Source organism: Streptomyces sp. PH9007, assembly GCF_059813725.1.
On sequence record NZ_CM187440.1, the window covers coordinates 1582276 to 1694471 of the forward strand.

Genomic DNA, 112196 nt, shown 5'->3' on the forward strand with positions numbered 1-112196 from the left:
CTGCTCGCCTTCTCCGCCGTCTCGGCCCTGTTCCTGTACGCCTTTCTGCGGCTCCAAGGGGTGCTGCCGCTGGCCCAGGGCCACGCGGGGGTGCACCCCTCCGGCGCCTTCAACACCGCCGTCTCCTTCGTCAGCAACACCGACTGGCAGTGGTACGCGGGCGAGACGACGCTCGGGCCGCTGGCGCAGATGGCGGGCCTGGCCGTGCAGAACTTCCTGTCGGCGGCCGTGGGCCTGGCCGTCGCGGTGGCGCTGATCCGCGGCTTCGCCCGCTCCCGCACCGACCGGCTCGGCAACTTCTGGGTGGACCTGGTCCGCGGCACGGTGCGCGTGCTGCTGCCGCTGGCGGTGCTCGCCGCGCTCGTCATGGCGGCGGCCGGGGTGGTGCAGAACTTCCACGGGGTACGCGAGATCATCACCCTGGGCGGGGACCGGCAGGCGCTGACCGGCGGCCCCGTCGCCTCCCAGGAGGCCATCAAGCTGCTGGGCGGCAACGGCGGCGGCTACTACAACGCCAACGCGGCGCACCCCTACGAGAACCCCAACCCGTTCACCAACTTCTTCCAGATCTTCCTGCTCCTGCTGATCCCCTCCGCGCTGCCGCGCACCTTCGGGCGGATGACCGGCTCGCCCCGGCACGGCTGGGCGGTGCTGGCGGCGATGACCGCGCTGTGGGCGGTCGGGCTCGCCGCCGTCACCACGGCGGAGGCGACGCACCACGGGGACGTGCCGCAGGCGGTGGGCGCGGCGACGGAGGGCAAGGAGTGGCGGTTCGGGGTGTGGAACAGCGCCCTGTACGCCAACGCCACGACCACCACCTCGACCGGGTCTGTGGACGCGGCGCACGAGAGCTTCACCCCGCTGGGCGGCGGGATGCTGCTGCTGAACATGCTGCTGGGCGAGGTCGCGCCGGGCGGGGTGGGCGTGGGCCTGTACGGGATGCTGGTGCTGGCGATGCTGGCGGTGTTCCTGGCCGGGCTGATGGTGGGGCGGACTCCGGAGTACCTGGGGAAGAAGCTGCGGCAGCGGGAGATCACGCTGCTGGCGCTGTACGTCCTGGCGATGCCGTTCGCGGTGCTGACGGGCACCGCCCTGGCGCTGGCGTTCCCCGAGCCGCGCGCCAGGATCCTGGCGGGCCCGCCGCACGGGCTGAGCGAGGTGCTGTACGCGTACGCCTCGGCCGGGAACGGCAACGGCAGCGCGTTCGCCGGGCTCGGCGCGGACACCACCTTCTTCACCACCACCCTGGGGCTCGTGATGCTGATGGGCCGTTTTGTGCCGATGGTGCTGGTGCTGGCGCTGGCCGGGACGCTCGCCGCCCAGCACCGCACCCCCACCGGGACGGGCACCCTGCCCACCCACACCCCGCTGTTCACCGGCCTGCTGGTCGCGGTGGTCGTGGTGGTGGCCGGACTGACGTTCTTCCCCATGCTGGCCCTGGGCCCGCTGGCCGAGGGGCTGCGATGAAGGCGGCCGGCGGCAAGGCGCCCACCGGGGCCTTCAGCCCCCGCCAGCTCCTCACCTCGCTCCCGGCCGCGCTGCGCAAGCTGCACCCGCGCCACATGGTCCGTACCCCGGTGATGTTCGTGGTGTGGGTCGGGGCGCTCCTGAGCACCGTGCTCGCCGCCGCCTCCCCCGGGTTCTTCGCCGTCGCGGTGGCGATCTGGCTGTGGGTGACCGTCCTGTTCGCGAACCTCGCCGAGGCCGTCGCCGAGGGGCGCGGCCGGGCCCAGGCGGCGGCGCTGCGCCGGGCCAAGCGGGAGACCGTGGCCCGGCGGCTGATCCCGGACGGCGACGGCCGCGAGGAGGAGGTCCCCGGTGTGCGGCTGTGCGTCGGGGACCTGGTGGTGGTCGAGGCCGGCCAGACGGTGCCGGGCGACGGCGAGGTGGTCGAGGGCATCGCCAGCGTCGACGAGTCCGCCATCACCGGCGAATCGGCCCCGGTCATCCGGGAATCGGGCGGCGACCGGTCGGCGGCGACCGGCGGCACCCAGGTGCTCTCGGACCGGATCGTGGTACGGATCACCGCCAAACCGGGCGAGAGCTTCCTGGACCGGATGATCGCCCTGGTGGAGGGCGCGGCCCGGCAGAAGACCCCGAACGAGATCGCGCTGTCCCTGCTGCTCGCCGCGCTCACCCTCGTCTTCCTGCTGTCCGTCACCGCCCTCCAGCCGGCCGCCGCCTACTCCGGCCGGCAGCAGACGGTGGTCGTGCTCGTGGCGCTGCTGGTCTGCCTCATCCCCACCACCATCGGCGCGCTGCTGTCCGCCATCGGCATCGCCGGCATGGACCGGCTGGTGCAGCACAACGTGCTGGCCGTCTCCGGGCGCGCGGTGGAGGCCGCCGGGGACGTCAACACCCTGCTGCTGGACAAGACCGGCACCATCACCCTGGGGAACCGGCAGGCCACCGAGTTCGTGCCGGTGCCACGCGTCGGCGAGGCCGAACTGGCGGACGCCGCCCAGCTGGCCTCGCTCGCCGACGAGACCCCCGAGGGCCGCTCCATCGTCGTCCTCGCCAAGGAACGGCACGGGCTGCGCGCCCGCGAGGAGGGCCAGGTGACCGGCGCCCGCTTCGTCCCGTTCTCCGCCAGTACCCGGATGTCGGGCGTGGACCTGGACGACGGCCGGATGGTCCGCAAGGGCGCGGCCACCGCCGTCATCAAGTGGGTGCGGGAGAACGGCGGCACCTCCATCAACGAGATCGGCCCGCTGGTGGACGCCATCAGCGCGAGCGGCGGCACCCCGCTGGTCGTCGCCGAACGGCCCGCCCCCGGGGTCCCGGCCCGGGTGCTGGGCGTGGTCCGGCTGAAGGACATCATCAAGGCGGGCATCAGGAAGCGCTTCGCCGAACTGCGCCGGATGGGCATCCGCACCGTCATGATCACCGGCGACAACCCCGCCACAGCCCGGGCCATCGCCCACGAGGCGGGCGTCGACCACTTCCTGGCCGAGGCCACCCCCGAGGACAAGATGGCCCTGATCCGGCAGGAACAGTCGGACGGCCGGCTGGTGGCCATGACCGGCGACGGGACGAACGACGCCCCGGCCCTGGCCCAGGCCGACGTGGGCGTCGCCATGAACGCGGGCACCAACGCCGCCAAGGAAGCCGGGAACATGGTCGACCTCGACTCCAACCCCACCAAACTCATCGAGATCGTCGAGATCGGCAAGCAGCTCCTCATCACCCGGGGAGCCCTGACCACCTTCTCCATCGCCAACGACGTGGCGAAGTACTTCGCGATCATCCCGGCCATGTTCACCGCGCTGTACCCGGGGCTGCGGCACCTCAACATCATGGCGCTGCACTCCCCCGAGTCGGCGATCCTGTCCGCCGTCGTCTTCAACGCCCTGATCATCGTCGCCCTCATCCCCCTCGCCCTGCGCGGCGTCGCCTACCGCCCGGCGGGCGCCTCGAAGCTGCTGCGCCGCAACCTGGCGCTGTACGGGGCGGGCGGGCTGGTCACCCCGTTCATCGGCATCAAGCTGATCGACCTGCTGATCTCCCCGATCCCCGGCCTGGGGGGCTGAGCGCCGTGGTGCTGTCGGTACTGCGCCAGGCCGCCGCGGGCCTGCGGATCCTGCTGCTGATGACCGTGCTGTGCGGGCTGGCGTACCCCGTGGTCATCTGGGGCGTCGCCCAGACCGCGTTCCACGACCGGGCCAACGGCTCCCTCGTGCACGCCGGGGGCCGCGTCGTCGGATCCTCCCTGATCGGCCAGGACTTCAGGGGCCCGCTGTGGTTCCACCCCCGCCCGGGCGGCTACGACCCGCTGGCCACCGGCGGCAGCAACCTGGGCCCCAGCAGCGCGCGGCTGCTCGCGGAGGTACGGCTGCGGCGGTCCTCGGTCGCGCGCGCCGAGCACGTACCGGCGGACGAGGTGCCCCCGGACCCGCTGACCGGGTCGGCCAGCGGCCTCGATCCGCACATCTCCCCGCAGTACGCCCGCCAGCAGGTGACCCGGGTGGCCAGGGCGCACGGACTGACGGAACAGCAGGTGCGCGAGCTGGTCGACACCCACGTACAGGGCCGCACCCTGGGCTTCCTGGGGCAGGAGCGGGTCAACGTGCTGCGGCTGAACCTGGCCCTGGCCGCGAAGGCCGGGTGAGGGAACGGTGTCCCGTGGCACGCTGCGCGTCTTCCTGGGGGCGGCCCCGGGGGTGGGCAAGACCTACGACATGCTGGCGGACGGCCGGCGGCGCGCCGCGCTCGGCGGCGACGTGGTCATCGGCTTCATGGAGGACCACGGCCGCGAACCCACCCGCAGGATGGCCGAGGGGCTGGAGACCGTGCCCCGGCGGGAGATGACCTACCGGGGCGCGCGGTTCACCGAGATGGACCTGGACGCGGTGCTGGCGCGCCGCCCCGAGGTGGCGCTGGTGGACGAGCTGGCCCACACCAACGTCCCGGGCAGCCGCAACGCCAAGCGCTGGCAGGACATCGAGGAACTCCTGCGGGCCGGCGTCCATGTGGTGTCCACCGTCAACATCCAGCATCTGGAGTCCCTGAACGAGGTGGTGGAGAACATCACCGGCGTCACCCAGCGCGAGACCGTCCCGGACGAGGTGGTGCGCGGGGCGGACCAGATCGAACTCGTCGATCTGTCGGCGCAGGCCCTGCGCCGCCGCATGGAGTACGGCGACATCTATCCCCGGCAGAAGGTCGCCGACGCGCTCACCCACTACTTCCGGGAGGGCAACCTGACGGCGCTGCGCGAACTGGCCCTGCTGTGGGTGGCGGACCGGGTGGAGGAGGCGTTGCAGCGGTACCGGGGTGAGCAGGGCATCCAGACGCCGTGGGCGACGCGCGAGCGCGTGGTGGTGGCGCTGTCCGGCGGGCCCGAGGGCACCACCTTGATCCGCCGGGGCAACCGCATCGCGGCGCGCGGGGCGGGCGGCGAACTGCTGGTCATCCACGTGCGCCGGGACGACGGGCTGCGCGAGCCTCCCAGCGAGACGATCACCCGCCAGCGGGCGCTGGTGGAGCGCCTGGGCGGCACCTTCGAGCTGGTGACGAGCGACGATCCGGCGCAGGCGGTCCTGGAGTTCGCCCGGGGGGTGAACGCGACACAGATCGTGATCGGCGCCAGCCGCCGGGGCCGGGTGAAGTCGCTGCTGGCCGGCAAAGGCGTGGGCACCTCGATCGTGGAGGGCTCGGGCGACTACCTCGACGTGTACATCGTCACCCACGAGGAGGCGGCCCACGGCCGCCTGTGAGGTCAACTCCCGTACAAGGCAGAGAGGTCGAACAGGGCCACGTCAGCACGGCGAGCGGCCAGCTCCACCAGATCCGGATAGAAGCCGTGCAGGGAGTAGAGGGCCAGGGTGGTGCGGGAGGTGTCGTGGCCCTGACCGGTGAGCAGGTCACGGATGCGCTCCAGCCGTTCCAGATCGCCGGTGCCCCGGCGGGCGGCGGTCGCCTTCGCCTCACCGAGGAGAGCGACCCGGGCCCGGGCCGCCTGCGGACGTTCACCTGCCGCTAGGGCGACGACATCGACCTCGTGGGACGTCCGGGAGCGGGGGTCGGCGACCACGGTGGTTCCCACGGGGCCGGGCAGCCCGCCGGGAAGCAGGGCGTGAGCGTAGCGGCTGGTGAACTCACGGGCCAGCTCCTCGAAGTGCGGCCCCAGGATCTTGGAGTTGAACGTGGGGGCGGACGCCTCCCACACCTGCTCGGCCAGCCCCTGTTCCACGGCGGCGACCTGCGGCAGCGTGATGAGCTGGTTGAAACGAATCACCGGATCGACCAGGGTGATGACCGGATGCCGGGGACGAAGGATGTCCTGTTCCCGCCGGATGTACCCGGTGGATTCCAGCACGCCCAGCGGATGGGACACGGCATTACGCGGACGTTCAAGGGCGGCACCGATCTTGGTGGGCGTGGTGGCGCCCTGGGCGATCGCCGTGAGGATGTCGTAGTACAGAGTGTGCTGCGTGATCCGCGGATCCTCCCGCAAGAGATACTCGGTCTCGGTACGCGAGTACACCGCACGGCCCGGGTCGAGGAGTGTCCCGGCAAGCCAGGCCCCGAAGCCGTCATCGGGCTGCGGGCGGGCGGCGACCGGCCGGTATCCGGGCGCGCCGCCCAGGACGGCGTGCACCTTCAGGGCGGTCAGCGGGTCCTTGATCTGCCAGAAGTCACGGCTTTCCCGGTAGCCGAACGCCCCGAGCCGCAGATCGATCACGGCCCGGCCGCGCAACGGCTTCGTCCCCGACAGCAGCTCATGCATGACACTCATCGCGGACCCGCACAGAATAAGCCGCGGGCCCGGCCCCGTGAGCCGCGTACCGCGCTGCCACTCGTCGTAGAGCTGCTGGAGCAGTCCTGGCACCTCGGGCGAGTGCTGGAGCAGGTACGGCAGCTCATCGATCACCAGCAGCGGGTAGGGCGAACGGGTGGTCATTTCAAGAGCATTGGTCAGAACGTCACGCCAGTCGGTCAGCCGCAGGCTCCCCGGCCGCAGCCCGGCATGAGCGGCGATCGCGTCGCCGAACCGCTGGATCGAGGGAACCCGACCCTCCTCCCGGACAGCGGTCACGTACAGGCCGCCCACCTGCTCGCACAAGGCTTGCAGGAGATACGACTTCCCGTGCCGCCGCCGTCCTGAAACGATCCCGAGCCGCATCGCCGGATCGGGGTCCGCGACAAAATCCACGAGCAGCCGCCACTCACGGTCTCTGTCGATCACGTGTTCCGGTTTGGCCAGCGGTCCATTCTCCGTCATGCGTACAAGTCTACTTCGACTCATCTTGTCCAACTGCACATGGCGATCATGCGGGCACACGGACAGCTGAAGGATCGGGCGGCGGCGTATTTATCACTTTCCGGGTCCGGCGGCTGTTTCTAGCCTCCCGATGTGGTCACTGCGGGGTACGACACGCTGGTCGCCGCCGCGCTGGCGGCTCCGGCCCAGGGGTGCCGACATCTTCTTCCACCGCGCCGAGCCTGATGGCGGACATGCTGGACGCGCTCGACGTCGTCCCGGGGTCGCGGGTCCTGGAGATCGGCACGGGGTCGGGTACAACGCCGCACCGCTGTCACGGCTCACGCAGCCGCGTCTTGTCACCACGGTCGACCGTTCGGCGAAACTCGTCGACGTGGCCAGGGAACGGCTGCGCTCCACACTTGGCCCCGGCCCGGGACCGACCGTGGTGCTGGGCGACGGGGCGGCCGGAGTAGCGGAGTGCGCCCCGTACGAGCGGATCATCGCGACCTGCTCCGTCTGGCGCGTCCCGCCTGCCTGGATCGGCCAACTGCGAACAGGAGGACTCCTGGTGGTGCCGCTCAGGGGCACCCTCGCCGGCGGCATGGTGGCGCGGCTCACGAAGCTCGGCGATGGCACGCTGGCCGGGCGCGTGATGCACACACCCGCAGCCTTCATGCCGTTGATCAGTGGCCCTGAGCCCCGGCTGCCCGATCCGTCCCTGACAGGAGAGGACCGGCCGACCCGGCTCAGCGGGAAGGTGCTGGACGACTGGACCTTCTCCTTTTTCGCACAGCTTCATCTGCCGCCGACCGCGGTCCGTACCGTGGAAACCGGGGACGGGCCGGAGACCACCGCCCTTGACGATCCGGCGGACGGCTCGTACACCCGAGTCCGCGGCAACACCGTCACGACGGCGGGCGTCCATGATCTCTGGGCGCGTGTCGAGGACGCCCACGCCTTGTGGCATGCCCTCAACCGGCCACGGCGCGAGTGGTTCACCGTCGTGGCCTCGGCCACGTCGCAGGCCATGTCGTACACGGCTCCCAACGGGCGTACGTACCGGTGGACCATGTGACGGGAGGCAGGGGATCCGTCCGCAGGGGCCGGGGGCGGGCCGGAGGGGTTGATGCGGTGGGGTCAGTGGGCCCGGACGCGGGTGGGCCACTGCTGGGTGCGGTCGCCGCCGTAGCACTGGTCGCAGGGTTCGAGCACGGCGCGGTCGAAGACGCCGCTGTGTATGTAGCGGTAGGACAGGCCGGTCGAGCCGTCGCAGCCTGGGGTGCGGCAGGGCTGCGCGGTGGCGAAGGCGAAGCCGCCGTCCGGGGCGACGATGGCCACCTGCTCACAGGTGAGGCACGGGAAGCAGTACACGCCGCCCCGGGTGGTGATGGCGGACATCCCCTGGGGGGCGTTGCAGCCGGGGCATTCCACCCTCGAAGGCTAGGCCCGTCGCCGCGGCCCGGGTGCCGTCCCGTCGCTGCCCGGAGGCATGGCAGGGGCGTTGCGCTGGGCGGACGGGAGTCGCCCGGACATCCGTACGAAGAGTGAGGGGCCGCCCGCGCGGGGGTGGGAGTGCGCGGGCGGCCCGGTTCAGGAGGGGGCGCCCTGGGGGTCGGTGGCTTCCAGGGCGGGTCCGGTGACGGGATTCGCCCCGGTCGCGGCGCGGCGGCCGGCCCGCCATTCCAGGACCTTCATGCCGACCGGCTGGGCCCAGCGGGTGGCGAACGGGCCCACGATGACCAGGATCAGGACGTACGCGGTGGCGATCGGCGCGATGCGTGGTTCGACGCCGCTGGCCAGTCCCGCTATGACGATGGAGAACTCTCCCCTGGCCACCAGGGCGCCGCCGGCCCGCAGCCGGCCGCGCGGCCCGATGCCGGCGCGCTTGGCCGCGTACCAGCCGGTCGCGATCTTGGTGATGGTCGTGACGACGGCGAGCAGCAGCGCGGGGACCAGCACCGGCGGGATGTCGCCGGGCACGGTCGACAGGCCGAAGAAGACGAAGAAGACGGCGGCGAAGAGGTCGCGCAGCGGGGTGAACAGCTGGCGGGTGTTGTGGGCGACCTCGCCGGACAGGGCGATGCCGACGAGGAAGGCGCCGACGGCGGCGGAGACCTTCAGCTGCTGGGCGAAGCCGGCCACCAGCAGGGTCAGGCCGAGGACGACCAGCAGCAGCATCTCGGGGTTGTCGGAGGAGACCGCCTTGGAGATGAACCGGCCGTGCCGCAGGGCCACGTACAGCGCGGTGGCGGCCGTACCGAGGGCGATCAGCAGGGTGAGGCTGCCGCCGGCCAGGCCGACGCCGGCCAGCATGGCGGTGAGCAGCGGGAGGTAGGCCGCCATCGTGAGGTCCTCGATGACGAGGATGCCGAGGATGACGGGGGTCTCGCGGTTGCCGAGGCGGCCGAGGTCGGTGAGGACCTTGGCGATGACGCCGGAGGAGGAGATGTACGTGACGCCGGCCAGGGCGGTGGCGCCGACCGGGCCCCAACCCAGCAGCAGACCCGCGACCGCGCCGGGGGTGGCGTTCAGCACGAAGTCGACGATGCCCGAGGGGTACTGGGTCTTCAGGCTGTCGACGAGTTCGGAGGGGCTGTACTCCAGGCCGAGCATCAGCAGGAGCAGGATGACGCCGATCTCGGCGCCGATTTCGATGAAGCCCTCGGTGGTGGTGAGCGGCAGCAGGCCGCCGGAGCCGAAGGCCAGTCCGCCGATGAGATAGAGCGGGATGGGGGAGAGCCCGAGGCGGCCGGCCAGGCGCCCGACGATGCCGAGCCCGAACACGACCGCGCCCAGCTCGATGAGCATGGTGGTGGTTTCGTGCATACGCGTTTATCCCCCAGCGATGATGTCGGCGAGGTCGGAGACACCCTCGCGGGTGCCCACGACCAGCAGCGTGTCCCCTGCCTCAAGTCGGTAGTCGGGACCGGGCGACGGGTGGGCGCCGGTCCTGCGCAGCACGGCGACTATGGAGGCGCCGGTGCGGGTGCGTGCTCGGGTGTCGCCGAGCGGGCGGCCCCGGTAGGGCGAGTCCGGGCCGATGGCGATGCGTTCGGTGATCAGGTCCAGGCCGATCTCGCCGGGGGCGAGGGAGGGGCTGGTGCTGTCCGGCGCGATGAGGGAGGCCAGTTTGGCGGCCTCCTCGGCGTCCAGCGGCACGGTGCACTGGCAGGAGTCGGGGTCCTGGGGGTCGTAGAACCCCAGGAAGCGGCGGCCGTCCTCGTGGGCGACGACGGATACGTGGCGTCCGTCCCGGGTGCTGATGTCGTATTGAACGCCCACGCCCGGCAGCGGGGTTCGTTTGGTGCCCATGAGTGTGTCGCGCCCTTCACAGCGGCAGTGTCGGAGCCGAGAATAGCCACGCCGATTGCCCAAAACTCTTTGGAAAGACTTCTTTGCAAAAGCCTCTTTGCAGTTCTAGAGTGGTGCTCATGACCGACCCGAAGAGCCCGTACGCCCCCCACGACGACCGCGATGTCGTCGTCCTCGACGCCAAGGGTCTGCGCGCCCTCGCCCACCCCGTACGGGTGCAGTTGCTCGGTCTGCTGCGGCGCAACGGGCCCTCCACCGCGACCCTGCTCGCCGCGCGGCTCGGGCTCACCTCGGGAGCCACCAGCTACCACCTGCGGCAGCTGTCCGCAGCGGGCTTCGTGGAGGAGGACGAGGAGCGCGGAAACGCCCGGGAACGCTGGTGGCGCTCGGTCCACCGGCTCACCTCCTTCGGCGACCGGACCCTGCGCGAACAGGAGCCGGAGGCGACCCTCGCCTTCCTCCAGTCGGTGGCCGTCGCCCACGCCCAGGCCACGCAGAGCACGCTCAACGAGATGGTCACCATGCCGCGCGAATGGCGCGAGACGCTCGGTCTCGGCGACCGGCTGCTGCGGCTCACCCCGCAGGAGGCACGGCAGCTGCGCAACGAGCTGGACGAGGTCGTCGCGCGCTACCGTCCGGCGTCCGCCACGGGCCCAGAAGAGGCGCCCGAGCGTGCCGAACGGGTCCAAGTCGTGCTGCATGTTTTGCCCGACCTTGAGGGATCTTTTGACTCCGACGGGCGAGAGCTTGACCAGAACGAGGACGAACGATGAAGGGTGTGGAGGAGCGCCGGAGCCTCCGCCCGCTGGCCGGGGTGCTCGGCGCGCTCGCGGTGGCCCAGACCGGCACCAAGATCTCCACCCTCGCCCTGCCCTGGTTCGTGCTCACCAGCACCGGCAGCGCCGTGCAGACGGGGCTGGTCGCGCTCTTCGAGATGGCGCCCTACGTCGTGCTCAAGGGACTGGCCGGGCCGGTCGTCGACCGGATCGGGCCCCGGCGGATCTCCTGGACCATGGACCTGGCCAGCGCGGTACCCGCGCTGCTCATCCCGATCCTGTACGCCGCCGGGGCCCTGTCCTTTCCGGTACTGCTCGGCCTGGTGGCGCTGATCGGGGCCAGCCGGGGGCCGGGCGACCTGGCGAAGATGGTGCTGGTGCCGGAGGCCGCCGAACGCTGCCGAATCCCGATGGAACGCGCCACCGGACTGGCGGGCACCACCGAACGCCTCGCCTCCACCATCGGACCCGGCCTGGCCGGCCTGCTGGTGGCGGCCATCGGCCCGGTGCCCTCGCTGACCGTCATCGCGGGCTGTTTCGCACTGGGTTCGCTGATCATCGCCGTGTTCCTGCCGCGCGGCATGGGCGCACCGGCCCGGCCCGACCCGGCGAGCGGCGAGAGCGAAGAGGACGGCTACTGGCGGCGCTTCGCACAGGGCTTCACGGTGCTGCGGCGCGATCCGCTGCTGCTGTCCCTCGCCCTCATGGTGGCGGTCACCAACCTGCTGGACGCGGCCTTCATGTCAGTGCTGCTGCCCGTGTGGGCGCGGGGAGCGGGGCACGGACCGGAGGTGGTCGGGCTGCTCGGCACCGCCGCCGGGATCACCGCCATGGCCGGCAGCCTGACCGCGGCGGCCCTCGCCCACCGGCTGCCCCGGCTGCCGGTCTACATCATCGGCTTCCTCATCGCGGGCGCTCCGCGCTTCCTCGTCCTGGCGGCCGACGCGTCGCCGTGGGTGGTGCTGGCGGTCTTCGCCGTCAGCGGCCTGGGGGGCGGCTTCCTCAATCCGATCATCAGCGCGCTGATCTTCGAACGGAGCCCGCGCACCCATCTGGGCCGCGTCCAGGGTCTGGTCAGCTCGCTCGCGTGGTCCGGCATCCCGTTCGGCGGTCTGGCCGCCGGCGCCGCCATCGGAGCCATCGGACTGGCACCCGCGCTCGTCACCGGTGGCATCCTGTACGCGATCACCACCCTCCTGCCCGGTCTGCTCCCCCAGTGGCGGGCGATGGACCGGGCCCGGCGGGCCGCCCGCGCGGCGCCGCCCTCCGACACCCCCGCCCCGACCCCGGTGGAACATCCACGGACCACCACGGAACGGTAGGGGGAAGAACCCGCCCGGCCGGCCCTGTGGTGTGAAGTCCCCCCGCCGGCCGGGCGGGTTCGCTCAGCGACCGGAGGTAACCGTGGCTCGCGGATTCCCGGTGGAATTCAGTACGTTGCGGCCCATGGAGACCACCCCGAGGAAGACGTTCCGGGCCGTCGATGTCGGCGCCGGGGACGACGGCCGCTGGGCCGCCGTGATACGCGCGACCTACCCGCCTGCCGTGGTCGCCGACTGGCTGACCGCCGAGGGCCGCACCGACGAGGGTGCCCGCGCCGCCCGCCGGCTGTTCGCGACCCACCTGCCGGAGCTGCTGCCCGCCCTGCGCCGGCTGACCGCCCAGTTGGAGGACATCCCGCACGCCGGGACGTTTCTCACCCTGGCCGCCGTCCGCCCCTTCTGGTCCGGCTGCACCCAGATCGGCAGCGGCGGCGAACTCCTGCGCACCTATGACTTCGCGCCGGACGGGGTCGAGGGCAGCTTCGTCCGCTCGCATCTGCTGCGCCCCGTCATCGGTACCCAGGAGGGCGGCTGGGGCCTGTTGGACGGCATGAACGACGCCGGTCTCGCCATCTCCCTCACCTTCGGCGGGCGCAAGGTTCACGGGCCGGGCTTCGCCGTGGTGCTGGTGATCCGCTGGCTGCTGGAGACCTGTACGTCCGTGGACCAGGCGCTCGCACGGCTGCGCACCGTCCCCGTCTGCATCCCGCAGAACCTCACCCTGGTGGACGCCACCCGCTCCGTCACCGTGTATCTCGGCCCGGACATTCCCATGACCGAGGCGCCCGACGCCTGCGCCGCCAACCACCAGTCCGAGACGGTGCCGGAGGACGGGGAAGAGGCGGAGGAGGCGCAGCGGGCGCGGCGCAGCCGGGAACGGCTGGCCGCCCTGCGCGCCGCGGGGCCCGATGTGGCGGCGCTGCTGCGCCCGCCGCTGCACAAGGACGGATACGCGCAGGGCTTCGGCACCGTCTACAGCGCCCACTACCGCCCGGCGGAGGGCGCCGTCACCTACCACTGGCCGGACGCCGACAGCTGGCACCTGTCGTTCGACTCCTTCACCGAGGAGACGAGGACGGTGCGCCTGGGCAGGCCCCGACCGGCACCGGCACGGCGTACCTGATCCATCCCGGCCGGCGCGGCCGGTCCTGGCACGCCGACAGCCCCCGGCCGAAAGGGCCGGGGGCTGTCGGGTCCGGTGGCAGCGGCCGTTCTCACCGCCACCGGGTGCGGGTCACGCCGGGCCGCCGCCCGGCTGCCACGGGGTGCCGTAGCGCTCCGCCAGGCTGGTGGCCTCGGCGTCGGTCAGCAGGCGGGGGGTGCGGCCGTTCAGCAGGAGGAGCAGGTGGGCGGTCTCCTCCAGCTCTATCGCGGCGTCGGCCGCCGCCGCCATCGTGGTGCCCGAGGTGACCGGGCCGTGGTTCTGGAGCAGCGCCGCCCGGAACGGGAAGTCCAGCTCGCGCAGCAGCACGGCCTGCGGCACATCGCCCGGCTCCGCGTACGGCAGCAGCGGGGTCTGCCCGACCCGCATCACGAAGTACGGGGTCAGCGGCGGCACCGCGCTCCGGTCCGACCAGGGTGGCAGGCACGAGTACGCGGCGGCGTGCGCGCTGTGCAGGTGCACCACCGCCGTCGCCTCCGGGTCACGGTGGTAGAGCGCCAGGTGCAGCGGGAACTCCTTGGAGGGCCGCGGCCCTTCCAGCAGGGCCTGCTCCAGCGGGGTGTCCACCGGGGCGCCCGCGTCCAGGACGGCGAGGCCCTCGGGGTCCAGCGCGTCCAGCCGGGCGCCGGTCGGGGTGATGTAGATGCGGTCGCCGATCCGGACGCTCAGATTGCCCGAGGCGCCCGGGCTCAGCCCGGCGGCGGTGAGCTCACGCCCCGCCGCGACGAGTTCGTGGCGTGCGTCGCTGCTCATATCCGGTTCCAGCTCCCGTTCGGTCCGTGTGTTACGCAAGGGCCTGCCAGCCCGCCGTGAAGATGTCGCGGTGGCCGAAGTTGCCCGACTTCAGGGCGAGGTTGTACGCGCGGCCGTCGGCCGCCGTGCCGTGCGCCCACGAGACGCCGGGCGCCAGCGACGGGCCCAGCTCCAGGCGCTGCACGTCCAGTGCCTGCACCACGCTGCCCGAGGTCTCGCCGCCGGCCACCAGGAACTGCCGGGCGCCGGCCTCGGCGAAGGCGGTGGCGCAGCCGGCCAGCGCCTCCTCCACGACCTCGGAGGCCGGACGTTCGCCCGCGGGCGGTGCCTTCTCCAGGTCGTCGAGGGAGTCCACCGCGTACACCAGGACCGGCTCGCCGGGGGCCCAGCTCCAGCGCTCGCGCGCCCAGGCGGTCAGCCGGGCGACCTCGCCGGGCAGGTCGGCCCGCAGCGCGGCCAGGTCCAGCTTGCGGTGCGCCAGCTTCTCCCGGGCGTCGGCGATCTGGCCGCGGGTCGCGGAGGAGGCGCTGCCGGCCAGGACCGCGCGGTGTCCAGCAGCCACCGGCATCGCGTCGGTGGCGGGCGCGTCCGCCACCGCGGGCAGTCCCAGTGCGAGGCCCGAGCCGCCGGTCACCAGCGGGTCCCCTGAGGTGACCTCGGCGATGATCGCGAGGTCGCTCTCGTCCAGGGCGTCGACGACCACGTAGGTGCCCTCCGCCGCGTCGATCGCCGCGCGCAGGGCCGCCGCTCCGGCGCGGACCGTCTGGAGCGGCACGGTCGCCACCCGGTGGGCGGTCTGCGGGCGCAGCAGCGCGGCCACGTCCGAATCGGTCATCGGGGTCAGCGGGTGGTGCCGCATCGAGCTCTCGCTCAGCAGTTGTCCGCCGACGAACAGATGCCCCTGGTAGACCGTGCGCCCGGTGGCCGGGAAGGACGGCACCACGACCACCTTGTCCGCGCCGAGTTCCGCCGCCAGTGCGTCGGCCACCGGGCCGATGTTGCCGGCCGGGGTGGAGTCGAAGGTGGAGCAGTACTTGTCGTAGAAGCGCTCGCAGCCCAGCCGCCGCAGGGCATCGAGCGCCGCCACCGACTGCCGTACCGCGTCCGCCACCGGTGCGGTGCGCGTCTTGAGCGCGACCACGACCGCGTCCATCCCGGCGAGCCGCAGATCCGCGAGCTGCTCGTCGCTGGGGACACCCAGGGTCACGCTGGTGCGCAGCCCTCGGGCGACCCAGTTGGTGGCGAGGTCGGTGGCACCGGTGAAGTCATCGGCCACGCCGCCCCATCTGACCTGTCCTGCCGCCATGCGTCGTCACCGTCCGTTACGCCGTTCCTACGTATCCAGGCGAGAGGCGCGTGATCCTCCCGCGCCAATCTGTGAATTTATGGTACTACAGTTGACGCTCATGTTAATTGGCGTTACGTTCGCGCTCCATAGGCGGGTTCATCCGATTCACCCGCCGACGCAGCGGAAACAGCAGCACCAGCGCCAGGAGGGCACCATGAACGCCGAGCCGCACGGGACGCGGGAAACCGTCACGTACGCACTGACGGGCGCGCGCGGCGGCTTCGCCCGTACGCTGCTGGCCCAGACCCGGTTCACCCCGGACGTCGAGCCGGCCGTACTGTGCGACCTCGACACCGAAGGGGTACTGGCGCTCGCCGCCGAGCTGGGCTTCCCCGCCGAGGGACCCGGCTCCCTCACCGTCGCCACCGACCGGGCCGGCATCGAGGCCGCCCGCGCCGCGGGGCGCACCGCCGTGATCGCGGACGTCTCCCTGCTGGCCGGCGCCGCCTACGACATCCTCGTCGAGGCCACCGGCAACCCGGCCGTGGGGTACCGCGCCGCGCGCACCGCGCTGACCGGCGGCCACCACGTGGCGATGGTCAGCAAGGAGGTCGACTCCGTCAGCGGCATCGAACTCGCCTCCCTCGCCGCCGACAGCGGTCTCGTCTACACCACCGCCACCGGCGACCAGCCCGCCAACCTCATCCAGCTCTTCTCCTGGGCCGACGGCCTGGGTCTTGAGATCGTCGCCATCGGCAAGTCCGGCGAGTACGACCTCGTCTTCGACCCCGAGCGCGGCACCGTCACCCAGCTCGACGAGACCATCGACGCCCCGGCCCTCGGCGGCCTGCTGAAGCTGGACCGGGAGAGCCCCGAAGGCGTCCGCGCCACCCTGGCCGCCCGCGCCGAGGCCGTCGCCGGCCTCAAGCGCAGCGCCGCCGCCGACTACTGCGAGATGTCCGTCGTCGCCACCAGCACCGGCTTCACCCCCGATGTCGAGACGATGCACTACCCGGTGGCCCGTACCGCCGAACTCGCCGACATCTACGCCCTGCGCGAGCACGGCGGCGTCGTCACCCGGCCGGGCGTCGTGGACGTCTTCAGCGTGCTGCGGCTGCCCGAGGAGGCCAGCTTCGCCGGCGGCGTGTTCGTCGTGGTGCGTACCCACGACACCGTCACCTGGGAGCTGCTGCGGCAGAAGGGACACGTCGTCAGCCGCGACGGCCGCTACGCCTGCATCTACCTCCCGTACCACCTGATGGGTGTCGAGACCCCGACCACCCTGCGGGACGCCGTGCTGCGCGGCATCCCCGCCGGCTCACCCTCCCCCGCCCAGCACGCCGTGCTCGCCGGGCGCGCGACCGAGGACCTGAGCGCCGGCACCGTGCTGACCATGGGCGGCCACCACCACGAGGTGACGGGTGTCGCGCCGGTGCTGCTGCCCGCCGCCGACGCCCCGGCCGACACCGCGCCGCTGTACCTGGCCGCGCACGCCACCCTCGTACGGGACGTGACGGCCGGTTCGCTGCTCACCCTCGACGACGTGAGCGGCTACGACCCCGACCTGCTCGCCGCCTGGAACGCCGGGCGCGACGCGTACCCCACCACCCCCACCACCACCCCCTGACTCCCCCACGCTCTCCCCTCCCCAGGACGGCCGCAGTGACGCGGCCATGAAACAAAGAGGTTCGCCATGTCCGACGCCTACACGCTCTTCGCGTTCGGCGCGGCGATCGCGGCGCTGGTGCTGCTGATCGCCAAGTTCAAGGTCCACCCGGTGGCCACCTTGTTCATCATCGTCACCTCGCTGGGCCTGGTGCTCGGCATGGGCGGCGCCAAGACGATCGAGCTGGTCACCACCGGCTTCGGCAACACCCTGGCCAGTGTGGGTCTGCTGGTCATCTTCGGCTGTGTGCTGGGGAAGATGCTGGAGCTGAGCGGCGCGGCACTGCGGATCACCAAGGCGGCGCTGAGCCTGTTCTCGGGCAAGAAGGTGCCGTGGGCCATCGCGCTGGCCTCGACGGTCGTCGGTATCCCGCTGATCGCCGACACCGTCGTGCTGATGCTGATCCCGGTGGTCTCGGCCATCGCGTACCAGTCGAAGATGTCCATGATGCGCCTTGGCCCGATCCTGTACATCGGCGCCTACGTGATGACCTCGCTGGTTCCGCCGGGCCCCGGCCCGCTGGCCGCCACCTCGCTGCTGGGCGTGGACCTGGGTGAGGCGACGCTGTGGGGCCTGGTCGTGGCCATCCCCGGCATCATCGTCGCCACGATCTACCTGCTGACCATCAAGACGCACGTCGACCCCAAGCCGGAGTTCACCGACCACCTCGCGGGTGCCGGTGCGGGCGCGGGTGACGGCAGCGGCAAGCCCCGGCTGTCCCTGGGCGGTTCCGGTACCGACGCGGACGGCGAGACCGAGCGCGACCTGCCCCCGCTGTGGATGTCGCTGGTCCCGATCTTCCTGCCGATCGTGCTGATCATGTCCAGCTCGTTCGTGGTCGACCTGTTCGAGGCGGACAACGCCGTCGGCGGCGTGCTGGCCTTCGTGGGTGAGCCGGTCATAGCCCTGTTCATCGGCTGTCTGGCCGCGCTGCCGCTGTTCGGCCGCCGCTGGTCGAGCAAGGAGACCCTGAACGACCTGTTCGAGGCCGGTCTGAAGCTGGCCGCCATGCCGCTCGCCCTCACCGGTGTCGGCGGCGCGCTGGCCACCATCATCCGGGACACCGAAGTGGCGGACTCCGTCGCCGAGATGATCCAGGACTGGGGCCTGTCCCCCATCATCGTGCCGTTCCTGGTGGCCGCGGCCATCTGCACCATCACCGGTTCGAATATCCTCGGCGTGATGACCGCCGCCGCGATCATGGAACCGCTCGCCGAGGGCCTGGGCATCTCCGCGCTCGCCATCTACTTGGCGTGCGGCACCGGAGCGCAGATCATGAAGCACGCCAACTCCTCGGGCTTCTGGGTCACCACCACCCTGTCCAACATGACGGTCGGCCAGGGCATCCGCTCCATCGGTGTGGCCTCGGCCCTGTCCGGGGTGACCGGCTTCGCGATTGTGTACGTCCTGTACGGGGTCGGCGTCATCTGAGCCCTCCGGCGGCGGACCGGCCGGCAGACCTCTGCCGGCCGGCCGGGCCGGCCCACGGAAAGACCGACAGGCACAAGGAGGCACCACGGTGTCGTCAGAAGGGTCCCCCGGCTCCGCGGACACTCCGTTGATCCCGGATCAGCGCCGGGAGCTGCTGATCAAGCTGCTGCGCGGGCACTCGGTGCTCAGCGTGCACCAGCTGACCGAGCTGCTCGGGGTCTCCCACATGACGGTACGGCGCGACATCGCCGCGCTGGAGCGGCAGGGGCGCGCCGTGTCGGTGCCGGGCGGGGTACGCATCGCCGGGCAGTTGCATCATGAGCCGAGCTTCATCGACAAGTCGACCATGGACCAGCCGGCGAAGCTCGCCATCGCCGCCCGCGCCGGCGAACTCCTCCAGGACGGGACCACCGTGTACCTGGACGCCGGCACCACCTGTCAGGCCCTGGTCCCGTACATCGTGCGGCGCCAGGGCATGACGGTGGTGACCAACGACTTCACCACGGCCAACGCCCTGATGGGCAACCCGGACGTGGAGGTCATCCACACCGGCGGCCGCATAGAGCACGCCAACCGCTCCACCGTGGGGCGGCTCGCCGCGCAGACGCTGACGCAGCTGGCGCTGGACATCGCCTTCGTCTCCACCAGTTCGTGGGACCTGCAGCGCGGGGTGACCACGCCGTCCTCCGCGAAGGTGGAGGTCAAGCAGGCGGCGATGGCGAGCGCTTCGCGGTCGGTGCTGCTGACCGGGTCCGCCAAGTACGGCACCTTCGGCATGTACCGGGTGGCGGCACTGAGCGAGTTCGAGTCGATCGTGACGGACGAGGGCCTGTCGCCCGCGGCACGCGAGACGCTGCGCGCCCAGGGCATCACCACACTCGTGGCCACCGCTACAGAGTGATGAGCGGACTGTCACAACACTGATGGCCGGGGGCGGATGTCCGGCGCGGTGAGGCATCATCGGCCACATGGGGATTGTCGCCGGTCTGGACAGCTCGTCCGTTTACACCCGCATCGTGGTCTGTGACACCGATACGGGCCAGGTGGTACGGCACGGCCACGCCGACCACCCGAAGGAAGAAGCCACCCCCGAGGCGTGGCTGCACTCCCTGGGGGAGGCGGCCGGCGGCGGCGTCCTGGAGGACGTCGCCGCGATCGGGGTCGCCGCGCAGCCGCACGCCGTGGTCGCGCTGGACGAGGGCGGAGCGCCGGTACGGGCCGCCTCCCCCGGGGTGGGCGGCGAGGACCGCACCCGCACGGCCGCGCTCGACGCCGCGGCCCGCGAACTGATCGACGCGCTCGGCGGCCCCGACACCTGGACCCGCGCGGTGGGCTCCGTGCCCCAGGGCGGACAGCCGGTGGCCCGGCTGCGCCGGCTCGCGCGCGAACACCCCGAGGCGGCCCGGCGGGTCGCCGGAGTGGCACTCGCCCAGGACTGGCTCGTGTGGCAACTGCTGGGCCGCCCGGCCCGGATGGCCACCGACCGGGGCGGGGCCTCCAGCACCGGCTACTGGTCGCCGGTGGGCGGCGAGTGGCGGCCCGAACTCGTCGAACTCGCCCTGGGACACGCGGTCGCGCTGCCCGAGGTCCTCGCACCCGCCCAGCCGGCCGGGCGCACCCCGGAGGGCCAGCTGATCTCGGCGGGCACCGGCGAGACGATGGCGGCGGCCTTCGGGCTCGGCGTCGGCCCCGGGGACGCGGTGCTCTCCCTCGGCGCCTCCGGCTCGGTCTGCGCCGTCCACCACGCGGCGCTGCCGCCCGACAGCAGCGGCGCGGTCACCGCGTACGCGGACGCCACGGGCCACCACCTGCCGGTGGTCCGCACCCTCAACGCGGTACGGGTGCTGCGCGGCACCGCGGAACTGCTCGGCTGCGACCTGCCCGCGCTCTCCGACCTCGCCCTGCGCTCGACGCCGGGCGCCCACGGGCTGGTGTTCCTGCCGTACCTGGCGGGCGAGCGGGTGCCCGCGCTCCCGCACGCGGCGGGCACCCTGACCGGCCTGCGCCGGGAGAGCATGAAGCCCGAACACCTGGCGCGGGCGGCGTTCGAGGGGATGCTGTGCGGCCTGGCGGACGCGGCGGACGTGCTGCGCGAACGCGGCGTACGCATCGACCGGTTCTTCCTGCTGGGCGCGGCGGCGGACCTGCCGGCGGTGCGCGAACTCGCCCCCGCGCTGCTCGGCGCCCCGGTGGTGATCCCCGCCCCGGCCGCCTACACCGCCCTGGGCGCGGCCCGCCAGGCGGCCTGGGCCCTGGGCGTCGAACAGGGCCGGCTGACCCCGGACACCCCGCCGAAGTGGCCCGAGCAGGACGGGGAGACCTACCACCCGGGCGACGACCTGCCCACGGGCAAGGCCATCCGCCAGCAGTACGGGGCGGTCCGGGACACCACGCACCCGCAGGGGTGACGCGCTCCCCGGCCGGATGTCGGAGGCCCCGACGGGGAGTGGGCGGGCGGCGCACCCGGCGGCCGGTCAGTCCAGGTAGCCGCGCAGCTGGTTGGCGTAGGCGTGGTCGCGCAGTTTGCCGAGCGTCTTGTGCTCGATCTGCCGGATGCGTTCCCGCGTCACGCCGAACAGCCGGCCGATCTCCTCCAGCGTCCGGGGCCGCCCGTCCGTCAGGCCGTAGCGCAGCTCGACCACCCGCCGCTCCCGGTCGCCCAGGGTGGACAGCACCGCCTCCAGCTGCTCCCGCAGCAGCAGGAACGCCGCCGACTCGGCCGGCGAGGGGATGTCAACGTCCTCGATCAGGTCGCCCAGATTGACGTCGTCCTCCTCCCCCACCGGGGACTGGAGGGAGATCGGGTCCTGGGCGAGCCGCAGGATCTCCGTCACCCGCGCCGCCGTCAGCCCGAGCAGGACGCCGACCTCGGCCGGGGACGGCTCGTAGCCGCGCTCCTGAAGGACCCGGCGCTGCACCCGCACCACCCGGTTGATCAGCTCCACCACGTGCACCGGGACGCGTATCGTGCGGGCCTGGTCGGCGATCGCCCGCGACATGGCCTGGCGGATCCACCAGGTCGCGTACGTGGAGAACTTGAAGCCCCGGGCGTAGTCGAACTTCTCCACCGCCCGGATCAGCCCCAGATTGCCCTCCTGGACCAGATCCAGCATCGTCAGCCCGCGCCCGATGTACCGCTTGGCGACGGAGACGACCAGCCGGAGGTTCGCCTCGATCAGCTGCCGCTTCGCGCGCCGGCCGCGGACCACGAGCTGGTCGAGGTCCAGGGCGAGCCGCGGGTCGTGCCGCTGCGCGCCGTGGGCCGCCGCCAGGCGCTCCTCGGCGAACAGCCCGGCCTCGATCCGGCGGGCCAGCTCCACTTCCTCCGCCGCCGTCAGGAGCGGAATGCGGCCGATCTCCCGCAGATACTGCCGGAAGAGGTCGGCCGACGCGCCCGACGCCGACACCGGTGGAGCGGGTGGCTTCCGGACCCGAACCGGTGCCGGAACATCGAGGATCTGGCTCTGCACGGGCGACACGGGCGACCTCCACAGTGATCGCGACCGGCGCGTGGGGGGCTGTCCGGTCACGAGAGGCATGCGTCCATTTTTTGTGCTGGCGGCTCCTGGTGTGCTATGCCCAATTACCCCGCTGTTACACGGGGTTCACGCGCCGGGGTGGACGGCGCCCGGTCAGCCGTACAGAGCCGCCGGGCCGCGCGCCTGCAACGCCGTGCGGTACTGCTGAAGCGTCCACAGCTGCTGCCGTTCCTGGGCGGCCTGGCTGTTGGCGGACTGCGCCTCGATGCGGCGCGCGACGATCTCCAGGTCACGCATGCGCTGTTCGACGGCGGCCAGCCGGACCCGCACCAGATGCTCGCCCGCGTACCGCTCGTCGGGGGCGCGCGAGGTCAGCGGCGCCTCGACGGTCAGCTCCCGGATGAGCACGCGCACCGTGTCGTCCGGCGCCGCGTCCAGGACCCGGGTCACCAGGTTCTCGTCGGCGTCGGTGACCCCGCCGGCCGCGGCGATGAGCCGGCGCACCAGCGTGTACGGCGGTGCGGTGAACTCGCTCTCCTCGTACGCGTCGAAGGCCGGTGCCACCAGATGCGGGAACTGGAGGGCGAGCTTCAGGAGTTCGCGTTCGACCTGGTGCGCCGGATTGTTGGGGTCGACGGCCGGGCCGCGCCGCTCGGGCACGGCGGGGGCGGCCGGCGCCGGAACGGACCTGCGCCCGCGCGGGGACTCGCCGCGCTGCTTGCGCTCGCGCTCCCAGCGGGCCAGCTGGGCCACCCGCTGCACGACGAACCGCTCGTCGGGGATGCCGACCAGGCCGGCCAGCCGGACGGCGTACTCGTGCTGGAGGGAGGAGTCCTTCATCTGCGCCACCACCGGGGTGGCCTGCTCCAGCGCCGCGGAACGGCCCTCCGCCGTGTCCAGGTTGTGCCGCGCGATGATCGACTGGACGGCGAACTCGAACAGCGGCGTCCGGTTCTCCACCATCTCCGCCACGGCCTGGTCGCCGTGCGCCAGCCGCAGGTCGCACGGGTCCATCCCGCCCGGCGAGATCGCGATCGATGTCCTGGCCGCGAACCGCTGGTCGTCCTCGAACGCGCGCAGCGCCGCCTTCTGCCCGGCCGCGTCGCCGTCGAAGGTGAAGACCACCTCACCGGCCCGGTGCGAGCCGCTGTCGTCCATCAGCACCCGGCGCAGGATCTTGATGTGCTCGGCGCCGAAGGCGGTGCCGCAGGTGGCGATGGCGGTGGTGATGCCCGCCAGATGGCAGGCCATGACGTCGGTGTACCCCTCGACCACCACCGCGCGGTTGTCCTTGGCGATGTCGCGCTTGGCCAGGTCGATGCCGTACAGCACCTGCGACTTGCGGTAGAGCGGAGTCTCCGGGGTGTTGAGGTACTTGGGACCGTTGTCGTCCTCGCGCAGCTTGCGGGCGCCGAAGCCGACCACCTCGCCCGTGATGTCGCGGATGGGCCAGATCAGCCGGCCGCGGAAGCGGTCGATGGGGCCGCGCCGGCCGTCCTGGGCGATGCCGGAGGTGATCAGCTCGCGGTCGGTGAAGCCCTTGCCGCGCAGGTAGCGCACCAGCTGGTCCCAGCCGGCCGGGGCGTACCCGACGCCGAAGTGGGTGGCGGCCTGCTCGTCGAAGCCGCGCTCCTGGAGGAAGCTGCGGCCGATCTCGGCCTCGGGCGAGGCGAGCTGCTCGGTGAAGAACGCGGCGGCCACCTTGTGCGCCTCGATCAGCCGGGTGCGTTCGCCCTGCTGCCGGTTGCTGTTGTACCCGCCCTGCTCGTAGCGCAGCGTGATGCCGGCCTGGGCGGCGAGCCGCTCGACGGACTCGGCGAAGGTGAGGTGCTCCAGCTTCATCAGGAAGCTGATGCTGTCGCCGCCCTCCTGGCAGCCGAAGCAGTGGAAGAGGCCCTTGCTGGGCGACACCTGGAAGGAGGGGGACTTCTCGTCGTGGAAGGGGCACAGGCCCTTGAGGTTGCCCCCGCCGGCGCTGCGCAGCTGGAGGTACTCGGACACGACGGAGTCGATCGGGACCGCGTCCCGCACCGCCTTCACGTCGTCGTCATTGATCCTGCCCGCCACACGGGCAGTCTACGGCCGGCCGCCGACAGCCCGGCCGGCACCGCCGACCGGCCCCAGCACCGCCGTGTCCAGCGCCGCCGTGTCCAGGCCAAAGCCGAACGGCTCCGGAATGGCCAACGTCCGGCCGAAGGGAACCGTGTGACGACTTCGGTAACCACGGGACGACGGATTCCAGAACACGGACGCGTCCCGCTGTTCCATGTTCACCAGCAGGTAGATCGGCACGGTCCGGCCATAGACAAGGAGCTTCTCGTCTCGGTCATCATCCCTGGTCGACGAAGAAGTGTGATCTGCGGCCAAGGAAAGCACCTCGGCGTCGAGCGGCCCTTCCGACCGGTCAAAGGCGGACTCTTCTGCCACATAGAGGTCAGGCCCATAGGCTCGCCGTGCCCCGGGAAAGGCGAAGAGCAGGCGCAAGAGTTCAGCGGCATGCCCTTCCGGGGCATGCGTCATCAGCGCCGGCCGGATCCGTGCCAGTGAACGCACATGACACGAGTCCGCCCAGCGGGAAAGAACAATCCGGCCCCCGATGATCTCGGCCTTCAAGCCATCCGGTGTATCCAGGTTCTGCGCGATCCTGGCAAGGTCTTCGAACTCTGCCGGAGTCAACTCGTCCACCGCCACCCCCTCACCCTAGGAGTGCTGAGACCTTCGCCTCCACCCGTCCGGACACAGCCACGCGGACGGGTGAACCAAGGGACTGAGGTTTACGGTCGCGGAATGTTGCGCAGATTGGAGCGGGCCATCTGCACCATTTTGCCCACGCCGCCGTCCAGCACCATCTTCCCGGCCGACAGGGCGAAGCCGGTGACCATCTCGGCCTTGATCTTCGGCGGGATCGACAGCGCGTGCGGGTCGGTCACCACGTCCACCAGGGCCGGACCCTTGTGCTTGAAGGCGGACCGCAGCGCGGACCGCAGGTCCTTGGGCTTCTCCACCCGCTGCGCGTGCACCCCGGCCGCCTCCGCGAGCGCCGCGAAGTCCGGGTTGTGGTTGCCGGTGCCGTACGCCGGCAATCCCGCCACCAGCATTTCCAGCTCCACCATCCCGAGCGTGGAGTTGTTGAACAGCACCACCTTCACCGGCAGGTCGTACTGGACCAGGGTGAGGAAGTCCCCCATCAGCATGGTGAACCCGCCGTCCCCCGACATCGAGATCACCTGCCGCCGCCGGTCGGTGAACTGCGCGCCGATCGCCTGCGGCAGGGCGTTGGCCATCGATCCGTGGCTGAAGGACCCGATCACCCGGCGCCGCCCGTTCGGGGTGAGATAGCGCGCCGCCCACACGTTGCACATCCCGGTGTCCACGGTGAAGACCGCGTCGTCGGCCGCTTCCTCGTCCAGCACCGAGGCCACGTACTCCGGGTGGATCGGGGTGTGCTTCTCCACCTTCTTCGTGTACGCGCTGACCACCCCCTCCAGCGCGTCCGCGTGCTTCTTCAGCATCCGGTCCAGGAAGCGCCGGTCGGTCTTGGCGCGGACCCGCGGGGTCAGGCAGTCCAGGGTCTCCTTCACATCCCCCCACACCGCCAGGTCCAGGGTGGAGCGCCGGCCCAGATGCTCGGGGCGCACGTCCACCTGCGCGATCTTGACCTCCCCGCCGCTCGGCAGGAACGCGTTGTAGGGGAAGTCCGTGCCGAGCAGGAGCAGCAGATCGCACTCGTGGGTGGCCTCGTACGCCGCGCCGTAGCCCAGCAGTCCGCTCATGCCCACGTCGTACGGGTTGTCGTACTGGATCCACTCCTTGCCGCGCAGCGCGTGGCCCACCGGCGCCTTCACGCGTTCGGCGAACCGCATCACCTCCGCGTGCGCCCCCGCCGTCCCGCTGCCGCAGAACAGCGTGACCCGGTCCGCCGCGTCCACCATCCGCGCCAGCGTCTCGATCTCGCCGTCCGCCGGGCGGACCGCCGGACGGCTGGTGACCAGGGCGTGTTCCTCGGCGCGCTCGGCGACCTGCTCGCCGGCGATGTCCCCGGGCAGCGCGACGACGCTCACCCCGCCCCGGCCCACCGCGTGCTGGATCGCGGTCTGGAGCACCCGCGGCATCTGCCGCCGGTTGGAGATCAGCTCGCAGTAGTGGCTGCACTCGCGGAACAGCTGGTCCGGGTGGGTCTCCTGGAAGAAGCCGGTGCCGATCTCGCTGGAGGGGATGTGGGAGGCGAGGGCGAGCACCGGCGCCATCGAGCGGTGGGCGTCGTACAGGCCGTTGATCAGGTGCAGATTGCCGGGGCCGCAGGAGCCCGCGCAGGCGGCGAGCCGGCCCGCGATCTGGGCCTCGGCACCGGCGGCGAAGGCGGCGGTCTCCTCGTGCCGCACCTGGATCCAGTCGATGGAGCGATCGCGCCGGATCGCGTCCACCACCGGGTTGAGGCTGTCCCCGACGACGCCGTACAGGCGCCGCACCCCGCTGCGCACCAGGGTGTCCACAAACTGTTCCGCCACGGTCTGTCTGGCCATCGCTCATGCACCTCCACGAGCAACGTAACCGCATATGTGGCGTTATGCCCGGCTGGGGATCTTCCGGGTGAGGACGTAGTGCGGGCCGACGCCCTCGATCACGAACTCCTCGCCGCGCACCGCGTAGCCGTGCCGCTCGTAGAAGCCGCGCGCCTCGGTGCGGCCGTTGCACCACAGCAGCCCGGCCCCGCGCTCCGCCGCCTCCCGCTCGGCCGCCGCCAGCACCGCCGCGCCGTAGCCCAGGCCCCGCGCGGCCGGGTCGCTCGCCATCCCCCGGAACCGGTACGCCGTGGTGTCGCCGTCCAGCGGATCGGCGAACAGCGTGATGCACCCCAGCACCCGGGTCCCCGCGCCCTCGTAGGCGGCGAGATGGAACGTCCCCGGCAGCGTGTCCTCGGCGAACTCGGCGCTCGCGGCCGGCAGGCCCGGGCGCAGCACGTCCCAGCGCAGCCGGAAGATCTCGGAGACGGGGACGACGGCGGTACGGATGGCGCTCATGCCGCCACTGTAGTGAGGGCGGCCAGAACCGCGGCGCCCGTCAGGCGATCTCCAGGGTCTGCCCCACCGGGCGGCGCGGCGAACCGGGCACCGGCGGCCCGTACCCGAGCCGGATCACCATCTGCACCTGCCCCATCCCCGACTCGGGATCACGCACCGGCCAGCGCAGCTCCGACCACTCCAGCACCTGGGTGGTGAGCCCGGTGGACAGCCCGTACTCGGTGCACAGCAGCAGCACCCGTTCCATCGCCTGCCCCGCCCGCAGCCAGTCCGCCGGCCGGTCCTCGGCGGTGCCCAGCAGCGCCAGCTGCGGCTCCTCCTCGAACGGGGTGGGGTCCCCCTCCTCGAACGCGCTGTGCCGCCCGGCGAGATCCCGTACCGGGATGCTGTGGTAGCCGCCGTACGGGCCGAGCACCTGCTCCACCACGCCATCCGTCGCGGTCCGCGCCTCCTCGGGGGTACGGGTCCAGCGCTCGCGCTCCTCGGCGCGCGCCGGGGTGGCCCGGTCGCGGCCCTCCGCGTCGCGGACCAGTTCCAGGATGGCCCGCACGTGCCAGACGGAGGGGAAGTGCAGCTGACCGCCCTCCAGCTCCGCGGCCCGGCGCAGCCTGGCGCGTACCGGCTCGGGCACCAGTTCGTCGCGGAACGGCAGCCGGCTGCTGCGCCGGCGGGTGAGGGTCGGGTGCAGCCGGGCCAGCTCCGGATCGGGGGCCTCGGCGGGGGCCAGCCGTACGGTGGCCAGCAGCCGGGGGTCGTAGGGGTCGGGCAGCAGAGTGACGACCGGCTCCCAGCCCGCGTGGGCGACGGCCACCCGCAGATTGAACAGGGCGGCGCCGCAGCCCAGATGCAGCGCGCGGCCGTGCGGGTCGGCGTGCGGGAGGGTGCGGTCCAGGGCGGCGCGCAGCTGGAAGGTGGCGGCGTCGCGCAGGTAGCGGAACCGCCAGGGCTGCGCGTTGAACATGGAGGGCGCCGTCCCGGCCGCCGCCGCCAGCGAGGTCACGGACTGCTCATCGGGCTTCGCGTCCCGCACGACCACCTGCCGCCACCTCGCTCGTCCGGTCCGTCCGCGCCGGTGCTTCGCACCTGTATGCCACCCTATGCCGCACCGGGCGGAACACCAGGCGGAACACCGGCGGACCGGCCGGTTCCCGGGCGCGGGCCGCGCCCGGGGAACCGGAGCGGCGGGTCAGAGCGAGCCGAGGTCCGTCGCCGGGTCGGCCAGCGCCGCCGCGTCCACCGGGCGGCCCGACCTGATCAGCTCCTGGATCGGCCCGGTGACGTCCCACACGTTCATGTTGAGCCCGGCCAGGACGCGGCCCTCGGCGCTCAGCCAGAACGCGATGAACGCCCGCTTGCCCACCTCGCCCCGGTACACCACCCGGTCGTACGCGCCGTGCGGCGCCCAGCCCGAGTACTCAAGACCGGCGTCGTACTGGTCGGAGAAGAAGTACGGCACCCGGTCATAGGTCACCTCCCGCCCGAGCATCGCGCGGGCCGCCGCGGGCCCCGAGTTCAGGGCGTTCGCCCAGTGCTCCACCCGCAGCCGCCCGCCGGCCGGCGCCGGGAAGGCCGCGATGTCGCCGGCCGCCCAGATGTGCGGATCGCTGGTGCGCAGCGAGGCGTCCACCGCCACCCCGCCCGTGTCCTCGGCCAGCTTCAGCCCGGCGGCCTCGGCCAGCGCCGTACGGGGCCGCACCCCGATCGCCGCCAGGACGGCGCGGGCCGGGATCTCCTCGCCGTCGTCGGTGACCACCCCGGCGACCTGCCCGTCCCGCCCGCTGATCGAGGCGAGCCGGCGGCCGAAGCGGAACTCCACCCCGTGCTCCTGGTGCAGCCCGGTGAACACCTCCCCCAGCTCCGGGCCCAGCACGCCGTGCAGGGGGGTGGGCGAGGGCTCCACGACCACCACGGGCGAGCCCAGCTCGCGGGCGGCCGCCGCCACTTCCAGGCCGATCCAGCCGGCGCCCGCGATAACCAGCGGCTCCCCCTGCCGGGTGCGGTCGGCCAGCACGGCGCGCAGATGGTCGGCGTGCGCGAGGCGGCGCAGATGGTGCACTCCGGCCACGCCGCGCGCGCCCGGGATCTGGAGCCGGTGCGGCTCCGCGCCGGTGGCCAGCAGCAGGGCGTCGTACGGCACGCGGGCGCCGTCGCCGAGCCGCACCTCCCGCTCCTCGCGGTCGATGTGCACGGCCTGCTGGCCGAGGTGCAGTTCGACGCGGTGGGTGGCGTACCAGGACGGCTCGTGGACGAACACGCTCTCCTTGGCCGCACGTCCGGCGAGGTAGCCCTTGGACAGCGGGGGGCGCTCGTAGGGCTGTTCGTGCTCGTCGCCGATGAGGATGACCCGGCCGCCGAAGCCCTCCTCCCGCAGGGTCTGGGCGGCCTTGGCGCCCGCCAGCCCCCCTCCGATGATCACGAACGTGCGGTGCATGCCGTCCATACCGTCCACGCGCTGCCTCCTTGCCGCAGGTGTCCCCTGCTGTGCTGGGGGATGGTCACCCCCACACATACCCCGGGGACGACGCGGTGAGGCGGGCGTGCAGGGAGCGTGCCGATGCGTCCGTGAGCGCGGCGATCTGATCCACGATCACCCGGAGGGCGGATGCGTCATCGGCCGCGGCGGCGTAAAGGGCGCGGTGCTGCGGGTCCAGGCCGTGGGGGGCGCGGCGGATGAGGGCGTCGCCGAGTTCGGCGAGCAGCTCGCGCTGGCGGCCCCGGCGGAGTTCCTGGTCGGGGCGCTGCATGACGTACACGTCGGCCACCGCCTTGAGGACGGCGCACTCCAGCCGGGTGTCGGGCGGGACGATCAGTTCGGCCGCGTAGCGGTGCAGCGGGCCGGGGCCGTACCGCTCGCGGGTCGCCTGTTCGGCGGCGAGGCAGAACCGTCCGATGAGCTGACTGGTGGCGTCCTTGAGCCGGGCCTGGGCGGTGGCGGAACCGTCGTAGCCGTGCGGCCACCAGTGCTGGTCGAGCAGCCGGTCGAGGGCGGCGGCCAGGTCGGTGTCGCCGGTGGACGGCGGGGCGTAGCGGGCCCGGACGACGCGGAAGATCTCGGCGCGCTCGGGCTCGGCGAGCAGCAGGGCGGGGTCCAGGTGCCCGGCGTGCAGGCCGTCCTCGACGTCGTGGACGGAGTAGGCGACGTCGTCGGACCAGTCCATGACCTGCGCCTCGAAGCAGCGGCGGTGGCCGGGGGCGCCCTGGCGGAGCCAGTCGAAGACGGGCAGGTCGTCCTCGTAGGCGCCGAACTTGGGGGAGGCGGGATCGGTGGGGTGGCCGCCGCGCGGCCAGGGGTACTTGGTGGCGGCGTCGAGGGTGGCGCGGGTGAGGTTGAGGCCGACGGACCGGTGGAAGGGTTCGGAGAATCGTTTCGGCTCCAGCCGGGTCAGCAGCCGGAGCGACTGCGCGTTCCCCTCGAACCCGCCGCAGGACGCGGCGATCTCGTCCAGCACCCGCTCCCCGTTGTGCCCGAACGGCGGGTGGCCCAGATCGTGCGCGAGGCAGGCGGCCTCCACGATGTCCGAGTCGCAGCCGAAGGCCGTGCCCAGGTCCCGGCCCACCTGCGCGCATTCCAGCGAGTGGGTGAGCCGGGTACGGGGGCTGGCGTCCCAGGCGTGCTCGGCCACGGCCACTCCGGTCGGACCGCCGTGGCCGGTGTCCGGGGTGACCACCTGGGTCTTCCCGGCGAGGCGCCGCAGCGCGGCGGAGTGCTGCACCCGCGCCCGGTCCCGCTGGAAGGCGGTGCGCCCGGAGCGTTTGTCCGGCTCCGGGTCCCACCGCTCGGCATCGGCTGGGGCGTACGCGGCGCTGTGTTGCATATCCCGACATTAACCGGCGGGGGTGACAGCGGGGTGCCGCCGGGGTGGTGCGGGGGTGCGGCGGCCCGGTGGCGGCCCTGACTGGTCCGCCCTCAGCGACCGCCGGGCCCGGCCTGGGTCTGCGGCTCGGCGGGGGCGGGCTCCGCCGTCACGGGCCCCGGCACCGCCACCGGTTCCTCGGGGGCCGGGCGCCAGCGGCGGCGGGTCAGCGCGGCGGTGAGGGTGAGCGGGACGGTCAGAGCACAGGCGATGCCGAACAGCAGGGCGTAGTGCCCGCGTTCGGCCAGCGGCCCGGCGGCGGTCGCGGCGGCCGAGGAGCCGATGAACAGGGCTCCGGCGAAGAACGCCACCGCGGTGCCGCGTGCCTGCGGCACCACCGAGGTGACCCACGTCTGGAGCGAGGAGTGCATGAACGACCAGCCGCCGCCCAGCAGCAGGGCGGTGACGAAGACGGCGGGCAGCGTCACCCAGGCGGTGACGATCCCGTACCCGGCGCACATCTGTGCCCCGCCGATGGCGATCAGCCCCCACACCGGCAGCCGCCCGGTGAGGATCCGCACCACCCGGGAGAAGATCACGACGCCGACCCCGTACATCGCGGTGGCGAGCCCGGCGACGGTCGCGCTGACGCCGCGCGCCTGGAGCGCGGTGGCCAGCAGGGTCATGGTGCCGAGCAGCACCGCGCCCTCCACGAAGGCCAGACCGAAGACGGTGAGCGCCCACCGGTTGCGCAGCACCGCGCCGAGGTGGCCGCCGATGCCGCCCGCCGAGCTCGCGGCGCGCCGGGGTTCGGGGAGGGTGCGCAGGGCGTACGAGCAGATCACCGCGCACACGGCGGGCGCGGCGAACACCAGCCGCCAGTCCACGGCCTCGGCCAGCACACCGGCGACGGCGGTGGCCAGTGCCGTGCCGACCGCCATGACGGCCATCAGGTCGGAGAGCGCGCGCTGGCGGCGGGCGGCGGGGACGGTGTCGCCGAGGTAGGTGAGGGAGGTGGGGACGACGGCGCCGTAGCAGGCACCGGCGACGATCCGGGCCGCGATCAGGACGTGGGCGTTGGGCGCGAGCGCGGAGACCGCGCCGGCGAGGGCCGCGATCAGCAGCGTCCAGCGCATGACGCGGACCCGGCCGACGCGGTCGGAGAGTATGCCCCACAGAGGTTGGGACAGGCCGTAGGCGAGGAAGTAGGCGCTGGCGGTGAAGACGGCGGTGCCGAGCGGGATGCCGAGCCCGGTGGAGATGAGGATCAGCAGCGGGCTGATGGCGAACCGGTCGAAGCAGCTGACGAAGCCCGCCGCCGAGAGGGCGATGGGGGGACGGCTGCTCACCGGAGTGCTCAGCGGCTTGTCGAGTTTCATGAAGGGAACCTGCCCGGTGTGGAGCCGACATGCCGCGTGAGGTGCCGGTGGACGTGCGCTCGGTCGGTGAGGCCGGCGGCGGTGGCCCGTGGGGCGGGCCGCGCCGCGAGGGGCTCGGGGCGGCCGGGGAAGACCTCGCCGCTCCCGTCACGGTGCGGTCGCCGCGTCCGGATCCGTGTCCGCGTGGTCGCCGTGCCGTTCATGCGAGAAACGTACAAGATCCGCCGGATACGGCGTGGGGCGCGCTCGCCCCCCGGACAACAGCACCCCGACCCGCGGGCACGGCAGGAACGCGCGGAACTCGGCGACGACGTGCGCGGATCCGCCGGGCCGCCGAACCGGCGGCCTCCCCCTCCGCTATCCCTCGCTCGCCACCAGCGCGGGCCGCCGCGTCGCCGGGGCCGGGGTGGGGGCGGGCTCCGGGATGGCGCCGCGCGCCTGGTCGTAGCGGTGCAGCAGCAGCCGGGCCAGCGCCGGGTGCGCGCCCAGCGGGGCGGCGGCCACCCCCGGCGCCGCCTCGGCGCACCGGGTGGCGAACAGGCCCGGCGCGGTGAAGCACGAGGCGACGGCAATCCTGCTCCGCCCGCTCCGGCGCAGTTCGGCGACCGCCTCGGCCACCGTGGGCCGGGCGGCCGAGGCGTACGCGGGCAGGACCGGTACGCCGCCGAGCCGGTCGGCGAGCATGTGGGCGGTGTATTCGGTGCCGGCCGCCGATTCGGGGTCCAGCGATCCGGCCGCCGCCAGGACGACACCGTCCGCGTCCGGGTCGGCGGAGCGCCGGTAGCCGGCCTCCACCAGCCGGCTGTACAGGGCGTCGACCAGCAGCGGGTGCGGCCCCAGGCAGGCGGCGGTGGTGACGGTCAGGCCCTCGCGTACCCGCTCCAGCACCCCGGGGATGTCGTGCTTGACGTGGTACCCCCGGCTGAACAGCAGCGGCACCAGCACCGCCCGGCCACCGCCGCCCGCACCGAGCCCCGCCAGGGTGTCGGCGAGGCGCGGGGTGTCGTTCTCCAGGTAGCCGGCCTCGACGCGCAGTCCCGGCCGCAGCGCGCGCACCAGGCGCAGCAGGGCGGTGATGCTCCGTTCGGCGCGGGGGTCGGGAGAGCCGTGGGCGACGGCCACCAGGGTGGGGGTGGGAATCGTGCGGGCGCTCATGCCGCCAGCCTGCGCCCATGGCGTTGCCGTTGTGTTGCGCGGGTGTCACCAATGCCGCGCCCGGGGCTCACCCCGCGCCCCGTCCGCGGGGTGAGCGATGCGCGCCGGGGCCGTAACCCCGGGGCGGGGCCCGCGTAACACCGCGCGCGCAGGATGGCGCGCATGAGCCCCGATATGACAGACATCACGGACACCCATTGCCCGTATTGCGCGCTCCAGTGCGCGATGGGGCTGCGCCGGGTGCCGCAGGGTGTTCCGCAGGTGGTGGAGCGGGGCGCGCTGTGCGGGAAGGGCGCCACGGCCACCGCCGTACTCAATCCGGGCGCCCGGCTGACCCGGCCGCTGGTGCGCGGCGCGGACGGCGAGCTGGCCCCGGCGGACTGGGACGAGGCGCTGGCACGGGTGGCGGCGGGCCTGTCGGGGGCACGGGAGCGGTACGGGGCGGACGCGGTCGCGGTGTTCGGCGGCGGTGGGCTGACGAACGAGAAGGCGTACGCGCTGGGGAAGTTCGCCCGGCTGGTGCTGGGCACCTCGCAGATCGACTACAACGGCCGGTTCTGCATGTCCTCGGCTGCGGCGGCCGGGAACCGGGCGTTCGGCCTTGACCGGGGAATGCCGTTTCCGCTGGCCGACATTCCGCGCACCGGCTGCGTCATCCTGGTCGGCTCTAACCTCGCGGAGACGATGCCGCCCGCGCTGCGCTACTTCACCGAGCTGCGCGCGAACGGCGGCACGCTGATCGTGATCGACCCGCGCCGTACCCGCACCGCCGAGCAGGCCGATCTGCACCTGGCGCCCCGCCCGGGGACGGATCTGGCGCTGGCGCTGGGGCTGCTGCACCTGGTGGTGGCCGGGGGCCGGGTGGACGAGGCGTTCGTGGCGGAGCGCACGAGCGGCTGGGAGGAGGCGCGGGCGGAGGCGATGGCGCACTGGCCGGAGCTGGTGGAGCGCATCACGGGGGTACCGGTGCCCCAGCTGCGGGAGGCGGTGGAGCTGTTCTGCGCGCCGGAGGCGGCGATGGTGCTGACGGCGCGCGGGCCCGAACAGCAGGCGAAGGGCACCGACACCGTCTCGGCCTGGATCAATCTGTGCCTGGCGACGGGCCGGGCCGGTCGCCCGTACTCCGGCTACGGCTGTCTCACCGGGCAGGGCAACGGGCAGGGCGGGCGCGAGCATGGGCAGAAGGCCGATCAGCTGCCCGGCTACCGGATGCTCACCGAGCCGGCGGCGCGCGCCCACGTGGCCGGGGTGTGGGGCGTGGACCCCGCCGTGCTGCCGGGGCCGGGGCGCAGCGCGTACGAACTGCTGGAGGCGCTCGGCGGCCCGGACCCGGGCGGGATCAGGGCGCTGCTGCTGATGGGCTCCAACCCGGTGGTCTCGGCGCCGCGTGCCGCGCACATCGAGGAACGGATGCGGTCGCTGGACTTTCTGGCGGTGTGTGACGTCGTGCTGTCGGAGAGCGCGCGGCTGGCGGACGTGGTGCTGCCGGTCACCCAGTGGGCGGAGGAGAGCGGCACGCTGACGAATCTGGAGGGCCGGGTGCAGCTGCGGCGGCAGGCGGTGCCGGTGCCGGACGGGTGCCGCAGCGATCTGGCGGTGCTGCGCGGGCTGGCGCGGCGGCTGGACTTCGCGGGGTGGGAGGAGGGTTTCCCCGAGGAGCCGGAGCGGGTCTTCGAGGAGCTGCGGCGGGCCTCCGCCGGTGGCAAGGCGGACTACGCGGGGATCACGTACGCGCGGATCACGGCGGAGGGCGGGGTGTTCTGGCCGTGTCCGGCCGAGGATCACCCGGGGACGCCCCGGCTGTTCCTCGACCGGTTCGCGACGCCGGACGGACGGGCGCGGTTCACGGCGGTGGGGCACCGTCCGGCGGCGGAGGAGCCGGACGCCGAGTATCCGGTGCTGCTGACCACGGGGAGGGTGCTGGCGCAGTACCAGTCGGGGGCGCAGACGCGGCGGGTGGCGGAGCTGAACGCGGCGGCGCCGGGGCCCTTCGTCCAGGTGCATCCACGGCTGGCGGCGGCGATCGGGGCGGCGGAGGGCGACCGGCTGGTGGTCGTCTCGCGGCGCGGGCGGGCGGTGGCGCCGGCCCGGATCGACGCGGGGATCCGGCCGGACACGGTGTTCATGCCGTTCCACTGGCCGGGTGAGGGGCGGGCGAACACGCTCACCAATCCGGCGCTCGATCCCACCTCCCGGATGCCGGAGTTCAAGATCTGCGCAGTGCGAGTGGAGCGAGAGTGAAAGGGGGCGCTTCATGGTGAACCGGGTTGCGCTGCCGCCCGCACCCCGGAGCATGGAAGGGTGACCGACACCACGCAGCACACCACGCATCTGAACGCCCTGGCCGAGCACCATCTGGACCGGGCCCGCGCGGCGGAGCACGGCCGCAGCGCCCATCTGTTCCTGCACGACGGTCCGCTGCGGCAGAGCGTGATCGCGCTGACGGCGGGCGCCGAGCTGGAGGAGCACAACGCGCCGCCCGCCGCCAGTCTCTATCTGGTGCGGGGCGCCGTCCGGGTGGTGCCGGCCGGTGACGGGGAGGCCGGGATCCCGCTGGCGGAGGGCGAGATCATGAAGATCCCGCAGGTGCGGCACTCGGTGGTGGCGCTGGAGGACGCGGTGCTGGTGCTCACCTCGGTGACGGCGGTGCCGGACGCGCTCACGCCCGGCGCCGGCTGGGGCTGACGCCGCGCGCCGCCCCTCCCCCGGACGTGGGGCGCCGGTTCGCCGGTGCCGCCGGGTGCGTGGCCGGTGCCGCTATCCGGCGTTCCGGCGGTGCAGGCTGGGGCTGATGCCGCGTTCCCGCTTGAAGGCGGTGCTGAGCGCGAAGCCGCTGCCGTAGCCGACCCGGCGGGCGACGGCGTCGAGGGTGGCGGCGGGTTCGCGCAGCAGGTCGGCTGCGAGGGCGAGCCGCCAGTCGGTGAGGTACGCCATGGGCGGCCGGCCGACGAGGGTCGCGAAGCGCTGGGCGAAGGCCGCCCGCGAGACACCGGCGCGGGCGGCGAGGGCGGCAACCGTCCAGGGGTGGGCGGGGTCCTCGTGCAGCAGGCGCAGCGCGCGGCCGACGACCGGGTCGGCCTGCGCCCGGTACCAGGCGGGGGCCCGGGCCTCCGGGCGGGCGAACCAGGCGCGCAGCACCGCGATGAGCAGCAGGTCCAGCAGGCGGTCCAGGACAACGCTCTGGCCGGGTTGGTCCTTGCCGATCTCCTGGGCGACGAGCGGCAGCAGGGGGCAGTCCCAGTCGGCTTCGCGCAGGACGAGGACCTGGGGCAGGGCGCGCAGCAGCCGGCCGCTGACCTCGCCGTCGACGTGGTAGGTGCCGATGAGCAGTTCGGCGGCGCCGTCCGGCCTGCTGCCCCAGGTGCGGACGCCGAGGTCCAGTTGCTCGCACAGCCCCTCGCCCTCGGGGGTGGTGGTGACGTCCCCGGGGTGCACCACGACCTGCACCGGGACACCCGTACCACTGCCGACGCGGTACGGGGCGGGGCCGCGCACCACGGCGATGTCACCGGCGTCGATCCGTACCGGGTCCTGGCCCTGGTCCTGATCCTGGTCCTCGGGGGTGATCCAGGTGGTGTCGCGCAGGGCGCACAGAACGGTCAGCGGGGCGCGGTCCCGGACCTGTACGCACCAGGGCGGGTCGAAGACGGCGCGCAGCAGGAAGGCGCGGTGGGCTCGGGGGCCTTCGAGCAGGCTCGCGAGACTGTCCATGAGGGAGAGATTAGACGCCCGCACATGGTGGCGAGCGCCTGAGGGATGGCCGCCGGGCGGCCGGGGACATGGAATGGGTCCATGAACACCACGCTGATCACGGGCGGTACGGGCAAGACCGGCCGCCGTATCGCCGCCCGGCTGACGGAGCGCGGCATCACCGTACGTCTCGGGACTTCACCGACTACGTCAACTTCTCGGCCCTGAAGGACCGAGCTTGTTGACTCGGTCGAGAGGGCGTTGATGGCAAGTGGAGCGCGACCGGCTGCCGCGTGGTCCCCTGCGTCCGGAACTAGCTGACGCCAGTTCTGGGGCGATTGACCGCGCCCCGCTGCCACACAGCGTCGCCTCGGTGGGCGATGTTGCGGGAGCCGTTGTGGTCCGCGTGCAGTACGCTCCCGCAGGAGCGGCACGCGAACCGCGCCTGGGTCACTCGGTTCGAGCGGTGGGTGTGCCAGCACTTGGAGCACTGGCGGGAGGTGTTGCGGGGGTCCACGTGGACCACCGGGACACCTGCTCGCCGGGCTTTGTACCCGACGAAGGTGCCGAGTTGGGCGAAGGCCCAGGTGTGCAGTCGTGCCCGCTGGTCCTTCTTGGCCGTGACCCTCTGCCGGATACCACCCAGGTCTTCCAGGGCGATCCCACGCGAGGTGCGTTCAGCGGTGGCGACGAGCTTCTTGGCGATGACGTGATTGGTGTCCGCCGCGTGCCGCGCCTCGCGGCGGCGGATCCGCTTCAAGGCTCGCTTGGCGCTCTTGGTGCGCTTCTTCTGGAGCTTGGCACGCAGGTCGCGATGCCGCTGCCGGTAGCGGTTCAGGCGGCGCCCTGCCATGATCTCGCCATCCGAGGTGGTGGCGATGTTCACGATCCCGAGGTCCACGCCGAGGAAGCCGGCCGGCTCGTATGGTTCCGGCTCGGGGACCTCGATGGAGGCGACGAGGAAGAACCTCCCGTCCCGCATCACCAGATCGGACTCCCCCTTACGGGAGCCAAGGAGCTTCAACGCCTCCTCGGAGCAGACGAACGCGATGTCCTTGACACGGCCCGCGACCGTCCAGATGGACACGGTCCGCTGGTCGAGGTTCCACGTCAGGATGCGGTCGTCGAACGGCTGCGCCGCGTCCTCGCGGAAGACGATCGGCTTCGACTCCGCCCGCAGACGACGCTTGGATCCCTCGCGACCGAGGTTCCCGGCCTTGATGTTGCCCTTGAGTGCCGCGTAGGCGTCGCAGACCTTCTTGACCACTCGTACGGCGGGCTGGGCCCCGAGGTCGAAGTCGGTCCTGAGCGCGTAGTAGACCTGCTTCTGCAACACGTTGCGCCGCTTGAGGTCCTTGGCGAAAGCCACCTCGGACGCCCGGTTCGCGGCCCGGTTGCAGGCACGCAGGGTCGCCGCCAGCGCGTCCGCCACATACGCGGACGTGGGCACCAACTTCACCTGCGCGACAATCTTCACGCGAAGCACCCTAGTGGAGTGGGCGCCAGAAGATGAAACCGCCTCAAAACGCCAGGAAGAGCACTCCGCCGCTGCGTGGCTCCGCCTCAAGGGAAGCCATTTCTCCTGGGGCTGAAGCCCCAGGCTTCCTGGCGAGAAACCGGGTGAAGGAGGCTGCGGCGACCGGCGTGTGGCAGGGGTGAGTGGATAGCCTCCCGGGGAACGACCAGGTATCCGCGAACCACCCCCGGGAGGCGCTCACATGACGGCCGAGCACGTACTGGTGCACGTCACGACGGACAGTGAGGAGTCCGCGCACGGACTCGCGGACTCGGCGGTGCGGGCGCGGCTGGCGGCCTGCGCGCAGATCGAGGGGCCGATCACCAGCGTGTACTGGTGGGAGGGGGACGTCCAGCAGGGACAGGAGTGGCGGGTGAGCTGCAAGACCACGGCCGCCCGCTACCCCGCCCTGGAGTCCCATCTGCTGGACCGCCACCCGTACGACACCCCCGAGATCATCGCCACCCCGATCACCGGCGGCAGCGCGGCCTACCTGGCGTGGGTCGGCGAGGAGGTCAGCAGTTCTTGAACTCCACGCGGGAGTTGTTGTAGGAGCACGAAGCCACCTTCGTGCCGTTGGACTTGCGCAGGGTGGCGGTGTCCTTGTCGTTGTTCCAGACGTACGCGCCGCGGTTCTGGTACACGTTGGCGGCCGTGTTCTTGCCCGAACCCGTCCGCACCGTGACCGACTTGCCGGCGCCCAGGCTGAACGTGCCAAAGGTGTAGGTGTGCTTCTGGGCGTCGGTCAGCGTCCAGCCCTTGAGGCTGACGGCCTTGCCGGTGGAGTTGGTGATCCGCACCCACTCGCCGTTGAGACTGGCGTTGCTGCGGTCGTCCTTGCCGGGGCTGTTGTAGTAGATCTTGGTGATCTTCACGGACCCGGCGGCGTGGGCGCTGCCCGCCGTACCCAGCGGCAGCAGCACGGCCACGGCGAAGGCGGCCAGAAGCGCGGTTAAGCGTGCGTGTGTCATCGTTCTCCCTGCGGGTTTCACACTGTCGCCATACGGGCGACAAGGTGAAGCAGATCTTAGGGAAACGTGATGAGTTGGCGCAGGCATTCGCGGCAACTCGCGCACCTCGTGCGGCGGCACGTCCGGCGCGTCACGTTGGCGCCGTTCCCGGGGTCATGGCAGACAGAGACTCCCCCTGCGATGTGGAGAAGCCATGACAACGCCCCTTCTGGTCACCGGCGGCACGGGCACCCTCGGCCGGCACGTCGTCCCCCTGCTGCGGGAGGCCGGCCACCCGGTGCGCGTCCTGAGCCGGCAGGCCCGCCCCGCCGGTGACAGCCGCAGCGAGGAGGACGGCGGCCTCACGTACGTGACCGGGAACCTGCTGGAGAACGAGGGCGTCGAGGCGGCCGTGGCCGGCGTCGGCACCGTCGTCCATCTGGCCGGCGGCCCCAAGGGCGACGACGAGGCCACCCGCAATCTGGTGCGCGCCGCGAGCGAGGAAGGGGTGCGGCACCTGGTGCTGATCTCGGTCATCGGCGCGGACCGGGTTCCGGTCGGGTACCACCGCATGAAGCTCGGCACAGAGGTGGCCGTCTCCGAGTCCGGCCTTGCCTGGACCACGCTGCGCGCAGCCCAGTTCCACGAGTTGCTCCACACCGTGCTGGCGAGGATGACGCGCCTGCCGGTCGTTCCGGCACCGCGCGGGGTGCGCCTGGAACCGGTCGACTCACGCGATGTGGCGGCCCGGCTCGCGGAACTGGCCCTGGGCGAACCGGCCGGCCTCGTCCCGGACCTGGCCGGCCCCACCGTGTACGGGCTGGACGAACTGATCCACTCCTACCTGCGCTCCACCGGCACCCGCCGCCCGGTGCTCCCCCTCCCCCTCCCCGGCAAGGCCGGCCGCGCCCTGCGCGCCGGCACCAACCTGGCCGCCGAGGACGCGGACCGGGGACGTCACACGTGGGAGGACTTCCTGTCGGGCCGGGTCGACGCGTAGACGGCGGCGGCCGTCAGGGACAGCGTGCCCAGCACCAGCAGCGCGTACAGCGCGGGGTTGACCCAGCCCGGCACCATCTCCGTGCCCCGGCACACAACGCCGAGAGGGAGAGACCGGCGCGACTCCGGAGGCTCGTCGATACCCAGCCCGAAGAGACAGACGGTGTCGGGAAACACGAAACCCCCCGCGTACGTTCTGACCGCGTGCGCGTACAGCGTCCCCGCGCCGCTCAAGGCCAGCACGGCGACCAGCACCAGCGGCTTGGCACTGGGTACCCTCGGCAACCCCCCGGGCAGCAGCCTCCGCGCCAGCTGCACGACCAGCGTGAGCACCGACCCGGTGAAGACCACCGGCGACACCCACAGCAGAAGAGAAACGACGACCATCACGGGACTACCCCTCCCCCTCGGAGGCCCGTACGCCGGGGCCCGGTGGCCATCATCACCCGGGCGGTGCGGTCATCCTGAAGGTGATCGGCACCACCCGCGGACGACCGCCACCCGGCGCTCCGGGCGGCGGGCTCCCGACGGGGTGCTGGTGACGCGGCTCGGCGCCGGAAGCACGAAGCGGGAGGAACCCACGGGGGCGCGCATACCGCGGACGGGTCGGCCCGGTGGGCGTGCTGACCTCTGATGTCGATGACATGTCTCGTCTCCGCGGAAGCCGGGTCGGGCTGATTCCCCTCTGAGCTACCAGATGTCGCCGTCCCGCCAGTCGCAGATCAGCTCGCCCGTGACGTCCAGCGGGACCGGTCCCGGCAGAATGTGCACCGTGCCGTCCGATTCCTCCGTGCGCGCGATGCCCATCGGGGTCAGCGCCCAGGTGCGGCCCTGCCACGGCTGCCAGCCCCTGGCCGGCCAGTACGCCGCCACCTCGGGCGGGGCCGACAGCGCGCCGAGGTCGTACGCCGCCGCGATCACCCGTTCCAGGACGGCCGTCACCGTGCGGGCGTGCCCCCGCCCCCGGTGGTCGGGGTGGACCCCCAGCGCCTCGACGTACCCGGTGCGCAGCGCCCGCCCGCCGTGGATCAGCCGGCGCTGGACCACCGCGCCGTGCGCGATCAGCCGGTCGTCCTCCCACACCATCGTGTGCATGCCGCCCAGTGCGTGGTCCCAGTCATGTTCGATCAGGCCCAGCAGCGCCCGGATCGCCCGCAGGGTCGCCGTCGACAGCTCCGCCGTGTGGGCCGTTCGTACCTGAAGGGGCATCTCTTTCCTCCACTGGTGCGGGTGCGGGTACGGAAGCGGGTGCGGGTGCGGGTGCGGGTGCGGATGGTGTCGGGGCGAGGGTCAGGGCGGTGGCCAGGGCGGCGCTCGCGCCGAACAGCAGCAGGGCCTTCCTGCGGCGGCGGGACGGCGCCGCCCGCCCGGAGGTCGCGGAAGGGGGCCGGCCCACCAGCCGATGGCGGGCCATCAGAGCGCGAACTCCTCGCTGTGGATGCGGGACGCCGGAACCCCGACGCGGCCAAGTGCGGAGCGCGCGGCCTCCGTCATCCCCGGCGGCCCGCACAGGTACACGTCGCGCTGTGCCAGGTCGGGCACAAGGCCGCGCAGCACCTCGGGGGAGAGAGGATCGTAGGGGCCGTCGGGTGAGCCCAGCAGATAGAACAGGCCCGCCCCGCGTTCGGCCGCGATGGCCTCCAGTTCGTCCCGCAGCACCAGGTCCTCTGCCTCGTCCGCCCGGTACAGCAGCGTGATCTCGCGGCCCTTCCCCGGCAGCGTCTCGAACAGCGCCCGCAGCGGGGTGATCCCGACCCCGCCCGCCAGCAGCAGCACCCGGCGGCGGGTCCGCCGGTGCGCGGTGAGCGCGCCGAAGGGCCCGGTGGCCCACACCCGTACGCCGGGCCGCAGCCGCCGCATCCGCCGGGTGTGGTCGCCCAGCGCCTTCACCGTGATCCGCACCTCGTCGCCGCGCACCGGCGCCGACAGCGAGAACGGCAGCGAGGTGCGCCACAGCCGTCTGGTCAGGAACCGCCAGCGGAGGAACTGCCCGGGTTCGGCCCGCAGCGCCGCCAGGTCCTTTCCGCGCATGGTCACCGAGACCGCTTCCAGCCCCTCGGGCACCACGGCCACCACCCGCAACGCGTGCCGCAGCGCCTGCCGCACCGGTACCACCAGGCGGTACCACACCAGCAGCACCGCCACCGAGGTGTGCAGCATCGACCACAGCCAGGCCGCCGCCCAGTGCCCGGCCACGTCGGGGCCGGCCAGCTGATGCCAGAACGCCGCCCCGGCCGCCACGTACATCAGCAGATGAACGGCCCGCCACGTCTCGTGCCGCATCCTCGCCCGCACCCGCCGCGCCGAGACCACGCCCGCCGCCAGCAGCAGGACGAGCCCGGCCGCCGCCGCGAGCAGCGCGGGATGCCGCGCGAACTCCCGGCCCGCCGCCACCAGGGAGACGTCGTGCTCCGTGGCGTACGCCAGCAGCGCGAGAACGGCGTGCGCGCCGCACAGCGTCAGGACGTACCGGCCCGCCCACGCGTGCCAGCGGGCCAGCCGGTCCGCGCCCACGCCGTGTTCGACCGCCGGTATCCGGGTCATCAGCACGAGCATCACCACGACGCCGTACGCGGCCAGCAGTCCGGTCAGCCGCGCGGCGGAGGCGAACAGCGTCCCGGGCAGCAGCGCGGCGACGTCATCCGGGCGCGCGGAGAGCGCCCACAGGCCGGTCACCAGCAGCCCGCCGGCCCCGATGCCCAGGCGCACGGTGTGCGGGGCGAGCCGTAAAGGTGCTGGCCAGGTCGCCGTCATGCCCGGCAGCGTACGGGCGCGCGCGGTCGGCGGAGCGGCCGTTAAGGGTCGCATAAGGGTGGCCTGAGCGGACCTTAATCCGCGGCGGACGGGCAGCCGGCCGGGCTCACACCGGCCCGGAGTCCCCGCTGAGGGCAGCGTTGCGCGGGGGAAACGGCGGTGATGCGGGCGGGTAACGGAGGGCCCGCACGCTCAGGGCATGGAACCTGTGGTGATCGTCGGCGGCGGAATGGCCGCCGCCCGGCTGGCGCGCCGGCTCGACGCGCCCACCACCGTCATCGCGGGCGAGCGGCACCCCGCGTACAACCGGGTGCTGCTCGCCGGGGTGCTGGCGCGGCAGTACGGCCCGGAGGTGATCGCCCTGCCCGCGCCGGGCCCCGGTGTGCGCTGGCGCGCGGGGGTACGGGCCACCGCCGTCGACACCGCCGCCCGCGAGGTGGTGTGCGACGACGGGACCCGGGAGCCGTACGGCACACTCGTGCTGGCCACCGGCGCGGCGCCGGTGCTGCCGCCGCTGCACGACGGGGAACTGCCCGAAGGCGTACGGGCCTTCCGCACCCTGGACGACGCCCTCGCCGACCCGGGCGAGCGTGCCGTCGTGGTCGGCGGCGGGCTGCTGGGCGTGTCGGCCGCCGCCGCGCTCGCGGTGCGCGGCGTGGACACCGTTCTGGTCCAGCAGGGCGAGCGGCTGATGGAGCGCCAGCTGGATGCCGCGGCGTCCGCGCTGCTGCGGGGTCAACTGACGGCGCTCGGCGTCGAGGTGCACACCGAGTGCCGGGTGCGGCGGCTGCGCCGGGGCGGCGTGCTGCTGGCGGACAAGTACGAACTGGCCGCCGACACGGTGTTCCTGGCCTGCGGGGTGCTGCCGCTGACCGGACTCGCCAGGGACGCCGGGATCGCCGTCGGCCGCACCGGCGGCATCGTCGTCGACGACCGGCTGCGCACCTCCCAGCCGCACGTCCACGCCATCGGCGACTGCGCCGAACACGCGGGCGACACCCACGGGCTGGCCGGTGCGGCCCTCGAACAGGCCGATGTGCTCGGCGACCTGCTCAACGGCCGTGCCGAGGCCGCCTATCACGGCTCGCGCCCGCTGTACCGGCTCTCCCTCCCCGGCCCCATCGACGTGGCCGCCTTCGGCACCGCCTCCCCCACCGACGGCGACGACACCGTCCGGCTCACCGACGCCACCCGTGGCACGTACCGCAGCCTCGTCGTGCGCGGCGACCGGCTGCGCGGCGGCGTACTGGTCGGCGATCTCGGCGCGGTCGGTCAGCTCACCCGCGCCTGGGAGTCCGACGAAGCCCTCCCCGCCACGCCGCTGCTGCACCTGCTCACCCACGACGGAGGAAACTGATGTCCACGGACACCGACACGGGCACGGAAACGGACACGGCCCAGGACACCGGCACCATCGTGCTCATCGGTCACGGCATGGTCGGTCAGCGCTTCCTCGAGGAACTGGCCGAACGGGGCGTCACCGCCCGCTCGCGGGTGATCGTCCTCGCCGAGGAGCCCCGCCCCGCGTATGACCGGGTGAAGCTCACCTCCTACTTCTCGGGGGTCACCCCCGACGAACTCTCCCTCACCCCGCCCGGCTTCGCCGGCCGGCACGGCATCGAGCTGTGCCTGTCCGACCCGGCCGAGTCCATCGACCGCGCCGCCCGTACGGTCACCGCCCGCTCGGGGCGCGTCATCCGCTACGACACGCTCGTCCTCGCCACCGGCTCGGCGCCCTTCGTGCCGCCGGTCGAGGGCCGGGACGCCGCCGGCTGCTTCGTCTACCGCACCATCGAGGACCTGCTGGCCATCGAGGAGTGGGCGAAGGCCGACCGCACCACCACCGGCGTCGTCGTCGGCGGCGGGCTGCTCGGCCTGGAGGCGGCGGGCGCCCTGCGCGGGCTCGGACTCGCCACCCACATCGTGGAGTTCAACCCGCGCCTGATGCCCGTCCAGGTGGACGAGGGCGGCGGCGCCGCGCTGCGCCGCACCGTGGAGGGCATGGGGCTGACCGTGCACACCGGGGTGGGCGGGCAGCGCATCCTCACCGACCCCCAGGACGGCACCGTCACCGGGATGTCCCTGTCGGACGGCTCCGCCGTCGAGGCCGAACTGGTCATCTTCTCGGCCGGGGTACGCCCCCGGGACGGCCTGGCCCGCGCCGCCGGGCTCGCGGTCGGTGAACGCGGCGGCATCACGGTGGACGAGCACTGCGTGTCCGTCACCGACCCGGCCGTGTACGCCATCGGCGAGTGCGCCCTGGCGGCGGACGGCCGGGTGTACGGCCTGGTAGCGCCCGGCTACGACATGGCCGCCACCGCCGCCCGCACCATCGCCGGGCAGGAGGCGGGCGGATTCCACGGGGCCGACACCTCCACCAAGCTGAAGCTGCTGGGGGTGGACGTGGCCTCCTTCGGCGACGCGCACGGCACGGCGCCCGACTCCCTGGACGTCGTGTACGCCGACTCCCGCTCCGGCGTGTACAAGAAGCTGGTCATCGGCGGCGACGGCACCCTGCTGGGCGGGGTGCTGGTGGGCGATGCCGACGCGTACGGCCTGCTGCGCCCGTTCACCGGCAGCGTGCCGCCCGCCCCGCCCGAACAGCTGGTGCTGCCCGCCGGGCTCGCCCCGCCCACCGCGCTGGGCCCGGGTGCGCTGCCCGACGAGGCGGTCGTGTGCAGCTGCCACAACGTCACCAAGGGCGCCATCCGCTCCGCCGTCACCGACCACGCCTGCGCCTCGGTCCCCGAGGTGAAGAAGTGCACCAAGGCGGGTACGGGCTGCGGCAGTTGCGTCAAGGTACTGGGCCAGCTCGTCAACGAGGAGCTGGCGGCCGGCGGCGCGGTCATCGACACCGGGCTGTGCGGCTGCTTCGGGCAGACCCGGCAGGAGCTGTACGAGATCGTGCTGGCCCTGCGCGTCACCAGCTACCGGCGGCTCCTCGACGAGTACGGGCGCGAGGCGGCGCGCGGCGGCGAGGGCTGCGAGATCTGCAAGCCGGCCGTCGCCTCCATCATCGCCTCGCTCGCCCCCGCCATCGGCGCCGGGACGCACGTGCTGGACGGTGAACAGGCCGCCCTCCAGGACACCAACGACCACTTCCTCGCCAACATCCAGCGCAACGGCTCCTATTCGATCGTGCCGCGCATCCCCGGCGGCGAGATCACCCCCGAGCGGCTCATCGTCATCGGGGAGGTGGCCCGCGACTTCGGCCTCTACACCAAGATCACCGGCGGGCAGCGCATCGACATGTTCGGGGCCCGCGTCGACCAGCTGCCCGCCATCTGGGGGCGGCTGGTGGCGGCCGGCTTCGAGTCGGGGCACGCGTACGGGAAGTCGCTGCGCACCGTCAAGTCCTGTGTGGGCTCCACCTGGTGCCGCTACGGCGTGCAGGACAGCGTGCGGATGGCCATCGATCTGGAGCTGCGCTACCGGGGGCTGCGCTCCCCGCACAAGCTCAAGTCGGCGGTCTCCGGGTGCGCCCGGGAGTGCGCGGAGGCGATGGGCAAGGACTTCGGGGTGATCGCCACCGCCAACGGCTGGAACCTGTACGTCGGCGGCAACGGCGGCGCGACCCCGCGGCACGCCGATCTGCTGGCGCAGGACCTGTCGGACGCCGAACTCGTACGGCTCATCGACCGGTTCCTGATGTTCTACATCCGCACCGCCGACCGTCTGGAGCGCACTTCGGTGTGGCTGGAGCGGATCGAGGGCGGTCTCGACCACGTACGGGATGTCGTGGTGCAGGACTCCCTGGGCATCTGTGAGGAGCTGGAGGCGCTGATGGCGGCACATGTGGCCGGTTACCGCGACGAGTGGGCGCAGGCGATCAACGACCCGGACAAGCTGCGCCGGTTCGTGTCCTTCGTCAACGCGCCGGGGGTGCCCGATCCGAGCGTGCGGTTCGTCCCCGAGCGCGGGCAGTCCAAGCCGGATCTGGTGCTGCTGTCCGGCCCGGAGATCCCGGTCGGGGGGCGGGCCTGATGACAACGGAGACGACGACGGCTACGACGGCCACGGCGACGGTGGAGGTACTCAGCGGGGGGCGCTGGGTGTCGGTGTGCGCGGCGGACGAGCTGGTCCCGGGGCGTGGCGTGGCGGCGCTGCTGCCGGACGGGCGGCAGATCGCGGTCTTCCTGGACCGTACGGGTGCGGCGTACGCGATCGGCAACCGGGACCCGTTCACCGGCGCCTATGTGCTCTCGCGCGGGCTGCTGGGGTCGGCGGGCGGCAGCGCGTTCGTGGCCTCGCCGCTGCTGAAGCAGCGCTTCGATCTGCGGACCGGGCGCTGCCTGGACGACGATGACGCCGCCCGTGCCGTACCGGTGTATCCGGCGCGCCGTCAGCCGGTGGCTGCCCCCCTGGCGTCGTAGGCGGCCGTCACGGGCGGGCTGGGGTCCGGCCGGGACGTCAGGGGGCGGTGTGCCCGGGCAACGGCATGAGCCGGTCCTCGCCCGGGGCCACCTCGAAGCCGATCCCGTCCAGATGGCCGTCGGCCAGCTGCACCCGCACCGGCTCCTCCTCCCACGGCGGCACGCTCACCCACAGCTGGCCCGGTTTCATCCGCACCTGGATGCCGCCGTCGCTGTGGTAGCGCATCGAGAAGCCGTACTCCGACAGTTCCGGCAGCGGCGCCGGGTCCATACACAGCACGCCGTCGCGGGTCTCCAGGCCGGTCAGCCCGCGCTGCAGCAGATCGAGGGTGCCGGCCATGGCGCCCAGATGGATGCCCTCGGCGGTCGTGCCGCCCTGGATGTCGGCGACGTCGCTGGCCAGCGCCTCCTGCAACTGCCCCCAGGCGTCCCGGTGCCGCGCGCGGGCCAGCACCCAGGCGTGCACGAGGCCGCTGAGCGTGGAGCCGTGGCTGGTACGGGCCAGGTAGTAGTCGACGGTCCGCCGCCAGGTCGCCTCGTCCAGGTCGTAGCCGAGCCGGCCGAAGAGCCTGCCCAGCTCGCCGGGGGTGAACAGGTAGCCGAGCATGAGCACATCGGCCTGCTTGGACGCCTGGTAGCGGTTGACGCTGTCGCCGTCCGCCTCCAGGATGCGGTCGAGTCGGCGGATGTCACCGTGGCGTTCGCGCAGTTCGGCCCAGTCCAGCTCGGCCAGCTCGCCGTACCCCTCGAACTGGCTCACCACGCCCCGGTGGAAGGGCACGTACAGCCGCCGGGAGATGTCGTCCCACATCTCGGGCTCGCCTGGGCGCATGTCGACGCGGTCGTAGAGGTTCTCCCGGCGGGAGGCTGGCAGTTCACGTGTGAGTTCCAGCGCCCGCGCCAGCACCCACGCGGCGGTGACGTTGGTGTAGGCGTTGTCGTCGAGGCCGGGCCGGTCCGCGTCCGGGTACCCCTCGTGGTACTCGTCGGGGCCCACCACCCCCAGGATGCGGTAGCGGCCCATGCTCGCGTCGAAGACGGCCGAGTCCGCCCAGAAGCGGGCGATCTGCACCAGCATCTCGGCGCCCTTGGTGTGCAGGAACTCGGTGTCGCCGCTGGCCTGTCCGTACCGCCACACGTTGTACGCGATGGCCGAGCCGACATGGTGCTGGAGCCGGGAGTGGTCGGGCAGCCAGCGTCCCGAACGCGGGTTCAGATGCACCTCGGGTGTCTCCTCGCGGCCGTCGCTGCCGCTCTGCCACGGGTAGCGGGCCCCGTCCCGGCCGATCGCGCGGGCGGCGTGCACCGCCTGCGGCAGCCGCCGGTAGCGGTACATCAGCAGCGCCCGGGACACCTCGGGGAAGTGCAGGTTCAGGTAGGGCAGCACGAACAGTTCGTCCCAGAAGACGTGCCCGCGGTACGCCTCACCGTGCAGCCCGCGCGCCGGGACGCCCACGTCCAGGTCGGCGGTGTGCGGGGAGAGCGTCTGGAGCACGTGGAACAGGTGCAGCCGCAGGATGTGCCCGGCCTCGCCGGGCGCCTCGACATCGGCACGCCGCCACAACCGGCCCCAGGCCGCGGCGTGCGAACCGAGCAGCTCGGCGAAGTCCCCGGCCCTGCCGACGCGTTCGACGGCCGCCTCCAGCGGGCCGCTGATCGCCCGGTCGCGGGAGGTGTGCAGGGCGACGGTCTTCTCGACGGTGACCGGTGTGCCGGGGGCCAGCGGGACGGTGAGCCGCTGGGCGGCGCGGCGGCCCGCCAGCTTGTCGGTGACGCCGATCCGTTCGGGCGGCGCCCCGCTCACGCAGCGGGTGCGGGCGGCGAGCGCGACGTGGATGGCGGAGCGGGTGGTGCGGCAGTGCAGCCACACCGTGTCGGGCTCCTCCGCCACCGCGCCGGTCCTGACCTTGGTGAGGTGGGCGCTGGCCAGGTCGCGATAGCGCTGGACCCCGGTGTTGGCGACGGTGCCGTCGATGGCGGAGTCGATCTCGATGGTGCCGGACCAGTCCTCGGCGGTGAAGGTGGTGCGCAGCGCCGCCAGATGCGGGTCGCCCATGTGCACGAGGCGGCTCTGTTCGACGCCCAGGTGCCGGCCGTGCGCGTCGCGGAAGCGCAGCGCCCGGTTGAGGGTGCCCTGCCGCAGGTCGAGCCACTGCCGGTAGAACAGCAGGCCGTCGCGTTCGCGGTCGGGGGAGAACCAGCGGCCGGCGGGGCCGTCGTCCGGGCGGACGCGGAAGCGCAGCGGCAGCCAGTTGGGGAGGTTGACGACGTCCTCGTTCTCCACGTCGCGGCCCGCGACGTGGGAGGTGAGCCGGTTGTAGCAGCCGGCCGCGTACGTGCCCGGGTAGTGGGCCGCGCCCGCGGTGACCTCGGGGGCGGCGCCGCGGGTGGCGAAGTAGCCGTTGCCCAGGGTGCACAGGGCTTCCCGCAGTCGTTCGGCGCGCGGGTCGTAGCCCTCGTACGCCCAGATCCACTCGTCGGTCAGCCGGCCCAGCTCGATGGTGGTCGCCATGGGCTCACCTCCCCTCGGGGGTCAGCAGTTCGCCGAGGTCGCCCACCACGAGGTCGGCGCCGTGCTCGCGCAGTTCGCCCGCGCTGGTCGCGGTGGCGGCCCGGTCCACGCCGATGACGAGGGAGAACTCACCGCGCCGGCCCGCCTCGACCCCGGCCAGGGCGTCCTCGACGACGGCGGAGGAGTCCGGCGGGACGCCCAGGCGGCGGGCGCCCTCCAGGAAGAGCGCGGGGTCGGGCTTGCCGCGCAGCGCCAGGTGCGCGGCGTCGTTGCCGTCGACGACGGTCTGGAAGAGGGTGCGGACGCCGGTGTGCGCGAGCAGGTCGCGGGCGTGCCGGGAGGAGGAGACGGCGGCGCAGGGGACGCGTTCCTCGTACAGGGCGTGCAGCAGGCGTACGGTGCCGGGCCAGGCGTCCACCGAGCCGTCGCCGAGGCGGCGCATGAACTCCTCCTCCTTGCGGGCGGCGACGGCGCAGACACTGGCCGTGCCGGGTTGGTCCTCGGGGTCGCCGAAGGGCAGCCCGATGCCGCGCTGGGTGAGGAAGGAAGCGGCGCCGTCCAGCCGGGACTTGCCGTCGACGTACCGCCGGTAGTCCTCGGTGGCGTCGAACGGTGCCTGGCCGTGCTCGCGCAGCACCGGGTCGAAGGCGGCCTTCCAGGCGGTGGCGTGTGCGGGGGCGGAGTCGGTGATGACCCCGTCGGTGTCGAAGACGACGGCCCGGCACGCTTCCAGCTCCGGAACGGTGATGGCACTCATGCTTTCCATGGGAACCCCTGTTCGCCTGGTCGGCAACGGCAGCCGGGTCACCGGGCCTGGATCTCGCTCCCGGAGACGCGTTCCGGCCGGATGCGCACCCACAGCTGGCGGTCGCTGCCGGCCCACGATTCCGTGTGCGCGGCCTCGTCCAGCTGCCGGCGGGTCTCCTCGTCGGTGACCAGGGAGGCGCGGCCGACGATGAGTACGCTCCAGGCCTCACTGCGTGCCTCGTCGATGTGATCGACCTCGAAGGCGACCTCGTGTCCGGCGGCGGAGGCGACGGGAGAGTCGGGGGAGGTGCGCAGCACGACGCTGTCGCCGACGATGGAGTAGTTGACGGGGTAGATTCCCGGTCCTTGCTCGCTGTCGACGCCGATGCGGCCGACCCCGTACTGGGGCATGCGGGCTCGTGACGCCGTGGCGTCGAGGGCCACCAGTTTGGCCTCGCGGTTGGCGTGGCCGCCGCCGGAGGACAGGTCGGAGCCGGTGAGGTCGGCGACGGTGGTGTCCAGGGCCCGGGCGACCCGGGTCAGTGAGCTGACGCTGGGCGAGGCCGGGTGCTCCTCCAGGTACGCCAGGTACTCGGGGGCGACCCCGGCCCGGTGGGCGACGTCCTCACGGCTGAGTCCGAGCCGTTCGCGCAGCAGGACGACCCGGCGGCCGATGTCACTGCGGTGCTGCGACGACCGGGACGGCTGGGACGGGCGCGGGTGCCGGTGCCGTGGTCTTGCCATGCGCGACCACCTCCCTCACCCCTCCAGCATCGCGCCGGGGTGCGGGGACCGCTCGTCGATCACGCGGTGACGGGGCGGGCGGCGGGACCACGGGGCAGGCGGCCGGGGCGCCGGGGCTCAGAACTCGTCGTACGGCTCCCCGTCGGCGTTGATCAGGAGGTGGCCGGGGCTGGTCCTGGCCATGGCGTCCCGCAGCCCGGCCAGCAGGGCGACCCGGTCGGGGCGGCCGAGCCCCAGGGCGCGGGCGGCGGACTGGCCGCCGCCCGGGGCGAACTCGGGAACCTCGGCCAGTTCCTCGTCGAGTTCGGCGAGCACCTCGGCGACGGGACGGGCCCGGCCGCCCGCGCTCAGGTGGAGGTACTCCTTCCAGAACGGCACCCCGGTCATCAGCTCCAGGGCGGCGCGCAGCGAGTCGGCGATCAGCGCGCACTCGCCCTCGGAGGAGGCGTAGAGCACGGCGGTGCCATCGACCAGGAAGTAGCTGCCGCCGGCGCCGCAGCCGGCGACGGGCACGAGGGTGGCGCCCGACCGCAGGGACAGCCCTGGCTCCACCGGGTCCAGACGGGTCACGTCGAAATCGCAGGGCCACTCGAAGTACCGGAACAGCTCGGGCCGTTCGGCTATCTTCGCCAGCAGCTCGGGGTCGCTCATGGGGCGAACGCTACGCCAGTCCGCCCGCCTCGGGGATGCCCTTCGCCCGACAGCCGGCCGTGCGGAGGACGGCCGAAGCCTGGCAGGTACGGGGCAGGCGGCCCCGTCAGCCGGTGCGGACCTCGGTGACGGTGACGGCGAACACCGGGTGGTCGGGGGCGGCGCGGCGCAGTTCCTCGGTGGTCGAGTCGGGACCGACGCCGTTGAAGAAGGCGCCTGTCTCGGCCTTCCAGCGCTTGAGGTAGGCGCGAAGCACCTCCGGCTTGTCGTCGTCGGCGACCTCGGTGGCGGTGAACACCTCCACCTTCTTGCCGAGGCGCAGTTCGCCGCCGCCGACCACCCGCATGTTGCGGGTCCACTGGACGTGCCCGCGCGGGGCCACCAGGTACAGCTGCCCGTCGTACCGGAGCGGGTTGACGGGGGTACGGCGCCACTCGCCGCTCGTGCGGCCGCGCACGGCGAGCACGCGGGAGCCACGGACGCTGATGCCACGCCGCGTGAGCCACGCCATCAGGGGGTTGAACACCTTGTTGGTGAGCCACCCGGGCTGCTTGACGTGGACGGTCCGCTCGGGCCGCTGCTCGCTCATGGCACTTCCCCTTCTCGCTTCGAGAGCACTGCTCTCACTTGAGAGCAATAGTTGCACTATCACCGCACACAAGCAAGAGCACTGCTCTCGAAACAGTGGCAGAATGTTCGTATGACAGCGATCAGAGGAGCCAGGGAACGCGCCCGGCGCGAAGTGACGGCCGCCATCAAGAACGAGGCCCGGGCGCAGCTGGCCGCCGAGGGGGCCGCCAAGCTCTCCCTGCGCGCCGTGGCCCGCGAGCTGGGCATGGCCTCTTCCGCCCTCTACCGCTACTTCCCCAGCCGCGACGACCTGCTGACCGCGCTCATCATCGACGCGTACGACATGGTCGGCGAGGCCGCCGAGGGAGCCCTGGCCGCCGCTCCGCCGTCCCGCCCCCCGCTGGAGCGCTGGCTGGCCGTCTGCCACGCCGTACGGGAGTGGGCGCTCGACCACCCGCACGAGTACGCGCTCATCTACGGCTCGCCCATCCCCGGCTACGCCGCCCCCGCGTCCACCGTCGGACCGGCGTCCCGGGTCGCCCTCGCCCTGATCACCGTCATCGCCGACACCCACGCGCGCGGCGACCTGGCGCCGCCGGCGGGCGGCCACCCCGGCGAGATGGTCACCGCCGATCTCGCCCGGATGATCCCCGCCGATGCCGCCCCCGCCCTCGTCGAGGCGTGGAACGCCCTCTTCGGGCTGATCAGCTTCGAACTCTTCGGCCACTTCCACGGCGTGGTGCGCGACCCCGGCGAGTTCCTCACCCACACCATGACCGCGCGGGCCGGGGACGTGGGCCTCCCCGGGGCCGGGCCGGACAAGCCCTGAGTCCCGCCCCGGCGGCCACCGGCCGACGGCCCTGGGGCCACCGGCCGGCGCCGTTCTGCGGAAAGGGTCCGGCTCAGGCGGTTCCCGCCGTGCAGGCGGTGCCGTTCAGACTCACCACCGGGGCCGAGTAGACCGCCCCGCTGTTGGTCTGGAAGCCGAAGCTCAACGTTCCTCCGGCCGGCACCGTGGCGTTGTGGGCCACGTTGCGCGCGGTCACCGTCGTCCCCGACTGGGTGAGCTGGGTGTTCCACGAACTGGTCACCGACTCGCCCGCCGGGAGGCTGAACGTCGCCGTCCAGCCGTTCAGCGCCTGCCGGGCGGTCACCCGCACATCCACCACGGACCCGGCGTTCCACCGGTTGGCCACCTGGTAGGCGGCCGTGCAGTCCGCGCCCGGCCCTGGCCCGGGATCGCCGCCGCCCGGCGTGCCGCCGAACGCCGTCAGGATCCCGTTGTAGGCCGGCTTCGGCTGGTAGTTGTCGTCGTAGGGCAGCGCCGCGCCCTCCCCCGGGAAAGTGCCCGGCACCCACGAGTCACGGTCGCTGAAGCCCCACACCGTGACGCCCGAGCAGCGCGAGACGTTCAGGCACGCCTGCACCACCTGGGCGAACTGCTGGGCCTGCCGCTGGAGTTTGGCCGCGTCGGACGGCATCTGCATGCGGATGTCCAGTTCGGTGACCACCACCTCCACGCCCAGATCCGCGAACCGCTGCAGGTTGGCCTGGTAGTCGCTGGGCAGCTGGTCCAGGATGAGGTGCGACTGGAAACCGACCCCGTCGATGGGCACGCCCTGAGCACGCAGATCACGCACCAGGTTGTACATGCCGTTGCTCTTCGCGTTGATGCCGTCGGTGTTGTAGTCGTTGATGAACAGCTTCGCGTTCGGGTCGGCCGCCCGCGCCGCCCGGAACGCGTTGGCGATGTAGTCGCGCCCCAGCACCTGGTACCACTTGGAGTTGCGCAGCGAACCGTCCTCGTTGAACGCCTCGTTCACCACGTCCCAGCGGTTGATCTGGCCGCTGTAGCGGCCCATCACCGTGGAGATGTGGGTGTTCATGATCTGGTTCATCTCGGTGGCGCTGAAGTTGCCGTTCTGGAGCCAGCCCGGCATCTGGCTGTGCCACACCAGGGTGTGCCCGTACACCTGCTGGCTGTTGGCCTGCGCGAACTGCATGAGCCGGTCCGGGGCCGCCCAGTTGAACGTTCCGCGCTGCGGCTGGATGGCGTCCCACTTCATGGCGTTCTCGGCGGTGACGCTGCTGAACTCGCGCGCCGCGATCCCGTTGTACGTGGCGTCGCTGAGCCGGTGGTCGGCGATCGCCGTTCCGATGAATTTGCCGCTTGTTGACGCGGCTTCGCGTAAGGTCGCCAACTGAGCCGATGGCGCTTCTTCCACCGACGTCTGAGATGCCTGCGCGCCGCCGTGCAACGCCGCACCGGAGAGCAGGACTCCGGCGGCGATGACGACCGCGGCTCTGCGCATCAGGGGAAACATGGCCGTCCCTTCCCTTGTCATGCCCCCGCAGGCTGACGGGACCGTTGTAAGGGGGACCATGGTGGACGTCAACCCTTCCGGAATAATGTTGAAAAACTTCCGGCGGGAGTCGGACGTCGTCAGAAAGCAGGGGAACATGGCGGTGCAGCGCGGGAACAAGGACCAGGGCGACGGACGGCGGAAGGTCACCATCACCGCCATCGCCCGCGAGGCCGGCGTCTCGGTGCCCACCGTCTCCCGGGTGGTCAACGGCCGCTCCGACGTGGCGCCCGACACCAGGGCCCGGGTGGAGGATCTGCTGCGGCAGTACGGCTACCGCCGCCGCACCGTGGCCCCCGGTGACCGGGCGGCGCTGCTCGACCTGGTCTTCAACGACCTCGACAGCCCCTGGGCGGTGGAGATCATCCGGGGAGTGGAGGAGGTCGCCCACGCCTCGGGGGTGGGCACGGTGGTCTCCGCCATCCACGACCGGGCCGGCGCCGCCCGCCAGTGGATGAAGAACCTGCGGGCCCGCGCCTCGGACGGGGTGATCCTGGTGACCAGCGCACTGGAGCCCGTCCTGCACAAGGAGTTGCACCGGCTCGGCGTCCCGCTGGTGGTGATCGACCCGGCCGGCTCCCCCGCCCTGGACGCCCCGACGATCGGCGCCACCAACTGGGCGGGCGGCATGGCCGCCACCGGACACCTGCTGGAACTCGGCCACCGACGCATCGGGTTCATAGCCGGCCCGCCGCGCCTGCTGTGCAGCCGGGCCAGGCTCGACGGCTACCGGTCCGCGCTGGAGGACGCCGGGGTGCCGGTGGACGACGAACTCATCGTCCCCGGCGACTTCTACCACGAGTCGGGGTTCACCGGCTGCGAGACGCTGATGGCCCTGCCCGAGCCGCCGACGGCGGTGTTCGCGGCGAGTGACCAGATGGCCCTCGGCGCGATCGAGGCGCTGCGCCGCAAGGGCCTGCGGGTTCCGCAGGACGTGAGCGTGGTGGGCTTCGACGACCTCCCCGAGATGCGCTGGTCGGCGCCGCCGCTGACCACGGTGCGGCAACCGCTCGCCGAGATGGGCAAGATGGCGGCCAGGACCGTGCTGCGCCAGGCACAGGGCGGCGAGATCGACGCCCCGCGCCTGGAACTGGCCACGGAACTGGTGGTCCGCGCCAGCACGGCCCCGCCGGCGACACGCTCGGCGGACTAGCCGCCGGCCGCGGCGGCGGTGCGGCGCGCCGGTGCCCGCCGGCCACCACCGCGCCGGCCGAGGGCGGGCGAGCCGCGCGGCGCCCCGGACGCCCGCAAGGCCCGAACACACCGCCGGTGGCCCGGCCGTTCGCCGGGACGGAGTCCGGACGCGGCGGCCGGACACCGGCGTTCGGCTCCGGCCCGAGGCGAACGGTGAGACCACCGCGTCCGTCTGGACCCCCTTCGCCGGTCATCGCTGGTCGACATCGGCGGCACCCTCGGGCGTACCGTTCCGGCGACCGGTCACCTCGCTCCCGTCCCGGTGGGCGGGCTGATCCAGCGCTGAGCCTGCCCCGGCGTCCGCGCGGCCCACCGGGCCGCCGCTCACGCCACGGCCTCTCCACGGCCGGGCCGCCGACGCGGCCTGACGTTCACTCACCACGCCGCTTTCCGCCGCCCCGCGCCGTGCCGCCGCACGGGGCCACCCCCGCGGGGCCGGCCCGGCGGAAAGCAGGCGTGTGCAAACCGTTGACGCCAACCTCCCGTCGCCGTAACTTTCTTCGGCACCTGGTCCGATAATTTTCGGCGATTTTCCGGAAGGTGTGCGATGCGTATACGTACCCTGCGTGCCCTCGCGGCCACGGCAGCGTGCGCCGTTGCCGCGACCGCCCTGGCGGCCTGTGGCAGCAGTGGGCCCAACCGCGGCGACGGCGACAGCCTGTCCGTGTGGGTCTACCAGGACGGCTCGACGGTCATCCAGGAAGAGTTCGTCGAGAAGTTCAACGAGACCTCCGACATCAAGCTCGATCTGGTCCAGATCCCGGGTGACAACTACACGGACCGGATGCGCACCGCCATGGGCAGCCCCAACGCGCCCGACATCTTCTTCAACTGGGGCGGCGGCAGCATCAGCGACTTCGTCGCCGAGGACATGCTGATCGACCTCACCCCGATCCTCGACGAGGACCCGGAGTTCAAGGACGCCTTCATCCCCTCCATCCTGGACTCGGGCTCCGTGGACGGCCGTTACTACGGCATCCCGATGCGCGGCGTGCAACCGGTGATCCTCTTCTACAACAAGACCGCCTTCGCCGAGGCCGGCGTCGAACCGCCCGCCACCTGGGACGATCTCCTCCACGTCATCGATGTCTTCATCGACCGCGACACCGTCCCGGCCGTCGTCGCCGGCGCCGACCCGTGGACCGAGCTGATGTGGCTGGAGTACCTGCTCGACCGGCGCGGCGGCGCCGAGATCTTCGAGCGGATCCGCAACGGCGACGCGACCGGCTGGGACGACCCGGCCGTGCAGTGGATGGCCGAGGCCGTCAAGGAACTGGTGGACGCCGGCACCTTCGGCAACAACTTCCGCTCGGTCAACTACACCGCCGACGGCGCCTCCACCTTCTTCGCCCAGGGCGGCGGCGTCATGCACCTCATGGGCAGCTGGGAGTACGCCAACCAGCTCTCCCAGCAGCCCGAGTTCGCCGCCCAGGATCTGGGCTTCGCCGCCTTCCCCACCGTCCCGGACGGCACCGGCGACCCGCGCGCCGTCGTCGGCAACCCCACCAACTACTGGTCGGTCAGCTCCAGCGTGGAGGGCGAGCGCCTGGACGCCGCCCTGGAGTTCCTGAGGATGTCCGCGAGCGACGAGTACGCCCAGGCCCTCATCGACAACGGCGACATCCCCACCACCTCCGGCGCCGAGAGCCTGCTGGACTCGCACGCCAACCCGGAGTTCGCCCGCTTCCAGTACGACATGGTCGCCGAGGCCCCGTCCTTCACGCTCTCGTGGGACCAGGCGCTGCCCGCCGGGGACGCGCCCGCCCTGCACGACAACATCGAGAAGCTGTTCGGCGGCCAGATCAGCCCCGACGCGTTCGTCGCCGCGATGCGGGACCTGTAGGCGGGCACCCCGACGTGACCACCTCCTCCCCGCGCCGCACCGGCCGCCCAGGCATCGCCTGGGCGGTTCCGGGCCTGCTGTTCTTCGTCTTCTTCGCCGCCGCGCCCATGCTCATCGTCGGCTATCTGTCCTTCACCGACTGGGACGGCCTGTCCGACCCGTCCTGGAGCGGCACCGACAACTGGACCCGGCTGTGGAACGACGACGCCATGCGCCAGGCCATCGGCCTGAGCCTGCTGCTCACCCTCCTCACCTGGCTGTTCCAGACCCCGATCGCGCTGCTCCTGGGCGTGTGGGCGGCCGGCCGGCAGCGCAACCGCGCCGTGCTGTCCGCGATCTTCTTCCTGCCGCTGCTGGCGTCCTCCGTCGCGCTCGCCCTGCTCTGGAAGACGATCTTCGACCCGAATCTGGGCCTCAACGCCCAGATCGCCGAGTGGTTCAATCTCTCCTCGGCCGACCTGCTGGGCTCCCCGCGCGGCGCGTTCGCCGCCGTCCTGTTCGTCACCGCCTGGCAGTTCATCCCGCTGCACACGCTCATCTACCAGGGCGGGGCCCGTCAGATCCCGCAATCCCTGTACGACGCGGCGTCCATCGACGGCGCCGGCACCGTACGCCAGTTCTTCGCCATCACGGTCCCCCAGCTGCGCAACACCATCGTCACCTCCACCGTGCTCATGGTGGTGGGCGCGCTCACCTACTTCGACACCATCCTGATCCTCACCCGCGGCGGCCCCGGTGACGCGACGACGATCGTGCCGTTCCTGATGTACCGCACCGGCTTCCAGGCGTTCGACCTCGGCTACGCGAGCGCCGTGGCCACCGCCCTGGTCATCACCGCCACCGCCGTCTCGCTGCTCCTGGTGCGGCTGACCGGCTTCAGCAAGATGCGCAGCACCCGGGAGGGGATATGAGCGGCACCGGCGACACGAGGAGCACCAGCCGCAGGCCGGCGGCCTGGCGCCGCGCCAACCTCCCGGCCGGGGCGGCAGCCGTCCTGTGGCTGGTGATCGTGGCCGTCCCGCTGTACATCCTGGTGGCCTCCACCGTGCAGAGCCGGGGCACCTACCTGGAGAACGGCCCGCTCTCGCTGCCCACCGAGTTCACCCTGGACAGCTACCGCCGGGTCCTGGAGGGCGACTTCCCGCGTTATCTCCTCAACACCCTGATCGTCACCGTCTCCTGCGCCGCCCTCGTCATCGTGCTGGCGGTGACCGTGGCCTACAGCGTCATCAGGACCCGCTCGCGGACCTCCCGGCGGATCTTCCAGCTGTTCCTGCTGGGCCTGGCGATCCCCTCCCAGGCGGTGATCATCCCCGTCTATCTGATGATCACCGAACTCCAGCTGTACGACACGCTGCTGGCGATCATCCTGCCCACCGCCGCCTTCTCGCTCCCGGTGAGCGTGCTGATCCTGGTCGGTTCGATGCGCGACATCGAGGAGGAGCAGTACGAGTCGATGGCGCTGGACGGCGCGAGCCCGGCCCGGGTGCTGTGGCAGCTCGTGGTGCCGATGACCCGCGGCGGCATCTCCACCGTCGGCGTGTTCTCCGCGCTCGGCGCCTGGAACGGGTTCATGTTCCCGCTGATCCTCACCCAGTCGAGGGAGAACCGGGTGCTCACGCTCGGACTGTACGACTACATCGGCGAGTTCCGGGTGGACATCCCCGCCCTGCTGGCCGCCGTGGTGCTGTCCATCGTGCCGATCTTCACCGCCTATCTTTTCGCCCGCCGCCAGTTGATCAACGGCCTGATGGGCGTCGGCGGTCGCTGACCCCCGCGCGCAACCCTCCCCCCGTAAAGGAGCCCAGACCCTCATGGAGCACCAGCAGTGGCAGGACCCGTCCCGTCCGGCCGCCGAACGCGCCGCCGATCTCCTGGCCCGGCTGACCCTGGAGGAGAAGCTGGCCCAGCTGAGCAGCATCTGGCCCGGCTCGGACGGCGACGGTGAAGACGTGGCCCCGCTCCAGGGCTCGCTGACCGAGCCCGAGCTGGACCTGAACGCCCTGCTGCCGCACGGCCTGGGCCAGGTGACCCGGCCCTTCGGCACCAACCCGGTGGACCCGGCCGACCGGGCCCGGACGCTGGCGGACGACCAGCGCAAGATCGTCGCGGCCAACCGGCACGGCATTCCGGCGCTCGCGCACGAGGAGTGCCTGACCGGGTTCACCGCCTGGCAGGCGACCGTGCTGCCCACCCCGCTGGCCTGGGGCGCCACCTTCCACCCCGAACTGGTGGAGGAGACGGCCCGGCTGATCGGCGACTCGCTGCGCTCGGTGGGCATCCACCAGGGGCTCTCGCCGGTGCTGGACGTGGTGCGCGACCCGCGCTGGGGCCGCACCGAGGAGACCATCGGCGAGGACCCGTACCTGGTGTCCACCATCGCCACCGGGTACGTGCGCGGCCTGGAGTCGGCCGGCGTCGTCGCCACCCTCAAGCACTTCGCCGGGTACGCGGCCTCGCGCGGCGCCCGCAACCACGCCCCGGTGTCGATGGGCCCGCGCGAGCTGGCCGATGTGGTGCTGCCGCCGTTCGAGATGGCGCTGCGCGAGGGGGGCGCCCGCTCGGTGATGGCGACGTACGTCGACCTCGACGGGGTGCCGGCCCACGGCGACGCCTGGCTGCTGACCCGGCTGCTGCGCGAGGAGTGGGGCTTCACCGGCACGGTGGTCTCGGACTACTTCGGCGTGACCTTCCTGGAGACCACGCACGGGGTGGCCGGCTCCCCGGCCGAGGCGGCCGCCCTGGCCCTGACGGCGGGTGTGGACGTGGAACTGCCCGCGGTACGGGCGTTCGGCCTGCCGCTGCTGAAGGCCGTACGGTCCGGGGAGGTCGAGGAGGCCCTGGTGGACCGGGCGGCGCTGCGGGTGCTGACGCAGAAGGCCGAACTGGGGCTGCTGGACCCCGGCTGGTCCCCGGAACCGCCCGCCCTGGCCGCCGGTTCCGGCACGGTGGACCTCGATCCGCCGCAGCTGCGCGCCGCCGCCCGGCGACTGGCCGAGGAGTCCGTCGTCCTGCTGGCCAACCCGCGCGGGGTGCTGCCGCTGGCGCCGACCGCCCGGATCGCGGTGACCGGCCCGTTCGCGGACGAGGTGGCGGCCATGCTCGGCTGCTACAGCTTCCCGCGCCATGTCGGCGTCGAACACCCCGAGCTGCCGCTGGGGGTTGAGGTACCCACCCTGCTGGAGTCGCTGCGCGCCGAACTGCCGGACGCGGTGATCACCACGGAGGGGACGGCCGGCGCCGAGGTGGTCGTGGTCGCGGTCGGCGACCGCTCGGGGCTGTTCGGACGCGGCACCTCGGGCGAGGGCTGCGACGCCGCTGATCTGGAACTGCCCGACGGGCAGGGCGCGTTGCTGGACAAACTGCTGGCGGCCGAGGACGGCCCGCCGGTGGTCCTGGTGCTGTGCGCGGGGCGGCCGTACGCGCTGGGCCGCTGGGCGGACCGGCTGGCCGCGATCGTGCAGACGTTCTTCCCCGGAGAGGAAGGCGGCCCGGCGCTGGCCGGGGTGCTGTCCGGCCGGGTCAACCCCTCGGGACGGCTGCCGGTCGGCGTGCCCGCGCACCCCGGGGGCCAGCCCTGGACGTACCTCGCCCCGCCGCTCGGGCTGCTGGGCGACGCCAGCAACATCGACCCCACCCCGCTGTACCCCTTCGGGTACGGGCTGTCGTACACCTCCTTCGCGTGGGACGCACCGACGCTGTCCACCCGCACGACGGACACCGGCGGCGGCGCGGACGTGGAGATCACCGTCACCAATACGGGTGATCTGGCGGGCACCGAGGTGGTGCAGCTGTATCTGCACGATCCGGTCGCCGCGGTCGTCCGTCCCGTCAACCGGCTGATCGGCTTCGCCCGGGTGGAGCTGGCGGCCGGTGCCACCGCGCGGGTGCGGTTCGCCTTCCACGCCGACCTGGCGGCGTACACCGTGGCCCCGGGCCGCCGCGTCACCGATCCCGGCGACCTCGAACTGCGGCTCGCCGCCTCCAGCGGCGACATCCGGCACCGGCTGCCGCTCACCCTCACCGGGCCCGAACGCGTCCTCGGGTACGACCGGCGGCTGCGCTGCCCCGCGGAGGTGATCGCGGGCTGAGACGCTGGCCCGGCGGTGCCGTACGGTCCTACGCTTGGCCATATGGGCTGGACGGTACGGGACATCCCGGATCTCAAGGGCCGCACCATCGTGGTGACCGGCGCCAACAGCGGGCTGGGCTACGTCACCGCCCGTGAGCTGGCGCGGCGCGGCGCGCACGTCGTGCTCGCCTGCCGGGACCGGCGGCGCGGCGCCCAGGCGCTGGAGCGGCTGCTGGGGCAGGTGCCCGAGGCGCGGGCGGAACTGCGGCTGCTGGATCTGGGCGATCTGTCGTCGGTACGGGCGTTCGCCGCCGGGTTCGCGGATCAGCCGCTGGATGTGCTGATCAACAACGCGGGGCTGATGGCTGTGCCGTACGCGACGACCACGGACGGCTTCGAGACGCAGTTCGGGGTGAACCACCTGGGGCATTTCGCGCTCACCGGACTGCTGCTCGACCAGCTGCTGGCGACGCCGGGCGCGCGGGTGGTGACGGTCTCCAGCCTGCTGCATCTGACCGGCCCCGGGGTGCTGAGCGAGGAGCGCCACTACCGGCGCTGGCGCGCGTACGGCCGCTCGAAGACGGCGAATCTGCTGTTCACCCACGAACTGGCGCGCCGGATCGAGGCGTCGGGCGCCGACCTGCTGGCCGCCGCCGTGCATCCGGGGTACGCGGAGACCGAGTTGCACACCAAGGGGCCGCGGCTGGCGGGCAGCGGCACGGGTCGGCGCATCGCGCGCATCGGCAACCGGCTGTTCGCCACCGACCCGGAGGTGGGCGCCACCCCGACGCTGTACGCGGCGACCGCCCCCGACGTGAGCGCCGACTCGTTCACCGGGCCGAGCGTGATGGGCGTACGGCGGCTGCGCGGCGGCCCCGGCGCCGGCTGGCGCGCGCCGTGGACCCGGCGCGACCGGCTGGCCGAGCGCCTGTGGGAACGCTCGGAGGAACTGACGGGCGTCCACTACGACGCCCTGCCGCCGGTGCGGAGCACCACTCCCCCGGACTGAGCGCGGCGAGGAGTCCGCCCCCTGTGGCCCCGCCGGGCCGCGAGCCTGCTACGTTTCCGCGTCGCCCTCCGCCACGGTCACCGGCGGAAAGCCGTTCAGCAGCCGGGACACCCGGGCGTCCTCCGCCGTCAGGAACCGTCCGAAGTCCTCGCCCGTGAGGTAGGAGTCCGTCCACCCGTTGTCCCGCAGCGCCCGCCGCCACTGCGGGGTGGCGTGCAGCGCGTCCAGGACCGCCGTCGTCCCGGCCAGGTCCCGCTCGCTCAGACCGGGCGGGGCCAGCAGCCCGCGCCAGTTGGTGACCGCCAGATCGAAACCGCTCTCCCGCAGCGTGGGCGCGTCGAGCCCGGCCAGCGGCTGCTCGCCGGTCACCGCGAGCACCCGCAGCTCCCCGGCGGCGATCGCGTGCCGGTACTCGCTGATCCCGCTCATGATGAAGTCCACACTGTGGCTGAGCAGCGCCGCCAGCAGCCCGCCGCCGCCGTCGTACACGGCCGACCGCACGTCATCGGGCGCGATCCCGGCCGCCTCGGCGGTCAGCATGAGCGCCAGGTGGTCGGGGCCGCCGGGGCGCGAGCCGATGCCGGCCCGCAGGGCACCGTCCCGCCAGGCGGACACGAGCGCGGCCAGCGTCCGGTACGGCGAGTCCGGCGCGACGATCACCGCCTCGGCCTCGTCCACCAGCCGCGCCACCGGCGTCGCGTCCGCGATCCGGGTCGGGTTGCGTTCCGCGTGGGTGTTGACGCTGCCCACCAGGCCCAGGCCCATCTGGAGCAGCAGCCGGTCGTTGCCCGCCTCGTGGACGAGCCGGGTCAGCGCGACGGTGCCCGAGCCGCCCGTCAGGTTGAAGACCTCCACCGCCTCCACCAGCCCGGCGTCGCTCAGGGTGACGGCCAGGGTGCGGGCGGTGTAGTCATAGCCGCCGCCCGGGATGTTGGGCACCATGAGCCGCAGTTCGTGGTGCGGCACGGGGCCGCTCGCGGCGCAGCCGGCCGCCCCCACCGCCCCCAGCAGCAGGCCGCCGAGCGTGCCCGCGCCGCCCGCGAGCAGCGTCCTTCGCGTGGTGCTCACCGCCCGCCCTTCCGCCCGTCGCCATTGAGGTACCTAGGATGCAACACCAGCGCATGTCCGAAGAAGGGAGGCGGAGCCAGTGATATCGGTACGCGCCCGGCTGCCCCGCCTCACCCTCGCCGGACAGTTCCTGGTGCTGCAGCTGGGGCTGATCGTGGTGGTCCTCGGCGTCATCGCCGCGGTCACCGTCGCGCAGGCGGACGCCGAGTTCCGGCGGGCGGAGGGCGGCCGGCTGCTGAGCGTCGCCGAGACCGTCGCCGCCCAGGACGCGGTCCGGGTCGGCCTCTCCGACCCGCACCGCGAGGGCATCCTCCAGACGGCCGCCGAGAACGCCCGCAGCGTCTCCAGCGCCTCCACGGTGGAGATCACCGGCACCGACCGGACCGTGCTCACCGCCGCCGACCCGCGCCGGATCGGCACCGAACTGCCGCTGGGCGGATCACAGGTGCTCAGCGGCCGGTCCTGGATCGGCATCACCACCGCGGACGGCCACACCTCCCTGGTGGCGCACGTACCCGTCTTCGGCGAGGACGGGCGGCTGCTGGGCATCGTCTCGGCCGGCCGCGACTACCAGAGCCTGACCGAGCGCATCGCCGCCGCCGCCCCGCAGATGCTGGCCTACCTCGGCATCGCCAGCGCGCTCGGCGCGCTCGGCTCCTACCTGCTGGCCCGCCGCATCAAGCGGCAGACCCTCGGCATGGAGCCGGAGGCCATCACCGCGCTCGCCGAGCACCGCGAGGCCATGCTGCACGGCATCAAGGAGGGCGTGCTCGGCCTGGACCGGCAGGGCAGGGTCACCCTGGTCAACGACACGGCCCGGGACCTGCTGCGGCTGCCGGGCGACGCCCCCGGGCGTACCCTCGCCGACCTCGGTGTCGAGCCCCGGCTGCACGACGTGCTGACCGGCCGGTCCCCCGGGCACGACCAGGTAGTGTTCACTGCCGACCGGGTGCTGACCCTCAACCGGATGCCGCTGATCACCCGGGGCCAGTCCGCCGGGTCCGTGACCACCATGCGCGATCTGACCGAAATAGCCGCCCTCCAGCACCAGCTGGAGACCACCCGCAGCGCCACCGACACCCTGCGGGCCCAGGCGCACGAGTTCTCCAACCATCTGCACGTCATCGCCGGGCTCGTCGAACTGCGCGAGTACCCGGAGGTGGCCCGCTACGTCCGGGGGGTGAGCGGGGCGCACACCGAACGGGCCGCCGAGGTCATCTCGAAGATCGCCGACCCGTCGCTGGCCGCGCTGCTCATCGCCAAGGCGTCGCTCGCCGCCGAACAGGGCGCCGCCCTGCGGGTGACCGCCGACAGCGCGCTCGGCCCGGTCCCCGAGACTCTCGCCTCCGACCTGGTCACGGTCGTCGGCAACCTCGTGGACAACGCCCTGGACGCGGTGCGCGGCGCGGGCCGCGCCGGATGGGTGGAGATCGCCCTCACCGAGACGGAAGCGGAGGTCAGGCTCACGGTCACCGACTCGGGGCCCGGGGTGGCCCCCGAACTCGCCGAGGAGATCTTCCGGCACGGCTTCACCACCAAGGCCACCGCCGCCGACGCCACCCGCGGTCTGGGCCTGGCCATCACCCGCCTGGTGTGCACCCGGCGCGGCGGGGCGGTCACCGTCGACGGGGCCGCGTTCACCGCCAGGCTGCCGCGCGACGCCGACCGCGAAGGAGCGGCCTCCTCATGATCAACGTGCTGGTCGTCGACGACGACTTCATGGTGGCCCGGCTGCACAGCAAGCTGGTGGAGCGGGTCCCCGGCTTCACGGTCGTCGGGGAGGCCCGTACCGGCGCCGAGGCGCTCGCGCTGGTCGCCGCGCTGCGCCCCGATCTCGTCCTGCTGGACATCTACCTGCCCGACATGAGCGGTCTCGAGGTGCTGCGCGACCTGCGCGCCGACGAGGACTCGGACGTGGACGTGCTGGTCATCACCGCCGCCCGGGAGGCCGAGACGGTACGCGGCGCGCTGCGCGGCGGGGCGGTGCACTACATCATCAAACCGTTCGACCCGCCGGTGCTGGCCGAACGGCTGCGGGACTACGCGCGGCGGGCGCAGGAGCTGGCGGCCATCGCCGTACCCGGACAGGACGACGTGGACCGGGTGTTCGGCGCCGGGGCCTCCCGTACCCCGCCCCGGCTGCCCAAGGGGCTCTCCGAACAGACGGCCCAGCTCATCCGGGACACCCTCGCCGCGCTGGACCCCGCGCAGGATCTGTCGGCGGCGGAGTGCGCCGTCCGCAGCGGTCTGTCACGGGTGAGCGCGCGCCGCTACCTCGAATACTTCGTCTCCACCCGGCAGGTGGGGGTGCGGCTGCGGTACGGGGCGACCGGCCGCCCCGAACGGCGCTACCACTGGTCGGCGCCCAGCGCGTGAGTGGGCAGCACTTCGGTGCCGAGCGGGGTGAGGGTGTGCAGCACCTCGTTGCCGCGCCGCACCGACATCACCAGCCCCGCCTCGCGCAGGACGCCGGCGTGCTCACTGGCGGACGCGGCGGATATCCCGGCGCGCCGGGCGAGATCGCCGGTCGTGGCGCCGTGCCCGACGCAGCGCAGCACCCGGGCGCGGGTGGCGCCGATCAGCCGCCCCAGCGCGGCGCTGCCGGGCAGGATCGTCGCGGTGTGCTGGATCGGGTACACCAGCACCGGGTTGGGGCCGTCGTCGTAGAACGTCACCGGGTGGCGCCAGCAGAAGAAGGACGGGATGAGCAGCAACCCACGTCCTTCGAGGCGCAGTTCGCGCGGAACGGGGTAGTCCGCCTCCAGGACGGGTGACTCCCAGCGCAGCACGGGACGCAGCCCGTGCAGCAGCCCCTCGATGCCGCCGGAGGTCAGATGCCGGATCCGCAGGGCGCGGTCGGCGTCCACCTGGGTCTGGACGGCGGACCAGATACCGGGCGGGGCGATCGCGGACCGGTAGTAACGGTCGAGGTCACCGGCGACCTTGTCGAGCGTCTCCCGCTCTCCGTCGGCCAGTTCCCGTACCCAGCCAGGCAGCGCGACGGCGGACTCGGCGTCGAGGGTGAGCATCTCGGCCCGCAACTGCCGCCGGGGCGTGGAGCGCAGCAGGTCGACCCGCTCCTCCCAGTCGGGGCCGGCGGTGACCGGGGTCAGGAAGTCCGGGAAGTAACCGCCGAGGGGAATGAGTGCCCGCAGGGTGTGCGGCAGTGCCCGTAAGCGCCCCCGCACCTGCCCTCGCCACCGCCCGTACGAGGCCGGTCCGCGCCGGTCCCGGAAACGGAGCGAGCTGAGGACGGTCTCCCACATCGGATCCGGCCGGTCCGCCAGGCGTATCCGGGCCAGGTCCTCCCCCGTGACATGGATGCGCAGCAACGAGCACCTCCCAGGCGTGTGACCTTGGTTTTTCAGCGTACGCCGAAATGATTGGCCGCACCGGTGCTCCGTCCACCAAGGTAGGGGTGCTCGGCGCCTCGGGGGACGGGGGGATCAGCGAACGGCCATGAGCGGCCTCCGCTGCTGACCAAGCCGCTTTCCTCGGCGGTAACCCCCCGACCGCGCCGGGCTCATTCACGTGGGTGTGTCACGAACGTGTCCTGAGGCATGGTGTAGTGCAACCGGGGCAGCCGGGCCGATGTCCGCAGAGACAGCAGCCCCGCTCGCACGAGCAGGGTCCCCCACCCCCGGAGGACAAGAGCAATGCGCGTTCGGAAGATCTCGGTGCTGGCCATCGCCGCGGTGGCTGCCTCCCTGGCCCTGACTGCCTGCGACAGCGATGACACCGAGGGCTCCTCCTCGTCCGGGGCCGACTCCTCGGTCGACGCCCCCAAGGATCCCGCGCAGAGCTGTACGGACCAGCTCGACTACGCGGGGGACTCGCGGTCCAACGCCGAGATCAACACCATCGGCGAGGAGACCGGCACTTGCCCCGAACCCGAGGGCACCGAAGGCGCGGAGGCCGGGGACGACGCAGGGGACGGCACCCCGAAGGAGCCCGGCCTCAGCTGCACCGACCAGATCAACTACGCGGGAGATTCCCGCTCCAACGCCGAGATCAACACCATCGGCGAGGAAACCGGCACCTGCCCGCCGGTCGAGTAGGCGTACGGGGCACGGCCTTTCCCCGCGGGACGCCGCCGGGGCGGCCGACGGGACACACCCGTACGGTCAGTAGGGTCACGGCATGGATCTCGATGTGCTTCCCCCGGCCGAGTTCGGCTTTCCGGGGCCGCTGCGCGACCTGCTGGTGGCGGCGATTCTCGATGGCTCCAAGACGTCGACCACCGGTCTGGTGAGCGCGTACGCATGCGAGGGGGAGCCGCTGCCCCGGGTCGGCGACCGCCGCGCCGTCGTCGACTCGGCGGGGCGGCGGGTGGCCGGTATCGAGGTGACGGAGGTCCGGGTCGTCCCGCTGGGCGAGGTGGATCTCGCGCACGCGGTGGACGAGGGCGAGGGCTACACCTCCGTGGCCGACTGGCGGGCCGGGCATGAGGAGTTCTGGCACGGCCCCGAGCTGCGCGCCGCACTCGGCGACCCCGCGTTCACGGTGAACGACACCACGCCCGTCGTCCTGGAGCGCTTCCGCCTCATCACTCCCGGGGCGGTTCCTCCCGGGTGAACCGCCCGGGCCGTCACCCGGCGGACGACGCGGGTGATCGACGCGGGTAACACGCCCGGGAACAAGGCAAAAGGGGGCGGCGCCTCCGCACAGGCGCCGCCCCCGGGGTCCCCGTGAGGGGCCGGGACCTTCCGCCGGGTGAGGGTCGGGGTGGCGGACGTCCCGGTGGCTCCGGCGTCGCTAGGCGCGCGCCGTCGCCGCCCGGCCTGCTTCCAGGCGGGCCACGGGGATGCGGAAGGGCGAGCAGGACACGTAGTCCAGGCCCACCTCGTCGAAGAAGTGCACCGACTCGGGGTCGCCGCCGTGTTCGCCGCACACGCCCAGCTTCAGGTCCGGGCGGGCGGCCCGGCCGGCGCGGGCCGCGGTGCGCACGAGGGCGCCGACGCCGTCCCGGTCGATCGTCTCGAACGGCGAGACGCCGAAGATCCCCTTCTCCAGGTAGGCGGAGAAGAAGCTCGCCTCCACGTCGTCCCGGGAGAAGCCCCATACGGTCTGGGTCAGATCGTTGGTGCCGAAGGAGAAGAAGTCGGCGGACTCGGCGATCTGACCCGCCGTCAGCGCTGCCCGGGGAAGCTCGATCATCGTGCCCAGCGACAGGGACAGTTCCATGCCGCGGGCCTTCTCCACCCGGGCGATCTCGCGTTCCGCCTCGTCCCGCACGATCTCCAGTTCCTGGACCGTGCCCACCAGCGGGATCATGATCTCCGCGTGCGGGTCCCCGCCGGCCGCCCGGCGGTCGGCCGCGGCCTCGGCGATGGCGCGTACCTGCATGGTGAACAGGCCGGGTACGACGAGCCCCAGCCGGACGCCGCGCAGCCCCAGCATGGGGTTCTGCTCGTGCAGCCGCTGCACGGCCGGCAGCAGCGCCCGGTCGTGCGGGTCGTCCCCGGTGGCCACCCGTACCGACAGCTCGGTCAGGTCGGGAAGGAACTCGTGCAGCGGCGGGTCCAGCAGCCGTACGGTCACCGGCAGGCCGTCCATCGCCTCGAAGAGTTCGGTGAAGTCGCCCCGCTGCAACGGCAGCAGCGCCGCCAGCGCCGCCTCCCGGTCCGCGTCCGACCCGGCCAGGATGAGCCGTTCCACCATGTCCCGGCGCTCGCCGAGGAACATGTGCTCGGTACGGCACAGCCCGATGCCCTGCGCGCCGAACCGCCGGGCGCGGGCCGCGTCCTGGGTGGTGTCGGCGTTGGCGCGCACGCCCAGCCGCCGTACGCGGTCGGCGTACCGCATGATCCGGTCCACCGCGCGGACCAGGTCGTCGTCGTCCGTGCCCCTGCCGTGCTCGAAGTAGTCGACGACGGCGGACGGTACGACCGGGACCCGGCCGCGGTGCACGGTGCCACTCGTGCCGTCAATCGAGAGGATCTCGCCCTCCTCGATCACCCGGCCGTCCGCCGTGGTGAAGCGGCGCCGCCCGGTGTCCACGTCGAGCCCCTCCGCGCCGCAGACACAGGTCTTGCCCATGCCACGGGCGACCACGGCCGCGTGCGAGGTCTTGCCGCCCCGCGAGGTCAGGATGCCCGCCGCGGCCAGCATCCCGTCCAGGTCATCGGGGTTGGTCTCGCGGCGCACCAGGATGACCGCCTCGCCGCGCGCCGCCCGTTCCACCGCCGTCGCGGAGTCGAAGACGGCCGCGCCGACCGCCGCGCCGGGAGAGGCGGCGATGCCCTTGCCCAGCACGTCGGTCTCCGCCGCCGAGACGTCGAACCGGGGGAACATCAGCTGGGCCAGCTGGTTCCCGGTCACCCGGCGCAGCGCCTCGCGCTCGTCGATCAGGCCCTGGTCCAGCAGCTGGGTGGCGATCCGGAAGGCCGCCGCCGCGGTCCGCTTGCCGACCCGGGTCTGGAGCATCCACAGGGTGCCGCGCTCGATGGTGAACTCGATGTCGCACAGGTCGAGGTAGTGGTTCTCCAGCACCTCCATGATGCGCAGCAGCCCGGTGTACGAGTCGGGGTCCAGGCGTTCGAGGTCGGCGAGCGGCACGGTGTTGCGGATGCCCGCCACCACGTCCTCGCCCTGGGCGTTGGGGAGGTAGTCGCCGTACACGCCCTGGTGTCCGGTGGCCGGGTCGCGGGTGAAGGCGACGCCGGTGCCGGAGTCGGGACCGAGGTTGCCGAAGACCATCGCGCAGATGGTGACGGCGGTGCCCAGGTCGTGCGGGATACGTTCCTGGCGGCGGTAGAGGCGGGCCCGGTCGCCGTTCCAGGAGGAGAAGACGGCGCGTACCGCGAGGTCCATCTGGGTGCGCGGGTCCTGCGGGAAGTCCCGGCCGGTCCGCTCGCGCACGATGGACTTGAACGTGTCGACCAGGGCACGGAGTTCGCTGGCCTCCAGGTCCACGTCCGTGGCGGCGTCCGCCGCCCGGCGGGCGTCCTCCAGCGCTGTTTCGAAGAGTTCGCCGTCGATGCCGAGCACGGTCTTGCCGAACATCTGGATGAGCCGCCGGTAGGAGTCCCAGGCGAAACGTTCATCCCCGGCCTGGGCCGCCAGCGCGTCCACCGAGGCGTCCGACAGTCCGATGTTGAGGACGGTGTCCATCATCCCGGGCATCGAGAACTTGGCCCCCGAGCGCACCGACACCAGCAGCGGATCCGCCCCTTGCCCGAGCCGCTTGCCCATCCGCCGTTCCAGCGCGTCGAGGTGCGCACTCACCTCGTCGCGCAGGCCGGCCGGTTCCGTGCCGTTCGCCAGGTAGGCGCGGCACGCCTCGGTGGTGATGGTGAAGCCGGGCGGGACGGGGAGCCCCAGCCGGGTCATCTCGGCCAGGTTGGCGCCCTTGCCGCCGAGCAGATCCTTCAGGTCCTTGTTGCCTTCGGCGAAGTCGTAGACCAGCTTCACCGGCTGCGTGGGAGGGACGGACGGTGGAGATATGGAGGGTGGTTCCACGGTCTGCGTCACGAGACTCGACTCCTCTGAGGGACCCCCGGACGGGATCCGGGGGGTGGTGCTGTCTGCCCTGACAGCGGGAGAGTACCCCGGCGAACGCTCATCTGAGCGTTATCTCCATCATAAGTGGGGAACTCCGCGCGCACAAAAGCTGGATATATGCCTGCAAGCAGCGCGAAGTGCCCGGCGGAGAAGGGGAAAGATTAGGTAAAGAGGAGCAGAGGAAGGCGCCGCCGTGGCCGGCCGGGCGACCGGTCAGGGGCCGGTCAGCGACCCGGAAGGAACGGCGTCGCGACGGGCCCCGACCGCACGGCCGGGCCGTCCCCCGGGTGCGGCAACTCCCCTACGTCCCGCGCACCCCGCCCGTCCGGCACGTCCGGCACGGCCGGTACGGCCGGTACGGCCGGCGCCTCCCGCACCTCCGCCCGGGCCGCCAGCCGCGCATCCGCACGGTCCGGCGCGTACAGGTACTCCACCACCATCGCGCCCGCCCCCGCGAGGCCCGCGCGGTCCCCCAGCCGGCCCGTCACCACCTGGAGTTCCGCCGTGGTCCGCGGCATCGCCCGCTGGTACAGCAGCTCCCGCACCCCGGTCAGGAACGGCGGCCCCGCCAGATCCCCGGCGATCACCAGCACCCCGGGGTTCAGCAGCGTCACGACGGTGGCCAGCACCTCCCCGACCTGCCGCCCGGCCGCCCGCGCCAGCCGCACCGCGTCCGGCTGCCCGATCGCCAGCTGGTCGCGCACCCCGGACCCCGAGGCCGTCGGCACCCCGGCCGCCGTGAGCTGCTCCGCCAGCGCCCGGCCACTGGCCACCGCCGCCAGACAGCCGTACGAACCGCAGCGGCACAGCGCGTCGGGGAACCCGCTCAGCCGGATGTGCCCGATGTCCCCGGCACCGCCGTCGATGCCCCGGTACATCTCACCGTCGACCACCACCCCGGCGCCGATCCCGGTGGACACCTTGACCAGCAGAAACGCCGAGCAGTCCGGGAATCCCAGGCGCTGCTCGGCGTACGCCATCACATTGGCGTCGTTCTCTATCAGGACGGGCAGCTCGCCCTCGCCCGCGCGGCCACCCGCGCCGCCGCCCGCGTGGCGCAGCAGCGCCGCGCGCAGGGCCTCGCGCACCGGGAATCCGTCCCACCCGGGCATCATCGGCGGCTGGACGATCTCCCCCGAGGCGAAGTCCACCGGCCCGGGCACCGAGAGACCGACGCCGCACACCTTCTCCATGCCGGTGCCGGCCTTCGTCAGCAGCTCCGCGAACCAGGCCCCGAGCCGGTCGAGGACCACCGCGGGCCCGTCGTCGATCAGCAGCCGCCCCGCGTGCTCGGCGAGCACCTCGCCGCTCAGGTCCAGCACGGCCACGCGGGCGTTCCGCGTCTCCAGGTCGGCAACCAGGACCACCGCGTGCGACCCGTCGAACTCCAGTCGGACCGCCGGGCGCCCGCCGGTCGGATCCGCCACCGGATCGCCGGCGTGCTCGCGCACCCAGCCGGCCCGGAACAGCTGATCGAGGCGGGCGGAGACGGTGGACCGTGACAGTCCCGTCACCCGCTGCAATTCCCCCCGGGTACCCGCCTGCCCCCGGCGGATCAGCCGGAGCAGATGCCCCGCGCTCGCCTGGTTCATGGGCTTGGGCTGGTTCATGGGCACCGGTCCATCTCCGGTCGCGATCTGATGACGTTCGCCACTTCATCTTGTGATGGAGATATTACAGCGCTACTTTTGCGTGTTAAGTAGACGTAACTCTACGGTGTCATCGACAAAAACGGTGGCCCCGAACCTGCTTCCGGAGTTCACGTGGAACGAGCCGAACAGACCAGCACCCTCCACCCCCTCACCCCCGACGCGATCAGCGCCTACGACGGTGCCTGCCACGTACTCCTCGACAACTGGACCGGCTCCTCCACCATCCCCTCGCACAGCCTCTACCCGCACCAGTGGAGCTGGGACTCCGGCTTCATCGCCATCGGCCAGCGGCACCTGTCCCCGCTGCGCGCCCAGCAGGAGCTGGAAACCCTGCTCGCCGCCCAGTGGGGGGACGGCCGTATCCCGCACATCGTGTTCCACCCCGAGGTGCCCCTCGCCGCCTACTTCCCCAGCCCGGACTTCTGGCGCAGCACCACCGCGGGACGCGGCGCGGGAGCCGGCGCCCCGACCGCCCCCGAGACCTCCGGCATCGTCCAGCCGCCCATCCACGCGCTCGCCGCCTGGCTGGTGCACCAGGCCGACCCCGACACCTCGCAGCGGCGCGGCTTCCTCGTGCGCGTCTACCCCAAGCTGGCCGCCTGGCAGCGCTACCTCACCGAGCGCCGCGACCTCGGCGGGCACGGCCTGGCCTCGATCGTCCATCCGTGGGAATCCGGCATGGACAACAGCCCCAGCTGGGACCAGCCGCTGGCCGCCGTCCCACCCGCCGCCCCCGGCTCCTTCACCCGCGCCGACCTCGCCCACGGCGCGCCCTGCGACCGGCCGACGGATCTCGACTACCGCAAGTACGTACGGCTCGCCCTCGACTACCGCGACCACGGGTACCGCGACGATCTCGCCCCGCACCCCTTCGCCGTCGAGGACCCGGCCTTCAACGCCCTGCTCATCGCCTCCGAGCACGCGCTCGCCGAGATCGCGATGGAGATCGGCGAGGACTCCTCCGCCCACCTGGTGCGCGCCGAGGAGTGCACCGCGGCGCTGCGCGAGCGGCTGTGGGACGAGGACGCCGGGCAGTTCTTCAGCTTCGACGTACGCGCCGGGTCACGGGTGCGCGAACGCAGCGCGGCCGGGCTGATCCCGCTGATCGTGCCGGGGCTGCCCGCCCCGGTCGCCCGGGCGCTGATCGACACCCTCACCGGGCCGCACTTCGGCCTCGGCGGCATCACCGCCATGGCGCCCAGCTACGCGCTGACCGGCGCCGCCTTCGACGCCAGCCGCTACTGGCGCGGCCCGGCCTGGTTCAACGTCAACTGGCTGCTGGAACGCGGGCTGCGCAGGTACGGGCAGCCGCGCCGCGCCGCCGAGCTGCGCGCCGCCATGCTGCGGGCCGCCGTCGCGTCGGACTTCACCGAGTACGTGGACCCGTACACGGGCGCGGCCCGGGGCAGCCGCGACTTCGGCTGGACGGCCGCGCTCACCATCGATCTGCTGGCCCAGGGCGCCACCGACAGCCTGGCCACCGGCGCCACGAGCACGACCGGCTCCACCGGCTCCACCCGCACTGCCACCACCACACCGACCGAGCATTCCGAGCCACAGGCCGCAGGGGGGCTTCGTGACCACCACCACGCACCACAAACAGCTCGTCCATGACGGGACCTTCGCGGCGGTGGGCCCCTCCGGGGACATCACCGGCGAACGCGGTGCCTGGCCGGACGGCCTGTTCGCGCGGGACGCGCGGCATCTCAGCCGCTGGCAGCTGACGATCGACGGCAGCACCCCGACCGTCCTGGTGCCCGCCTCCGACGAGCTGACCGCCACCGCCACCACCGTGGTCACCCGCCCGGGCAGCCGGGCCGAGGCGCCCGCCCACACCGTCTTCCGGCAGCAGACCGTCTCCACCGCCGCCCTGACCGAGGTGCTGCGGCTGCGCAGCAACCGGGGCGAGGAATCCACCGTCTTACTCGCGCTCACCGTGGACGCCGACTTCGCCGACCAGTTCGAGCTGCGCTCCGATCACCGCTGGTACGAGAAGCCGCACGCGGTACGCACCCGTCAGGCGCTGCCGGACGGCGTCGAGTTCGGCTACCGGCGGCGCGACTGGGAGGCCCGCACGGTGGTCACCACCGACCCGGCCCCCGACGCCGTCGAGGAGACCGGCAGCGGCGCGCGCCGGCTGTGCTGGGTGCTGCGGCTCCCGCCGCACGGCACCGCGGAGCTGCTGCTGCGGGTCACCGCCCATCCGCACGTGGCGCCGGAACCCGTGCCCGCCACCGCCGTCCCGCAGCCGGCGGCTCCGCAGGACGGCGCACCGCACGGCGTGACCCCGTCCGGCTGGCCCGAGCTGGACCGGGCCTGCGAGCGCGGGCTCGCCGACCTCGACGGGCTGCGGATGGCCGCCACCGGGCCGGAGGGAGAAACGGTTCACGTGCCGGCCGCCGGGGTGCCGTGGTTCCTGACCCTGCTGGGGCGGCACGCCCTGATCACCTCCCTCTTCGCCCTCCGCGACCGCCCGGAGCTGGCCCGTGGCACGCTGCTGGCGCTCGCCGCCGCCCAGGCCCGCGAGGCCGACCCGGCGCGCATCGCGCAGCCGGGCAAGATCGTCCACGAGGTGCGGCACGGCGAGCTGGCCCACTTCCGGCAGGTGCCCTACGACCGCTACTACGGCTCGGTCGACAGCACCCCGCTCTTCCTGGTGCTGCTCGACGCGTACGCCGCCGCCCACGACCCGGAGCTGGCCCGCCGCCTGGAACCGCACGCCCGCGCCGCGGTGCGCTGGATGCTGACGGACGGCGGCCTGGAGGAGCACGGCTATCTGCGCTACCGGGCCGACGAGGGCGGGCTCGCCAACCAGAGCTGGAAGGACTCGGCCCGCGCGATCTGCTTCACGGACGGTTCCCCGGCCAAGGGCGTGATCAGCGCGGCCACCGCCCAGGGATACGCGTTCGACGCGCTGACCCGTACCGCGCGCCTGGCCCGTACGGTGTGGGGCGACGCCGGCTACGCGGACGGGCTCCAGGAGCGGGCCGACCAGCTGCGGAACCGTTTTCTCAACGACTTCTGGCTGCCCGCCGACCGCTTCCCCGCCCTCGCGCTGGACGGCATCGGCCGCCGCGCGGACGCCCTCGGCTCGGACGCGGGCCATCTGCTGTGGTCCGGCATCCTCGACCAGGACCGGGCCGAGGCCGTCGCCCGCCGGCTGCTGTCCCCCGACTTCTTCTCCGGCTGGGGCATCCGCACCGTGGCCGCCGGCCAGGGCGCGTACCACCCGCTGTCCTACCACCGCGGCGGCGTGTGGCCGCACGACAACGCCATCGCCGCGCTCGGCCTGGCCCGGTACGGGCTGCACGAGCAGGCCCGTACGGTGGCCGGCGCGATCGTGGACGTGGCGGCGCGCAGCGGGTGGCGGCTGGCCGAGGTGATCGCCGGGTACGACCGCGAGGACCGGCTCGGCCCGGTGCCCTACCCGCACGCCTGCTCGCCGCAGGCGTGGTCGGCGGCGGCGCCCCTGGCGCTGCGCACGGCGGTCGGCGCGGCGACGCCGGCCGTACGGGAGCCGGCCGCGGCCGCACAAACCAGGTGACGGCCGGCTCCGCGCCGTGCGAGGGTCGGGCTCCATGAGCACCGACGACACGCGCGAGGGCGGCTGGGACGAGCGGCTGGCGGCCCTGTGGGACGCCTGCGACGACCTCGAACCGGCTGCCTTCCGCACACGGATGGCCGCGCTGGCGGCCGAGCGGCCGGGCGAGGCCCGCGCCCTGTTCGAGCTGGCCTCCGCCCACGACGCCACCGACAGCGAGGAAGCGGCGGCCGGACTCTACGAGGAAGCCTTCGCCGCGGGCCTCACCGGGGAACTGCGTGTCCAGGCGGCCGTCCAGTACGCCGGCACGCTGCGCAATCTGGGCCGGGCCGAGGAAGGCGCGGCACTGCTGCAAGCGGAACGCGCGGCGGGGCACGGGGTGCTGACGGACGAGATCAACACGTTCGCCGCGCTCGCCCTGCTCGACCTGGGCCGGGACCGGGAGGCGGCGCTGCTGGCACTGCGCACCCTCACCCCGCATCTGCGCCGCTACCGGGCCTCGGTGGCCGGATATCTGGACGACCTGGAGAAGGAAGGCTGCTAGCCTGACCGGCATGTCGAGTCCCGAGGCGTCCAGAAGCTAGCCACCGGTCATCCGGTGGCGCCGGCCGAGCCCTCCTCGACGGATCACCTGTTCCGGCACGCTCTGTGCTGTGCCGTGCCGTGTGCCGTGCCCCCGCTGTCCGCGCGTTCGTACGTTCGCGCTTTCGTGCGTTCCGCGCGGGTCCGCTTCCGTCGTGCCGATCGACGCTCCTTCCGTGCCGCCCCCGATCGACCGGTGCCGTGTTCCCACCGGTATCCACCGATCACTCACGGAGCCTTCTCATGCCTGGCCACCCCAGGGACCCCATGCCGCCCGCCGTCCATCTCCTCGCGCTGGCGGTCTTCGCCCAGGGCACCTCCGAGTTCATGCTGGCCGGCCTGGTGCCGGACATCGCGGCCGATCTCGGTGTCTCCCTCTCCGACGCGGGGCTGCTGACCTCCGCCTTCGCCGTCGGCATGGCGGTCGGCGCGCCGCTGATGGCGCTGCTCTGCCGGCGTCTGCCGCCCCGCGCGACACTCGCCGGGTTCCTCGCCGTCTTCGTCCTCGTCCATGTCGTCGGCGCGCTGACCGACAGCTTCGCCGTCCTGCTGGCCACCCGGGTCGCCGGGGCGCTGGCGAACGCCGGGTTCATGGCGGTCGGGCTGACCACCGCCACCGCGCTCGTCCCGGCCGACGCCAAGGGCCGGGCGCTGTCCGTCCTGCTCGGCGGCACCACGCTCGCCTGCGTCGCCGGGGTTCCCGGCGGGGCGCTGCTCGGCCAGCTGTGGGGCTGGCGGGCGGCGTTCTGGGCGGTCGCGCTGGTGACGCTGCCGGCGATCGCCGCCGTGCTGACGTCCGTGCCGGGCGCTCCAAAGGGCGCGGGGAGCAGCGCCACGGACGGACCCCCGCTCGACGCGCGCGCCGAGCTGCGGGTGCTGCGCGCGCCCCGGCTGCTGGTGACGCTGCTGCTGGGCGCGCTGGTCAACGGGGCGACGTTCTGCTCGTTCACCTTTCTGGCACCGGTGATCACGGATGTCGCCGGGCTGGGCACCGGTGCGGTGCCGGGGCTGCTGGCGCTGTTCGGGATCGGGTCGTTCCTGGGGGTGCGGATCGGCGGCCGGTTCGCCGACACTCGGCCCGTGCCGCTGCTCGCCGGGGGCGGGGTGGCGCTGGCGGCCGGCTGGGCGGTGTTCGCGCTGAGCGCCGCCCACCCGGTGGCGGTGCTCGTCCTGGTGCCGGTCCTGGGCACGCTGTCCTTCGCGGTCGGCAGCACCCTGATCTCGCAGGTGCTGTACGCGGCGGCCGGTGCCCCGACCCTGGCGGGCAGTTTCGCGACCGCCTGCCTGAACATCGGCGCGGCGGCGGGCCCCTGGCTGGGCGGGGTCGTGATCGCGGCCGGGCTGGGCCTGCGTGCCCCGCTGTGGGTGAGCGCGGCGCTGGTGACGGCGGCCCTGCTGACCGCCGCCGGGGCGGCGGCGGCCCGGGCCCGCACGGCCACACCGCCGCCGGCGACGACCCCGGCGCCCGAGGGCCGGACCGTTCCCGACGCGTAACGTCCGGGCGGCCGGGGCCGGTAGTGCCCCGGCCGCCTCGCCCGGACGCCGTCGCACGGCACCCGTGAACGGTGGTGGCCCCGCCGCGACCGACCGAGTCCCGTACCGGCCGCGCACCCCCGGTACGGGGGGCCGCCCCGCGCGCCGGGCACCCCTCCCGGGCCCCGTTGCGCGGCGCACCCGTCACCGCTGCGGCCCCGCCGCGACTCACCAGCTCCCGTACCGGCCGCGCACCCCGGTACGGGGTCCGCCCCGCACCCCGGCCGCCCCGCCCGGACCCGGGCACACGACGCCCGTCAACGGTTGCGGCCCGTAGCGAGGACGGTGAACCCGCCCTCGCCCCGGCCCACCGTCACCCCACCCCCTGTCACCGGTCGGCGAGTTCGCCGGCCAGCTCCGTCAGGGTGCGGGACGGCTGGGAGCGGGCCAGCTCGGCGGCGATCCGCAGCGCGAGCGGCAGCCTGGCGCACCGTTCGATCAGCGTGTCCACGGCACGGGGTTCGGCGATGGCCCGCGTTCCGAGCAGCGCACGGATCAGCACGCGGGCGTCCGCCGGCGGCAGCCGTTCCAGGCTCAGCCGGTGGGCGCCCTCCCACACGGCGAGCCCGGTGAGGGGGTTCCTGCTGGTGACCAGCACGGCACACGAGGTTCCGCCGGGCAGCAGCGGCCGTACCTGTTCCGCGCTGTGCGCGTTGTCCAGGATCACCAGCAGGCGCCGCCCGTCCAGCACGGTACGGAACCGGGCGGCTCGTTCGGCCGTCTCCCGTGGCAGCGCGGTGCCGCCCTCCGGGCCCAGCGCACGCAGAAATCCGGCCAGTGCCTCCCCGGGCGTGACGGGCCGGTCCGGCCCGTCACCGGCCAGGTCCACATAGAGCTGACCGTCGGGGAAACGCGCCCGCGCACGGTGCGCCCAGTGCACCGCCAGGGCCGTCTTGCCGACCCCCGCCGTGCCCGCGACCACGACCGGCAGCGGACCCGTGGTCCGCGCCCCGGCCAGGAGCCGGTCGAGAGCGGCGAGTTCGGCCTCGCGTCCGGTGAACCGGGGCACGTCGGCCGGAAGCTGCGCCGGCGGCAACGGTGCCGGGCCGCCCGCACGGCGGGCGGGCCCCACCGGCTCCCCGGCCAGGACGCGCCGCTCCAGCTCGCGCAGCTCCGGCCCCGGTTCCAGCCCCAGCTCGGCGACCAGATGTTCTCTGGCCTCCCGGTAGACCGCCAGCGCCTCCCCCCGCCGCCCGGAACGGTAGAGCGCCGTCATCAGCAGCCCGTGCAGCCGTTCGCGCAGCGGATGCTCCCGCACCAGGGCGGTGAGTTCCGCGACGACACCGCCGCCCGCGCCGGCACCACCCGCCAGCTCCGCCGTGTACAGCGCCTCGTACGCCGCGAGCCGGCGCTCCGTCAGCCGGTGCGCCCAGTCGCCGAGCAGCGGCACGTCCAGGCCGGCGAACAGTTCGCCCCGCCACAGCCCCAGCGCCTCGCGCAGCACGGCGGCGGCCCGCAGCGGGTCCCGTTCCGCCAGTTCCATGCCCTCGGCCGTCAGGGTCTCGAAGCGTTCCGCGTCCACCTCCCCCGGCAGCGTCCGCAGCCGGTAGCCGTCCGGGCCGAAGCTGAGGCGGTCGCGGTCACCGAGCACGGTCCGCAGCCGGTGGACATGGAGCTGGAGCCTCGCCCCGGCGCGCTCGTCCAGGTGGTCGCCCCACAGGGCGCCGGTCAGCACATCCACCGGGACGGCCTCGCCGGCCCGCGCCAGCAGCACGCCCAGCAGGGTGCGCCGCAGCCGGCCGGACACCTCCTCCGTTCCGTCCTTCCGCCGGATCTCCATCGAGCCGAGCAGCACGAATTCCATGACTGTGTTCTCCTCCCCCGAGCCCCCGAACCCGCTCCGTCCGCCATGAAAGCGCGGAGAAAGCGGTGCCCCACATTCTTACCGGGGCGACGTGACCGGCGCCCGGCGCGCTGCCGTCCCACCCCACACCGTTACGGAAGACATATGTCAGGCGGTTACCACCCCCAGCCCGGGCAGCCGGGACCCTACGGCCACCAACCCGGACAGCCCCACCCGCAGGTGCCTCCGCAGCCACCGGCCGGGGGGCCGCCGCCGGCGGCGCCCTATCCGGGCCAGGCCTGGCCGCCCGGTCCGCCCGGTCCACCGGGCCCGCCGCCGGGCAAGGGGCGCTCCCCGCTGGTCCCCGCGCTCGCCATCGCCCTCGTCCTGGCACTGGTCGTCTGCGGCGCCTGGTTTCTGCTCAACTCCGATGACGAGGACAGCGGCGGCCCTCCGGTGGCGGTCGACCCCGCCACGCCCGGCGGGCAGGTGTGGTCGGTCAACGAGGAGGGCGAGAACGCCTCCGCGTCCCCGAACGGCCACTGGATGGTCGGCGACACCCTCGTCAAGGCCGCCGGCACCGTGCTGACCGCGTACGCGCTGGCCGACGGCTCCCCGGTGTGGACGCTCGACCTCGACGGGAACCACCTGTGCACCCCCACCACCGCCACGTCGGACGGGGTGATCGTCGTCGGCCACGGCGAGAACAACTGCGGCCAGAACGTCACCCGGATCGATCTCACCTCGGGCGAGACCGGCTGGAGCCAGCGACTGGAGCCGCAGAGCAACCCGCTCAGCTTCGAGATCGCGATGACGGAATCCTCGTACGCCACCCAGACGGTCGGCGGCTGGACCCTGCACCGCGTCGCGGACGGTGAGGTCATCTCCTCGGGCGGCGCGATGTACAACACGTTCAACGAGGACGTCAACGACACGGACTACACCCGCGAGAGGCCGCTGGTCACCGACAGCGAGATCTGCGCCGTGGACGGCGTGGCCGGCGGCGAGACCCTGCTGCGACGGCGCACCTGCGCCACCGTCATCGACGCGGACAGCGCCCGGCTGACCGATCCGTTCTTCCGGCTGGAGGAGATCGACCCGGACACCGGGGACACCCGGTGGAGCCTGGATCTGCCCCGGGGCAGGTGGCTGTCCAAGGTCGTCAGCAGCGCACCGCTCACGGTGCTCCTGCGCGACGAGCAGTTCGGCGGCAACCTGGAGCTGGCCGTCGTCGAGGACGGCGCGATCGCCCGCCAGATACCGCTGACCGGCATCGGGTTCTCCCCCGACGACATGGGGCTGGTCATCGAGTCGCACTGCCTGACCGGCACGGTCGTCTACAGCCCGCTGGACGACTGCGGCGGCATGGTCGTCAACGGGAACACCCTCTACACCTCACCGGGCACGTTCTCCGGCGACCCCGTGGTGACGGCGTACGATCTCGCCGGCGGTGAACTCCTGTGGTCCTACCTGCCGGAGCACATCACCCGTCAGCTCGTCATCGGCACCGACGGCGCCGGCATCCTCGTGCACCAGGCGGGTTACCGGGGAGAGGCGGGCCAGGTGGTGCGGCTGGCACCGCACGGGGAGACGGCCGAGCCGCTGTTCAGGACGGACGATCTCCTTCTGCCGGGCACCACCCACGTGGCGTTCACCGACGGGCAGCTGGTCCTGAGCCACGCGGACCACTCGGCCGAGCCCGACATCGCGGCCTACGGACCGCAGGGCACCCTCCCCGAGCCGGCGGACGGCGCGGACGGCGCGGGGGACGCGACGCCGTGACACCCGCCCGGTCCGCGGGTGCCCGCCGGGGCAGGCGCGGGCCGGGCCCGCCGGTGGGCCGCGGCTAGCCCCCCGAGGTGTCCAGTTCGGCGTTGGCCGCCACCCCCGCGCAGTCGTACGGGTCGCCCAGCCAGCCGTCGGGCAGCGCGACCCGGTTACGGCCCGAGGTGCGGCCCCGGGGGCCGTCCGCCCCCGCCGGCCACTCCTGGGTCAGGTCCAGCTCGTTCAGCAGGCTGGCCAGCTCGTCCAGGGACCCGGCCACCGCCAGCCGGCGCCGGGCCTCCGAGCCGACCGAGAAGCCCTTGGTGTACCAGGCGACATGCTTGCGGAAGTCGATGACACCGCGCGCCTCGTCGCCCAGCCACTCCCCCAGCAGCCGGGCGTGCCGCACCATCACCTCGGCGACCTCGGCGAGCGAGGGCCGCGCGTACGCCTGCGGCCCGCGCCCGTCGAAGGCGGCCACCAGATCGCCGAACAGCCAGGGCCGGCCCAGACAGCCGCGCCCCACGACGACGCCGTCGCAGCCGGTCTCGCGCATCATCCGTACCGCGTCGTCGGCGGTCCAGATGTCGCCGTTGCCGAGCACCGGGATCTCGGGCACGGCCTCCTTCAGCCGGGCGATGGCCGACCAGTCGGCCTGCCCGCCGTAGTGCTGCGCGGCGGTCCTGCCGTGCAGCGCGATGGACGTCACGCCCTCCTCGACGGCGATCCGTCCCGCGTCCAGGTAGGTCAGGTGGTCGTCGTCGATGCCCTTGCGCATCTTCATCGTCACCGGCAGCGCCCCCGCGTGCCGCACGGCCTCCCGCAGGATGGCGCGCAGGAGCGGCCGCTTGTACGGGAGGGCGGAGCCGCCGCCGCGCCGGGTCACCTTGGGGACGGGGCAGCCGAAGTTCAGGTCGATGTGGTCGGCGAGATCCTCGTCGGCGATCATGCGCACGGCCCGCCCGACGGTGACCGGGTCCACGCCGTACAGCTGGATGGAGCGCGGCTTCTCGGCGGCGTCGAAGTGGACGAGCTGCATGGTCTTCTCGTTGCGCTCGACCAGCGCCCGGGTGGTGATCATCTCGCTGACGAACAGGCCCCGGCCCCCGGAGAACTCCCGGCACAGGGTGCGGAACGGCGCGTTGGTGATCCCGGCCATGGGGGCGAGCACCACGGGCGGGTCGACGGTGTGCGGTCCGATCTGGAGGGGCGGTGCGGTCATCCCCCCATTGTCCCGTACGTGTCGCGCTGCTCCGCCGCGCCGGGTGGGCGGGCGCCGGCCGCCGGCCGATGACCTCCGACACATGGAATGACAGATTTTGAAATCTGTCATTCCATGTGTCACGCTCGGACCATGACAGCCACACCTCTCCCGGCCGTACCCACCCGCACTCTCGGCACCTCCCCCGGCGTACCCGTCTCCGCCCTCGGCCTCGGCTGCATGGGCATGTCCGCCCTCTACGGGGCCGCCGACCGCGAGGAGTCCGTCGCGACCCTGCACACCGCCCTGGAAGCCGGCATCACCCTGCTGGACACCGGCGACTTCTACGGCATGGGCCACAACGAGATGCTGATCGGCGAGGCGCTGCGCGGACTCTCCGCCGACCTGCGCGACCGCGCGCTGATCAGCGTCAAGTTCGGGGCCCTGCGCAGCGTGGAGGGCGGCTTCCTCGGGTACGACGGCCGGCCCGCCGCCGTGCAGAACTTCGCCGCCTACTCCCTCCAGCGCCTGGGCACCGACCACATCGACATCTACCGCATCGCCCGCGTCGACCCGGACGTGCCCATCGAGGAGACGGTGGGCGCCATCGCCGACCTCGTCCGCGCCGGACACGTACGGCACATCGGCCTCTCCGAGGTCGGCGCCGACACCATCCGCCGCGCCGCCGCGACCGCGCCCATCAGCGACCTGCAGATCGAGTACTCGCTGATCTCGCGCGGCATCGAGGAGGAGATCCTGCCCGTCTGCCGGGAACTGGGCATCGGCGTCACGGCGTACGGCGTGCTCTCGCGCGGCCTGATCAGCGGCCACTGGCAGCCGGACCGCGCGCTGGACGCCCATGACTTCCGGACCGCGAGCCCGCGCTTCCAGGGCGACAACCTGCGGCACAACCTCGGCCTGGTGGAGACCCTGCGGGCGATCGCCGACGAGCGCGGCGTCTCCGTCGCCCAGCTCGCGATCGCCTGGGTGCTGGCCCGCGGCGAGGACATCGTGCCGCTGGTCGGCTCGCGTACCAGGAAGCGGCTCAGTGAGGCCCTGGGCGCGCTGGACGTTACGCTCGACGCCGGTGATCTGGCCGCCATCGGGGCGGCGGTGCCGCCGGGGGCCGCCGCGGGCGACCGCTACCCGGCGGAGCAGATGGCCCACCTGGACAGCGAGAAGAAGAGCTGACCGACCCCGACCCGAGTACCACGAACCGAGCACCACGAACCGAGGACCCATGCCGCCGGAGCCGCTGACCCCCGAGGACATCCTGCGGGCCACCGAGGATGTGCTGCGGCGCTACGGCCCGGCCAAGGCCACGGTGGTGGACGTGGCGCGCGCCCTGGGGGTCAGCCACGGCACGGTCTACCGCCACTTCCGCACCAAGGCCGAGCTGCGCGAGGCCGTCACCCGGCGCTGGCTGGAGCGGGCGACCGGCGAACTGGCGGCGATCGCCACCGGCGAGGGGCCGGCCGCCGGCCGCCTGGAGCGGTGGCTGCGGGCCCTGTTCGCGGCGAAGCGGCGCAAGGCCGTGGAGGACCCGGAACTCTTCGCGACCTACCAGGTGCTGGCCGAGGAGCAGCGCGAGACGGTCTCCCGGCACATAGCCGACCTCGTCGGCCAGCTCACCGCGATCATCGAAGCGGGCCGCGCCTCGGGGGAGTTCGCCGCCGGACCCCCGGACGCCCCCGCCACGGCCCGCGCCGTCTTCCGGGCCACGGCCTCCTTCCACAAGCCCTCGCACGCCGCCGAGTGGTCCGCGCCCGACGTCCAGGAATCCTTCGAGGCGGTCAGCGCCCTGGTGATCCGCGGCCTGCGGGCCTGAGCGGACAGGGCGCCCCGGGCGAACCGCAGGGCGCTGTCAGTAGCCATCCCTACACTTTGTGTGGTTACTGGCCGACTGTCCGAAGAGGTGCATCATGACGACGGTGATAGAGCGACCGACGCCGATACAGCCCCCGGCACCGTCACTGTTCGACGTGCTGTGCCAGACGCTGGAAGAAATGGAGGTACCCGAGGGGTACCGGGCTGAGATCACCGGGGGAAAGATCATCATGTCGCCATGGTCGCAGGGTTACTACCTGGACATCATGGATTCCCTGGTGGACCAGCTCCGGCCGCATCTGCCCGAAGGCCGTCGGGTGAGCCTGGCCCGGTGCCTCTACGTCTTTCCCGGGATGAGTCGCGCTTTCGGCCCGGACCTTCACGTGGCGGATGCCGAGGCCACCCGGATCCGGAGTTCGCGGTTGCCCGGCCATGCCCTGTCCCTCGTCGCCGAACTGACCTCGGCGTCCACCGCGGACGTGGACCGGTACGACAAAGTCGAGTGCTACGGGGTGGCGGGCATCCCGGTCTATCTCCTCGTGGACATGCAGAAGGGCAGCCTCACGGTGTACACGGCACCGTCCCCGCAGGGCTACCAACAGCAGAACACCGTGTTGTTCGGTCCGACGGTGAAGCTTCCGGAGCCGTTCGACTGCCCGCTGGACACCTCGGGCTGGTGACGCCGGACACGGCCGTGGCCCGGCCCCCGTACGGTGACGGGGGCCGGGCCACGGCCTTGCCTCGCGGCGGGTGCGACCGGCTCAGCAGCCGATCAGGCGGCTCGCCAGGTAGGACTCGATCTGGTCCAGCGAGACCCGCTCCTGCTTCATGGTGTCGCGCTCGCGCACGGTCACCGCGTTGTCCTCCAGGGTGTCGAAGTCGACGGTGACACAGAACGGCGTACCGATCTCGTCCTGGCGGCGGTAGCGGCGGCCGATGGCGCCCGCGTCGTCGAACTCGATGTTCCAGTGCTGGCGCAGCGCGGTGGCCAGCCCCTTCGCCTTCGGGGACAGCTCCGGGTTGCGGGACAGCGGCAGCACCGCGACCTTCACCGGGGCCAGCCGCGGGTCGAAGCGCATCACGACGCGCTTCTCGAGCTTGCCCTTGGCGTTGGGCGCCTCGTCCTCGACGTAGGCGTCGAGCATGAACGCCAGCATCGCCCGGCCGACACCGGCGGCCGGCTCGATGACGTAGGGGGTCCAGCGCTCGCCGGCCTCCTGGTCGAAGTAGCTCAGGTCCTGGCCCGACGCCTTGGAGTGCGCGCTCAGGTCGTAGTCCGTACGGTTGGCCACGCCCTCCAGCTCACCGAATTCCGAGCCGCCGAAGTTGAAGCGGTACTCGATGTCGGCGGTGCGCTTGGAGTAGTGCGACAGCTTCTCCTTGGGGTGCTCGTACCAGCGCATGTTCTCCTCGCGCATACCGAGGCCGCGGTACCAGTTCCAGCGCTGCTCCATCCAGTAGATCTGCCACTGCTCGTCCTCGCCGGGCTTGACGAAGAACTCCATCTCCATCTGCTCGAACTCGCGGGTGCGGAAGATGAAGTTGCCGGGCGTGATCTCGTTGCGGAACGACTTGCCCATCTGGGCGATGCCGAACGGCGGCTTGCGCCGCGAGGTCTGCTGCACGGAGGCGAAGTTGGTGAAGATGCCCTGAGCCGTCTCCGGGCGCAGGTACGCCACCGAGCCCGAGTCCTGAGTCGGGCCGAGGTGGGTGGAGAGCAGTCCGGAGAACTGCTTGGGCTCGGTGAAGGTGCCCTTGTTGCCGCAGTTGGGGCAGTTGAGGTCGTTCAGACCACCGGTCGGGAGGTGACCGTGCTTGGCCTCGTACGCCTCCTCCAGGTGGTCCGCGCGGTAGCGCTTGTGGCAGGAGGTGCACTCGGTCAGCGGGTCGGAGAAGGTGGCGACGTGACCGGACGCTTCCCACACCTCGGTGGCCAGGATGACGGAGGAGTCGATTCCGACCACGTCGTCGCGCGAGGTGACCATCGAGCGCCACCACTGGCGCTTGATGTTCTCCTTCAGCTCCACGCCCAGCGGACCGTAGTCCCAGGCGGCGCGCTGCCCCCCGTAAATCTCACTGCACGGGTAGACAAAGCCACGGCGCTTGCTGAGGCTGACGATAGTGTCGATCTTGTCGGCGGCCACGGTGCTCTCTTCAGGACGACGATGGAGTGGCCCCAGATTACCGGCGTACGAGGGCCCATCAGCAAATCGTGATGGCCGGATCACGGGCGGGTATCCGGGGTATCGGGAGGTACCGGTCACATACCCTCCCGAACGTTTGACAATGGTTTCCATCCCACTTGAAAATGGCTGTCATGAGCAGACGACGCCGCCCCCGGATATCCCCCGCCCGCACCCTCGCCGCCGGTGCGGCGGCCCTGGGGATGCTGGCCCTGACCGCCTGCGGATCCGACTCCGACGGCGGAGGTGGCGGCGGCAGCGCGGACGGCACGCTGGACGTCGTGGCGTCGTTCTACCCGATGGAATTCCTGGCCGAGCGGATCGGCGGCGAGCACGTCTCGGTCAGCACGCTCACCAAGCCCGGCGTCGAGCCGCACGACCTCGACCTCTCCCCCAAGGAGACCGCCCGGCTGACCGAGGCCGACGTGATCGTCTACCTCAAGGGCCTCCAGCCTGCCGTCGACGAGGCCATCGCCCAGTCCGGCGTGACCCACATCGCCGAGGCCACCTCGTACACCTCCCTGGAGACCCACGGCACGGACGAGGACCACGCCCACGACGAGGACCACGACGACCACGACCACGCGGACGACGACGGCCACGGTCACGACCACGGCGCCGAGGACCCGCACATCTGGCTCGACCCCGTGAAGTACGCCGAGGTCGCCCAGGGCGTCGGTACGGCGCTGGCCGAGGCCGACCCGGACAACGCCGCCGACTACGAGGCCAACACCGAGGCGCTGGTCGCGGACCTGACCACCCTCGACGAGGAGTTCACCGCCGGCCTCGCCGACACCGACACCAGGACCTTCATCACCACCCACGCCGCCTTCGGCTACCTCGCCGAGCGCTACGGGCTGCACGAGGAGGCCATCGCCGGCCTCGACCCCGAGTCGGAGCCCAGCGCGGCCCGGCTGCGCGACCTGCACGAGGTCGCCCAGCAGGAGAACGTCTCCACCGTCTTCTTCGAGACCCTCGCCAGCGACGCCACCGCGCGCACCCTCGCGGACGACCTCGGCCTGGCCACCGCCGTCCTGGACCCGCTGGAGGGAATCACCGACCGGTCCGCCGGCGCTGACTACCTGGAGGTCATGCGCGCCAATCTGGAAGCGCTGCGCCAGGCCCTGGGCGCCACCTCCTAGACGACCGAGAGGACGAGACCCGGATGGAATCCGACTCCGCCATACCGCTGACCCTGCGCGACGTGCACGCCGAGCTGGGCGGTCGCCCCGTACTGCGCGGCGTCGACCTGACCGTGGGGCGCGGCGAGGTGGTGGCCCTGCTCGGCGCGAACGGCTCGGGCAAGTCCACCGCGGTACGGGCGGCGGTCGGCCAGGTGCCGGTCAGCGGCGGCGAGCTGGCGCTGTTCGGCACGCCGGTGCGCCGCTTCCGCGACTGGCGGCGGGTGGGGTACGTGCCGCAGCGTTCGACGGCGGCCGGCGGGGTGCCCGCGACCGTACGGGAAGTGGTGTCCGCCGGCCGCCTGGCGCGGCGCCGGCTGCGGCCCCTGGGACGCGCGGACCGGGCGGCCGTGGAGCGGGCGCTGGAGCTGGTGGGGCTGGCGGACCGGGCGCGGGACCCGGTGGAGTCGCTCTCCGGCGGCCAGCACCAGCGGGTGCTGATCGCGCGGGCGCTGGCCGGTGAGCCGGAACTGCTGATCATGGACGAGCCGCTGGCCGGGGTGGATCTGGCCAGCCAGCGGATCCTGGCGGACACGCTGCGCAGCCAGCTGGCACAGGGGGTGTCCACCCTGGTGGTGCTGCACGAGCTGGGCCCGCTGGAGCCCCTGATCACCCGCTCGGTGTCGCTGTCGGCGGGCCTGGTGGAGGCCACGAACGCCTGCCACCCCCACGAGCTGGAGACGGGAATCCTGTGATGCTGGAACTCCTCGACTACGCCTTCATGCAGCGCGCCCTGCTGGCCGCGCTGCTGATCGGGGTGGCCGCGCCCGCGGTGGGGATCTTCCTCGTGCAGCGCAGGCAGGCCCTGATGGGCGACGGCATCGGCCATGTGGCGCTGACCGGGGTGGCGCTGGGGTTCCTGCTCCAGACCAACCCGGTGTGGATGGCGGTGCTGGTCTCCTCGGTCGGCGCGGTGGCCATGGAGCTGCTGCGCTCCTCGGGCCGGGCGCGCGGGGACATCGCGCTGGCTATGCTGTTCTACGGCGGCATGGCGGGCGGTGTGATGATCATCAACCTGGCGCCCGGTGGCTCGACCGCCAACCTGACCAGCTACCTCTGGGGCTCGATCACCACCGTCTCCCCGCAGGACATCAGGGCCATCTGCGTCCTGTCGGGGTTCATCCTGCTGATCACCTTCACGCTGCGCCGGCAGCTGTTCGCGGTCTGCCAGGACGAGGAGTTCGCCCGCGTCACCGGCCTGCCGGTGCGCGCCCTGAACCTGCTGCTGGCGGTGACCGCGGCGGCCACGGTGACGGTCGCGATGCGGGTGGTGGGACTGCTGCTGGTGAGCGCGCTGATGGTCATCCCGGTGGTGACCGCCCAGGCGGTCACCCGGGGCTTCGCTGCGACCCTGGGCCTGTCGATGGCGCTGGGCGTGCTGGTCTCGATCTCGGGGACGGTGACCTCGTACCACGCGGACGTGCCCCCCGGCGCGACGATCGTCCTGATCGCGCTCGGCCTGTTCGCGGTGGTGTCACTGCTCGCCCTGCCGCTGGCCAGACACCGTGCCCGGCGCTCCGCCCAGCCGTCACCGGCCGGCGAGAAGGCGCTGGCGGCCTCGCCGTAGCGGAGCCGCTACCCTTGGGGCGCACACAGGGACGCGGCAGCATCAGCAGGGAGCAGTGGTAGACGTGGACACGCCAGGACCGCCGGTCCGTGGCCGGTCGACCCGCCAGCGCGCGGCGGTGGCGGCGGCACTGGCCGAGGTGGACGAGTTCCGCAGCGCGCAGGAACTGCACGACATGCTCAAACACCGCGGCGACTCGGTCGGCCTGACCACCGTCTACCGGACCCTCCAGTCACTGGCGGACGCCGGCGAGGTCGACGTCCTGCGCACCAGCGACGGCGAGGCCGTCTACCGCCGGTGCAGCACCGACGACCACCATCACCACCTGGTGTGCCGGCTGTGCGGCAAGGCCGTCGAGGTGGAGGGCCCGGCCGTGGAGAAATGGGCCGAAGCGGTCGCCCGCGACCACGGCTTCACGGACGTCGGCCACACGGTGGAGATCTTCGGCACCTGCGACGAGTGCACGGCGGCACGAGCGAACGGCAAGCACTCCTGACCACCCTGTGAGTCCTCCTTGAGGTGACACCGGTATGGCGGCAGCCCCGGAAGTCTTCGTGAACTACCGCACGGGCGACGAGGAGATGGCCGCGACCCTCATTCAGGGGGAACTGGCTCGCCGTTTCGGGGCCGATCATGTCTTCTTCGCCAGCAGGTCCATCGCCCCCGGCGAGGACTACACCCACCGCATCGAGGACGCCCTGCGCCGCTGCCGGATCGTCCTGGCCGTGATCGGTCCCCGATGGGCGCAGGCGTCCGGGGAAGCCGCGTCGCGGTCCTCGGAGCGGCGGCACGACTGGGCGGTTCACGAGATCCTGCGGGCCCGGGAGTACGACATTCCGGTCCTGCCGGTACTGATCGGCAGGGAGACCCCCCGGCTGCGCCGTTCCGACCTGCCCCGGGAGCTCGGGTTCCTGACCGACCGGCAGTACATGCGCTTCGATCACCGCAACGCGCTGATCGATCTGGAACGCATAGCGGACGAGGTCCTGCACTGCGCACCCGCTCTGAGCACCGCGGAACGGGACCCTCGCCCACCGGCGCACTCCGGGTCCGGCGGGCAGGGCGGCGGGAACTGCTACCACTTCCACGGTGATATGCGCGGCGCACACCTCCACTTCTGGTCACGCTGAACGAGACCGAGGGCCGGCGTCGCCGGGCCTTCGCGCCCGATGAGGGTCCTGACGACTGACACTCCGGGCGCGTACCCTGAGTGCCCTTGATTCCGGGGGAGGTCGGGGCAGCGTGGCGGGGAGTCTGTTCGTGGGGCCGCAGGGGGCGGCCGACCGGTACCGGCTGGTGCGGTCCATCGGGCGGGGCGGCGAGGCGGTGCTGTATCTCGCCGAGATCGAGCTGTCCGGCGGCACCGAGCCCGTGGTCGTCAAGGTGCTGGACATGCGCCGCACCGTCCCCCAGCAGCGGTTCGCGCAGATCAGCGCCAAGTGGAACGAGCAGGCCGAGCTGCTGCGGTTCGCGCACCGGGTGGGGGTGGTCGGCGTCAGGGAGCACTTCGAGGGACCGCCGCCGCATCCGGCGGGGCGGGCGGAGGAGACCAGCGGGCGGACCCTGTGCCTGGTGATGAACCACGTCGACGGTCTCGATCTGCGGGACTGGCGCGAGGAGTTGACCCCGCACCTGGAGTGGCCGGCCGAGCGGCGCGCCGTCCTGCGCGTCCTGGAACAGCTCGCCGAGGTGCTCGACTGGCTGCACTCGGGCGCCGCCACCCCCTCCGGCCGGACCGTCATCCACGGGGATCTGTCGCCGGGCAATGTGATGGTGAACGCCGACGGGCAGGCGACGCTGGTGGACTTCGGGCTGAGCAAGCTCGCCACCGAGCATCAGACCACCGAGCCGTGGCTGACCCCCGGGTTCGCGGCGCCCGAGGTGTACGAGGGCCGGCGCTCGCCGGCGGCCGACCGGTACGCCTTCGGGGCGCTGGCGTACTTCCTGCTCAGCGCGCAGTCCCCGCCCGCTACCGCCGAGGAGCTGCGGGACGCGTTCGGGGCGCTGCCACGGCTGGCTGCGTTGCCACGGGAGCGGCTGGACCGGCTTCTCACCCTGTTCGCGCCGCGCCCGGAGCGCCGGCCGCCCACGCTGACCGAGTGGGTGCGGGAGGTGCGCCGGGTCGCGCTGCGGACCAGCGGCGCGGCAGCGGTCTCCGCCTCCGTACTGCCGCCGCCCCCGCCCTCGCAGCCCCCGGCGGCCGGCCCGCGCCGCAGGACGGTGCGCGAGCCGCTGCTGGCGGCGGCGGCCGTGACGGCGATCGCGCTGGGCGGGGTGGGCGGCTATCTGCTGGGCGGCGGGAGCGGGGACGGCGCCGGGTCGGGCGCCGGAGCGGGGCCGGTCGCCACGGTCACCGAGACCGTCACCGAGACGGTCGGCGAGGGCGACGCCGATCTCGGCCTGGGTGAGATCGGGGACGAGGGCGAGGGCGGCGAGGCGCCGCCCGTCAGCCTGCTGGTCGACCTCGAACCGGTGGAGATGCCCTACGGGATCATGCGGGAGCCCGCGCACATCAACGGCACCGAGTACGAGGACTCCCTCACCTTCAGCAGCTGCATCCTGGAGGGCCCCGTCTCCTACAACCTGGGCCGCTCCTGGACCTCCCTGGAGTTCACCGCAGGGCTCCACGACGCGTCCGTGGAGGAGTCGGTGCGGTTCACCGTGCGCGCCGACGGCGAGCCGCTGGTGAGCGAGACCGTGACGCTGGGCGGCGCCGACTCCTACGCCCTCGATGTGACGGACGTCCTGCGCCTGGAGATCGAGGCGCTCCCCGAGTCGTACTGTTCGGACTGGGTCTTCGCCGTCGGCGACCCGGTCCTCAGCCGCTGACCTCGCGCTGTGCCGCCGCCTGCGCCTCCTGGGCCAGCAGCACCTCGTTGGGCAGCGCCCCGCCGAAGCGGCGGTCGCGCGACGCGTACTCCACGCACGCCGCCCACAGCGCGCGCCGGTCGAAGTCGGGCCACAGGATGTCCTGGAACACCATCTCCGCGTAAGCGCTCTGCCAGATCAGGTAGTTGGAGGTGCGCTGCTCGCCCGAGGGGCGCACGAACAGGTCCACGTCCGGCATGTCGGCGTGGTACATGTACCGCGCCACCGTCTTCTCGGTGACCTTCTGCGGGTCGAGCCGGCCCGAGGCCACGTCCTGCGCCAGCCGGGCCGCCGCGTCCGCGATCTCCGCCCGGCCGCCGTAGTTGACGCACATGTACAGCGTCATGGCGTCGTTGTCGCGGGTCCGCTCCTCCGCCGCCTTGAGCTTGGTCACCACCGACTTCCACAGCCGCGGCTCGCGCCCGGCCCACCGGATGCGCACGCCCAGCGCGTGGAGTTCCTCGGTGCGGCGGTCGATCACGTCGCGGTTGAAGGCCATCAGGAAGCGGATCTCCTCGGGGGAGCGCTTCCAGTTCTCGGTGGAGAAGGCGTACAGGGAGAGGTTCTTGACGCCCAGCTCCAGGCAGCCCTTGACGACGTCGAGGACGACGGATTCGCCGATCTTGTGGCCCTCGGTGCGCGGCAGTCCGCGGTCCTTCGCCCATCGGCCGTTGCCGTCCATGACGATCGCCACGTGCTGCGGGATCAGCTCGCCCGGCAGTTTCGGCGGCTGGGCGCCGGAGGGGTGGGGATCGGGCGTCCGGTACTCACGGTGCTGCCGGGACAGAAACCGGCGCTGGACGGCGGCCATAGGGGACTCTCCACGGTTCGAATGCTCTGCCGCTGAGGGTAACCCGTTCAGCCCTTCTCCACGAATCTCAACGAACGCAGCCCACGCTCCAGATGCCAGTGCAGATACGCGGACACCAGCCCGCTGCCCTCCCGTACGTGCCGGCTCTCGGCCGCCTCCGCCGCCGGCCAGTCACCGGTCAGCAGCGCGCCGAGCAGCCGCAGCGCCTCGGGCGAGGGAACGACGCTGCCGGGGACCCGGCAGTCGCCGCATATCACCCCGCCCGCCGCGATCGAGAAGAATCGGTTCGGCCCCGGCAGCCCGCACTTCGCGCAGTCCTCGAAACTCGGCGCGTACCCGCCCATCGCCAGCGACCGCAGCAAGAACGCGTCCAGCACGAGGCCCGGCGCCCGCTCCCCATTCGCCAGGGTACGCAGGCCGCCGACGAGCAGCAGATACTGCTGGACGTTCGGCTCCCCCTCGTGGTCGGTGAAGCGTTCCGCCGTCTCCAGCATGGCCGTGCCGGCGGTGTAGCGGCCGTACTCGCTCACGATGTGCCGGCCGTAGGGGGCGATGGTCTCGGCCTGGGTGCACAGCGGCAGCCCGCGGCCGATCAGCTCGCTGCCGCGCGCGAAGAACTGCACGTCGACGTGCGAGAACGGCTCCAGGCGCGCCCCGAACTTCGACTTCGTCCGCCGCACCCCGCGCGCCACCGCCCGTACCCGCCCGTGACCGCGGGTGAGGAGGGTGATGATCCGGTCCGCCTCTCCCAGCTTCTGGGTACGCAGCACGATGCCGTCGTCGCGGAACAGACTCATGCCGTCATTCTGCCGGACGGGGGGCGGACCCCCTCGCCCGCCGGGAGGCCGCCGGCGGGCGGGTGCCGGAATGCGCTGCACTCCCTTGTATTACCTTTCCGCACCTTGCGAGGTAAGGTGAGGGAAGTCAAGGGAGCGTGAGGGAAGAGAGGCCAGGCGGATGCCGCAGCGCTACTACTCGGTGGATCAGGTCGCCGACCTGCTCGGGCTGCATGTGCGCACCGTGCGCGGCTATGTACGGGACGGGCGGCTGAGGGCGAGCCGGGTGGGTCGGCAGTACCGGATCACCGGCGAGGATCTCGCGGCGTTCACCGGTGCCCCGGCCCCCTCGGCGGCCACCGTGGCGGGCCCGGGCGCACGCCGCCAGGCAGAGGTGTCCGGCATCGTACGGATCGACGCCATCACCCCGGCGGAGGCCAACCGGGTCTCCAACACCGTGCTGGCCGCGATCCACAACCGGCGGGGCGCCCCGCTCCGTGTGGAGAGCGTCTACGACGAGGAGCGGGCCGTCCTCAAGGTGATCGTCCTGGGGGATCTGGCCGACACCGCCGAGTTGCTGAGGATCATCCACGCCCTGACCGACGACGAGGACCACGAAAGCGCAGGGGACCCGCGATGACGACCGACACCGACCCGGCGGCCAACAGCGTCCAGCAGCTCTCCGGCACCCAGGTTCTGGTCTGCCCGGCGGACGGCCCGCCCGTGCGGGACGAGCGGGCCGCCACCGATCTGATCGGCGAGGGCTGGTATCTCGGCGCGACCTGGGTGGCGCTCCCGGCCACCCGCCTGGGCGAGGACTTCTTCCGGCTGAGCACCCGCGTCGCGGGCGACATCGTCCAGAAGTTCGCCACCTACCGCCTCGGCCTGGCGGTCATCGGCGACATCTCCCGCCAGGTGGAGGGGAGTACGCCGCTGCGCGACTTCGTCCGCGAGAGCAACCGGGGCGGCCAGCTGTGGTTCCTGCCCGACCTGGCCGCGCTGCGCACCCGACTCGCCGAGCAGGCCCGCGCGGGCGGGTGACGACCCCCCGCCCGCCCGCGCAGGCTGCCGTACGGGGCACCGTCAGGCAGTGAACCCGCCGTCCACGTGCACCGCGGTCCCGGTGAGGTAGCCGCCGTCCGGCCCCGCCAGATGGGCCACGGTGGCGGCGACCTCGGCCGGCTCGGCGAACCGGCCCAGCGCCGTGAAGCCGGCGAAGGTCTCGGCGCCGGGCCCGTCGGCCGGGTTCGCCTCCGTGTCGGTGGGCCCGGGATGCACCAGGGTGACCGCTATACCGCGCGGCCCGAGGTCACGCGCCAGGCCCTTCGTCATGCCGGTCAGCGCCGACTTGCTCAGCGCGTACAGCGCCATGCCGGGGAACGGAGCCCGCTCGGCCACATTGCTGCCGATGCTGATGACGCGCCCACCGGATGACATGTGCCGGGCCGCCGCCCGCGCGGCGATCAGCGGGGCGCGGACGTTCACCGCCAGCGTGTGGTCGATCTGCTTCTCCTCCAGGGCGTCGAAAGCCCCGAAGGCGAAGACCGCCGCGTTGTTCACGAGAATGTCCAGCCGCCCGAACGCGGCGGCCACCGCGTCCACGGCCGCCGTGAGCGCCGCCGGGTCCGCGCTGTCCGCCGCCAGGGCGAGCCCGCGCCGCCCGGACCCCGCCCGCTCGATCCCCCGCACCACACCGGCGGCACGGTCGGCGCCGGTCACGTACGTCACGGCGACATCCGCCCCCTCGGCCGCCAGCCGGAGCGCGATCGCCGCGCCGATCCCCCGGCTGCCGCCGGTCACCAGGGCCACTCTTCCCTCAAGTCCGTTCATGGCCCCAGCCTTGCCGCCCGGGCGTTCCGGGGCTGGCGGGGACGCGACATCGCGTCCGCCCGTCAGTCGATGATCGCGGTGGCCTCCACCTCCACCAGATGCTCGGGGACGTCCAGCGCCGCGACGCCCAGCACCGAGATGGGCGGCGCCGGGGTGACCCCCAGCTTCTCGGCCGCCCGCGCCACGCCCTCCAGGAACGGCTCCAGCTTGTCCGGCGTCAGGTCCACGACGTAGACGGTCAGCTTCGCCACATCCTCGAAGGACGCCCCCGCCGCGGCCAGCGCCGTGCCCACATTGAGGTAGCAGCGCTCGACCTGGGCCACGAAATCGCCCTCCCCCACCGGGGCACCCGTCTCGTCCCAGGAGACCTGCCCGGAGACGAAGACCATCTTCGAGCCGGTGGCGACCGACACCTGCCGGTAGCCATCGATCTTCGGCAGACCGTCCGGGTTCAGCAGTGTCACAGCCATGATCTTTCCTCTCCTCCGCATTCCTGCAACCGCTCTCTTGCGGTTACTCAGGAACCATAGGAGAGTGAACCCTGAACTGGAAGAACGCACTTTTTGGTGACGGAGGAACCTCATGGTGACCCAGCAGTTCAGCGGCCTGCCCGACGAAGCGAATCTGCGCCGCGCCGACTCCCTCGCCCGCGAGATCTTCTCGGACGTCGCCAACAAATGGGCCCTGCTCATCATCGAGTCCCTGGGCGAGCGCACCCTGCGCTTCAGCGAACTGCGCGCGGAGGTCGAGGGCATCAGCCACAAGATGCTCACCCAGAACCTGCGCATGCTGGAACGCAACGGCCTGGTCGAGCGCGAGGTGCACCCCACGGTGCCCCCGCGCGTCGACTACACGCTCACCCCGCCGGGCCGGGCCCTGCGCGAGACCGTCGATGTGATGTGCGAGTGGACCACCCGCCACCTCGGCCACATCGAGGAGTCCCGGCTCCGCTTCGCCGAGCGGACGGCCCCGTAACAGACCCCGTAACGGACCCCGTAACGGACCCCGTAACGGAACCGGTGCGGGCCGTAACGGCGGGGCCTCAGCCCATGGTCTTCTGGCCGTCCATCGACTCCCTGATGATGTCCGCGTGCCCCGCGTGCTGCGCCGTCTCCGCGATGATGTGCAGCAGCGTCCGGCGCGCCGACCAGTGCGCGCCCTCCTCGAACCAGGGCGCCCTCGGCAGCGGATGCGAGACGCCCAGGTCCGGAAGCGTGGCCACGATCTCGTCGGTACGGGCGGCCACCGCCGCGTACTCCTCCAGCAGCCCCTCCAGCGTCTCCCCCGGCTGCACCACGGACCGGGCGGCCCACTGCTCCTGCTCCTCCGGCGTCATCGCGGTGAAGTCACCGATCGCCGAGGGACCTTCCAGGATGAAGTCCGTCCAGCCCCGTTCCCCGGCCGTCACATGCTTGATCAGCCCGCCCAGACACAGCTCGCTGACCGTCGTGCGCAGCCGGATCTGCTCCTCGTTCAGGCCGCGCACGGTGAACCGGAGGAAGCCCCGGTGCAGCCGCAGCGACTCCAGCAGGTCCGCGCGCTCATCGCCGGCGACGCCCGTGGACGCGGTGGTGGCCATGGTCATGGTGGTTCTCCTCGACGTGCTGTCCGTTCCTGCCCGACACCCACCACGCTAGGAACCACAGCGGTCACTTCCTGACCTGAAGCGGCCGGAGAATGGCCGCATGGCCAACACCAGCTCCCGGACCCTGCGCCTGCTCTCCCTCCTCCAGACCCACCGCCACTGGCCCGGCACCGAACTGGCCGGGCGGCTCGGGGTCTCCGTCCGCACCCTGCGCCGCGACATCGACCGGCTGCGCGAACTCGGCTACCCGGTCGAGGCCCAGCGCGGCACCGAGGGCGGCTACCAGCTGGCCGCCGGCGCCGCGCTGCCGCCCCTGGTGGTCGACGACGAGGAGGCCGTCGCCCTGGTAGTGGGTCTCCAGGCCGCCGCGCAGGGCCCGGTGGAGGGCATCGCGGAGACCTCGCTGCGGGTGCTGGCCAAGGTCGTCCAGGTGATGCCGACCCGGCTGCGGCACCGGGTGGACGCCCTGCACCAGGTGACCGTCCCGGGGCCCGGCTGGGGCGACTCGGCCGCCCGGCCGACGGTGGACCCGGATCTGCTCACCGGCGTCGCCATGGCCTGCCGCGACAGCGAACGGCTGCGCTTCGCGTACACCTCGGCGGCCGGCGAGCGCACCGAACGGCATCTGGAACCGCACCGTCTGGTGATGCTCGGCCGCCGCTGGTACCTCGTGGGCTACGACCTCACCCGGCACGACTGGCGCAGCTTCCGCCTGGACCGCGTCGCGGGCGCGGCGGAGCGCACCGGCGACCGGTTCCGCCCCCGCGAGCTGCCCGCCGCCGACGCCGCCGCCTTCGTCCGCGCGGGCATCGACACCTGGCCGGCCCCGCACCGGGTGGAGGCCCTGGTGGCGGCCCCGGCCGCCGGCGTCCGCGCCCGTATCGGGCAGTGGGCCACGGTCGAGGAGACGGCGGACGCCGGCCGCTGCCGGGTGGTGATGACGACCGACTCCCTGGACTGGCCGCTGGTGGCCCTGGGCATGACCGGCGCGGAGTTCGAGGTCGTGGAGCCGCCCGCGCTGCGCGAGCGGCTGCACGACTGGGGCACCCGCTTCACCCGCGCCGCCGCGGGGTGAGGGCTCAGAAAGCGGGCGGGGCGGTCCGTACGGTGACGAGCACCCCGCGCTCCCGGCCGCCGTCCGGCTCCTCCCAGGACGCCTCGACCTCACCGACCTCACGGACCGCGCCGGCATCGCCGGCCGGCGCACCGGAGCCCGGCCCGGCTCCCGGGCTCAGCACCCGGCGCACCCGCAGCGCGCTGCCGTCCGCCGCCGTCAGCTCCGTACGGTCCCGGTGGTCGGTGACCACGGCGGAACCGAAGTCGGCGGCCAGCGGGCCGGTGCCCCGGTACGCGCGGACGACGTCGTCGTCGGGGGTGTGGCTGACGCTCTGCGCCTGGGCCCGGACCCGGCCCTCGATCAGGGCGGGCACCTGCGCGGCGAACACCGGGTCGTGGCAGGCGTCGTACACCCACCGCCGCCCGAGCACCCCGTGTTCCAGGGTGCCCACCAGGGCGTGCTCCGCGCCGTCCAGCGGGGCCCCTCGGTAGGTCAGCGGCGCCAGGTAGACGACGGGTTCGGCCCCGGAGGTGTCGCGCACGATGACGAACTCGACGCCGACCTCACCGGCCGGATCGTCCAGCCGGAACCCGCCGGCCCTGATCAGCCGCGGCACCCCGTCACCGCCCCGGTACCACGGCCGGGACGGCAGCCAGGCGGCGAGCAGTTCGGGCTTGGTCGGGGTGAGGGTGGTGTGGTGGATGACAGCCATGCCGCACACCCTCTCATCTGCGCCCCGTGCCGGAGCAGGAGCGGACGGAAGCGCGGGAGGGGTGAGGGGTGGGCATCGCGCCACCCGGTGCCGGGCGGCCCCGGCAGCCGCGGTCCGCGCCGGGGCCGGCCCGGCTACGCCGCCGCCAGCAGCCGTTCCCGGTCCGCCGCCGCCAGGCGCAGGGAGCTACCGATCAGGGTCAGGGTGATGCGTTCGGCATCGGTGTACGGGCCGTCCGCCAGGGCGATCCGGGCGCCGTGCAGCAGCAGGCTCTCCCGGCCCTGGGCCGCGAGATGCGGGGCCAGCGGCTCCAGCGCGTCCCGCACCTCGGTCTCCGTGGGCAGCCCGGCCAGCCCGTCCGCCGGGATGTCCGGGAAGCCCGCCTCGCGCAGCGAGTCGACCGCCGCCGCCCGGGTCACCGGGTCCGCGGGGGCCAGCAGTGCCAGGGCCACCACCAGGTAGGCGTTCCGCAGCAGCGCGGACAGGCCCGTGGTGGTCGGGTCGTCCAGGGCGGTCAGCGGGTAGTGGCCCGCGCAGGAGACGCAGGAGACCACCGGGGCGGCCTCCCCCAGCCGCAGCAGGGGCACTCCCAGCAGCGTCATCCGCCGCCGTCCGGCCAGCCGCTGATAGCAGCGGTCACCACCGCAGCCGGGGCAGAAGAAGTCCCCGTCGTCGATGACCCGCCACGCCGTTCGGATACCTGTCCCTGCCACCCTCGGCACGCCGACCTCCGTAACACACCCGCAACACTGCGAGTGTGAGACGTGATGTTAACCACACTCCCCCGCCGGGGTCAGTAGTCAGACCGGCCAAATGCGCGGCCGAAACGGATCCGCGCCCCGGCCGGGGCGCGGACCTGCACGTTCCGGTGACTAGCGAGCGGACCGGTTGACGGCGGAGACGACCGCCTTCAGCGACGCCCGCACGATGTTCGCGTCGATGCCGATGCCCCACAGCACCCGGCCGCCGATCGCGCACTCGATGTACGCCGCCGCCTGGGACCCGGCGCCCTCGCTCATCGTGTGCTCCACGTAGTCCAGCAGGCGCACCTCCTCACCGATCACGCCCGCCCCCGCCAGCGCGTCGAAGAACGCCGCCAGCGGGCCGTTGCCCTGCCCCGTCAGCACGGTGTCGGCGCCGTCCACGACGGCCTCCACCGTGAGCGCGTCCACACCGCTCCCGCTGGTGGTCGAGGTCTGGGCGTCGCGCAGCGCGATCCGCCCCCAGCCGGAGGCCCCGTCCTCCGCCGGCAGGTACTCGTCGGCGAAGACCCGCCAGATCTCGGCCGGGGTGATCTCGCCGCCCTCGGCGTCCGTCTTCTCCTGGATGATCCGCGAGAACTCCACCTGCATCCGGCGCGGCAGGTCCAGCTTGTGGTCCGTCTTCAGGACGTACGCGATGCCGCCCTTGCCGGACTGCGAGTTGACCCGGATGACCGCCTCGTAGCTGCGCCCCACGTCCTTGGGGTCGATCGGCAGGTAGGGCACGTCCCAGGTCAGCTCGTCCACGCCGACGCCGCGCCGGGCCGCCTCGGCGTCCATCGCCTCGAAGCCCTTCTTGATGGCGTCCTGGTGCGAGCCGGAGAAGGAGGTGTACACCAGGTCACCGGCGTACGGGTGGCGCGGGGGGACCTCCATCTGGTTGCAGTACTCGTAGGTGCGGCGGATGTCGTCGATCTGCGAGAAGTCGATCTGCGGGTCCACGCCCTGTGAGAACAGGTTCATGCCCAGCGTCACCAGGTCCACGTTGCCGGTGCGCTCGCCCTGTCCGAACAGGCACCCCTCCACCCGGTCGGCCCCGGCCATCACGGCCAGTTCGGCGGCGGCCACCGCCGTACCCCGGTCGTTGTGCGGGTGCGCCGACAGGCACACGTGCTCGCGGTGCGACAGACGCCGCGACATCCACTCGAAGCGGTCCGCGTAGGTGGCGGGTACGGAGCGCTCCACGGTCGCGGGCAGGTTGAGGATGATCTCGCGGCCGTCCTCCGGCTGCCAGACCTCCATCACCGACTCGCACACCTCCAGCGCGAAGTCCAGCTCGGTGTCGGTGAAGATCTCGGGGCTGTACTGGTAGCCGAAGACCGTACGGTCGTCCAGCAGCTTCTCGGCGTACTCCATCACCAGGCGGGTGCCGTCCACCGCGATGCGCCGCACGTCGTCCCTGCCGCCCCGGAAGACGACCCGCCGGAACGTCGGCGCGGTGGCGTTGTACAGGTGAAGGGTGGCGCGCGGGGCGCCCACCAGGGACTCGACGGTGCGCGCGATCAGCTCCTCGCGGGCCTGGGTCAGGACGGAGATCGTCACGTCCTCGGGGATCGCGCCCTCTTCGATGATCGAGCGCACGAAGTCGAAGTCGGTCTGCCCGGAGGCCGGGAAGCCGATCTCGATCTCCTTGTAGCCCATCCGCACCAGCAGGTCGAACATCGCGCGCTTGCGGGCCGGCGACATCGGGTCGATCAGCGCCTGGTTGCCGTCCCGCAGGTCGGTGGACAGCCAGCGCGGTGCGGCGGTGATCCGCTTGCCGGGCCAGGTGCGGTCGGGCAGCTCCACCGCCTCGTACGGGGTGTAGCGGTGCACCGGCATACCGGAGGCGCGCTGAGGGGTGGCGGCGGCGGTGATGGGCGTCGGCTTGGGCACGGGGGCTCCTGGATGGTCTCAGCGGGAAAACGGCCGACGGCAGCGCCGAACTCCGCGGGGAGGGGGTCGGCCCGTACGACTACAGACCCTCGCCGCGGCGGCTAAGGAGAAGCAGGTTCCCGTGACGCATCGCCCGCCCAGCCTAACCCGGCGCCGTACGCACCGGCCCGACCCGTATCACTATGCGAGACCGCGCAAAACCGGTGGCGGTGGCGGGTCCCCGGTGATCAGCTGGCCCGATGGACGACACGGCGGTGCTGGCCCGCTTCGACGCGCAGCTGAGAGAACACCTGTCCCCGGCCGAGCGCAGCGGGCCCGTGGTCCGCGTGACCCGGGAGCTGGGCGGCTGGGACGGGGTGGTGTGGTCGGACCTCACCGAGGAGACGGCGGACGCCGCGATCGCCGCGCAGGTCGCGTACTTCACGGGGCTCGGCCGCGGCTTCGAATGGAAGACGTACGCCCACGACGGCCCGGCTGATCTGGGCGACCGGCTGCGCCGGGCCGGGTTCAGGGCGGGGACGCCGGAGACCCTGATGGTCGCCGAGACCGCCACCCTGTCCACGGAGGCCGCGCTGCCGCCGGGCGTCACCCTGCACCACGTCACGGACGAGGCGGGGGTACGGCTGATGATGCGGGCGCACGCGGCGGCGTTCGGATCGGACCCGGCCGCGCTGGGCGCGATGGTGCGCGCCCAGCTGACCGCCTCGCCCGAGCTGGTGGACGTGCTGGTGGCCCTGGCGGGCGAGGACGGCGAGGACGGCGAGCCGGTGTGCGCGGCCCGGATGGAGCGCTACCCGGGGACGGACTTCGCCGGCCTGTGGGGCGGCGGCACCGCGCCCGGCTGGCGGGGCCGGGGCATCTACCGGGCGCTGGTCGCCGCGCGGGCCCGGATCGCCGCCGCGCACGGCGTCCGGTACCTCCAGGTGGACGCCTCCGAGGACAGCCGCCCGATCCTGCGGCGGCTGGGCTTCACGGCGATCGGAACCACCACCCCGTACGTCTACGGCGACGGTGACGGGCTGACGGCTGACGCGTGACGGGAGCGTCGAGGGCTAGAAGCCCAGCCGGCGCAGCTGCTTGGGATCGCGCTGCCAGTCCTTGGCCACCTTCACATGCAGGTCCAGGAAGACCGGCGTGCCCAGCAGCGCCTCGATCTGCTGGCGCGCCTTGGTGCCCACGTCCTTGAGACGGCTGCCCTTGGGGCCGATGACGATGCCCTTCTGGCTGGTCCGCTCGATGAACAGGTTGGCGTGGATGTCCAGCAGCGGCCGGTCGGCGGGGCGGTCCTCGCGCTGCTGCATCTCCTCCACGACGACGGCGATGGAGTGCGGCAGCTCGTCCCGTACCCCTTCGAGCGCGGCCTCACGGATCAGCTCGGCGATCATGGTCTGCTCGGGCTCGTCGGTGAGGTCGCCCTGCGGGTACAGCGGCGGGCCCTCCGGCAGCAGCGGGACGAGCAGGTCCGCGAGCAGCCCGACCTGCTGGTCACCGACGGCGGAGACCGGCACGATCTCGGCCCACTTCAGGCCGAGTTCGGCGCCCAGCCGCTGCACGTCCAGCAGCCGCTCGGCCAGGATCTTCGGCTCCACCAGGTCGGTCTTGGTGACGACCGCGATCTTGGGGGTGCGCTTGATCTCCGCGAGTTCCTTGGCGATGTAGCGGTCGCCGGGGCCGATCTTCTGGTCGGCGGGCAGGCAGAAACCGATGACATCGACCTCGGCCCAGGTGGTGCGGACCACGTCGTTCAGCCGCTGGCCCAACAGGGTGCGCGGCTTGTGCAGCCCGGGGGTGTCCACCAGGACCAGCTGGGCGTCCTCGCGGTGCACGATGCCGCGCACCGAGTGCCGGGTGGTCTGCGGGCGGCTGGAGGTGATGGCGATCTTCGTGCCGACCAGCGCGTTGGTCAGGGTCGACTTGCCGGCGTTGGGGCGGCCGACGAAGCAGGCGAAGCCCGAACGGTAGCCCTCCGGCACGGAGCCGAACATCGCGGACATCGGGGAAAGGGAGTCACTCATGAGGCCGCGATCGTCGCACGAAGGTCGCCCTCGGGGCCAGCCAGCAGAACGGGGGTGCCGGGACCGCCCAGGTCCCGCACCGCCGCCAGGTCCTCAGCCGGCACCTCGGCGGTGTCCGCGTCCGCGACGAGTGCCGCCGCCTCCAGCGAGGTCGCGCCGCTGGCCACGGCCATCGCCACCGCCGTGCGCAGGGCGCTCAGCCGCAGCGAGGGCAGCTCGACGGTGGCCGCCACGTACGTACGGCCCGTCTCGTCCCGTACCGCCGCACCCTGCGGCACCCCGTTGCGGGCGCGGGCGCTGCGCGCCAGGGTGATGATCTTGCGGTCCTCGGCGTCACTCATACCCAGGAGCTTACGGGCTGGGCGTCGCCTACAGTTCCGTGGTCCCCGGCTGGTCCGGCTGGGGTCGGGGGGTGTGGCCGTCGGTGACCTGGCGCAGCTTCTCCACGGCGCGTTCGGCGAGTTCGCCGAGCCCGCCCGCGGCGGCGTCGTCCCGGCCGGCCTGGGCGATCCGTACGGTGTGGGCGCCGATCCTGGCGATCACCACCTCGGCGACGATCCCGGCCTCCTCCGCGTCCCCGGCCTCCCGTTCGAAGCGCAGCACCGCGGCATCCTCGCCGAGTCCCGCGCCGTCGGTGCCGCTCGTGCTCTCCTCGGCGGTGTAGGAGACGGTGGCGCTGTTCTGCTCGGGGCCCTCCTCGGCGTGGAAGGTGGCGCACTGTCCCGCGGCCCGGGCGAACCCCTCCATGGCGGCCCGGGCGCCGGCCTCGTCGCCGTGCGCGGCGGCGACGGTGACCACGAAGGGCCCGGTGTGGGTACGGGCGAACCCGGCCCGTACGACGGCGGGCTCGCCCGCGGCGGGTTCGAACAGTTCCCGGCAGCCGTCCTCGGTGGGACGCGGGACGCCGATGCCGCGCCGTTCGGCCTGTTCGTCGCTGTCGCCGGCCCAGCCCATCGGGAAGTCGGTGTGGTCGAGCAGGGCGGCGCGCAGCCCCTCCTCGTCGAGCACCTGGGGCCCGGCCACGACGGAGGCGGCCGAGGTGGCCGGGCCGGTGGAGGTCCCGGCGGGGGCGCCCGGGGGCAGTGCCGCCCCGGCGAGCAGGCCGAGGGCGGCGATCGAGGCGAGGGAGGCGACGGCGGCGGTGCGCTGCGAAAGCTCCATGCCTCCCATGGCGCCACCCGAGTGGCCCCCCGGCCACCGTCGCAGGCCCGTTCGGGTGAGGGGGCTACCGTGCGGGCGTGCGCCGGCTGCCGGCGGCGGTCGGCCGCCGGCCGGGGTGATCGGCGGCCCGTGTCACCGCTGTCAGGCCGCGTCCTGCGTGGTGGCCCCGGCCTCGTGGCGGATCGGCTCGACCACCACCCGGTCGATGCGGTTGCGGCGCCCGGTCGGCGGCTCGGCCGTCAGCCGCAGGCCGGCCAGGTCCGGATGGGCGCGCTCGGCCGACAGGTCCACCACCGTCGTGGCACCGGCGATCGGGACCCGGCCCAGGGACTTCGCCAGCAGCCCGCCGACCGTCTCGACGTCCTCGTCCTCCAGGTCCACCCCGAACAGCTCGCCCAGGTCGCCCAGGTCCAGGCGCGAGGTCACCCGGTAGGCGCCGTCCGCCAGTTCGGCGACCGGCGGCAGCTCCTGGTCGTACTCGTCGGCGATCTCGCCGACGATCTCCTCCAGGATGTCCTCGATGGTCACGACCCCGGCCGTGCCGCCGTACTCGTCGATCGCCACGGCCACGTGGATGTGGTCGCGCTGCATCTCGCGCAGCAGGTCACCGGCGTTCTTCGTGTCGGGCACGAAGGTCGCGGGCCGCATGAGCGACTCCACCGGGTCGGCCTCCGCCTCCCGGCTGATGTGCACGGCGCGTGCCAGGTCCTTGAGGTAGACGATGCCGACGATGTCGTCGTCGCTCTCCCCGGTCACCGGGATCCGGGAGAACCCGGACCGCAGCGCCAGCGAGAGCCCCTGCCGCAGCGTCTTGCCCCGGTCCATGGAGATCAGGTCGGTGCGCGGCACCATCACCTCGCGCACCAGGGTGTCGCCCAGTTCGAAGACCGAGTGCACCATGCGGCGTTCCTCGTCCTCGATCAGCGACTCGCGCTCGGCCAGGTCCACCATCGCCCGCAGCTCCGCCTCCGAGGCGAAGGGTCCCTTGCGGAAGCCCTCGCCCGGTGTCAGCGCGTTACCGACGATGATCAGCAGCTGGGCGAGCGGCCCCAGCACCCGCGACAGCGGGATGAGGATCAGCGCCGCCGCGCCGGAGACGGCCACCGGGTGCTGGCGGCCGATGGTGCGCGGCGAGACCCCGATGACGACGAAGGACAGCACCACCGTCACCGGGACGGCGACGAGCAGCGCCTGCCACACCTCGTCGAAGCTCTTGAGACAGGCGTAGGTGACCAGGACGGCCACCCCCATCTCGCCGGCGACGCGCAGCAGCAGCGCCAGGTTCAGATAGCGGGTCGGGTCGGCGGCCACCGTCTCCAGCCGGCTCGCGCCGCGCCGGCCCTCGCGGACCGCCTGTTCGGCACGGAAGGCGGTGATCCGGCTCAGCCCTGCCTCGGCACAGGAGGCCAGCCAGGCGATGACCAGCAGAGTCAGCAGAAAGGTCCACAGTGTGGCGTCCATCGTCGCGTCTGCCCGCCCGCTCAGGTGATCGTCGGGGCCGGGGAGGGGCCGCTGAGCCCCGCCTCGGCGCGCCAGCCGTCCACGATGGCCTTCTGGAGGCCGAACATCTCGGCCCGCTCGTCGGGCACCTCGTGGTCGTATCCCAGCAGATGCAGCACGCCGTGGACGGTGAGCAGCTGCAGCTCGTCGTCCATGGAGTGCCCGGTGGGCGCGGCGGCCCCCTGGGTCCTGGCCACCTGGGGGCACAGCACGATGTCGCCGAGCAGCCCCTTGACGGGCTCCTCCTCGTCCTTGGCCGGCGGACGCAGTTCGTCCATCGGGAAGGACATCACATCGGTGGGGCCGGGGAGGTCCATCCACTGGATGTGGAGGGCCTCCATGGCCTCCTCGTCGATCGCGATGACCGACAGTTCGGACAGCGGGTGGATCCGCATCCTGCTCAGCGCGTAGCGGGCGATGTCGTGCACCGCCGCCACGTCGATCTCCAGGCCGGATTCATTGTTGACCTCGATCGCCATGGTGGTGTCGCGGCTACTTTCCCTGTCCGTTGTTTCTGCTGTCGCCCGTGCGCTCGTCGAACCGCTCGTAGGCGTCCACGATCCGGCCGACCAGCTTGTGCCGTACGACGTCGGTGCTGGTGAGCCGGGAGAAGTGCACGTCCGGCACCCCGTCCAGGATCTCCTGCACCTGCCGCAGTCCGCTCTTGCTGGTGCCGGGCAGGTCGACCTGGGTGACGTCACCGGTGATGACGATCCTGGATTCGAACCCGAGCCGGGTGAGGAACATCTTCATCTGCTCGGGGCTGGTGTTCTGCGCCTCGTCCAGGATGATGAACGCGTCGTTCAGCGTCCGGCCGCGCATGTACGCCAGCGGCGCGACCTCGATCGTGCCCGCGCTCAGCAGCCGCGGGATCGAGTCGGGGTCGAGCATGTCGTGCAGCGCGTCGTACAGCGGGCGCAGATACGGGTCGATCTTCTCGTAGAGCGTGCCGGGCAGGAACCCGAGCCGCTCGCCCGCCTCCACGGCGGGGCGGGTCAGGATGATCCGGTTGACCTGCTTGGACTGGAGCGCCTGCACCGCCTTGGCCATGGCGAGGTAGGTCTTGCCGGTACCGGCCGGGCCGATGCCGAAGACGATCGTGTGCCGGTCGATGGCGTCCACGTACCGCTTCTGGTTCAGCGTCTTGGGCCGGATGGTCTTGCCCCGGTTGGACAGGATGTTCTGGGTGAGCACCTCGGCGGGGCTCTCCGCGGCGTCGGACGCGCCGTTGCCCGCCGAGCGCAGCATCGCGATGGAGCGCTCCACGGCGTCCTCGCTCAGCGGCTGGCCGGTGCGCAGCACCAGCATCATCTCGTCGAACAGGCGCTGGATCAGCGCCACCTCGGTGGCCTCGCCGGTGGCGGTGATCTCGTTGCCCCGGACGTGGATGTCGGTGGCGGGGAACGACTTCTCGATGACCCGCAGCAGAGAGTCGCCGGAGCCCAGCACCGTGACCATCGGGTGCTTGGCGGGAACGGCGAACCGGGCGGTCGCCTCAGTGGCCGGGGCCACTGGCTGGTGCGTGGGTGTCTGTGTCATGGGCGGCCCGGATGGGCCAGCTCATCCCTCTCTAGTCCTCGGCTTCCGGGATCCCAGGGTACGACGCGGCGCGGACAGACCCTAGAGAATTACGCAGTGCGATCGTCCCGTTGCGCCACGGCGGTGGTGCCCGGCGTGCCGCGGAAGCCCAGCGTGGGCACCGCGCGGGCGCGCGGCCACGGCGGGGCGGGGCAGGGCAGCAGCCGCTCCAGGAACGCGTACCGCTCCAGCGCCTGCTCCATCGGGGTGCCGGCCGGGGTGAGCGAGCACAGCCGCTGCCACCACGCCGCGATCTCGCCCCAGCCGGGCGCCGACAGCGAGCCGCCGAACTCCTGCACCGACAGCGCGGCGGTCAGCCCCGCGAAGGCCAGCCGGTCCGCGAGCGGCCAGCGGGCCAGCGTCCCGGTCACGAACCCGGCCACGAAGACGTCCCCGGCCCCGGTGGTGTCCAGCGCCTCCACCATGATCGCCGGAACCTCGGCGGTCTCCCCCGTCCTGCCGTCGGCCGCGTACGCGCCCTCGGCGCCCATCGTGACCACGGCCAGCGGCACCCGCTCGGTCAGCGCCCTGGCCGCCGCGCGCGGGCACTCGGTGCGGGTGTAGCGCATGGCCTCCTGCGCGTTGGGCAGGAACGCCTCGCAGTGCGCCAGGTCGGGCAGCGCCGCCAGGTCCCAGGCGCCGGTGTCGTCCCAGCCCACGTCGGCGAAGACCAGGCTGCCGCCGCCCGCCGCCGCGGCGATCCACTCCTGGGGCTGCCCGGGGCTGAGCGAGGCGACGGCGGAGCGGGCGGCCGGTGCCCCGCGCACCCCGGGGGCGCTTCCCCCGGGCAGCGGCGCCTCGTGGCCGTGCGAGACCATCGTGCGCTCGCCCTCGTACGCCATGGACACCGTCACCGGCGAGTGCCAGCCGGGCACCGTCCACGAGGCGCCCAGATCGATGCCCTCGCCCCGCTCCAGCGTCTCCCAGCAGTACTCGCCGTACTTGTCGTCCCCGAACGCCGCCGCCAGCGAGGTCCGCAGGCCCAGCCGGGCCAGCGCGGTGGCCATGTTGGCGACCCCGCCCGGGCTGGAGCCCATGCCCCGCGCCCAGGACTCGGTACCGCGCACCGGCGCCGAGTCCAGGCCGGTGAAGATGATGTCCAGGAACACGGTCCCGGTCAGATACACGTCGCAGCCCGGATCGCCGGGCCGGCGCACCCCCGCCAGCGGATCGAGGGCGTGCCCCAGGGGTCCCGGTCGTGGGGTCTGGTCGTCGGTGGTCACCTGCTGCTCCTGGTACGTACTCGCCTCCACGGTACGTGTACGTTGCCGTGCATGAGGCTGGCGATCATTGGCGGCGGCGGATTCCGCGTCCCCCTGGTATACCGTGCGCTGCTGGGCGACGACGGACCGGCGCGGGTCACGGAGGTGACGCTGCACGACACCGACCCGGGCCGGCTGCGGGTGATCGCGGCCGTGCTGGCGGCGCAGGGCTCCTCCGTACGGGTCCGCGCGACCACCGATCTCGACCAGGCCCTGGCCGGTGCCGACTTCGTCTTCTCGGCGATCCGGGTGGGCGGGGTGCGGGGCCGGGTGGCGGACGAGCGGGTGCCGCTGGCGGCCGGTGTGCTGGGCCAGGAGACGGTCGGGGCCGGCGGGGTGCTGTACGGGCTGCGCTCGGTGCCCGTGGCGCTGCGGATCGCCGAGCGGGTCGCGGCGGTGGCGCCCGGCGCGTGGGTCATCAACTTCACCAACCCGGCCGGGATGGTCACCGAGGCGATGTCCGCGGTGCTGGGCCACCGGGTGATCGGCATCTGCGACTCGCCGGTCGGCCTGGTGCGGCGCGCGGCGCGGGCGGCGGGCGCCGACCCGGCGGAGGTCGGCTACGGGTACACCGGGCTCAACCACCTGGGCTGGCTGCACTCGCTCACCCTGCACGGCCGGGAGCTGCTGCCGGGGCTGCTGGCGGACGAGGCGGCGCTCGCCTCCTTCGAGGAGGGCCGGCTGTTCGGGGCCCGCTGGCTGCGCGCGCTGGGGACGCTGCCCAACGAGTACCTGCACTACTACTACTTCCGCCGCGAGACCCTGGCCGCGGCGCGGGACGCGCGGGAGACCAGGGGCGCGTTCCTGGCCCGGCAGCAGGAGGGCTTCTTCGAGGCGGCGCTGGCCGAGGCGGATTCACCGGAAAGAGTGCACGCCCGGTGGGAGCGGACCCGGCTGGAGCGCGAGGAGACCTACGGGGCCGACGCCCGTGCGGCGGCCGGCGACGCGGCGCCGCGCGACAGCTGCGACCTGGACGGTGGCGGCTACGAGCAGGTGGCGCTGGCGCTGATGCGCGCCATCGCCACCGACCGTGCCACCCGTCTCATCCTCAACGTCCGCAACGCCGGCACGCTGCCCGCTCTGCCGCCGGACGCCGTCATCGAGACGGTCTGCGAGGTGAACGCCCAGGGCGCCCACCCGGTGCCGGCCATCTCCCCGGGGCTCGCGGAGACCGGGCTGATGCTCCAGCTGAAGGCGGTCGAGCGCGCCACCATCGACGCCGCCGGCACCGGTTCGCCGGAGGCCGCGCTGCGCGCCCTGGCGCTGCACCCGCTGGTCGACTCCCCGGCCACGGCCGGGCACATCCTGGCGGCGGCCGGGTGGCCGGTGTCCGGCTGACGCCCGGGGCGCGGACGGCTCCGGCACCACGTGGCGCCACCCCCCGGGTACGCGGGCGGAGCCCGGGGCGGCGGCCTCGGCCGCCCCGAGGGCAGCGGAGGCTACTCCTTCTCCCCGGCGTCGAGTGCGAACCAGTCGAAACGCACCGTGCCCTCCGCCGCGTACATGCCGATGACCCGGCCGGTGAAGCCGCCCGCCACCTCGGTGGACAGATAGCGGCCGTCCAGCTCGGCCAGCACCTCCAGCTCGCCGTCCGGCCCCTCCACCCCCAGCCGCAGCACATCGGGGCCCTGCCGGGGGTCCCAGGTCTCCGTCGGCGCGCTGACGTCGATCCGCAGCGTGACCGGGCCCGCCGGCACCCGCCGCTCACCCAGCGTCTGCCGCAGCGGGCCGATCCGCGCGACCACGCGCACCGAGCCCGACCCCGCCGCCTCGACCGCGTAGTGGTGCC

101 protein-coding genes and 1 pseudogene (2 of these 102 only partly in view) are annotated in these 112196 nt (G+C 72.8%); 51 read left to right on the plus strand and 51 right to left on the minus strand.

What is annotated here, in order from left to right; all coding sequences use genetic code 11:
* The 4 genes in view from kdpA to ACTFAP_RS07190 are tightly spaced (at most 7 nt apart) and all read left to right on the plus strand, a layout consistent with a single transcriptional unit that may run on beyond the window.
* On the plus strand, positions 1-1467 hold the 3' portion of the coding sequence (gene kdpA / locus ACTFAP_RS07175) for a potassium-transporting ATPase subunit KdpA (RefSeq protein WP_500468521.1). It extends 195 nt beyond the left edge of the window; the window shows 1467 of its 1662 coding nt (coding positions 196-1662); the start codon falls outside the window, past its left edge; the stop codon is at positions 1465-1467.
* Complete coding sequence (gene kdpB, locus ACTFAP_RS07180) at positions 1464-3530, plus strand: potassium-transporting ATPase subunit KdpB (RefSeq protein ID WP_500468522.1); 2067 nt, start codon at positions 1464-1466, stop codon at positions 3528-3530. Before kdpA ends, kdpB begins: the two co-directional genes overlap by 4 nt.
* The gene (gene kdpC, locus ACTFAP_RS07185) at positions 3527-4108 is read left to right on the plus strand and encodes a potassium-transporting ATPase subunit KdpC (protein WP_500469424.1); all 582 of its coding nucleotides are present in this window, start codon (positions 3527-3529) and stop codon (positions 4106-4108) included. The genes kdpB and kdpC overlap by 4 nt, the downstream gene beginning before the upstream one ends.
* Before the next feature lie 7 nt (positions 4109-4115).
* Positions 4116-5216, plus strand: a complete 1101-nt coding sequence (locus ACTFAP_RS07190; RefSeq protein ID WP_500468523.1) for a universal stress protein — start codon at positions 4116-4118, stop codon at positions 5214-5216.
* A 2-nt stretch (positions 5217-5218) separates the two neighbouring features.
* Here ACTFAP_RS07190 and ACTFAP_RS07195 read toward each other — a convergent pair whose 3' ends face one another.
* Entirely contained in the window at positions 5219-6724 is a 1506-nt protein-coding gene (locus tag ACTFAP_RS07195) for an AAA family ATPase (RefSeq protein ID WP_500468524.1), read from the minus strand.
* A gap of 233 nt (positions 6725-6957) precedes the next feature.
* Between ACTFAP_RS07195 and ACTFAP_RS07200 the strand changes: the two are divergent.
* Positions 6958-7781 (plus strand): annotated as a pseudogene (locus ACTFAP_RS07200) (methyltransferase domain-containing protein).
* A 62-nt stretch (positions 7782-7843) separates the two neighbouring features.
* On the opposite strand, the gene ACTFAP_RS07205 reads toward ACTFAP_RS07200, so the two are convergent.
* The 3 genes from ACTFAP_RS07205 to ACTFAP_RS07215 all read right to left on the minus strand — a co-directional run bounded on the left by ACTFAP_RS07205 (position 7844) and on the right by ACTFAP_RS07215 (position 10018).
* Positions 7844-8137 carry a hypothetical protein gene (locus tag ACTFAP_RS07205; protein ID WP_148236076.1) on the minus strand — a complete coding sequence of 98 codons (294 nt, stop codon included), beginning with the start codon at positions 8135-8137 and terminating at the stop codon, positions 7844-7846.
* A 159-nt stretch (positions 8138-8296) separates the two neighbouring features.
* Complete coding sequence (locus ACTFAP_RS07210; RefSeq protein ID WP_500468525.1) at positions 8297-9532, minus strand: cation:proton antiporter; 1236 nt, start codon at positions 9530-9532, stop codon at positions 8297-8299.
* Between the two features lie 6 nt (positions 9533-9538).
* Entirely contained in the window at positions 9539-10018 is a 480-nt protein-coding gene (locus ACTFAP_RS07215) for a cation:proton antiporter regulatory subunit (RefSeq protein WP_400009573.1), read from the minus strand.
* Between the two features lie 119 nt (positions 10019-10137).
* On the opposite strand from ACTFAP_RS07215, the gene ACTFAP_RS07220 reads away from it, so the two are divergent.
* The 3 genes from ACTFAP_RS07220 (at position 10138) to ACTFAP_RS07230 (ending at position 13239) form a co-directional block, all read left to right on the plus strand.
* On the plus strand, positions 10138-10791 hold the full coding sequence (locus ACTFAP_RS07220) for a helix-turn-helix domain-containing protein (protein WP_495683900.1): 654 nt from the start codon (positions 10138-10140) through the stop codon (positions 10789-10791).
* Entirely contained in the window at positions 10788-12116 is a 1329-nt protein-coding gene (locus ACTFAP_RS07225; RefSeq protein ID WP_500468526.1) for an MFS transporter, read from the plus strand. The genes ACTFAP_RS07220 and ACTFAP_RS07225 overlap by 4 nt, the downstream gene beginning before the upstream one ends.
* 124 nt (positions 12117-12240) lie before the next feature.
* Positions 12241-13239, plus strand: coding sequence for a C45 family autoproteolytic acyltransferase/hydrolase (locus tag ACTFAP_RS07230; protein WP_500468527.1), 999 nt, complete (start codon positions 12241-12243; stop codon positions 13237-13239).
* A gap of 111 nt (positions 13240-13350) precedes the next feature.
* Here the strand turns inward: ACTFAP_RS07230 and ACTFAP_RS07235 are convergent, their stop codons facing one another.
* Together ACTFAP_RS07235 and otnK are read right to left on the minus strand one after the other, a co-directional pair.
* A complete protein-coding gene (locus ACTFAP_RS07235; protein WP_500468528.1) occupies positions 13351-14031 on the minus strand; it encodes a class II aldolase/adducin family protein in 681 nt (226 codons plus the stop codon).
* A 31-nt stretch (positions 14032-14062) separates the two neighbouring features.
* A complete protein-coding gene (gene otnK / locus ACTFAP_RS07240; protein WP_495683904.1) occupies positions 14063-15337 on the minus strand; it encodes a 3-oxo-tetronate kinase in 1275 nt (424 codons plus the stop codon).
* A gap of 196 nt (positions 15338-15533) precedes the next feature.
* On the opposite strand from otnK, the gene ACTFAP_RS07245 reads away from it, so the two are divergent.
* The 4 genes from ACTFAP_RS07245 (at position 15534) to ACTFAP_RS07260 (ending at position 20824) form a co-directional block, all read left to right on the plus strand.
* Complete coding sequence (locus ACTFAP_RS07245) at positions 15534-16946, plus strand: homoserine dehydrogenase (RefSeq protein ID WP_500468529.1); 1413 nt, start codon at positions 15534-15536, stop codon at positions 16944-16946.
* Positions 16947-17012: 66 nt separating this feature from the next.
* The gene (locus ACTFAP_RS07250) at positions 17013-18416 is read left to right on the plus strand and encodes a GntT/GntP/DsdX family permease (protein WP_495683906.1); all 1404 of its coding nucleotides are present in this window, start codon (positions 17013-17015) and stop codon (positions 18414-18416) included.
* Between the two features lie 88 nt (positions 18417-18504).
* Positions 18505-19317, plus strand: coding sequence for a DeoR family transcriptional regulator (locus ACTFAP_RS07255; protein WP_495683907.1), 813 nt, complete (start codon positions 18505-18507; stop codon positions 19315-19317).
* A 67-nt stretch (positions 19318-19384) separates the two neighbouring features.
* Positions 19385-20824, plus strand: coding sequence for an FGGY-family carbohydrate kinase (locus ACTFAP_RS07260; RefSeq protein WP_500468530.1), 1440 nt, complete (start codon positions 19385-19387; stop codon positions 20822-20824).
* A gap of 66 nt (positions 20825-20890) precedes the next feature.
* Here ACTFAP_RS07260 and ACTFAP_RS07265 read toward each other — a convergent pair whose 3' ends face one another.
* From ACTFAP_RS07265 to ACTFAP_RS07310, 10 genes are all read right to left on the minus strand, one after another.
* Entirely contained in the window at positions 20891-21895 is a 1005-nt protein-coding gene (locus tag ACTFAP_RS07265; RefSeq protein WP_453856565.1) for an RNA polymerase sigma factor, read from the minus strand.
* Between the two features lie 153 nt (positions 21896-22048).
* The gene (gene dnaG / locus ACTFAP_RS07270; RefSeq protein WP_500468531.1) at positions 22049-23962 is read right to left on the minus strand and encodes a DNA primase; all 1914 of its coding nucleotides are present in this window, start codon (positions 23960-23962) and stop codon (positions 22049-22051) included.
* A 9-nt stretch (positions 23963-23971) separates the two neighbouring features.
* Positions 23972-24586: a Uma2 family endonuclease gene (locus tag ACTFAP_RS07275; protein WP_500468532.1), complete on the minus strand. Its 615-nt coding sequence runs from the start codon at positions 24584-24586 to the stop codon at positions 23972-23974.
* 83 nt (positions 24587-24669) lie between these two features.
* Entirely contained in the window at positions 24670-26418 is a 1749-nt protein-coding gene (locus ACTFAP_RS07280) for a pyruvate dehydrogenase (RefSeq protein WP_495683911.1), read from the minus strand.
* A 42-nt stretch (positions 26419-26460) separates the two neighbouring features.
* Positions 26461-26916 (minus strand): GNAT family N-acetyltransferase, encoded by a 456-nt coding sequence (locus ACTFAP_RS07285; RefSeq protein ID WP_400009592.1) that lies wholly within the window; start codon positions 26914-26916, stop codon positions 26461-26463.
* Between the two features lie 40 nt (positions 26917-26956).
* Complete coding sequence (locus ACTFAP_RS07290) at positions 26957-27946, minus strand: Acg family FMN-binding oxidoreductase (RefSeq protein WP_500468533.1); 990 nt, start codon at positions 27944-27946, stop codon at positions 26957-26959.
* A 156-nt stretch (positions 27947-28102) separates the two neighbouring features.
* The gene (locus ACTFAP_RS07295) at positions 28103-29356 is read right to left on the minus strand and encodes an NAD(P)/FAD-dependent oxidoreductase (RefSeq protein WP_453856679.1); all 1254 of its coding nucleotides are present in this window, start codon (positions 29354-29356) and stop codon (positions 28103-28105) included.
* Positions 29357-29411: 55 nt separating this feature from the next.
* Positions 29412-30731, minus strand: coding sequence for a deoxyguanosinetriphosphate triphosphohydrolase (locus ACTFAP_RS07300; protein WP_500468534.1), 1320 nt, complete (start codon positions 30729-30731; stop codon positions 29412-29414).
* A gap of 92 nt (positions 30732-30823) precedes the next feature.
* Entirely contained in the window at positions 30824-32089 is a 1266-nt protein-coding gene (locus ACTFAP_RS07305; RefSeq protein WP_500468535.1) for an MFS transporter, read from the minus strand.
* A gap of 357 nt (positions 32090-32446) precedes the next feature.
* On the minus strand, positions 32447-33244 hold the full coding sequence (locus tag ACTFAP_RS07310) for a CbiX/SirB N-terminal domain-containing protein (protein WP_495683915.1): 798 nt from the start codon (positions 33242-33244) through the stop codon (positions 32447-32449).
* A gap of 174 nt (positions 33245-33418) precedes the next feature.
* On the opposite strand from ACTFAP_RS07310, the gene ACTFAP_RS07315 reads away from it, so the two are divergent.
* Positions 33419-35485: a molybdopterin oxidoreductase family protein gene (locus ACTFAP_RS07315; protein ID WP_500468536.1), complete on the plus strand. Its 2067-nt coding sequence runs from the start codon at positions 33419-33421 to the stop codon at positions 35483-35485.
* Positions 35486-35545: 60 nt separating this feature from the next.
* Positions 35546-35929 carry a cupin domain-containing protein gene (locus ACTFAP_RS07320; RefSeq protein ID WP_453856575.1) on the plus strand — a complete coding sequence of 128 codons (384 nt, stop codon included), beginning with the start codon at positions 35546-35548 and terminating at the stop codon, positions 35927-35929.
* Positions 35930-36001: 72 nt separating this feature from the next.
* Here ACTFAP_RS07320 and ACTFAP_RS07325 read toward each other — a convergent pair whose 3' ends face one another.
* A complete protein-coding gene (locus ACTFAP_RS07325) occupies positions 36002-36955 on the minus strand; it encodes an AraC family transcriptional regulator (protein ID WP_500468537.1) in 954 nt (317 codons plus the stop codon).
* An 81-nt stretch (positions 36956-37036) separates the two neighbouring features.
* On the opposite strand from ACTFAP_RS07325, the gene ACTFAP_RS07330 reads away from it, so the two are divergent.
* Positions 37037-37162 carry a hypothetical protein gene (locus ACTFAP_RS07330; RefSeq protein WP_500468538.1) on the plus strand — a complete coding sequence of 42 codons (126 nt, stop codon included), beginning with the start codon at positions 37037-37039 and terminating at the stop codon, positions 37160-37162.
* Between the two features lie 85 nt (positions 37163-37247).
* On the opposite strand, the gene ACTFAP_RS07335 is transcribed toward ACTFAP_RS07330, so the two are convergent.
* Positions 37248-38411: an RNA-guided endonuclease InsQ/TnpB family protein gene (locus ACTFAP_RS07335; protein ID WP_500468539.1), complete on the minus strand. Its 1164-nt coding sequence runs from the start codon at positions 38409-38411 to the stop codon at positions 37248-37250.
* Positions 38412-38652: 241 nt separating this feature from the next.
* Between ACTFAP_RS07335 and cutA the strand changes: the two genes are divergently transcribed.
* On the plus strand, positions 38653-38979 hold the full coding sequence (gene cutA / locus ACTFAP_RS07340) for a divalent-cation tolerance protein CutA (RefSeq protein WP_500468540.1): 327 nt from the start codon (positions 38653-38655) through the stop codon (positions 38977-38979).
* On the opposite strand, the gene ACTFAP_RS07345 is transcribed toward cutA, so the two are convergent.
* Complete coding sequence (locus tag ACTFAP_RS07345; protein WP_390116481.1) at positions 38966-39421, minus strand: lamin tail domain-containing protein; 456 nt, start codon at positions 39419-39421, stop codon at positions 38966-38968. The two genes, cutA and ACTFAP_RS07345, sit on opposite strands and share 14 nt — an antisense overlap.
* A 193-nt stretch (positions 39422-39614) precedes the next feature.
* Here ACTFAP_RS07345 and ACTFAP_RS07350 point away from each other — a divergent pair, with 193 nt between their 5' ends.
* Positions 39615-40400: an SDR family oxidoreductase gene (locus ACTFAP_RS07350; protein ID WP_500468541.1), complete on the plus strand. Its 786-nt coding sequence runs from the start codon at positions 39615-39617 to the stop codon at positions 40398-40400.
* Here the strand turns inward: ACTFAP_RS07350 and ACTFAP_RS07355 are convergent.
* From ACTFAP_RS07355 to ACTFAP_RS07365, 3 genes are all read right to left on the minus strand, one after another.
* Entirely contained in the window at positions 40358-40789 is a 432-nt protein-coding gene (locus ACTFAP_RS07355; RefSeq protein ID WP_500468542.1) for a hypothetical protein, read from the minus strand. The two genes, ACTFAP_RS07350 and ACTFAP_RS07355, sit on opposite strands and share 43 nt — an antisense overlap.
* A gap of 300 nt (positions 40790-41089) precedes the next feature.
* Complete coding sequence (locus ACTFAP_RS07360; RefSeq protein ID WP_453856580.1) at positions 41090-41608, minus strand: GNAT family N-acetyltransferase; 519 nt, start codon at positions 41606-41608, stop codon at positions 41090-41092.
* 204 nt (positions 41609-41812) lie between these two features.
* Positions 41813-43153: a ferredoxin reductase family protein gene (locus tag ACTFAP_RS07365; protein WP_500468543.1), complete on the minus strand. Its 1341-nt coding sequence runs from the start codon at positions 43151-43153 to the stop codon at positions 41813-41815.
* Between the two features lie 199 nt (positions 43154-43352).
* On the opposite strand from ACTFAP_RS07365, the gene ACTFAP_RS07370 reads away from it, so the two are divergent.
* Genes ACTFAP_RS07370 through nirD form a run of 3 tightly spaced genes read left to right on the plus strand, consistent with a single transcriptional unit; the run spans position 43353 to position 47526 of the window.
* Entirely contained in the window at positions 43353-44510 is a 1158-nt protein-coding gene (locus ACTFAP_RS07370; RefSeq protein ID WP_500468544.1) for an NAD(P)/FAD-dependent oxidoreductase, read from the plus strand.
* Complete coding sequence (gene nirB / locus ACTFAP_RS07375) at positions 44510-47137, plus strand: nitrite reductase large subunit NirB (protein ID WP_500468545.1); 2628 nt, start codon at positions 44510-44512, stop codon at positions 47135-47137. The genes ACTFAP_RS07370 and nirB overlap by 1 nt, the downstream gene beginning before the upstream one ends.
* Positions 47137-47526: a nitrite reductase small subunit NirD gene (gene nirD / locus ACTFAP_RS07380; protein ID WP_400009616.1), complete on the plus strand. Its 390-nt coding sequence runs from the start codon at positions 47137-47139 to the stop codon at positions 47524-47526. The genes nirB and nirD overlap by 1 nt, the downstream gene beginning before the upstream one ends.
* Before the next feature lie 37 nt (positions 47527-47563).
* On the opposite strand, the gene ACTFAP_RS07385 is transcribed toward nirD, so the two are convergent.
* The 5 genes from ACTFAP_RS07385 to ACTFAP_RS07405 form a co-directional block, all read right to left on the minus strand.
* Entirely contained in the window at positions 47564-50038 is a 2475-nt protein-coding gene (locus ACTFAP_RS07385) for a glycoside hydrolase family 65 protein (protein ID WP_500468546.1), read from the minus strand.
* A 4-nt stretch (positions 50039-50042) separates the two neighbouring features.
* Positions 50043-50795, minus strand: a complete 753-nt coding sequence (locus ACTFAP_RS07390) for an HAD family hydrolase (protein WP_390116466.1) — start codon at positions 50793-50795, stop codon at positions 50043-50045.
* 47 nt (positions 50796-50842) lie between these two features.
* Positions 50843-51529, minus strand: a complete 687-nt coding sequence (locus ACTFAP_RS07395; protein ID WP_400009620.1) for a helix-turn-helix domain-containing protein — start codon at positions 51527-51529, stop codon at positions 50843-50845.
* A 117-nt stretch (positions 51530-51646) separates the two neighbouring features.
* A complete protein-coding gene (locus ACTFAP_RS07400; protein WP_500468547.1) occupies positions 51647-52180 on the minus strand; it encodes a hypothetical protein in 534 nt (177 codons plus the stop codon).
* A 106-nt stretch (positions 52181-52286) separates the two neighbouring features.
* Positions 52287-52769 (minus strand): nitroreductase/quinone reductase family protein, encoded by a 483-nt coding sequence (locus tag ACTFAP_RS07405; protein ID WP_495683928.1) that lies wholly within the window; start codon positions 52767-52769, stop codon positions 52287-52289.
* A gap of 111 nt (positions 52770-52880) precedes the next feature.
* Between ACTFAP_RS07405 and ACTFAP_RS07410 the strand changes: the two genes are divergently transcribed.
* Positions 52881-53579: a TetR/AcrR family transcriptional regulator gene (locus tag ACTFAP_RS07410; protein WP_400009623.1), complete on the plus strand. Its 699-nt coding sequence runs from the start codon at positions 52881-52883 to the stop codon at positions 53577-53579.
* Positions 53580-53652: 73 nt separating this feature from the next.
* Here ACTFAP_RS07410 and ACTFAP_RS07415 read toward each other — a convergent pair whose 3' ends face one another.
* Positions 53653-55062 (minus strand): glycoside hydrolase family 10 protein, encoded by a 1410-nt coding sequence (locus ACTFAP_RS07415; RefSeq protein WP_500468548.1) that lies wholly within the window; start codon positions 55060-55062, stop codon positions 53653-53655.
* 148 nt (positions 55063-55210) lie between these two features.
* Between ACTFAP_RS07415 and ACTFAP_RS07420 the strand changes: the two genes are divergently transcribed.
* The 6 genes from ACTFAP_RS07420 (at position 55211) to ACTFAP_RS07445 (ending at position 63231) form a co-directional block, all read left to right on the plus strand.
* On the plus strand, positions 55211-56266 hold the full coding sequence (locus ACTFAP_RS07420) for a substrate-binding domain-containing protein (RefSeq protein WP_495683931.1): 1056 nt from the start codon (positions 55211-55213) through the stop codon (positions 56264-56266).
* Between the two features lie 588 nt (positions 56267-56854).
* Positions 56855-58150, plus strand: a complete 1296-nt coding sequence (locus ACTFAP_RS07425; protein ID WP_500468549.1) for an extracellular solute-binding protein — start codon at positions 56855-56857, stop codon at positions 58148-58150.
* 14 nt (positions 58151-58164) lie between these two features.
* Positions 58165-59061 carry a carbohydrate ABC transporter permease gene (locus tag ACTFAP_RS07430; protein ID WP_390116448.1) on the plus strand — a complete coding sequence of 299 codons (897 nt, stop codon included), beginning with the start codon at positions 58165-58167 and terminating at the stop codon, positions 59059-59061.
* The gene (locus ACTFAP_RS07435) at positions 59058-59921 is read left to right on the plus strand and encodes a carbohydrate ABC transporter permease (RefSeq protein WP_390116446.1); all 864 of its coding nucleotides are present in this window, start codon (positions 59058-59060) and stop codon (positions 59919-59921) included. The genes ACTFAP_RS07430 and ACTFAP_RS07435 overlap by 4 nt, the downstream gene beginning before the upstream one ends.
* 43 nt (positions 59922-59964) lie before the next feature.
* Positions 59965-62241 (plus strand): beta-xylosidase/alpha-l-arabinosidase, encoded by a 2277-nt coding sequence (locus tag ACTFAP_RS07440; RefSeq protein WP_500468550.1) that lies wholly within the window; start codon positions 59965-59967, stop codon positions 62239-62241.
* Positions 62242-62283: 42 nt separating this feature from the next.
* Positions 62284-63231, plus strand: coding sequence for an oxidoreductase (locus tag ACTFAP_RS07445; protein WP_500468551.1), 948 nt, complete (start codon positions 62284-62286; stop codon positions 63229-63231).
* 48 nt (positions 63232-63279) lie between these two features.
* Here ACTFAP_RS07445 and ACTFAP_RS07450 read toward each other — a convergent pair whose 3' ends face one another.
* Complete coding sequence (locus tag ACTFAP_RS07450; RefSeq protein WP_500468552.1) at positions 63280-64299, minus strand: Bug family tripartite tricarboxylate transporter substrate binding protein; 1020 nt, start codon at positions 64297-64299, stop codon at positions 63280-63282.
* Positions 64300-64378: 79 nt separating this feature from the next.
* On the opposite strand from ACTFAP_RS07450, the gene ACTFAP_RS07455 reads away from it, so the two are divergent.
* Positions 64379-65989 carry a sensor histidine kinase gene (locus ACTFAP_RS07455; protein WP_500468553.1) on the plus strand — a complete coding sequence of 537 codons (1611 nt, stop codon included), beginning with the start codon at positions 64379-64381 and terminating at the stop codon, positions 65987-65989.
* Positions 65986-66675, plus strand: a complete 690-nt coding sequence (locus ACTFAP_RS07460; protein ID WP_453856597.1) for a response regulator — start codon at positions 65986-65988, stop codon at positions 66673-66675. The genes ACTFAP_RS07455 and ACTFAP_RS07460 overlap by 4 nt, the downstream gene beginning before the upstream one ends.
* Here ACTFAP_RS07460 and ACTFAP_RS07465 read toward each other — a convergent pair.
* Positions 66648-67631: a helix-turn-helix domain-containing protein gene (locus tag ACTFAP_RS07465; protein WP_495683938.1), complete on the minus strand. Its 984-nt coding sequence runs from the start codon at positions 67629-67631 to the stop codon at positions 66648-66650. The two genes, ACTFAP_RS07460 and ACTFAP_RS07465, sit on opposite strands and share 28 nt — an antisense overlap.
* A 324-nt stretch (positions 67632-67955) precedes the next feature.
* Between ACTFAP_RS07465 and ACTFAP_RS07470 the strand changes: the two genes are divergently transcribed.
* Entirely contained in the window at positions 67956-68357 is a 402-nt protein-coding gene (locus ACTFAP_RS07470) for a hypothetical protein (RefSeq protein WP_500468554.1), read from the plus strand.
* A gap of 82 nt (positions 68358-68439) precedes the next feature.
* Entirely contained in the window at positions 68440-68874 is a 435-nt protein-coding gene (locus tag ACTFAP_RS07475; RefSeq protein WP_495683940.1) for an ASCH domain-containing protein, read from the plus strand.
* 180 nt (positions 68875-69054) lie between these two features.
* On the opposite strand, the gene ppdK is transcribed toward ACTFAP_RS07475, so the two are convergent.
* Both ppdK and ACTFAP_RS07485 read right to left on the minus strand, forming a co-directional pair.
* On the minus strand, positions 69055-71712 hold the full coding sequence (gene ppdK, locus ACTFAP_RS07480) for a pyruvate, phosphate dikinase (protein ID WP_500469426.1): 2658 nt from the start codon (positions 71710-71712) through the stop codon (positions 69055-69057).
* Positions 71713-72026: 314 nt separating this feature from the next.
* Complete coding sequence (locus ACTFAP_RS07485) at positions 72027-73412, minus strand: ROK family transcriptional regulator (protein WP_500468555.1); 1386 nt, start codon at positions 73410-73412, stop codon at positions 72027-72029.
* Positions 73413-73565: 153 nt separating this feature from the next.
* Here ACTFAP_RS07485 and ACTFAP_RS07490 point away from each other — a divergent pair, with 153 nt between their 5' ends.
* From ACTFAP_RS07490 to ACTFAP_RS07505, 4 genes are all read left to right on the plus strand, one after another.
* On the plus strand, positions 73566-75068 hold the full coding sequence (locus ACTFAP_RS07490) for an MGH1-like glycoside hydrolase domain-containing protein (RefSeq protein ID WP_500468556.1): 1503 nt from the start codon (positions 73566-73568) through the stop codon (positions 75066-75068).
* On the plus strand, positions 75031-76998 hold the full coding sequence (locus ACTFAP_RS07495) for an amylo-alpha-1,6-glucosidase (protein ID WP_500468557.1): 1968 nt from the start codon (positions 75031-75033) through the stop codon (positions 76996-76998). The genes ACTFAP_RS07490 and ACTFAP_RS07495 overlap by 38 nt, the downstream gene beginning before the upstream one ends.
* A gap of 34 nt (positions 76999-77032) precedes the next feature.
* On the plus strand, positions 77033-77539 hold the full coding sequence (locus tag ACTFAP_RS07500; protein WP_495683944.1) for a tetratricopeptide repeat protein: 507 nt from the start codon (positions 77033-77035) through the stop codon (positions 77537-77539).
* 305 nt (positions 77540-77844) lie between these two features.
* Positions 77845-79071, plus strand: coding sequence for a Cmx/CmrA family chloramphenicol efflux MFS transporter (locus tag ACTFAP_RS07505; protein WP_500469427.1), 1227 nt, complete (start codon positions 77845-77847; stop codon positions 79069-79071).
* A gap of 367 nt (positions 79072-79438) precedes the next feature.
* Here ACTFAP_RS07505 and ACTFAP_RS07510 read toward each other — a convergent pair whose 3' ends face one another.
* A complete protein-coding gene (locus tag ACTFAP_RS07510; RefSeq protein WP_500468558.1) occupies positions 79439-80914 on the minus strand; it encodes an AfsR/SARP family transcriptional regulator in 1476 nt (491 codons plus the stop codon).
* Positions 80915-81133: 219 nt separating this feature from the next.
* On the opposite strand from ACTFAP_RS07510, the gene ACTFAP_RS07515 reads away from it, so the two are divergent.
* Positions 81134-82675: an outer membrane protein assembly factor BamB family protein gene (locus tag ACTFAP_RS07515; protein WP_500468559.1), complete on the plus strand. Its 1542-nt coding sequence runs from the start codon at positions 81134-81136 to the stop codon at positions 82673-82675.
* Between the two features lie 64 nt (positions 82676-82739).
* Here ACTFAP_RS07515 and dusB read toward each other — a convergent pair whose 3' ends face one another.
* The gene (gene dusB / locus ACTFAP_RS07520; RefSeq protein WP_500468560.1) at positions 82740-83879 is read right to left on the minus strand and encodes a tRNA dihydrouridine synthase DusB; all 1140 of its coding nucleotides are present in this window, start codon (positions 83877-83879) and stop codon (positions 82740-82742) included.
* A gap of 132 nt (positions 83880-84011) precedes the next feature.
* On the opposite strand from dusB, the gene ACTFAP_RS07525 reads away from it, so the two are divergent.
* The 3 genes from ACTFAP_RS07525 to ACTFAP_RS07535 all read left to right on the plus strand — a co-directional run bounded on the left by ACTFAP_RS07525 (position 84012) and on the right by ACTFAP_RS07535 (position 86365).
* Positions 84012-85049, plus strand: a complete 1038-nt coding sequence (locus ACTFAP_RS07525) for an aldo/keto reductase (RefSeq protein ID WP_500468561.1) — start codon at positions 84012-84014, stop codon at positions 85047-85049.
* A 49-nt stretch (positions 85050-85098) separates the two neighbouring features.
* Positions 85099-85686, plus strand: coding sequence for a TetR/AcrR family transcriptional regulator (locus ACTFAP_RS07530; RefSeq protein WP_500468562.1), 588 nt, complete (start codon positions 85099-85101; stop codon positions 85684-85686).
* 94 nt (positions 85687-85780) lie between these two features.
* Positions 85781-86365 carry a Uma2 family endonuclease gene (locus tag ACTFAP_RS07535; protein WP_500468563.1) on the plus strand — a complete coding sequence of 195 codons (585 nt, stop codon included), beginning with the start codon at positions 85781-85783 and terminating at the stop codon, positions 86363-86365.
* Between the two features lie 81 nt (positions 86366-86446).
* Here the strand turns inward: ACTFAP_RS07535 and ACTFAP_RS07540 are convergent, their stop codons facing one another.
* The gene (locus ACTFAP_RS07540) at positions 86447-87829 is read right to left on the minus strand and encodes a glycine--tRNA ligase (protein WP_390116409.1); all 1383 of its coding nucleotides are present in this window, start codon (positions 87827-87829) and stop codon (positions 86447-86449) included.
* Positions 87830-88002: 173 nt separating this feature from the next.
* On the opposite strand from ACTFAP_RS07540, the gene ACTFAP_RS07545 reads away from it, so the two are divergent.
* The 6 genes from ACTFAP_RS07545 to ACTFAP_RS07570 all read left to right on the plus strand — a co-directional run bounded on the left by ACTFAP_RS07545 (position 88003) and on the right by ACTFAP_RS07570 (position 93445).
* A complete protein-coding gene (locus ACTFAP_RS07545; protein WP_500468564.1) occupies positions 88003-89010 on the plus strand; it encodes a metal ABC transporter substrate-binding protein in 1008 nt (335 codons plus the stop codon).
* Positions 89011-89033: 23 nt separating this feature from the next.
* A complete protein-coding gene (locus ACTFAP_RS07550; protein WP_390116405.1) occupies positions 89034-89744 on the plus strand; it encodes a metal ABC transporter ATP-binding protein in 711 nt (236 codons plus the stop codon).
* A complete protein-coding gene (locus ACTFAP_RS07555) occupies positions 89744-90616 on the plus strand; it encodes a metal ABC transporter permease (RefSeq protein ID WP_500469428.1) in 873 nt (290 codons plus the stop codon). Before ACTFAP_RS07550 ends, ACTFAP_RS07555 begins: the two co-directional genes overlap by 1 nt.
* Positions 90617-90680: 64 nt before the next feature.
* The gene (locus ACTFAP_RS07560) at positions 90681-91112 is read left to right on the plus strand and encodes a Fur family transcriptional regulator (RefSeq protein ID WP_376046218.1); all 432 of its coding nucleotides are present in this window, start codon (positions 90681-90683) and stop codon (positions 91110-91112) included.
* A 34-nt stretch (positions 91113-91146) separates the two neighbouring features.
* A complete protein-coding gene (locus tag ACTFAP_RS07565) occupies positions 91147-91746 on the plus strand; it encodes a toll/interleukin-1 receptor domain-containing protein (protein ID WP_500468565.1) in 600 nt (199 codons plus the stop codon).
* Positions 91747-91858: 112 nt separating this feature from the next.
* The gene (locus ACTFAP_RS07570) at positions 91859-93445 is read left to right on the plus strand and encodes a protein kinase domain-containing protein (RefSeq protein WP_500468566.1); all 1587 of its coding nucleotides are present in this window, start codon (positions 91859-91861) and stop codon (positions 93443-93445) included.
* Here ACTFAP_RS07570 and ACTFAP_RS07575 read toward each other — a convergent pair.
* Positions 93435-94295, minus strand: a complete 861-nt coding sequence (locus ACTFAP_RS07575) for an isoprenyl transferase (protein ID WP_495683957.1) — start codon at positions 94293-94295, stop codon at positions 93435-93437. The two genes, ACTFAP_RS07570 and ACTFAP_RS07575, sit on opposite strands and share 11 nt — an antisense overlap.
* Positions 94296-94342: 47 nt before the next feature.
* Positions 94343-95092 carry a DNA repair protein RecO gene (recO, locus tag ACTFAP_RS07580; RefSeq protein ID WP_390116397.1) on the minus strand — a complete coding sequence of 250 codons (750 nt, stop codon included), beginning with the start codon at positions 95090-95092 and terminating at the stop codon, positions 94343-94345.
* Positions 95093-95252: 160 nt separating this feature from the next.
* On the opposite strand from recO, the gene ACTFAP_RS07585 reads away from it, so the two are divergent.
* The gene (locus ACTFAP_RS07585) at positions 95253-95711 is read left to right on the plus strand and encodes a helix-turn-helix domain-containing protein (protein ID WP_500468567.1); all 459 of its coding nucleotides are present in this window, start codon (positions 95253-95255) and stop codon (positions 95709-95711) included.
* Complete coding sequence (locus ACTFAP_RS07590) at positions 95708-96112, plus strand: DUF4180 domain-containing protein (RefSeq protein ID WP_495683959.1); 405 nt, start codon at positions 95708-95710, stop codon at positions 96110-96112. Before ACTFAP_RS07585 ends, ACTFAP_RS07590 begins: the two co-directional genes overlap by 4 nt.
* 42 nt (positions 96113-96154) lie before the next feature.
* On the opposite strand, the gene ACTFAP_RS07595 is transcribed toward ACTFAP_RS07590, so the two are convergent.
* Together ACTFAP_RS07595 and ACTFAP_RS07600 are read right to left on the minus strand one after the other, a co-directional pair.
* The gene (locus ACTFAP_RS07595; protein WP_500468568.1) at positions 96155-96901 is read right to left on the minus strand and encodes an SDR family NAD(P)-dependent oxidoreductase; all 747 of its coding nucleotides are present in this window, start codon (positions 96899-96901) and stop codon (positions 96155-96157) included.
* A gap of 62 nt (positions 96902-96963) precedes the next feature.
* On the minus strand, positions 96964-97371 hold the full coding sequence (locus ACTFAP_RS07600; RefSeq protein ID WP_495683961.1) for a Rid family hydrolase: 408 nt from the start codon (positions 97369-97371) through the stop codon (positions 96964-96966).
* Positions 97372-97483: 112 nt separating this feature from the next.
* On the opposite strand from ACTFAP_RS07600, the gene ACTFAP_RS07605 reads away from it, so the two are divergent.
* Positions 97484-97876, plus strand: coding sequence for a winged helix-turn-helix transcriptional regulator (locus tag ACTFAP_RS07605; protein WP_495683962.1), 393 nt, complete (start codon positions 97484-97486; stop codon positions 97874-97876).
* 67 nt (positions 97877-97943) lie between these two features.
* On the opposite strand, the gene ACTFAP_RS07610 is transcribed toward ACTFAP_RS07605, so the two are convergent.
* Positions 97944-98480, minus strand: a complete 537-nt coding sequence (locus ACTFAP_RS07610) for a mycothiol transferase (RefSeq protein WP_495684913.1) — start codon at positions 98478-98480, stop codon at positions 97944-97946.
* A 106-nt stretch (positions 98481-98586) separates the two neighbouring features.
* Between ACTFAP_RS07610 and ACTFAP_RS07615 the strand changes: the two genes are divergently transcribed.
* Positions 98587-99561 carry a helix-turn-helix transcriptional regulator gene (locus ACTFAP_RS07615; protein WP_500468569.1) on the plus strand — a complete coding sequence of 325 codons (975 nt, stop codon included), beginning with the start codon at positions 98587-98589 and terminating at the stop codon, positions 99559-99561.
* Between the two features lie 4 nt (positions 99562-99565).
* On the opposite strand, the gene ACTFAP_RS07620 is transcribed toward ACTFAP_RS07615, so the two are convergent.
* From ACTFAP_RS07620 to leuA, 3 genes are all read right to left on the minus strand, one after another.
* Positions 99566-100255: a maltokinase N-terminal cap-like domain-containing protein gene (locus tag ACTFAP_RS07620; RefSeq protein WP_500468570.1), complete on the minus strand. Its 690-nt coding sequence runs from the start codon at positions 100253-100255 to the stop codon at positions 99566-99568.
* A gap of 134 nt (positions 100256-100389) precedes the next feature.
* A complete protein-coding gene (locus ACTFAP_RS07625) occupies positions 100390-100977 on the minus strand; it encodes a TerB family tellurite resistance protein (RefSeq protein WP_500468571.1) in 588 nt (195 codons plus the stop codon).
* Between the two features lie 150 nt (positions 100978-101127).
* Positions 101128-102837: a 2-isopropylmalate synthase gene (gene leuA / locus ACTFAP_RS07630; RefSeq protein WP_500469430.1), complete on the minus strand. Its 1710-nt coding sequence runs from the start codon at positions 102835-102837 to the stop codon at positions 101128-101130.
* A 293-nt stretch (positions 102838-103130) separates the two neighbouring features.
* On the opposite strand from leuA, the gene ACTFAP_RS07635 reads away from it, so the two are divergent.
* Positions 103131-103928 (plus strand): GNAT family N-acetyltransferase, encoded by a 798-nt coding sequence (locus ACTFAP_RS07635; RefSeq protein WP_495683966.1) that lies wholly within the window; start codon positions 103131-103133, stop codon positions 103926-103928.
* A 15-nt stretch (positions 103929-103943) separates the two neighbouring features.
* Here the strand turns inward: ACTFAP_RS07635 and era are convergent, their stop codons facing one another.
* The 7 genes from era to ACTFAP_RS07670 all read right to left on the minus strand — a co-directional run bounded on the left by era (position 103944) and on the right by ACTFAP_RS07670 (position 110368).
* Positions 103944-104906: a GTPase Era gene (gene era, locus ACTFAP_RS07640; RefSeq protein WP_500468572.1), complete on the minus strand. Its 963-nt coding sequence runs from the start codon at positions 104904-104906 to the stop codon at positions 103944-103946.
* Entirely contained in the window at positions 104903-105247 is a 345-nt protein-coding gene (locus ACTFAP_RS07645) for a cytidine deaminase-like protein (protein WP_030725836.1), read from the minus strand. The genes era and ACTFAP_RS07645 overlap by 4 nt, the downstream gene beginning before the upstream one ends.
* Positions 105248-105275: 28 nt before the next feature.
* The gene (locus tag ACTFAP_RS07650) at positions 105276-106067 is read right to left on the minus strand and encodes a hypothetical protein (RefSeq protein ID WP_500468573.1); all 792 of its coding nucleotides are present in this window, start codon (positions 106065-106067) and stop codon (positions 105276-105278) included.
* Positions 106068-106208: 141 nt separating this feature from the next.
* Positions 106209-107528, minus strand: coding sequence for a hemolysin family protein (locus ACTFAP_RS07655; protein WP_500468574.1), 1320 nt, complete (start codon positions 107526-107528; stop codon positions 106209-106211).
* A 20-nt stretch (positions 107529-107548) separates the two neighbouring features.
* Entirely contained in the window at positions 107549-108046 is a 498-nt protein-coding gene (gene ybeY, locus ACTFAP_RS07660; protein WP_400009669.1) for an rRNA maturation RNase YbeY, read from the minus strand.
* A 13-nt stretch (positions 108047-108059) separates the two neighbouring features.
* Entirely contained in the window at positions 108060-109106 is a 1047-nt protein-coding gene (locus ACTFAP_RS07665; protein ID WP_390116375.1) for a PhoH family protein, read from the minus strand.
* An 89-nt stretch (positions 109107-109195) separates the two neighbouring features.
* On the minus strand, positions 109196-110368 hold the full coding sequence (locus ACTFAP_RS07670) for a carbohydrate kinase family protein (protein WP_500469432.1): 1173 nt from the start codon (positions 110366-110368) through the stop codon (positions 109196-109198).
* Positions 110369-110419: 51 nt separating this feature from the next.
* On the opposite strand from ACTFAP_RS07670, the gene ACTFAP_RS07675 reads away from it, so the two are divergent.
* Positions 110420-111745: a family 4 glycosyl hydrolase gene (locus ACTFAP_RS07675; RefSeq protein WP_500468575.1), complete on the plus strand. Its 1326-nt coding sequence runs from the start codon at positions 110420-110422 to the stop codon at positions 111743-111745.
* A 101-nt stretch (positions 111746-111846) separates the two neighbouring features.
* Here ACTFAP_RS07675 and ACTFAP_RS07680 read toward each other — a convergent pair whose 3' ends face one another.
* Positions 111847-112196, minus strand: the 3' portion of a protein-coding gene (locus ACTFAP_RS07680) for a glycoside hydrolase family 43 protein (RefSeq protein ID WP_500468576.1). It continues 1177 nt past the right edge of the window; 350 of the gene's 1527 nt are visible here — the last part of the coding sequence; its start codon lies off the right edge, out of view — the gene reads right to left on this strand; it ends in the stop codon at positions 111847-111849.

Excerpts from the sequence above, each read along its gene's own strand:
- kdpB (WP_500468522.1), top strand. The coding sequence starts at position 1,464 with ATGAAGGCGGCCGGCGGCAAGGCGCCCACCGGGGCCTTCAGCCCCCGC.
- ACTFAP_RS07195 (WP_500468524.1), bottom strand. The coding sequence starts at position 6,724 with ATGACGGAGAATGGACCGCTGGCCAAACCGGAACACGTGATCGACAGA.
- ACTFAP_RS07210 (WP_500468525.1), bottom strand. The coding sequence starts at position 9,532 with ATGCACGAAACCACCACCATGCTCATCGAGCTGGGCGCGGTCGTGTTC.
- ACTFAP_RS07215 (WP_400009573.1), bottom strand. The coding sequence starts at position 10,018 with ATGGGCACCAAACGAACCCCGCTGCCGGGCGTGGGCGTTCAATACGAC.
- ACTFAP_RS07220 (WP_495683900.1), top strand. The coding sequence starts at position 10,138 with ATGACCGACCCGAAGAGCCCGTACGCCCCCCACGACGACCGCGATGTC.
- ACTFAP_RS07225 (WP_500468526.1), top strand. The coding sequence starts at position 10,788 with ATGAAGGGTGTGGAGGAGCGCCGGAGCCTCCGCCCGCTGGCCGGGGTG.
- ACTFAP_RS07230 (WP_500468527.1), top strand. The coding sequence starts at position 12,241 with ATGGAGACCACCCCGAGGAAGACGTTCCGGGCCGTCGATGTCGGCGCC.
- ACTFAP_RS07235 (WP_500468528.1), bottom strand. The coding sequence starts at position 14,031 with ATGAGCAGCGACGCACGCCACGAACTCGTCGCGGCGGGGCGTGAGCTC.
- otnK (WP_495683904.1), bottom strand. The coding sequence starts at position 15,337 with ATGGCGGCAGGACAGGTCAGATGGGGCGGCGTGGCCGATGACTTCACC.
- ACTFAP_RS07245 (WP_500468529.1), top strand. The coding sequence starts at position 15,534 with ATGAACGCCGAGCCGCACGGGACGCGGGAAACCGTCACGTACGCACTG.
- ACTFAP_RS07250 (WP_495683906.1), top strand. The coding sequence starts at position 17,013 with ATGTCCGACGCCTACACGCTCTTCGCGTTCGGCGCGGCGATCGCGGCG.
- ACTFAP_RS07260 (WP_500468530.1), top strand. The coding sequence starts at position 19,385 with ATGGGGATTGTCGCCGGTCTGGACAGCTCGTCCGTTTACACCCGCATC.
- ACTFAP_RS07280 (WP_495683911.1), bottom strand. The coding sequence starts at position 26,418 with ATGGCCAGACAGACCGTGGCGGAACAGTTTGTGGACACCCTGGTGCGC.
- ACTFAP_RS07285 (WP_400009592.1), bottom strand. The coding sequence starts at position 26,916 with ATGAGCGCCATCCGTACCGCCGTCGTCCCCGTCTCCGAGATCTTCCGG.
- ACTFAP_RS07295 (WP_453856679.1), bottom strand. The coding sequence starts at position 29,356 with ATGGACGGCATGCACCGCACGTTCGTGATCATCGGAGGGGGGCTGGCG.
- ACTFAP_RS07300 (WP_500468534.1), bottom strand. The coding sequence starts at position 30,731 with ATGCAACACAGCGCCGCGTACGCCCCAGCCGATGCCGAGCGGTGGGAC.
- ACTFAP_RS07305 (WP_500468535.1), bottom strand. The coding sequence starts at position 32,089 with ATGAAACTCGACAAGCCGCTGAGCACTCCGGTGAGCAGCCGTCCCCCC.
- ACTFAP_RS07310 (WP_495683915.1), bottom strand. The coding sequence starts at position 33,244 with ATGAGCGCCCGCACGATTCCCACCCCCACCCTGGTGGCCGTCGCCCAC.
- ACTFAP_RS07315 (WP_500468536.1), top strand. The coding sequence starts at position 33,419 with ATGACAGACATCACGGACACCCATTGCCCGTATTGCGCGCTCCAGTGC.
- ACTFAP_RS07325 (WP_500468537.1), bottom strand. The coding sequence starts at position 36,955 with ATGGACAGTCTCGCGAGCCTGCTCGAAGGCCCCCGAGCCCACCGCGCC.
- ACTFAP_RS07330 (WP_500468538.1), top strand. The coding sequence starts at position 37,037 with ATGAACACCACGCTGATCACGGGCGGTACGGGCAAGACCGGCCGCCGT.
- cutA (WP_500468540.1), top strand. The coding sequence starts at position 38,653 with ATGACGGCCGAGCACGTACTGGTGCACGTCACGACGGACAGTGAGGAG.
- ACTFAP_RS07345 (WP_390116481.1), bottom strand. The coding sequence starts at position 39,421 with ATGACACACGCACGCTTAACCGCGCTTCTGGCCGCCTTCGCCGTGGCC.
- ACTFAP_RS07350 (WP_500468541.1), top strand. The coding sequence starts at position 39,615 with ATGACAACGCCCCTTCTGGTCACCGGCGGCACGGGCACCCTCGGCCGG.
- ACTFAP_RS07360 (WP_453856580.1), bottom strand. The coding sequence starts at position 41,608 with ATGCCCCTTCAGGTACGAACGGCCCACACGGCGGAGCTGTCGACGGCG.
- ACTFAP_RS07365 (WP_500468543.1), bottom strand. The coding sequence starts at position 43,153 with ATGACGGCGACCTGGCCAGCACCTTTACGGCTCGCCCCGCACACCGTG.
- ACTFAP_RS07370 (WP_500468544.1), top strand. The coding sequence starts at position 43,353 with ATGGAACCTGTGGTGATCGTCGGCGGCGGAATGGCCGCCGCCCGGCTG.
- nirB (WP_500468545.1), top strand. The coding sequence starts at position 44,510 with ATGTCCACGGACACCGACACGGGCACGGAAACGGACACGGCCCAGGAC.
- nirD (WP_400009616.1), top strand. The coding sequence starts at position 47,137 with ATGACAACGGAGACGACGACGGCTACGACGGCCACGGCGACGGTGGAG.
- ACTFAP_RS07385 (WP_500468546.1), bottom strand. The coding sequence starts at position 50,038 with ATGGCGACCACCATCGAGCTGGGCCGGCTGACCGACGAGTGGATCTGG.
- ACTFAP_RS07390 (WP_390116466.1), bottom strand. The coding sequence starts at position 50,795 with ATGAGTGCCATCACCGTTCCGGAGCTGGAAGCGTGCCGGGCCGTCGTC.
- ACTFAP_RS07395 (WP_400009620.1), bottom strand. The coding sequence starts at position 51,529 with ATGGCAAGACCACGGCACCGGCACCCGCGCCCGTCCCAGCCGTCCCGG.
- ACTFAP_RS07400 (WP_500468547.1), bottom strand. The coding sequence starts at position 52,180 with ATGAGCGACCCCGAGCTGCTGGCGAAGATAGCCGAACGGCCCGAGCTG.
- ACTFAP_RS07405 (WP_495683928.1), bottom strand. The coding sequence starts at position 52,769 with ATGAGCGAGCAGCGGCCCGAGCGGACCGTCCACGTCAAGCAGCCCGGG.
- ACTFAP_RS07410 (WP_400009623.1), top strand. The coding sequence starts at position 52,881 with ATGACAGCGATCAGAGGAGCCAGGGAACGCGCCCGGCGCGAAGTGACG.
- ACTFAP_RS07415 (WP_500468548.1), bottom strand. The coding sequence starts at position 55,062 with ATGCGCAGAGCCGCGGTCGTCATCGCCGCCGGAGTCCTGCTCTCCGGT.
- ACTFAP_RS07420 (WP_495683931.1), top strand. The coding sequence starts at position 55,211 with ATGGCGGTGCAGCGCGGGAACAAGGACCAGGGCGACGGACGGCGGAAG.
- ACTFAP_RS07425 (WP_500468549.1), top strand. The coding sequence starts at position 56,855 with ATGCGTATACGTACCCTGCGTGCCCTCGCGGCCACGGCAGCGTGCGCC.
- ACTFAP_RS07435 (WP_390116446.1), top strand. The coding sequence starts at position 59,058 with ATGAGCGGCACCGGCGACACGAGGAGCACCAGCCGCAGGCCGGCGGCC.
- ACTFAP_RS07440 (WP_500468550.1), top strand. The coding sequence starts at position 59,965 with ATGGAGCACCAGCAGTGGCAGGACCCGTCCCGTCCGGCCGCCGAACGC.
- ACTFAP_RS07445 (WP_500468551.1), top strand. The coding sequence starts at position 62,284 with ATGGGCTGGACGGTACGGGACATCCCGGATCTCAAGGGCCGCACCATC.
- ACTFAP_RS07460 (WP_453856597.1), top strand. The coding sequence starts at position 65,986 with ATGATCAACGTGCTGGTCGTCGACGACGACTTCATGGTGGCCCGGCTG.
- ACTFAP_RS07470 (WP_500468554.1), top strand. The coding sequence starts at position 67,956 with ATGCGCGTTCGGAAGATCTCGGTGCTGGCCATCGCCGCGGTGGCTGCC.
- ACTFAP_RS07475 (WP_495683940.1), top strand. The coding sequence starts at position 68,440 with ATGGATCTCGATGTGCTTCCCCCGGCCGAGTTCGGCTTTCCGGGGCCG.
- ACTFAP_RS07485 (WP_500468555.1), bottom strand. The coding sequence starts at position 73,412 with ATGAACCAGCCCAAGCCCATGAACCAGGCGAGCGCGGGGCATCTGCTC.
- ACTFAP_RS07500 (WP_495683944.1), top strand. The coding sequence starts at position 77,033 with ATGAGCACCGACGACACGCGCGAGGGCGGCTGGGACGAGCGGCTGGCG.
- ACTFAP_RS07505 (WP_500469427.1), top strand. The coding sequence starts at position 77,845 with ATGCCGCCCGCCGTCCATCTCCTCGCGCTGGCGGTCTTCGCCCAGGGC.
- ACTFAP_RS07510 (WP_500468558.1), bottom strand. The coding sequence starts at position 80,914 with ATGGAATTCGTGCTGCTCGGCTCGATGGAGATCCGGCGGAAGGACGGA.
- dusB (WP_500468560.1), bottom strand. The coding sequence starts at position 83,879 with ATGACCGCACCGCCCCTCCAGATCGGACCGCACACCGTCGACCCGCCC.
- ACTFAP_RS07525 (WP_500468561.1), top strand. The coding sequence starts at position 84,012 with ATGACAGCCACACCTCTCCCGGCCGTACCCACCCGCACTCTCGGCACC.
- ACTFAP_RS07530 (WP_500468562.1), top strand. The coding sequence starts at position 85,099 with ATGCCGCCGGAGCCGCTGACCCCCGAGGACATCCTGCGGGCCACCGAG.
- ACTFAP_RS07535 (WP_500468563.1), top strand. The coding sequence starts at position 85,781 with ATGACGACGGTGATAGAGCGACCGACGCCGATACAGCCCCCGGCACCG.
- ACTFAP_RS07545 (WP_500468564.1), top strand. The coding sequence starts at position 88,003 with ATGAGCAGACGACGCCGCCCCCGGATATCCCCCGCCCGCACCCTCGCC.
- ACTFAP_RS07550 (WP_390116405.1), top strand. The coding sequence starts at position 89,034 with ATGGAATCCGACTCCGCCATACCGCTGACCCTGCGCGACGTGCACGCC.
- ACTFAP_RS07555 (WP_500469428.1), top strand. The coding sequence starts at position 89,744 with ATGCTGGAACTCCTCGACTACGCCTTCATGCAGCGCGCCCTGCTGGCC.
- ACTFAP_RS07565 (WP_500468565.1), top strand. The coding sequence starts at position 91,147 with ATGGCGGCAGCCCCGGAAGTCTTCGTGAACTACCGCACGGGCGACGAG.
- ACTFAP_RS07575 (WP_495683957.1), bottom strand. The coding sequence starts at position 94,295 with ATGGCCGCCGTCCAGCGCCGGTTTCTGTCCCGGCAGCACCGTGAGTAC.
- recO (WP_390116397.1), bottom strand. The coding sequence starts at position 95,092 with ATGAGTCTGTTCCGCGACGACGGCATCGTGCTGCGTACCCAGAAGCTG.
- ACTFAP_RS07585 (WP_500468567.1), top strand. The coding sequence starts at position 95,253 with ATGCCGCAGCGCTACTACTCGGTGGATCAGGTCGCCGACCTGCTCGGG.
- ACTFAP_RS07590 (WP_495683959.1), top strand. The coding sequence starts at position 95,708 with ATGACGACCGACACCGACCCGGCGGCCAACAGCGTCCAGCAGCTCTCC.
- ACTFAP_RS07595 (WP_500468568.1), bottom strand. The coding sequence starts at position 96,901 with ATGAACGGACTTGAGGGAAGAGTGGCCCTGGTGACCGGCGGCAGCCGG.
- ACTFAP_RS07600 (WP_495683961.1), bottom strand. The coding sequence starts at position 97,371 with ATGGCTGTGACACTGCTGAACCCGGACGGTCTGCCGAAGATCGATGGC.
- ACTFAP_RS07605 (WP_495683962.1), top strand. The coding sequence starts at position 97,484 with ATGGTGACCCAGCAGTTCAGCGGCCTGCCCGACGAAGCGAATCTGCGC.
- ACTFAP_RS07610 (WP_495684913.1), bottom strand. The coding sequence starts at position 98,480 with ATGGCCACCACCGCGTCCACGGGCGTCGCCGGCGATGAGCGCGCGGAC.
- ACTFAP_RS07615 (WP_500468569.1), top strand. The coding sequence starts at position 98,587 with ATGGCCAACACCAGCTCCCGGACCCTGCGCCTGCTCTCCCTCCTCCAG.
- ACTFAP_RS07620 (WP_500468570.1), bottom strand. The coding sequence starts at position 100,255 with ATGGCTGTCATCCACCACACCACCCTCACCCCGACCAAGCCCGAACTG.
- leuA (WP_500469430.1), bottom strand. The coding sequence starts at position 102,837 with ATGCCGGTGCACCGCTACACCCCGTACGAGGCGGTGGAGCTGCCCGAC.
- ACTFAP_RS07635 (WP_495683966.1), top strand. The coding sequence starts at position 103,131 with ATGGACGACACGGCGGTGCTGGCCCGCTTCGACGCGCAGCTGAGAGAA.
- era (WP_500468572.1), bottom strand. The coding sequence starts at position 104,906 with ATGAGTGACTCCCTTTCCCCGATGTCCGCGATGTTCGGCTCCGTGCCG.
- ACTFAP_RS07645 (WP_030725836.1), bottom strand. The coding sequence starts at position 105,247 with ATGAGTGACGCCGAGGACCGCAAGATCATCACCCTGGCGCGCAGCGCC.
- ACTFAP_RS07650 (WP_500468573.1), bottom strand. The coding sequence starts at position 106,067 with ATGGAGCTTTCGCAGCGCACCGCCGCCGTCGCCTCCCTCGCCTCGATC.
- ACTFAP_RS07655 (WP_500468574.1), bottom strand. The coding sequence starts at position 107,528 with ATGGACGCCACACTGTGGACCTTTCTGCTGACTCTGCTGGTCATCGCC.
- ybeY (WP_400009669.1), bottom strand. The coding sequence starts at position 108,046 with ATGGCGATCGAGGTCAACAATGAATCCGGCCTGGAGATCGACGTGGCG.
- ACTFAP_RS07665 (WP_390116375.1), bottom strand. The coding sequence starts at position 109,106 with ATGACACAGACACCCACGCACCAGCCAGTGGCCCCGGCCACTGAGGCG.
- ACTFAP_RS07675 (WP_500468575.1), top strand. The coding sequence starts at position 110,420 with ATGAGGCTGGCGATCATTGGCGGCGGCGGATTCCGCGTCCCCCTGGTA.